The 83,666-nt window shown below is 37.5% G+C and carries 83 protein-coding genes and 1 tRNA gene (1 of these 84 only partly in view); 39 read left to right on the top strand and 45 right to left on the bottom strand.

Going from position 1 to position 83,666, the window contains the following annotated elements; genetic code table 11:
- The 5 genes from ACVWYG_RS02020 to ACVWYG_RS02000 form a co-directional block, all read right to left on the bottom strand.
- Nucleotides 1-323 (bottom strand): IS110 family transposase (locus tag ACVWYG_RS02020; protein WP_457268456.1); only part of this gene is annotated, 323 nt, incomplete at its 3' end.
- Between the two features lie 637 nt (nt 324-960).
- On the bottom strand, nt 961-1,977 hold the full coding sequence (locus ACVWYG_RS02015; protein WP_457268455.1) for a YncE family protein: 1,017 nt from the start codon (nt 1,975-1,977) through the stop codon (nt 961-963).
- Between the two features lie 188 nt (nt 1,978-2,165).
- Complete coding sequence (locus ACVWYG_RS02010; RefSeq protein WP_457268454.1) at nt 2,166-2,597, bottom strand: BT0820 family HAD-type phosphatase; 432 nt, start codon at nt 2,595-2,597, stop codon at nt 2,166-2,168.
- A 15-nt stretch (nt 2,598-2,612) separates the two neighbouring features.
- Entirely contained in the window at nt 2,613-2,927 is a 315-nt protein-coding gene (locus tag ACVWYG_RS02005) for a hypothetical protein (RefSeq protein WP_457268453.1), read from the bottom strand.
- Nucleotides 2,924-3,511 (bottom strand): 2,3-bisphosphoglycerate-dependent phosphoglycerate mutase, encoded by a 588-nt coding sequence (locus ACVWYG_RS02000; protein WP_457268452.1) that lies wholly within the window; start codon nt 3,509-3,511, stop codon nt 2,924-2,926. Before ACVWYG_RS02000 ends, ACVWYG_RS02005 begins: the two co-directional genes overlap by 4 nt.
- A gap of 453 nt (nt 3,512-3,964) precedes the next feature.
- On the opposite strand from ACVWYG_RS02000, the gene ACVWYG_RS01995 reads away from it, so the two are divergent.
- A complete protein-coding gene (locus tag ACVWYG_RS01995) occupies nt 3,965-4,627 on the top strand; it encodes a metal-dependent transcriptional regulator (RefSeq protein ID WP_457268451.1) in 663 nt (220 codons plus the stop codon).
- A 280-nt stretch (nt 4,628-4,907) separates the two neighbouring features.
- Here ACVWYG_RS01995 and ACVWYG_RS01990 read toward each other — a convergent pair whose 3' ends face one another.
- The 4 genes from ACVWYG_RS01990 to ACVWYG_RS01975 all read right to left on the bottom strand — a co-directional run bounded on the left by ACVWYG_RS01990 (nt 4,908) and on the right by ACVWYG_RS01975 (nt 11,746).
- Nucleotides 4,908-6,056, bottom strand: coding sequence for an efflux RND transporter periplasmic adaptor subunit (locus ACVWYG_RS01990; RefSeq protein ID WP_457268450.1), 1,149 nt, complete (start codon nt 6,054-6,056; stop codon nt 4,908-4,910).
- Nucleotides 6,053-10,432: a CusA/CzcA family heavy metal efflux RND transporter gene (locus ACVWYG_RS01985; RefSeq protein ID WP_457268449.1), complete on the bottom strand. Its 4,380-nt coding sequence runs from the start codon at nt 10,430-10,432 to the stop codon at nt 6,053-6,055. Before ACVWYG_RS01985 ends, ACVWYG_RS01990 begins: the two co-directional genes overlap by 4 nt.
- Nucleotides 10,433-10,588: 156 nt before the next feature.
- Nucleotides 10,589-10,981, bottom strand: coding sequence for a hypothetical protein (locus ACVWYG_RS01980; RefSeq protein WP_457268448.1), 393 nt, complete (start codon nt 10,979-10,981; stop codon nt 10,589-10,591).
- Between the two features lie 66 nt (nt 10,982-11,047).
- Nucleotides 11,048-11,746 carry a VIT1/CCC1 transporter family protein gene (locus ACVWYG_RS01975; RefSeq protein WP_457268447.1) on the bottom strand — a complete coding sequence of 233 codons (699 nt, stop codon included), beginning with the start codon at nt 11,744-11,746 and terminating at the stop codon, nt 11,048-11,050.
- Nucleotides 11,747-12,161: 415 nt separating this feature from the next.
- On the opposite strand from ACVWYG_RS01975, the gene ACVWYG_RS01970 reads away from it, so the two are divergent.
- The 11 genes from ACVWYG_RS01970 to tsaB all read left to right on the top strand — a co-directional run bounded on the left by ACVWYG_RS01970 (nt 12,162) and on the right by tsaB (nt 23,830).
- A complete protein-coding gene (locus ACVWYG_RS01970) occupies nt 12,162-13,670 on the top strand; it encodes an SDR family oxidoreductase (RefSeq protein ID WP_457268446.1) in 1,509 nt (502 codons plus the stop codon).
- Nucleotides 13,671-13,713: 43 nt separating this feature from the next.
- Entirely contained in the window at nt 13,714-14,532 is an 819-nt protein-coding gene (locus tag ACVWYG_RS01965) for an SDR family oxidoreductase (RefSeq protein ID WP_457268445.1), read from the top strand.
- Between the two features lie 2 nt (nt 14,533-14,534).
- Nucleotides 14,535-17,174, top strand: a complete 2,640-nt coding sequence (locus tag ACVWYG_RS01960) for an MGH1-like glycoside hydrolase domain-containing protein (protein WP_457268444.1) — start codon at nt 14,535-14,537, stop codon at nt 17,172-17,174.
- Nucleotides 17,167-19,107: an amylo-alpha-1,6-glucosidase gene (locus tag ACVWYG_RS01955; RefSeq protein ID WP_457268443.1), complete on the top strand. Its 1,941-nt coding sequence runs from the start codon at nt 17,167-17,169 to the stop codon at nt 19,105-19,107. Before ACVWYG_RS01960 ends, ACVWYG_RS01955 begins: the two co-directional genes overlap by 8 nt.
- A 224-nt stretch (nt 19,108-19,331) precedes the next feature.
- Nucleotides 19,332-20,093: a LiaF transmembrane domain-containing protein gene (locus ACVWYG_RS01950; protein WP_457268442.1), complete on the top strand. Its 762-nt coding sequence runs from the start codon at nt 19,332-19,334 to the stop codon at nt 20,091-20,093.
- A gap of 99 nt (nt 20,094-20,192) precedes the next feature.
- Entirely contained in the window at nt 20,193-21,236 is a 1,044-nt protein-coding gene (locus ACVWYG_RS01945; protein ID WP_457268441.1) for a sensor histidine kinase, read from the top strand.
- Complete coding sequence (locus tag ACVWYG_RS01940; protein ID WP_457268440.1) at nt 21,233-21,967, top strand: LytR/AlgR family response regulator transcription factor; 735 nt, start codon at nt 21,233-21,235, stop codon at nt 21,965-21,967. Before ACVWYG_RS01945 ends, ACVWYG_RS01940 begins: the two co-directional genes overlap by 4 nt.
- 215 nt (nt 21,968-22,182) lie before the next feature.
- Nucleotides 22,183-22,341, top strand: coding sequence for a 50S ribosomal protein L34 (rpmH, locus tag ACVWYG_RS01935; RefSeq protein WP_457268439.1), 159 nt, complete (start codon nt 22,183-22,185; stop codon nt 22,339-22,341).
- 68 nt (nt 22,342-22,409) lie between these two features.
- Nucleotides 22,410-22,799, top strand: coding sequence for a ribonuclease P protein component (gene rnpA, locus ACVWYG_RS01930; protein WP_457268438.1), 390 nt, complete (start codon nt 22,410-22,412; stop codon nt 22,797-22,799).
- A complete protein-coding gene (yidD, locus tag ACVWYG_RS01925; RefSeq protein WP_457268437.1) occupies nt 22,786-23,016 on the top strand; it encodes a membrane protein insertion efficiency factor YidD in 231 nt (76 codons plus the stop codon). Before rnpA ends, yidD begins: the two co-directional genes overlap by 14 nt.
- Nucleotides 23,017-23,140: 124 nt before the next feature.
- Nucleotides 23,141-23,830, top strand: a complete 690-nt coding sequence (gene tsaB / locus ACVWYG_RS01920; protein ID WP_457268436.1) for a tRNA (adenosine(37)-N6)-threonylcarbamoyltransferase complex dimerization subunit type 1 TsaB — start codon at nt 23,141-23,143, stop codon at nt 23,828-23,830.
- A 46-nt stretch (nt 23,831-23,876) separates the two neighbouring features.
- On the opposite strand, the gene ACVWYG_RS01915 is transcribed toward tsaB, so the two are convergent.
- Nucleotides 23,877-25,289 carry a DUF5723 family protein gene (locus ACVWYG_RS01915; protein ID WP_457268435.1) on the bottom strand — a complete coding sequence of 471 codons (1,413 nt, stop codon included), beginning with the start codon at nt 25,287-25,289 and terminating at the stop codon, nt 23,877-23,879.
- 24 nt (nt 25,290-25,313) lie between these two features.
- Entirely contained in the window at nt 25,314-26,879 is a 1,566-nt protein-coding gene (locus ACVWYG_RS01910) for a DUF3352 domain-containing protein (protein ID WP_457268434.1), read from the bottom strand.
- 89 nt (nt 26,880-26,968) lie between these two features.
- On the opposite strand from ACVWYG_RS01910, the gene ACVWYG_RS01905 reads away from it, so the two are divergent.
- The 3 genes from ACVWYG_RS01905 to ACVWYG_RS01895 all read left to right on the top strand — a co-directional run bounded on the left by ACVWYG_RS01905 (nt 26,969) and on the right by ACVWYG_RS01895 (nt 30,703).
- Entirely contained in the window at nt 26,969-27,355 is a 387-nt protein-coding gene (locus ACVWYG_RS01905) for a DUF423 domain-containing protein (protein ID WP_457268433.1), read from the top strand.
- Nucleotides 27,355-29,835, top strand: a complete 2,481-nt coding sequence (priA, locus tag ACVWYG_RS01900; protein ID WP_457268432.1) for a replication restart helicase PriA — start codon at nt 27,355-27,357, stop codon at nt 29,833-29,835. Before ACVWYG_RS01905 ends, priA begins: the two co-directional genes overlap by 1 nt.
- Before the next feature lie 211 nt (nt 29,836-30,046).
- Nucleotides 30,047-30,703: a protein-L-isoaspartate(D-aspartate) O-methyltransferase gene (locus ACVWYG_RS01895; protein WP_457268431.1), complete on the top strand. Its 657-nt coding sequence runs from the start codon at nt 30,047-30,049 to the stop codon at nt 30,701-30,703.
- Between the two features lie 86 nt (nt 30,704-30,789).
- Here the strand turns inward: ACVWYG_RS01895 and smpB are convergent, their stop codons facing one another.
- Nucleotides 30,790-31,242, bottom strand: a complete 453-nt coding sequence (gene smpB, locus ACVWYG_RS01890; protein ID WP_457268430.1) for an SsrA-binding protein SmpB — start codon at nt 31,240-31,242, stop codon at nt 30,790-30,792.
- Between the two features lie 208 nt (nt 31,243-31,450).
- Between smpB and ACVWYG_RS01885 the strand changes: the two genes are divergently transcribed.
- From ACVWYG_RS01885 to ACVWYG_RS01875, 3 genes are all read left to right on the top strand, one after another.
- On the top strand, nt 31,451-31,930 hold the full coding sequence (locus ACVWYG_RS01885) for a TlpA family protein disulfide reductase (RefSeq protein ID WP_457268429.1): 480 nt from the start codon (nt 31,451-31,453) through the stop codon (nt 31,928-31,930).
- A 344-nt stretch (nt 31,931-32,274) separates the two neighbouring features.
- Nucleotides 32,275-32,745 carry an Lrp/AsnC family transcriptional regulator gene (locus ACVWYG_RS01880; RefSeq protein ID WP_457268428.1) on the top strand — a complete coding sequence of 157 codons (471 nt, stop codon included), beginning with the start codon at nt 32,275-32,277 and terminating at the stop codon, nt 32,743-32,745.
- A 153-nt stretch (nt 32,746-32,898) separates the two neighbouring features.
- Nucleotides 32,899-33,240 (top strand): hypothetical protein, encoded by a 342-nt coding sequence (locus ACVWYG_RS01875; RefSeq protein ID WP_457268427.1) that lies wholly within the window; start codon nt 32,899-32,901, stop codon nt 33,238-33,240.
- A gap of 153 nt (nt 33,241-33,393) precedes the next feature.
- Here the strand turns inward: ACVWYG_RS01875 and ung are convergent, their stop codons facing one another.
- Together ung and ACVWYG_RS01865 are read right to left on the bottom strand one after the other, a co-directional pair.
- On the bottom strand, nt 33,394-34,074 hold the full coding sequence (ung, locus tag ACVWYG_RS01870; RefSeq protein WP_457268426.1) for a uracil-DNA glycosylase: 681 nt from the start codon (nt 34,072-34,074) through the stop codon (nt 33,394-33,396).
- Nucleotides 34,075-34,087: 13 nt separating this feature from the next.
- On the bottom strand, nt 34,088-34,606 hold the full coding sequence (locus ACVWYG_RS01865; protein ID WP_457268425.1) for a thioredoxin family protein: 519 nt from the start codon (nt 34,604-34,606) through the stop codon (nt 34,088-34,090).
- A 97-nt stretch (nt 34,607-34,703) separates the two neighbouring features.
- Here ACVWYG_RS01865 and ACVWYG_RS01860 point away from each other — a divergent pair, with 97 nt between their 5' ends.
- Nucleotides 34,704-35,243, top strand: coding sequence for a DUF2892 domain-containing protein (locus tag ACVWYG_RS01860; protein ID WP_457268424.1), 540 nt, complete (start codon nt 34,704-34,706; stop codon nt 35,241-35,243).
- 455 nt (nt 35,244-35,698) lie between these two features.
- Here ACVWYG_RS01860 and ACVWYG_RS01855 read toward each other — a convergent pair whose 3' ends face one another.
- The 5 genes from ACVWYG_RS01855 to ACVWYG_RS01835 form a co-directional block, all read right to left on the bottom strand.
- Nucleotides 35,699-36,250, bottom strand: coding sequence for a C40 family peptidase (locus tag ACVWYG_RS01855; RefSeq protein WP_457268423.1), 552 nt, complete (start codon nt 36,248-36,250; stop codon nt 35,699-35,701).
- A gap of 60 nt (nt 36,251-36,310) precedes the next feature.
- Nucleotides 36,311-36,694: a hypothetical protein gene (locus ACVWYG_RS01850; RefSeq protein ID WP_457268422.1), complete on the bottom strand. Its 384-nt coding sequence runs from the start codon at nt 36,692-36,694 to the stop codon at nt 36,311-36,313.
- 70 nt (nt 36,695-36,764) lie between these two features.
- Nucleotides 36,765-37,466, bottom strand: coding sequence for an SDR family oxidoreductase (locus ACVWYG_RS01845; protein ID WP_457268421.1), 702 nt, complete (start codon nt 37,464-37,466; stop codon nt 36,765-36,767).
- A 28-nt stretch (nt 37,467-37,494) separates the two neighbouring features.
- Entirely contained in the window at nt 37,495-39,360 is a 1,866-nt protein-coding gene (locus ACVWYG_RS01840; protein ID WP_457268420.1) for an aromatic amino acid hydroxylase, read from the bottom strand.
- Between the two features lie 152 nt (nt 39,361-39,512).
- On the bottom strand, nt 39,513-39,992 hold the full coding sequence (locus ACVWYG_RS01835) for a GtrA family protein (protein ID WP_457268419.1): 480 nt from the start codon (nt 39,990-39,992) through the stop codon (nt 39,513-39,515).
- A gap of 266 nt (nt 39,993-40,258) precedes the next feature.
- Here ACVWYG_RS01835 and ACVWYG_RS01830 point away from each other — a divergent pair, with 266 nt between their 5' ends.
- Nucleotides 40,259-40,771, top strand: coding sequence for a glutathione peroxidase (locus ACVWYG_RS01830; protein WP_457268418.1), 513 nt, complete (start codon nt 40,259-40,261; stop codon nt 40,769-40,771).
- Nucleotides 40,772-41,037: 266 nt separating this feature from the next.
- On the opposite strand, the gene ACVWYG_RS01825 is transcribed toward ACVWYG_RS01830, so the two are convergent.
- Nucleotides 41,038-41,868, bottom strand: a complete 831-nt coding sequence (locus ACVWYG_RS01825; protein WP_457268417.1) for an MBL fold metallo-hydrolase — start codon at nt 41,866-41,868, stop codon at nt 41,038-41,040.
- Between the two features lie 221 nt (nt 41,869-42,089).
- Here ACVWYG_RS01825 and ACVWYG_RS01820 point away from each other — a divergent pair, with 221 nt between their 5' ends.
- On the top strand, nt 42,090-42,317 hold the full coding sequence (locus ACVWYG_RS01820) for a hypothetical protein (protein WP_457268416.1): 228 nt from the start codon (nt 42,090-42,092) through the stop codon (nt 42,315-42,317).
- A gap of 68 nt (nt 42,318-42,385) precedes the next feature.
- Nucleotides 42,386-42,459 (top strand) — tRNA-Arg (locus tag ACVWYG_RS01815).
- Nucleotides 42,460-42,589: 130 nt separating this feature from the next.
- Here the strand turns inward: ACVWYG_RS01815 and ACVWYG_RS01810 are convergent.
- Nucleotides 42,590-43,102, bottom strand: coding sequence for an N-acetyltransferase family protein (locus ACVWYG_RS01810; RefSeq protein ID WP_457268415.1), 513 nt, complete (start codon nt 43,100-43,102; stop codon nt 42,590-42,592).
- A 549-nt stretch (nt 43,103-43,651) separates the two neighbouring features.
- Between ACVWYG_RS01810 and ACVWYG_RS01805 the strand changes: the two genes are divergently transcribed.
- Nucleotides 43,652-43,894 carry a hypothetical protein gene (locus ACVWYG_RS01805; protein WP_457268414.1) on the top strand — a complete coding sequence of 81 codons (243 nt, stop codon included), beginning with the start codon at nt 43,652-43,654 and terminating at the stop codon, nt 43,892-43,894.
- A gap of 73 nt (nt 43,895-43,967) precedes the next feature.
- Here ACVWYG_RS01805 and ACVWYG_RS01800 read toward each other — a convergent pair whose 3' ends face one another.
- On the bottom strand, nt 43,968-44,366 hold the full coding sequence (locus ACVWYG_RS01800; protein WP_457268413.1) for an SRPBCC family protein: 399 nt from the start codon (nt 44,364-44,366) through the stop codon (nt 43,968-43,970).
- Nucleotides 44,367-44,405: 39 nt separating this feature from the next.
- Nucleotides 44,406-45,065, bottom strand: coding sequence for an orotate phosphoribosyltransferase (pyrE, locus tag ACVWYG_RS01795; RefSeq protein WP_457268412.1), 660 nt, complete (start codon nt 45,063-45,065; stop codon nt 44,406-44,408).
- Here pyrE and ACVWYG_RS01790 point away from each other — a divergent pair.
- Nucleotides 45,064-45,690, top strand: a complete 627-nt coding sequence (locus ACVWYG_RS01790; RefSeq protein ID WP_457268411.1) for an NUDIX hydrolase — start codon at nt 45,064-45,066, stop codon at nt 45,688-45,690. The two genes, pyrE and ACVWYG_RS01790, sit on opposite strands and share 2 nt — an antisense overlap.
- Here ACVWYG_RS01790 and coaD read toward each other — a convergent pair.
- The 3 genes from coaD to ACVWYG_RS01775 form a co-directional block, all read right to left on the bottom strand.
- Nucleotides 45,680-46,147 carry a pantetheine-phosphate adenylyltransferase gene (gene coaD, locus ACVWYG_RS01785; protein ID WP_457268410.1) on the bottom strand — a complete coding sequence of 156 codons (468 nt, stop codon included), beginning with the start codon at nt 46,145-46,147 and terminating at the stop codon, nt 45,680-45,682. The two genes, ACVWYG_RS01790 and coaD, sit on opposite strands and share 11 nt — an antisense overlap.
- A gap of 95 nt (nt 46,148-46,242) precedes the next feature.
- Nucleotides 46,243-46,776, bottom strand: coding sequence for a 16S rRNA (guanine(966)-N(2))-methyltransferase RsmD (gene rsmD / locus ACVWYG_RS01780; protein WP_457268409.1), 534 nt, complete (start codon nt 46,774-46,776; stop codon nt 46,243-46,245).
- Nucleotides 46,767-47,573, bottom strand: a complete 807-nt coding sequence (locus ACVWYG_RS01775) for a DUF3822 family protein (RefSeq protein WP_457268408.1) — start codon at nt 47,571-47,573, stop codon at nt 46,767-46,769. Before ACVWYG_RS01775 ends, rsmD begins: the two co-directional genes overlap by 10 nt.
- A gap of 139 nt (nt 47,574-47,712) precedes the next feature.
- Between ACVWYG_RS01775 and ACVWYG_RS01770 the strand changes: the two genes are divergently transcribed.
- The 4 genes from ACVWYG_RS01770 to ACVWYG_RS01755 all read left to right on the top strand — a co-directional run bounded on the left by ACVWYG_RS01770 (nt 47,713) and on the right by ACVWYG_RS01755 (nt 52,025).
- The gene (locus ACVWYG_RS01770; RefSeq protein WP_457268407.1) at nt 47,713-48,852 is read left to right on the top strand and encodes a putative sensor domain DACNV-containing protein; all 1,140 of its coding nucleotides are present in this window, start codon (nt 47,713-47,715) and stop codon (nt 48,850-48,852) included.
- Nucleotides 48,853-48,956: 104 nt separating this feature from the next.
- On the top strand, nt 48,957-50,387 hold the full coding sequence (locus ACVWYG_RS01765) for an ATP-dependent DNA helicase (RefSeq protein WP_457268406.1): 1,431 nt from the start codon (nt 48,957-48,959) through the stop codon (nt 50,385-50,387).
- 82 nt (nt 50,388-50,469) lie between these two features.
- The gene (locus ACVWYG_RS01760) at nt 50,470-51,153 is read left to right on the top strand and encodes an MCP four helix bundle domain-containing protein (RefSeq protein WP_457268405.1); all 684 of its coding nucleotides are present in this window, start codon (nt 50,470-50,472) and stop codon (nt 51,151-51,153) included.
- A gap of 89 nt (nt 51,154-51,242) precedes the next feature.
- Complete coding sequence (locus ACVWYG_RS01755; RefSeq protein WP_457268404.1) at nt 51,243-52,025, top strand: acyl-CoA desaturase; 783 nt, start codon at nt 51,243-51,245, stop codon at nt 52,023-52,025.
- 174 nt (nt 52,026-52,199) lie between these two features.
- Here ACVWYG_RS01755 and ACVWYG_RS01750 read toward each other — a convergent pair whose 3' ends face one another.
- The 4 genes from ACVWYG_RS01750 to ACVWYG_RS01735 all read right to left on the bottom strand — a co-directional run bounded on the left by ACVWYG_RS01750 (nt 52,200) and on the right by ACVWYG_RS01735 (nt 58,751).
- Nucleotides 52,200-53,117, bottom strand: a complete 918-nt coding sequence (locus ACVWYG_RS01750) for an SPFH domain-containing protein (protein WP_457268403.1) — start codon at nt 53,115-53,117, stop codon at nt 52,200-52,202.
- Between the two features lie 108 nt (nt 53,118-53,225).
- A complete protein-coding gene (locus tag ACVWYG_RS01745) occupies nt 53,226-53,897 on the bottom strand; it encodes a flavodoxin reductase (RefSeq protein WP_457268402.1) in 672 nt (223 codons plus the stop codon).
- 554 nt (nt 53,898-54,451) lie between these two features.
- Nucleotides 54,452-55,723, bottom strand: a complete 1,272-nt coding sequence (locus ACVWYG_RS01740) for a nucleoside recognition domain-containing protein (protein WP_457268401.1) — start codon at nt 55,721-55,723, stop codon at nt 54,452-54,454.
- A 181-nt stretch (nt 55,724-55,904) separates the two neighbouring features.
- Nucleotides 55,905-58,751 (bottom strand): prolyl oligopeptidase family serine peptidase, encoded by a 2,847-nt coding sequence (locus ACVWYG_RS01735; protein ID WP_457268400.1) that lies wholly within the window; start codon nt 58,749-58,751, stop codon nt 55,905-55,907.
- 347 nt (nt 58,752-59,098) lie between these two features.
- Here ACVWYG_RS01735 and ACVWYG_RS01730 point away from each other — a divergent pair, with 347 nt between their 5' ends.
- Nucleotides 59,099-61,687 (top strand): phosphatidylglycerol lysyltransferase domain-containing protein, encoded by a 2,589-nt coding sequence (locus ACVWYG_RS01730; RefSeq protein ID WP_457268399.1) that lies wholly within the window; start codon nt 59,099-59,101, stop codon nt 61,685-61,687.
- On the opposite strand, the gene ACVWYG_RS01725 is transcribed toward ACVWYG_RS01730, so the two are convergent.
- The 9 genes from ACVWYG_RS01725 to trpS form a co-directional block, all read right to left on the bottom strand.
- Complete coding sequence (locus tag ACVWYG_RS01725) at nt 61,673-62,371, bottom strand: AcvB/VirJ family lysyl-phosphatidylglycerol hydrolase (protein WP_457268398.1); 699 nt, start codon at nt 62,369-62,371, stop codon at nt 61,673-61,675. The genes ACVWYG_RS01730 and ACVWYG_RS01725 overlap by 15 nt on opposite strands.
- Nucleotides 62,372-63,058: an AcvB/VirJ family lysyl-phosphatidylglycerol hydrolase gene (locus ACVWYG_RS01720; RefSeq protein WP_457268397.1), complete on the bottom strand. Its 687-nt coding sequence runs from the start codon at nt 63,056-63,058 to the stop codon at nt 62,372-62,374.
- A gap of 36 nt (nt 63,059-63,094) precedes the next feature.
- The gene (locus ACVWYG_RS01715; protein ID WP_457268396.1) at nt 63,095-63,661 is read right to left on the bottom strand and encodes an outer membrane beta-barrel protein; all 567 of its coding nucleotides are present in this window, start codon (nt 63,659-63,661) and stop codon (nt 63,095-63,097) included.
- Nucleotides 63,662-63,723: 62 nt separating this feature from the next.
- Complete coding sequence (yidC, locus tag ACVWYG_RS01710) at nt 63,724-65,535, bottom strand: membrane protein insertase YidC (RefSeq protein WP_457268395.1); 1,812 nt, start codon at nt 65,533-65,535, stop codon at nt 63,724-63,726.
- Between the two features lie 7 nt (nt 65,536-65,542).
- Nucleotides 65,543-67,171, bottom strand: a complete 1,629-nt coding sequence (locus ACVWYG_RS01705) for a CTP synthase (protein WP_457268394.1) — start codon at nt 67,169-67,171, stop codon at nt 65,543-65,545.
- Between the two features lie 306 nt (nt 67,172-67,477).
- Entirely contained in the window at nt 67,478-68,032 is a 555-nt protein-coding gene (locus ACVWYG_RS01700; protein ID WP_457268393.1) for a hypothetical protein, read from the bottom strand.
- Nucleotides 68,033-68,042: 10 nt separating this feature from the next.
- On the bottom strand, nt 68,043-68,822 hold the full coding sequence (gene kdsB / locus ACVWYG_RS01695; protein WP_457268392.1) for a 3-deoxy-manno-octulosonate cytidylyltransferase: 780 nt from the start codon (nt 68,820-68,822) through the stop codon (nt 68,043-68,045).
- A 111-nt stretch (nt 68,823-68,933) separates the two neighbouring features.
- Nucleotides 68,934-69,560: a deoxynucleoside kinase gene (locus tag ACVWYG_RS01690; protein ID WP_457268391.1), complete on the bottom strand. Its 627-nt coding sequence runs from the start codon at nt 69,558-69,560 to the stop codon at nt 68,934-68,936.
- 159 nt (nt 69,561-69,719) lie between these two features.
- Nucleotides 69,720-70,721, bottom strand: a complete 1,002-nt coding sequence (gene trpS, locus ACVWYG_RS01685; protein ID WP_457268390.1) for a tryptophan--tRNA ligase — start codon at nt 70,719-70,721, stop codon at nt 69,720-69,722.
- A gap of 256 nt (nt 70,722-70,977) precedes the next feature.
- On the opposite strand from trpS, the gene ACVWYG_RS01680 reads away from it, so the two are divergent.
- From ACVWYG_RS01680 to ACVWYG_RS01655, 6 genes are all read left to right on the top strand, one after another.
- Nucleotides 70,978-71,718, top strand: coding sequence for a lysophospholipid acyltransferase family protein (locus tag ACVWYG_RS01680; protein ID WP_457268389.1), 741 nt, complete (start codon nt 70,978-70,980; stop codon nt 71,716-71,718).
- Entirely contained in the window at nt 71,705-71,995 is a 291-nt protein-coding gene (gatC, locus tag ACVWYG_RS01675) for an Asp-tRNA(Asn)/Glu-tRNA(Gln) amidotransferase subunit GatC (protein WP_457268388.1), read from the top strand. The genes ACVWYG_RS01680 and gatC overlap by 14 nt, the downstream gene beginning before the upstream one ends.
- A 79-nt stretch (nt 71,996-72,074) precedes the next feature.
- The gene (locus tag ACVWYG_RS01670) at nt 72,075-72,833 is read left to right on the top strand and encodes an ABC transporter ATP-binding protein (protein ID WP_457268387.1); all 759 of its coding nucleotides are present in this window, start codon (nt 72,075-72,077) and stop codon (nt 72,831-72,833) included.
- Nucleotides 72,834-72,890: 57 nt separating this feature from the next.
- A complete protein-coding gene (locus ACVWYG_RS01665) occupies nt 72,891-73,439 on the top strand; it encodes a cob(I)yrinic acid a,c-diamide adenosyltransferase (RefSeq protein ID WP_457268386.1) in 549 nt (182 codons plus the stop codon).
- 81 nt (nt 73,440-73,520) lie between these two features.
- Complete coding sequence (locus ACVWYG_RS01660) at nt 73,521-73,742, top strand: DUF2795 domain-containing protein (RefSeq protein ID WP_010603503.1); 222 nt, start codon at nt 73,521-73,523, stop codon at nt 73,740-73,742.
- A 142-nt stretch (nt 73,743-73,884) separates the two neighbouring features.
- Entirely contained in the window at nt 73,885-74,037 is a 153-nt protein-coding gene (locus tag ACVWYG_RS01655) for a lmo0937 family membrane protein (protein WP_457268385.1), read from the top strand.
- A 49-nt stretch (nt 74,038-74,086) separates the two neighbouring features.
- Here ACVWYG_RS01655 and ACVWYG_RS01650 read toward each other — a convergent pair whose 3' ends face one another.
- Nucleotides 74,087-74,758 (bottom strand): 2-C-methyl-D-erythritol 4-phosphate cytidylyltransferase, encoded by a 672-nt coding sequence (locus ACVWYG_RS01650; RefSeq protein ID WP_457268384.1) that lies wholly within the window; start codon nt 74,756-74,758, stop codon nt 74,087-74,089.
- Between the two features lie 43 nt (nt 74,759-74,801).
- Nucleotides 74,802-75,851, bottom strand: a complete 1,050-nt coding sequence (gene queA, locus ACVWYG_RS01645) for a tRNA preQ1(34) S-adenosylmethionine ribosyltransferase-isomerase QueA (protein ID WP_457268383.1) — start codon at nt 75,849-75,851, stop codon at nt 74,802-74,804.
- Between the two features lie 210 nt (nt 75,852-76,061).
- Between queA and ACVWYG_RS01640 the strand changes: the two genes are divergently transcribed.
- On the top strand, nt 76,062-77,306 hold the full coding sequence (locus ACVWYG_RS01640; protein WP_457268382.1) for an ABC transporter permease: 1,245 nt from the start codon (nt 76,062-76,064) through the stop codon (nt 77,304-77,306).
- 136 nt (nt 77,307-77,442) lie between these two features.
- Here the strand turns inward: ACVWYG_RS01640 and ACVWYG_RS01635 are convergent, their stop codons facing one another.
- Nucleotides 77,443-78,639, bottom strand: a complete 1,197-nt coding sequence (locus ACVWYG_RS01635; protein WP_457268381.1) for a pyridoxal phosphate-dependent aminotransferase — start codon at nt 78,637-78,639, stop codon at nt 77,443-77,445.
- Nucleotides 78,640-78,775: 136 nt separating this feature from the next.
- Between ACVWYG_RS01635 and ACVWYG_RS01630 the strand changes: the two genes are divergently transcribed.
- Genes ACVWYG_RS01630 through bioA form a run of 3 tightly spaced genes read left to right on the top strand, consistent with a single transcriptional unit; the run spans nt 78,776 to nt 81,490 of the window.
- Nucleotides 78,776-79,738, top strand: a complete 963-nt coding sequence (locus ACVWYG_RS01630) for a cation diffusion facilitator family transporter (protein ID WP_457268460.1) — start codon at nt 78,776-78,778, stop codon at nt 79,736-79,738.
- Nucleotides 79,725-80,171 carry an NUDIX domain-containing protein gene (locus ACVWYG_RS01625; protein ID WP_457268380.1) on the top strand — a complete coding sequence of 149 codons (447 nt, stop codon included), beginning with the start codon at nt 79,725-79,727 and terminating at the stop codon, nt 80,169-80,171. The genes ACVWYG_RS01630 and ACVWYG_RS01625 overlap by 14 nt, the downstream gene beginning before the upstream one ends.
- Before the next feature lie 20 nt (nt 80,172-80,191).
- Nucleotides 80,192-81,490 (top strand): adenosylmethionine--8-amino-7-oxononanoate transaminase, encoded by a 1,299-nt coding sequence (gene bioA / locus ACVWYG_RS01620; protein WP_457268379.1) that lies wholly within the window; start codon nt 80,192-80,194, stop codon nt 81,488-81,490.
- 239 nt (nt 81,491-81,729) lie between these two features.
- On the opposite strand, the gene ACVWYG_RS01615 is transcribed toward bioA, so the two are convergent.
- The 3 genes from ACVWYG_RS01615 to ACVWYG_RS01605 form a co-directional block, all read right to left on the bottom strand.
- Complete coding sequence (locus ACVWYG_RS01615) at nt 81,730-82,146, bottom strand: VOC family protein (RefSeq protein WP_457268378.1); 417 nt, start codon at nt 82,144-82,146, stop codon at nt 81,730-81,732.
- A 69-nt stretch (nt 82,147-82,215) separates the two neighbouring features.
- Nucleotides 82,216-82,557 carry an MmcQ/YjbR family DNA-binding protein gene (locus ACVWYG_RS01610; protein WP_457268377.1) on the bottom strand — a complete coding sequence of 114 codons (342 nt, stop codon included), beginning with the start codon at nt 82,555-82,557 and terminating at the stop codon, nt 82,216-82,218.
- Between the two features lie 2 nt (nt 82,558-82,559).
- A protein-coding gene (locus ACVWYG_RS01605; RefSeq protein WP_457268376.1) for an exonuclease domain-containing protein crosses the window boundary here: on the bottom strand, nt 82,560-83,666 show its 3' portion. The gene runs 267 nt beyond the window's last position; only the last 1,107 of its 1,374 coding nucleotides appear in the window; the start codon falls outside the window, past its right edge; its stop codon occupies nt 82,560-82,562.

Genomic DNA, 83,666 nt, shown 5'->3' with positions numbered 1-83,666 from the left:
ATTGTGTTGATGTCCAGCGTCCTGAAGAAATTGCTGATCTTGTTTGGGAGTACAATGCTTACATCTCGTTGATCATCTGCCAGCCAATAAGCCAGCGACTCGTGGTACACTCCCGTAGCTTCCATCACATACAGCGTTGTCGTCTGCGGAGGAAGTAACTTTTCGGCCCATTTCCTGAGCATCGAAAACCCCGAGATCTTGTTCTTAAAGGTCTTGTAGGCAAAAATCTCCACACTGAGGCTCTCATCAATGCGACCCAGCGAAACAACGAGCTCTTCCTTTGCTACGTCGATACCTACCACCTGTTTTAAAAATGTTCTCATACATTTAGCTATTAAGAGTTTAGGTTAAAATAAGTGATAAGTCTTCTCCGTTTTTTCTCCTGTTGGATATCCTGAATATATGGCTCTGCCATATTTCTTACATTCTGTTCAAACTCTAAAGAACAAAGAGACGGGAGGTTATATCTTTTACGCAGCATAGTTCTAGACTTGCTTAGGATGCCAACTCACTCTCTCGCCTCTTCACTTATTTCTATAAATTTGATGATAAATTATTATTATTCAAACATAGGAGGATGCCATTCCCATCGTTAGCGCACCGCTCATTTCTGCTATTTAGCGATTGTAGATTAAATCCTTTTTGTGAGGAACGAGCCAAAAGATTGCAACGTAAAGCGCGACCCTCTTCAGGGTAACGCCCAAATTATATAAAAGCCCAGAGAAATTCTGGATTAATATGCAGCCAATTATTTCGCAGTTTGATTCTACAACTACGGGCCTTGCCATTATTTTTTATAGAAAAAGCGCAAAATAAATGCTATTTGACAGTACAGTCTGGGCATAGCATACTGTATTGGTGTACGAGCGGAATCCATTTTGCGAAGAAAATAGACTATTGTCACTAAAATTACAACGCCTCAACTGCGTAACGAGCTGTTCTGTAGGTATTTATGAATTTTTATTCTCCTATTTCTAAAACGTGGAAAGTACCATCGACAGGTTTTGGCCACGGATGAGCATTTTGTGGGGTGGGAGCAACTGCGGCAGTTTGAGCTGTAGGAGTAAAGAGCCGATGTGTTTGTAAATCTATGGCAATCGTTCTCGCACCTTTTTCTGTTGGGATATTTTTTACAAACTCGAAATTATTGGCGTCTTTTTCCTTAACGACAGAAATAAATCCTTCATTGTTAGATGCGTATGCCAATTTGTAAACTGGATCAAACACTACGCCATCGCAACCACCGATGGTAAAACTAGTTATGTTTTTTCCATTTGTAGCATCCATAATAACCATTTTTTTATTGCCGCCGCAGCCAATGAACAAGCGATTGTTAACGATATCTATGGCCAAACCAGACGGTTCATCACCATGCGCTATCTTGTATCTATGTTTAATTTCGAATGTGTTTGCATCGAAAACAACTACTTCATTTTTATCTTCTATGTTTACATAAATTTGCCCTTTACCGTCAGAAACACCTGCTTCTGGCTTTCCACCTAATGAAATTGTAGCAATTAGCCGATCTGTTTTCGCATCAATAACACTTGCATCGCTACTTCGACCATTAAAAGTAAATATTTTTTCAGATGAAGGATCGTATAAAATATAGTCAGGATTTGTTCCCACAGCTATTGTTTTAATCGTTTTATTGTCGGTCAGGTCGAAGACAGTAACTTGGTTAGCCCTTCCATCGCTAATGTATCCTTTGTTAAGATTATTTGCCAGAGCAATGCCGTGAACGCCGCTTGTATTTGAAATTACGCCAATTGAATCTCCACTTCCTTCGCTGATGATATTCACTTGGTTTCCATGAGAAACATAAATCTGTTTCTTACTTGAATTAACAGTAAGGTAGTCCCAACCCCCCTCTCCTGAAATGGCATGGCTCTTTAAAATACGGAAATGTTGGGCTTTTTGGGCGAACACAGATAAGCAACACGAAAGAATGCAGATTGACAAGGTAATTTTCTTCACGGGATTTTTTTTTCAAGTTAAACACTAATTCTGTAGAGATTTAGTAGCTAGGCAATCTTCGCAAGAAAAAACTGACCGCTATTGAGTTTGGTTTTGGACGTCAGCCTCACCGGCTTAAACAGAGGCGCTGAACGCATGTATGATGATACATGTAAAATTTTAAGCGCGTAAGAGATAAAACAATCGGCTCAAAACCACCATTTTTTCTTTGGCTCCTTATAGTTATTGTGTGCCAATTGATTTTTTAATATTCCCGCATATTCTTCCCCATCCGGGTGAAGTAATTGCCAAATGGTATCCCAACCCAAAAAGCCACCAATATTTCTATCGTCGATAAAGATATCAGCTAAGAGTTTTCGACTGTAATTTCCTTCTTTAGTTTCACCCGGATAATTTTCATTTACGGCATAAAATATCATCCCATTTTCCGCGCAATAGTCAACTGCTTTTTGTAAATATTCGCCATCCCGATAGGTCCAAAGAATCAATTTGTGCCCTTTCTTCTGAAGTTCTTTTAGCGTAGAAAATGCGAAAAGCATCTCTTGTCCAATTTCCGGATAAGTGTGCTCTACAATTGTACCGTCGAAATCTACTGCTATTAGTTTACAATCATTCTTCATACCTCTTAACTCACTTTATTTACTATATAATTTTCTATAATACAATTTCTCTTTTTGCCTATTCACAATCAATTTAGCCATTATCTCTCCCGGGGTATTAGTGTTTATTCCCTCGGCTAAAGCTGCAACTGCCTTTTCTTGAGAAATATCAATTCTATATAACACACCAATTAGCTTATTAAAATCGGTTATAATTAAGTGGTCTAGATGGTCTGAAAGTACCTGTTCAAAAGCCTGCTCATTTTCGTTATCTTGATCTTCAGTTAAACCAAATAACCGATAAGACCAGCCCACGGCTTCCTTATGTTCCTCTGTTTTTGTTTGCATCATTTTTTTTTCAATGGCCACTCATAGATAATCGGCACGCCGGTAGCCACTTCTCTTGCTAATATTTCGTCGGTAGATAAATTTTCTAAGAACAAGATTAGCGCTCTCAGACTGTTTCCATGCGCTACAATCAAAACGTTTAACCCTTTGTCTAATTCCGGTCTAATGTGAGATTTAAAATACGGGATAACGCGGTCATAAGTGTTTTTTAAACTTTCACCGCCAGGTGGCGGAACATCAAATGATCGTCTCCAGATGTGTACTTGTTCTGCGCCATATTTTAACGCAATATCACTTTTATTTAAACCCTCCAATTTGCCGTATCCACGTTCGTTCAGTGCGTTATTTTCAAATACAGGAATATTTTCCAGGCCAGCAATTTGTTGGATAATTTTTAATGTATGCTGTGCACGAATGAGTTTTGAAGTAAATGCAACATCGATTTTTTCTAACTTAAGCTGTTCACCTGCCGCTTCAGCTTCCTTAATTCCGGTAGCGGTAATGTCCACATCTTGCCATCCAGTAAATTTATTTTCTAAATTATACTGCGACTGTCCATGGCGTACAAGTATTAATTTGTTGCTCATTGTTTTGTCTTACGTCCTAACACAGGCTACCGTTTTTCTTTATCATTAATCGTTCCACTATCTTAAACCTAACCGTCAAATGAACAAAAAGGATTAAGAACAGCCGCTGTATCATTAAGGTCGAAGCAGAAATAACATCAAACTTTATCAAAATTGTAGCTGTAGAGGAAATCGATACTTTTTAGCGAATGGTTTTTATTAAAATTAAAAAAGCAACCATCGTTACGTTGTTTTTAGGATTGAGTCGGTTCGCTAATCATTGCCTTGTTAGTGGTTTTGGTTAATGCCGCAATTTTGAATTTCTATTGAAAAAATAGATCGAGTAGTGTTGTCCGGAAATAAGCATTTAAACATTCAGCATTAACCCTCACAAGTTAGATTAGGCGAACAATTTTTTTAAATACTTTTATTTTGATAAATTCGGTGCTTTTTAAGAAGCTACAACCATACGATATGAATTCCTTAACGGTAGAGAATTATTTGAAGGCCCTTTTTAATTTGTCTAATGACAAAGGTGAGGTAAATGTGAACGAACTCTCTAAGCATCTAAATATAAAAATGCCAACTGTTAACAGCATGATGAAAAAGCTTTTTGAGCAAGATTTTGTGCACTATGAAAGCTATAAACCGGTAAGGCTTACTGAAATGGGAAAGAAGGAAGCAGCTTTGGTTATTAGAAAGCATAGATTAACGGAGATATTTTTAGTTGAGAAGATGGGGTTTGGCTGGGAAGAAGTCCATGATATTGCAGAGCAGGTTGAGCACGTACGCTCCGTTGCCTTTTTTGATAAGATGGATCAGTTACTTGGCCATCCAAAATTTGATCCACATGGCGCCCCGATTCCTGATAAAGAAGGGAAAGTGGTGCAGCGTACTTATAAAAGCCTGAGCGACTGTAAAGTAGGTGAAAAGGTTATATTTAAGTCGGTTACAGATTCTTCAAAAGATTTTTTAAAATTTTTGAATAAAAAAGATTTATCCTTGGGTACAGAGATTACAGTTACTGCAATAGAGGCGTTTGACCAATCCACCACGATTGATTACGGCAACCACGTTGCCGAAATATTGAGCAAAGTGGCCTGTCAAAATATGCGCATAGATAGAATTATGAAATAGGCTTTTTTTAAGGCGGTTTGATTTTCAGCTGCCAACTGAGCATCAAAGATTGTTGTACTAATAATAGTGCCTCAAAAATTGCCAATAACCGTACTTGTCAGCTAAAGATTTTTATATTTATTATCCAAGAGTTAAACGGTCAACACATAACTGTTTCGATAAGAAATAAAAGCTGTTAAAATCTTTTTGTAACCATGGAATTTTTGTTTCAATTATAGTTTCAAAATAAACGAAGGAGAACTCCTCTCGGAAGTATCCTTCGTTTTATGAAATACTAAACCTATTCCCCTGAATTCTTCATCGCTGATAAAATCGAGAAAGCACCATTTGTTACAAAATTCGAATTTTTTAGTTCAGGATTACTTAGCTCCACCTCGTTCCATCCATTTTCTTGAATGCCAACCTTTACAGGTAACAAACTAAACTTCATCCTATTTTTTTCTGCATTTGCTAAAAAAACGTACCGTTTGCCACCAAACCTTACCAACGCACCATCTGGTAAAGCGGAAGTATTTTGAGGTTTTGTTTCAATTTCGGCCTGTAGAAACATGTTTGGCAACAAATCTGAATCAGTTCTTAAAAAATGACAATGAACCATGACGCTGCGAGTAGAATCTAACATTTTTCCAATTAATATTACTTTGCCCGGAAAGGTTTTTCCAGGTAAACTAGGGAGCGAGATAGTGACGAGATTACCGATCTGGATTTTGGAGATGTCTTTCTCAAAAACAATAAGTGCTGCATGAATGTCGCTGGTATTAACCAGTTCCATTAAAATATCTGTTGGATTTACATACGTACCAGTGCTGACATTTACTCTAGAGACAAACCCATCAATTGGTGATTTTATAGTTGCCAAAGCAGTAATGTTTTTTGTGGTAATATTATTCGGATTAAAGCCAAGCATTTTTAATTTTTGAGCTGTACCCGCAGCTTTCGCCAACTCCGTATTATAGTCTGCCAAAGATTGCTGATATAGCTTTAGTGGGCTTGCTTGTTGATCACTTAATGTTTTTTGCCGCTCTAATTCTTGCTTTAGAAAGATTATTCGGCTACTAGCTGTAAGGTAATCTTGCTGTAGCGTAACATACTCAGCATTTTCTATGAGGGCAACTACCTCACCTTTTTTAACCACCATACCCGGTAACATTCTAGTCTGTTTTAAAAAACCTCCCATAGGTACGTTAACGGCGATTAGATTTTCTGGGGGCACATCCACTTGTCCATTTGCGTGAATGCTTGAATTAAGTAAATGTGTAGGCAATTTACCAGTTTCTATGCTGCCGTTCGTTATTTGTTCTGCATTAAAAGTGATGGTATTTTCCATCGTCTTTGAGCTGTCTTGTGCAGCATTAGCTTCCTTCTTATCTTCTTTACTTGCACAAGAAGAGAGCAGAAAAGCAGCGCAAATGATTAAATAAATTTTCATGGTTTTTCTATTTTTGCCTGGTAGTACCAAAGCAGGTTAATTGTTTGATCAATTTGGAGTAAAGCGGTTAGCCGATCGGTTCTTAGCTGTATGGACTGGTTATACAGATTTGCCCACTCTAGGTAACTAATGTCGCCATTCTTGAAAGACAGTGAGGCCGTTCTTAATAGTTCATCGGCTTGATTTTGAGCTGCAATTTCATAGTACAGCAACGATTGTTTTTGGCGATTGTAACGCCTAAATGTCTGTTGCCATTGTGAAGAAAGCTGCGTTTCTTTTTCTGATAAAGAAAACTGAGCAGATTTTTTTTGCAATTCAGCGCTACGAACAGCGGCCTTATATCCTTTAAAAAATATCGGGACATTTAGCCCGACCATCACCGAAGAATATCTATTGCTTTTATTAAGCGTTGTAAATCCGTTCCCGATGGTTGTCCCACTAAAGCTTTGGTTACTATAGGCCAAACTCAAATCAGGTAGGGCTTTAGACTTATTTACTTTACGCTTCCAATCGTTTACAACTACTTCTTGGTTTGCCTGTCTAACTTCTGGGTTTTGCATGACCATTGTAGAATCTGGAATAAAATTATTTTGCCAAGCCGGCGGCAACTGATCATTGGGTAAGAAGATTTCATTACTTGCCATTAGCGCCTGAAGCCGACTCTGTTGCACTTCTATTTCAGTTTGTAAATTGTTGAGCTCATTCTTGAGCATAGCGACTTTTACCTCGGCGCTGGTTAAATTTACCCGAGAAACTTCTCCAACATCAAAACGGAGTTTCTCCAATCTCACCACCTGATTAAAAATAGAGTCTTGCTCAGTCAATATTTTTATCTTAGCAACTGATGCCGTCATTTCTACGTACACAGATCTAACTTGGTAGGCAAGCTGATTTTTAACCGCCTCTGCCTGAAAATTAGACTGCGTACTTTGCGCTTTAAGGTATTGCTTTTGTTTGTTGTAGAGTCCGGGCAACGCGAAATTCTGCGAAACCATAAAACGGTTGTCTGTGAGTGGACTATTAATGTTTCCTTGATCAAAAGACAGTGCTGTTTTAGGGATGTCGAAAGCAGTTCCTTCATTTGCCAGAGCTGCCTCGCTCTGAATTTTTGCAGCCAATAAAGCATTGTTTTGTGTAAACGCTTTTGCCAAAGCTTCCTCAATTGTGATGGTTTTAACAATTGCAGTTTGGGAATTTCCAGAAAACCCCAAGAAAAGAAGTAAAATACCAATTAGCACTGCTTTTCCACTGGTTCCACTATCTTTCTTAGCCTTTGAGGCAAATTGTTTGTACAAGGATGGAAGCACCACCAAAGTAAGTAAGGTTGCCGTAATTAGGCCGCCAATTACCACCGTAGCTAACGGCCTTTGAACTTCAGCACCGGCGTGCGTAGAAATGGCCATAGGCACGAATCCTAGAGAGGCGACAGTGGCTGTCATGAGTACTGGCCTTAATCTATTTGCAGTTCCTAGTTTGATACGCTCGTCGATGTCCTCAACTCCTTCTTTTTTTAAGCGGTTGAATTCGCTTATGAGTACAATTCCATTGAGCACCGCAACGCCGAAGAGAGCAATAAATCCAATGCCTGCAGAGATGCTAAAAGCCATGCCCCTAAGCCACAAAGCAAAAACACCTCCCGTTGCCGCCAATGGTATTGCCGAGAATACAATAAGTGCTTCTTTAAATTGATTGAAAGCAAAATAGAGCAAAATGAAGATAAATAATAAAGAGGCGGGAACTGCAACTGAAAGGCGATTTTTTGCAGAATTTAAGTTTTCAAATTGGCCTCCGTATTCCAAATGATAGTCTGCCGGTAACTTTAGTTTTTCCGTTACTATTTTTTGTAAATCCATTACAACGCTTTCAACATCTCTTCCCCTAACATTAAATGCAACGGCAATCCGCCTTTGCCCATTGTCTCGCTGTATCTGGTTTGGCCCATCTTTTATGCCAATTTCCGCCAACTGACTTAATGGTATAAGTTGCCCGTTTTGAGTAGGTATGCTCAAAGATCCAATTTGATCGATGTTTGACCGGGCAGAATCTGCCATGCGCAACATTACGTCAAATTGTTTTTCCTCTTCATAAATGCTTCCTGCTTTCTGTCCAGCGAAAGTTGCATTTATCACGTGGTTAATCTGGCTAATACTCACATTGTATTGTGCTAATGCTGCTCTATTGTAATGAATTACTAACTGTGGCAATCCGATAATTCGTTCTGTATTTATATCGGCGGCCCCATTTACTTTGGCTACCAGAGCGCTGAGCTTCCCCGCGTATTTTGCCAATTGATCTAAATTATCTCCATAAATTTTTACCACCACATCTTGTTTGGCGCCTGATATGAGCTCGTTAAACCGCATCTGTACAGGATATTCGAAGCCAACATTGAGCCCTGGAATTTCTGCCAATACTTTGCCAATTGTGTCTTTCAAGCCTATATAATCTTTAGCGGTTGTCCAAGTAGATTTGTCGTTCAAGGAAATAAATACATCGCATTGTTCTAGAGACATCGGATCGGTAGGTATTTCTGCAGATCCTATGCGGCACGTAACCTGCTGCACTTCAGGAAAACGCTTTAGTTTTTTTGATGCCAATTCCATTCCCTTAATTGTTTGGCTTAGTGAAGTGCCAGGTAAAAATCTTGCATCTAACGCAAAATCTCCCTCTTCTAACTGTGGGATAAATTCTCCTCCAAGAGATCTAAATACTAAAAAAGAGCATCCAAAAAGTATCACCCCAATAAGAATGATTGTCTTCGGATAAGCCATAGATTTTTTTAACAAAGGAGCATATCTTTTTTGGATAGCGCCCATCATCTTATCAGCAAGATTTTTTCCTTTTTTAGGTTTTCTATTCAATGTTAAGGAGGTCATCATTGGTACGTAGGTGAGCGAAAGAATAAAGGCCCCAACCAAGGCAAAAGCGACCGTTTCTGCCATAGGTCTAAACATTTTTCCTTCTATTCCCTGCAAACTTAGGATAGGGAGATAAACCACCAAAATAATGATCTGACCAAAAATAGCAGCATTCATTAGTCTGGAAGCAGACGTTTTCACTTCGCTGTTTACTTCTTCAGTCGTAAAATCGCCTCCTGTATGTTTATCTACTTTATCATGGAAGCGATGCATTACACCCTCTACGATAATCACGGCGCCGTCTACAATGAGGCCAAAATCTAGCGCTCCCAAGCTCATCAAATTTGCAGAAACTCCGGTTGCGTACATGATAATTAAAGCAAAAAGCATCGACAGTGGTATTACTGAAGCAACCACCAGACCAGATCGTAAGTTGCCAAGAAAGAGCACGAGCACCAAAATAACGATCAAAGCACCTTCAATAAGATTTCGTTTAACAGTTGATATAGAATTGTTTACCATTTTACTACGTTCGTAATAAGGTTTTATAGTTACACCTTCAGGCAATGTTTTCTTAATTTCTTCAACACGCTTTTCTACCTGTTTAACCACTGCCATGGCATTTGCACCCTTTAACATTAGGATTACCGCGCCAGAAACTTCTCCATATTTATCATTAACCATGGCGCCAAACCGCAGCGCAGTCCCTTCTTTTACTTCCGCAACATCGCCAACGGTAAGAGGAACGCCTCCAACATTTTTGATAGGCATGCTTCGGATGTCTGCAATGGTAGTTGCCATTCCCTCGGTTCTGATGTAATACGCATTTGGTCCCTTTTCGATGTATGCACCGCCCGTATTTTCGTTGTTATTTTGTACGGCGTTGTAAATTTGGTCTATTGTAACGCGCATACTTTTAATGCTAGCAGCATTGATTACAACCTGATATTGTTTAAGCTTTCCGCCCAGACTGCTTACGTCTGCAACACCAGGCACGCCCAAAAGCTGCCTACGTACAATCCATTCTTGGATGGTTCGCAATTCGGTCAGCGTGTATTTGTTTTCGTATCCCGGTTTGGGCACTACATAATATTGATAAACCTCGCCTAAGCCTGTGCTTATTGGCCCCATATCTGGTTCTCCAATTCCAGGTGGGATTATGGCCTTGAGCTGTCCGAGGCGTTCACTAACCTCTTGACGGGCTTTTGTAACGTCTAAATCGTCGTCAAAAACGAGGGTAACATTAGACAGGCCAAAGCGAGAAATGGAGCGCACTTCCTTTAGTTTTGGTAAAGATGCCATTAGGCGCTCGGTAGGTGCGGTAATTAGTCGTTCTACCTCAGGCGCAGCCAAAGAAGGAGAAACAGTAATTACCATCACCTGATTATTTGTAATGTCGGGAACAGCATCTACAGAAATTTGACTTGCAGAATATATACCTGCTACAGCTATAAGTAGTACCAGTAAGCCCACAATGAGCTTGTTCCTGACCGAAAATTCTATTATACGATCAATCATTTGAAATGGATTTAATAAAAATTAACACGAGGTTAGTTGGAAACACTTTAAATCGTTTTCAACGAAAGCTTAGCCCATAAAAGTGCAGCAATGCTTTTGATTGAACATCGAAATAAGAAAATGCCTTTAAGGCGTTCAAAAACCCAGTAAAAGAGGTTAAGATTTGAAATCCAACTTTGGAGGCCGAAAAATGCTATCGTGATAATATAGGAGATGCTTTATTTTGAAATTTTGGATAGCTTCATCTTTAATCTGTGGGTAAACGGAGGCAACTTTAGTTTCGATTAAAGGGGGTAAAGACAATTGAATGATGTAAGAATGTAGGTCTATTGCTTTGAAGGGGAGCTGCATATCTTGCGCATAATCCTCATCCATCACCGTAGGGTCGATGTAATGCATTTTTAAGAAACCGTAAATCGTTGTGTTGTGGTGTAAAGTGATGTGTTGTTCGTAATGTTGAACAAGCAGCGGCAGTTTCAGCAGCTCACCTGCGACAGTGTTCTGAAGAATAAAAATAAAAAGAAAAAAACGGCTTAAAAATCTTTTCACTTTGTTATTTATTAAAGCTTTTCTAGAAGGTTATAAGAAGATCATTTTATTAATAATGGCTAACAATTATGAAATTAATCTTGCAACTAAAAAAGCTGCTCCAGCGGCCAAAGCGCCAATTAATACAGTTTTAATAGCACCCTGTAAGGGGTTAATTCCTGTGAGTTTTGTCTTTACATAACCAAAGATAAAGAGCGAAATAATGGTAATGACGGCAGAAAAAATCAAACCTTCTGAAGGGCTTTTGGTAAAAAAATAGGCGGAAAGCGGTACAAATCCACCAATAACGTACGAAATGCCAATGTTAAATGCGCTCTGTTTGGCCCTTTTTGGATCAGGTCTTTCCATGCCAAGTTCAAATCTCATCATAAATTCTACCCATTGGTCTTTATCTTTGCTCAACTCATCAGCAATTTCTATCTGTAAATTTCTAGGAAGGCCATAATTCGCAAATACTTCCATCACTTCCTCTTTTTCCTTCTCGGGAACAATCTCCACTTCGCGGTATTCTCTACCTAACTCGGTTTCATAATGTTCAATTTCCGTTTTGGCAGAAAGATATCCACCCAAACCCATCGCAATAGAGCCGGCCACAATTTCTGCAATTCCGGCTGTAATGATTAGCGCATTTGAGTGAACAACTCCACTAAGTCCTGCAGTTAAAGCGAAAGGTACGGTAAGTCCATCGGTCATACCGATGATCACATCACGCACAACCTCAGAGGAAGTGAAGTGTTTTTCGCTGTGATGGTGTTTAGTCTCCAAAATTTATGCCTATAACTATCCCAATTATTTATTGATTGCTACTTCCTGTCAAATCAAAAATAAGTGTTATTAAAACCTAGTTTTGCAGCTACAACCAAAGGCACAATTTATAACATGTTAAACCTTTGATTTGTTCAATTGTTTGGAGTGCAAAATAATAAAATATAACGCAGATTTTCGGTATGAATTAGATATTCGGAATGAGTATGAATAAACGTCAAAACAAAAGCAAATAACCGCCATTTTTGAGTAATGACAGATACTTTCTAAACTTGGAGAGCCGCGGGCGATTAAATGTTTTACGAAATTAACCGATGGCCAACAAACTCATTTTGATCTAAAATTTGTGAATAGAATTGCCGATAATTTTGATCACAACAAAAAAACTCTTTTCAACTATCCTTGTTAAACCTTTATGAAAATTCTTCTTACTGGTGCAAACGGGTATATAGGCGCTCGTCTACTTCCCTTACTGCAAAAGTCTGGTCACGAAATCTACTGTTTGGTTAGAGATAAGCGAAGGGTTAATAAAGAATATTTCGAGCATGAACATACACATATCATCGTGGGTGACTTGCTTAAGGACGAGACCTTGGATGTCATTCCAAAAGACATCGATGCTGCATACTACCTTGTTCATTCGATGGGCACAGCGCACACAGATTTTCGAGCGCTGGAGGCTACTTCCGCAAAAAACTTTGTCGATGCAATAGAAAAAACAAGTTGCAAACAAAATATTTATCTTACAGGAATTGTGAACGACGACGATTTGTCGCAGCATTTGCAGTCGAGATTGGGTGTAGAAAATGTATTGAAAGCTAGTAAAGTGGCACATACATTTTTGAGGGCTGCCATTATCATCGGATCTGGAAGTGCGTCGTTTGAGATTATTAGGGATTTAACAGAAAAGCTTCCGATAATGATTGCGCCAAAATGGTTGCGCACTAAATGCCAGCCCATTGCAATAAGAGATGTGTTGTATTATTTGGAGGGAGTTTTGCTCAACGATAAAGCACTAAACAAGACCTTTGACATTGGGGGTCCGGATATCTTAACTTATAAAGAAATGCTTTTAGGTTATGCGACAGCCAGGAAGTTAAAACGTAAAATTTTTACAGTACCTATATTGTCGCCAAGACTTTCTTCTTTGTGGCTAAACATTGTGACCTCTGTAAATTACAACATTGCCAGCAGTTTGGTTGAAAGCATGCGCAACGAGGTGATTTGTAAAGACGATGAGATTAAAAAAGTTGTGCCAAGGACCTGTTTCGGCTATCAAGAAGCGTTGCAGCTAGCCTTTAAAATGATCGAGCAAAATTCAATTGTTTCGAGTTGGAGCGATGCGTTAAACCGCGGATATTTAGACGGTGCTTTTATGGATCAGGTTAAAGTGCCTCAAAATGGAACGCTTACTTATAAAGTAAAGCATAGGTTTAACATTTCTACAAACATCGTAAAAGATAATGTTTGGTCGATAGGCGGTAATAGGGGATGGTATTATTTAGATTGGCTTTGGAATCTGAGAGGACTAATAGACCAGGTAATTGGGGGAGTGGGTACGAGAAGAGGTAGGAGAAGTAATGTAACACTTTATGCGGGCGATGCACTAGATTTCTGGCGCGTGATTTTGGCTGACAAAAAAAATGGCAGATTGCTACTTTATGCCGAAATGAAACTTCCTGGAGAGGCTTGGTTGGAGTTTAAAGTTGTTGAACGAAGCACTTATAAATACCTCAGCGAAATTGCAACCTTTCGCCCCGTCGGCTTGTGGGGCAGAGTGTATTGGTGGTTGATGTATCCATTCCATATTTTTATTTTTAATGGGATGGCGAGAAATTTGATAAATTATGAAGAAAAGAACAAAATTTTGGTTGCGCCCCAACCAGAATTGCCACGCATATCTCCACCAGGAGATGGGAATTAATAACATTTTAATAGACATATGTTGACATTATAAATAAAAGAATATGCAAAGACCCAATAAAAGATTAGCAGGCCAAACAGCGATTGTAACCGGAGCAAACTCTGGGATAGGTGAGGCGGTTGCCGAAGCTTTAGGCAGAGACGGCGCTAACGTGGTCGTCAATTATGTTTCTCATCCAGAGGCTGCAGAAGAAATTGTGAACAGGATAAATAAAAGTGATATTAGTGGGAGCGCCATCGCTATACAGTGTGATGTGAGCAAAGAGGATCAGGTAATTGCGATGTTTGAGCAAACCATTGATAAATTTGGTACTGTAGATATTTGCGTCCCAAATGCAGGTTTACAAAAAGATAGTGCTTTGCACGAGATGTCATTGGCAGATTGGCAGTTGGTTATTGATGTAAATTTGACCGGTCAATTTTTGTGTGTGCGTGAGGCGATAAAAGAGTTTCTCCGTAGAGGAATGCGCCCAGATGTTTCCAGTTCTCTTGGTAAAATTATCCATATGAGCTCTGTTCACCAAATTATTCCATGGGCTGGCCATGCCAATTATGCAGCTTCTAAAGGTGCCATCCATATGTTGATGGAAAGCATTTGCCAGGGTTATGCCCCACATAAAATTCGATGCAACAGCATTGCACCTGGAGCCATAAAAACGAGTATAAATAAAGATGCGTGGGACACTGAAGCCGCTCTTGAAAAACTAAATAAACTCATTCCATATAAAAGAATTGGCATACCTGAAGACATCGGCAGTGCTGCGGCTTGGCTGGCATCAGATGAGTCTGAATATATTAATGGTACCACAATTTTTGTCGACGGTGGAATGACTTGCTACCCTGGATTTACTGAAAACGGATAGAAATGAAATTGCAGACTGAAGAAGAAAAGAGACTTGCCGACAACTACGCTAAAAAAAAAGATTGGCTAAAATGGGGTCCTTATCTTAGCGAGCGACAGTGGGGAACTGTGCGAGAAGATTATAGCGCAGACGGGAGCGCTTGGAATTATTTGAGCCATGATGATTCCCGTAGTAGAACATACAGATGGGGCGAAGACGGAATAGCGGGCTTATCAGACCATTATTGCAATGTTTGTTTTGCCATTGCACTTTGGAATGGTAAGGATCCAATACTTAAAGAGCGAATGTTTGGTTTATCCGGTCCCGAAGGAAACCATGGAGAAGATGTAAAGGAGCTCTACTATTATTTGGAAAATACGCCTTCGCATTCTTATATGAAGCACCTGTACAAATATCCGCAGGGCGAGTATCCTTATAATGATTTGGTAAATACCAATGCAGCTAGAGGAAAAGATGACCTTGAATATGAACTGCTTGACACAGGAATTTTTAACGAAAATAAGTATTTTGATGTTTTTACAGAATATGCGAAAGCAGATGTAAATGACATTTTAATTAAAATTACCATTTGCAATCGGGCGGAAGAAGATGCTGAAATTTATGTATTGCCAACTTTATGGTGTAGAAATTTCTGGAGTTTTAAAGAGGCAAAGAAGCCGATTATAAAAAAGAACAACGATGGCGATCTAGATTTTGTGACCGTCGGGAATACATATATTGACGACTACAACCTTTATTTCGAAGCTGCGGATAGACTTTTATTTACAGAAAATGAAACCAATGATGAGCGAATATTTAATGTAGCGAACAATCATCCCTTTAAAAAAGACTTGTTTCATAAGGCAGTTATAGACAATGATTTTAGTTCTGCTTGCCACAATGAAAGCGGTACCAAATGCGCTCCCTTATACAGACTTACCATTAAAGGCGGTGAATCTACCACCATTAAACTGCGGCTAACCACCAAACATTTTAAAAAGCCTTTTAATTCGTCATTCGAAACTGTTTTTAATAAGAGAATTGAGGAATGTGATGAGTTTTATAAGCGTTTAAACATTTCTGATAATGAAGAACTAAATAAAATAAAAAGACAGGCTTACGCAGGTATATTGTGGAATAAGCAATATTACAATTATGAGGTAGATACATGGCTAGATGGCGACCCGAAACAGCCAGTACCACCAGAAGAACGCAAAAAGGGAAGAAATAGTGATTGGCGAACGTTAAGAAATCACGATGTGATGTCTATGCCCGATAGTTGGGAGTATCCTTGGTATGCTGCATGGGATTCGGCTTTTCAGTGCACAACTCTAGCTCGTATAGATGTAGAGTTTGCAAAACAACAATTGCTCTTGTTTACCAGAGAATGGTATATGGCGCCTAGCGGGCAAGTGCCTGCTTACGAATGGTCCTTCGGTGACGTAAATCCGCCGGTGCAGGCTTGGGCAGCGCTAGAGATTTACAAAATTGAGAAAAATAGAACGGGTAAAAATGACGTTGATTTTTTAAAGCGGGTTTTTAATAAGCTAACGCTTAACTTTTCTTGGTGGGTAAATAGAGAAGATAGTTCTGGCAACAATGTGTTTGAAGGCGGTTTTTTAGGTCTCGATAACATTGGGCTCTTTGATAGAAGTCATGGTGTGCCGGAGAATGGTTATTTGGAGCAAGTAGATGGCACATCTTGGATGGCATTGTATTGTTTGAATATGCTAGAGATAAGTTTAGAAATCTCCAAAGTAGACAATACCTTCGAAGATATGTCCGTTAAGTTTCTCGGCCACTTCGTTTATATCGCCGAAGCTTTAAATAAGATCAGCGATACAACTGTGGGTGCATGGAATGAAGAAGATGGATTTTTCTATGATAAGTTAACATTGGCTAACGGAGATCAGATTCCTATAAAAGTAAAATCGATTTCGGGCATGCTGTCGTTGGCAGCAGTGTTATTTATCGACAAGGAAACCTTAAATCAGTTGCCAAAATTTAAACGGAGTGTGCAATGGTTTAAAGATTATAAAAGCCAAACATTGAATTACCTTGTAGTAAATGATTACAGAGATACGGATGAACTTTTATTTGCCCTTGTCCCTAGAAATAGGCGTGAAATTCTGATTGATACATTACTAAACGAAGACCAATTTTTAAGCGCTTTCGGCATCAGATCGCTTTCTAAAGAATACATTCAGCCTTATTGTTTGGAGATAGATAAACAGGAATATCAAATAAATTATGAGCCAGCAGAATCTTCTACAACACTTTTTGGAGGGAATTCTAACTGGAGAGGACCGATTTGGTTTCCGCTCTGCTATTTATTTGTACAAGCCTTAAGAAAATTTTCCAATTATAAGGTTGAGGGAAAAAAAGAGTTTCATTTTCCCGCCGGATCGGATAAAGTGTTAGGCTTGAGAGATATTAGTGAAGCGCTAAGTAAACGTCTTATAAATATTTTTGTTGCGGACGAGCATGGAGATAGACCTGTAAATGCACTTCATAAAATGCAATATAGAGATGTGCATTTTAAGGACTATGTATTGTTTTATGAGTATTTCGACGGAGATACTGGCAGGGGAGTTGGTGCTTCTCACCAGCTCGGTTGGACAGCATTAGTCGCAAATTTAATTGAGGAATATTTAAATGAATGAGGATAATAATAGAGAGTGGTTAATAACAAATGGGTTAGGTGGCTATGCCTCTGGCGCTATTAATGGAATTAATACGCGAAGCTACCACGGACTACTTATCGCTTCTTTTAAGCCACCTACAGATCGATATGTGTTAGTGGCTGATATCGAAGAGCGAATTTCTATCAAAGGTCGGGATCTATTTTTACAGGGAAATAGATATTTAGGGCAAAAATTACCCGAAAATCGTCCATTTTTTAAGCACTTTTCGGCTGACGATCTTCCTACATGGAACTATGGAGAACAAGAGGTATGGAATTTGGAAAAGACGGTTTATATGCCGCAAAAATCCAACACCGTTTTTGTCAGGTATAAAAATAATGGTGAGTCTATATTTACCCTAACGTTGCATCCGCTTTATGCTTACAGCAACTTCATGGCCACATTTAAAGAAAACGGAAAAACTGATTTCTATTCAGAATTTAAACTAAATACGATAAAAACGTTTGCACAATACGGCGCAACACCGCTTTTTACTTCTTGGGATAGCGGGTCATTTACACCGGAAAAAACGTGGTATAAAAATATATTTTTAGCAGAAGAGCGAGATAGAGGCTACGGATCTGTCTGCGATTATTATCAATTGGGAGTTTTGGCACAAGCGCTTTCTCCAGGAGCCGAAATGACGTTATGCTTTTCCTTAGATGAGAAATTTTCCGATCTAAATTTTGATAAGGGAATTGAGCAACTTGTTAAAAAGAAAACTAAAGTCGAGAAATCGGTAAGTAGTAGATTTTTGAAAGACTTATTGCATTCCGGCGATCAATTTTTAGTGGATCGGGTTTCTACTAAAAGTAAATCTATCATCGCCGGTTATCATTGGTTTGCAGATTGGGGACGAGATACGATGATCGCCATGCGCGGATTGACCATTGCAACCGGGAAAAAAGAGATCTCTAAATCTATTCTTCGAACATTTCTTGGTAGTTTAAGCCAAGGCATGTTGCCAAATCGTTTTCCGGATTATGAGGGTGATGAGGTTGAGTACAATACCATAGACGCAACGCTGTGGCTTTTTATAAGCTTTTACGAATATCATCAAAAATTTAAAGACGACGCTTTTGCCGAGAAACACCTAAGTAAATTGAAAAATGTGCTAGATCATCATTTGGCAGGCACTAGATATAACATTCACATCACCGATGAGGGTTTTTTGTATGGTGGACAAGATGGCTTTCAGCTAACCTGGATGGATGCAAAAGTAAATGGAAAAGTCATTACCCCTCGAATTGGCTGCCCAGTAGAGATTAATGCCCTGTGGTATAATGCCTTAAAAATTTATCAATATTTTTCCTACTATTTTCATCAAGAATTTGAACAGAAGTATGTAAAAGTGTTGACTGCTTTTGAAGGTAACTTTACAAAGATGTTTACTAACGAAGCGGGCACTTTGTATGATGTCATTGTTCCGGGAAAGTCATGCGACAATAGTCTGCGGCCAAATCAATTGTTTGCCATTAGCCTTCCGTTTAAGCTTTTGGACAAAAAGCAGCAACAGAAAATATTCGAAACGATTAAAGAAAAATTATATACACCCTACGGTATTAGGACCTTGGCCACAGATGATCCGAGTTTTAAAGGAGTCTATTTCGGGGATCAGCAACACCGAGATGATGCCTATCATCAAGGTACGGTTTGGCCTTTTCTATTGCATGAATTTTTTAGCGCTGAGTTGCAAATTTATGGTGCTTCGCTGACGAGGAGAAAAAAGGTCTTTGTCGCCTTAAAAAAGATTAGAAATCATTTTTACAATGATGCGGGAATCCACTGTATTTCAGAAATTTTTGATGGCTTAAATCCTGAAAAAGGGAAAGGTTGTATACAGCAGGCATGGTCTGTTGGCGCAATTTTAAAATTATACGAAGATTTTCAATTATCGGAATTTGAGAGGTAATGCAATAATAGCGGCTTCTTAGTAGTTTTTACAATTCAGGGTTTTTGACAAACAGTAAATCTTAGATTCTCGAATGGCTTGAATTTATCTTGACTAAAGTGCGGCACAGTTTAAGCTTTTTTACCGACTGTTTTCCTCCATTTACCGAGCATTTGCTGCCGTAGGACTAATTGTTGTTTTTTTATTTCTTTGACGTGCTACTTTTACATCATAAAAAAAACATCATGGTAGATTTACAAAACAACAACATCAATAATAAACCTTCGTCATTTAGATATATCGGTGGCTTACTTGTTATATTGGTTGGAATAGCCTTCCTACTTAACAACCTTAATTTAGGTTTGCCAGATTGGCTCTTCGATTGGCCAATTTTCTTAGTAGCGCTAGGAATTTTTGTAGGCGCTAAGAAAAATTTTAGGGGAATTGGTTGGTTAGTTTTGATTCTTATTGGAGGTTATAACCTTTTAGGGCAAGTAGTAGATTTAGATGTGTCGAAATATGCGCTTGGCGTAGGTTTGGTTATTTTAGGAGCATTTTTAATTCTTAGGCCGAAGTCGTCTTACGGAAATTTTGGCAGACGCAGATTTAAAAATAGGTTTGATGAAATGTCGGGCACTTCTGTACTGAATGCAGAAGAAGCGAATACCAATGATTACTTTGAAGCCTCAGCGGTTTTTGGCGGCACACATCAAAGTGTCTTTTCAAAAAACTTTAAAGGAGGTAAAATAGCTGCGGTTTTTGGAGGTGCAGACATCAACTTTACACAAGCAGATTTTACAGGTAGCGTTGTGTTAGAAATAAATGCAGCATTTGGCGGTATAAAACTAATTGTACCTCCAAATTGGGCTATAAAAACAAATATATCTCCAATGTTTGGAAATGTTGAAGACAAAAGAATGACTTTGATAGAAACAGGTGAAGAAAAGAAATTACTAATTTTAGATGGTTCGGTTACGTTTGGTGGTGTCGAGATTAGGAGTTTCTAAGAACTGAGGTTAAGTTGAGCATCAGCCTCGTTTTGGTCTCAACATCAATTTTATTCGCAACTGTACTTAACCTAAATTTCGTCCCTAACCTTCACTGTTTTGACAACCAGACCCATTTCAATTCCTAAAATAAAGTATACAGCTTTGGCAGGATTTGCCGTTCTGACCATAAGTTGTGCGCTTGGACTTCACTATTTTCTACATTTTAGTTGGCAACTTTCTGCTGCCGATGCTTTGGTAAACAACTTGCTCTTGGCTTTAGGTTGTTTAGGGCTAAGTAATATGTTGGGATATTATCAGCCCAAAGCACAACTAATTACATACGTAGCTATTATTGCAATAGGTTTAACACTCCTCACAACATTTCTTGCAAGATCTATTCTCCTTTATTTCTTCGGGAATATAGATTTTTATAAAGACTTTTATAGTTTTTCCATCGTTTTTAGAGTGTTGATTGTGTTTATGTGTTTTTTTTGGGTAGCAATTTCGAATGTTTTATGGTATAAGTTAGAAGAACAATCAGAAAGCCAAGCCAGACTCGTCGATGCTCAAAACCTAGCAAATCAAGCAGAATTGAACAAACTTAGACATCAGCTGCAGCCACATTTCTTGTTTAACAGCTTAAATTCTGTTTTTGCATTAACAATGGTTAATCCCAAGGAAGCAGGCACAATGATTACAAAATTAGCGGCCTTTTTGAGGGGAAACTTAAAAAGAGAGGACCAAATTTGGGTAACTGTCGAAGAAGAAATGGAATACATCAGTTTGTATTTAGATATAGAAAAAGTAAGATTTAGCCATCGCTTAGACATTCAAATAGACATTGCCGATGAGAGTTTATCATATCTATTACCTGGTACACTGTTACAACCCATTATAGAAAACGCAATAAAATTTGGCCTTTACAATACCAATAAGGCTGTTGTTGTAAAAGTTAACGTTTTCATACAAGACGGGGTGCTAAAAATAAGAGTGCAAAATCCGTTTGATCCAGAAATGACGGCAGCTAAAGGAACTGGTTTTGGACTAAAGGCAATTAGGCGACGGCTTTATCTGCTGTTTGGCAGCTTAGATTTGCTTCAAACAGCAACCGAACCAAATAATATTTATATTACCACTTTAAAAATACCTCAACTAAAATGATAAGGACAATATTGATTGATGATGAACCTTTAGCTAGAGATATTGTTAAATTTTATTTAGCGGATTACTTTGATGTAGAGATAGTTGCGGAATGTTCTGACGGTTTTGAAGGCGTAAAAGCGATTGGCAAGCACAAACCAGATTTAGTCTTTTTAGACATTCAAATGCCTAAAATTACTGGATTCGAAATGTTAGAATTGATTGATGAAAAACCAAATATAATATTCACAACTGCTTTCGATGAATATGCCATTAAAGCATTCGAGATCAATGCTTTGGATTATTTGTTGAAACCGATAGAACGGAATCGGTTTGATACGGCGATGGAAAAATTGCAAAGCCGCATAAAACAAGTCGACAGTCAATTAACACTCGTAGAACGTATCTCGCTAGATCCTGCGCAGAACAGTAGGGTGGTAGTCAAAAAAGACGGGGTAATTTCTATCATATCCGTGGCAGAAATAAATTATTTAGAAGCTGATGATGATTATGTGACTATAAATGCAGCTGGAGGTACATTTCAAAAAAATAAAACCATGGCCTTTTTTGAGCAAACGCTAAACCCAACACAGTTTATCCGAATACATCGCTCTTACATCATCAACCTTTCACAGGTTACTAAAATCGAACTTAAAGAAAAAGACAGTTATGTGGTGCTTTTGAAAACCAATATTTGGTTACCTATAAGCAAAACAGGTTATGTAAAACTAAAAGGTGCTTTAGGTTTGTAGCTAAAGTGGAAATATAAGGCTAATCCAATACGTTAATAATTTAAAATAATTTTTGTTAAAATTTTGAGACGGCTGTTTAGCCTATAAACGGCATAAAAATAAATTCTAAAACTTGGAAAAATAAAGTCCGTACCACTTGCATTTCTACATAAATCACTCTATATTTGCACCTCTTAATTTTTAAGGCAAACCACACAAGATAACGATATACAGTCATGAAAAGAACATTCCAACCTTCGCAAAGAAAGAGAAGAAATAAGCACGGCTTCCGCGAAAGAATGGCAACAGCTAACGGCAGACGAGTATTAGCTTCACGCAGAGCTAAAGGCAGACACAGATTAACAGTATCTGACGAGCGCAAGCATAAAGCGTAATTTTTTGGTTGCGTTTCTGCTTAAGCAGAAAGAGGCGGCATGAGTTTTGCCACAACAATCAAAAATACATGTACACATTTACGAAAGAAGAACGGTTATGCAGCAAGAAACATTTGGATTCGCTGTTCAAAAACGGTTCTTCTTTTTTATTATATCCCATTAGGATTTCGTATCTTGTTGTAACCGCGACCAATCTTCCGCCGGTTCAAGTAGTTATATCCGTTCCAAAAAAAAGATATAAACGGGCAGTAGATCGAAACCTGATAAAGCGTAGGATTAGAGAAGGATATCGATTAAATAAAACCGAATATCTTTTCCGCAACTTGCCGGCCAGTGGCCAAACATTGCTGCTTTCTATTCAATTTATCGGCAAAGAAATCCCCCAGTTCGCTTATTTGCAAACAAGACTTTTACTCAGCTTTGTTAAATTAAAATCGTTAACAAATGGGGTTCATTAAATCAATTTTCGGTTGGATTTTTCTTGCGTTGATACGGATTTACCAATACGGGATTTCGCCGATGCTTGGTGCAAACTGTAGATTTACACCGTCTTGTTCGGCTTACGGAGTAGAGGCGATAAAAAAATATGGTCCATTTACAGGAGGATGGATGGCTTTGAAACGCATTGGTAGATGCCATCCATGGGGGGAACATGGTCATGATCCCGTTCCTTAAATAGTGTTTTACGCTACTATCCTGTTTTTTTGGAGGCAAAGTGGGGATGGAAGCAATGATTGCATGCAAAGCTAGGCAGTTAATAAATTTATAATTTAAGTCGCTAATAATTTATCTTCGTACAATGGGCACTATATTATTGCTAGAGACTGCTACAAGTGTATGTTCCGCGGCGCTTGCTGTAGATGGAAAGGTAATTTCATTAAAAGAAGAAAGCGGTTTAAACCTTCACGCAAGCAAACTCACATTGTTTGTACAGGAGGTAATGGAAGAGGCAAATTTAGTTTTTGCAGATCTAGATGCTGTTTCAATCAGCAAAGGTCCAGGTTCTTATACAGGCCTACGAATTGGTACTTCTACGGCAAAGGGATTTTGTTTTGCATTAGACATTCCGCTTATTGCGATCGAAACGCTAGTTATGATGGCTAAAGGATTTATAGATAAAAACCCACAATATACAGGTTTGATTTGCCCAATGATCGATGCAAGGCGAATGGAAGTCTATACCTCTATTTTCAGTAAAACTCTCGAAAACTTATTGCCAACGGAAGCAAAAATTATTGATGAGGGAAGTTTTTCAGAATTGTTGCTTACCAATCAGATTACGTTTATTGGCGATGGAGCAAGAAAAAGTAAAGACATAATCAATCATTTAAATGCAATACTTTGCGAAGATAATTTTAACAGTGCGGCAAATATGGCCAGACTTTCTGAAGAATTATTTCTTCAAAAAAATTTTGAAGACGTTGCTTATTTCGAGCCTTTTTACTTAAAAGATTTTGTCGTTACTAAATCTAAAAAAAAAATGATTTAGACTTTGTCGTTCGATACATTTAATCACTCACTTGTATAGTTTTTACTCACCTCTTTTTAAAGCCTGAGAATAAATGTTTAAAGAAGTTATCGCCACCATCATTTATGCCAGGAATAATGTCTGCAAACTGCGGATGATTTACAACGTATCCAAACTTAAATGCCAACCCAAAATAAATAGAAGCACCATTTCCGGTCGTTCCTGCACCGACTTGTGCATTTTGTTCAATTAAACCTTTTGCGGTATATGCGGAGCGCAGAAGATTGTCGCTGCCTAAAAACACTTCGAAGTTTGGAGTTTGATATTTACCTTGTAATCCAAGCATAAAAATATTGGTGAAGTTGTAATCTGGAGTAATGCTTGCAGAAAATTCTTGATAATAAAAAGTGTTTACGAAAGCAGCATCACCGCCTTGATAAAAAAGGTTCTTAGAAACTATAAAGGCTGGTTTATAAAAAGTAAAATTTTTGGATATGTAAAAATCCGCTTTTGCATTGGTGGCTGCCAAGAATTTTTTGTTCTTTCCCGCAAGCAGAAAGACATCCTTTATCTTTTCGTTTGTTCTGTCTTGATTATATTTCAAATTATCAATTGTTGTTGTTTGAAGTAGATCAGCTTGAGTAGTGTTGCTTCGCCACCAAATAAAGCCGAGATCCTTAATATTTCCCATTAAAAACAAACCTTGTTTGGTTGTGTAGTTCGTTCCTAGACTTAGTGAAAATCCGGGGTTTTTAAAGGTGGGGAAAAATGTTTTGGGTTTGATGTCATCTAGATTTTGAAAACTGCTGCGATACTGTCCCGCAAACCCTAAATCCAGCGTATTTGCGGCTTTATTTAAGAATAAACTAGAATTGTTAATGTCTAAACTGTTGTATAAAATACCGCTCAAAATACTTGCTTTAAAGCCAAATGCGAGTCGTTTATCGTAGTTTTCGCGGTAACTAAAGCTAAACTGATGATAGCTCTGCTGATAACCATTCGTATTAAAAATGTCTGTTAACAATTCATTTTTTGGAAACCGGGTATAAGAGTCAAATACAGCCAAACTCTCGTTTGTATATCTCACATCTACATCCGACCTAATCTGCCACGAAAACCCCATTTCTTTTTGATACTTATATGATTTGAAAACACGTAGCGCAGCAACATAAATGTTGCTGTTTTCGAAAAAGTGATTGCGTTGGCCTAGACCTAAAGGCAATTCACGGGTGTCAATTTCTCCGGTTTGGGTCAGTTTTCTAATGATGTTATCTGCAGGGCCTTTGTTCGCTGCATTTGCGCCAAAGTAGGGTAAGAAAAAATTTGTAGAAAACTGCCTAGAACTATTTAAGGTGAAAGATTTCTGGGAAACATTTTCAAATGCGTCAAACATGGTCTCTGTTCCAAATAATCCGTACTGTTGCGCCTGAACATGGCTAAAAGCAAGCACAGCGATAAGGATGAGTAGAAGTCTTTTCATTTAGAAAATTTGTTTACGGTTTTATTAACGAATTTGTAATGAATCTGGTACTGTTGGCTTCTCATATTTGTTTAGCAATAAGTTGGTGAGAAACCGATGTTTATCTGCGCTCATCTGGTAGTAAAAAGTATCAAAGCTTCTTAGTCCGCTGTCGGCACGCAAATGTTTGTAATACGGCAGAAGAATATTATGCCTAAATACGGCTTTAGAATTTTCTGGGTTGATGTAATAACTGATGTTGCAAGTGCTCGTCAACTGGTTTAATGCAGCCAAATATTCGGGAGTTTTGCTTAAAAAGCGATTCTGTTTGTAGCTGTTTAGAAATGATTGCACAGTACTTGCATTGTTGGCAACCACTAAATAATTGTCTATTACAGTAAAATATGGCCTAGAAAAGTTTTCAAATGGAGCACCGAAAAAACCAGTTACAATACCTGGAGTCTTAAAAATACGAATACCTGGACTGTAAGCGCTGCTAGCCTCTAGGAGAAGCTGATCGAATTTATCGCCATTGTGGAGTGAAAAGGCAGCCAGATCCTCTGAAGTTGAGAGTTGAAATGTGACAAATTGGTTTCCGACGAATGTACTAAAAATCTTTGCTAAATCTGTATGATAATCTTGGTTTACAGCAGCAATCATTTTTTCGACTTGCTTTTCCTGATTTGTCTTTTGTTGTAATTTTTTCAGTTTGATTAACCATTTAGCATAATCATCTGTCGCGTAAATCGCATAGTTTGCCGTATTTTCAGGCAGTATGCTGGCTATGGAAATTGTTTGAGGAGTACAGTCAGAAAATAGATTTAGATAATTATCAGCGTCTACAACATCTGTGTTGCCATTAAACAAAATGTATTCTTTGCTGTAATTGTAATTTAAAATGGCGTAGCTGCGCTGCTTATTTAAAACAGATAATGCGCCGTTAACTTTGCCAGCAATAATAACCTTTAGAAGTGACGGGGCATTATTAAAGTTTAAGTATAGTTGTGCCAATACGTTTTTATTCATCGTATTGGCGCTTTTTATATAGTTTGTAAAACCATTTGCCTTACGGTTTTGATTGGCCTGCGCTAAAAGTTGTGCAGAGTTACTCGCAGTAACTACATCGTTTTTAATATTGACAAATACAGAAGCGCTGTCATTTAATTTTAAAACCGCTGACTGGCCTACGCTATTTTTATCTATTTTAATTTTTAAATAATCGGAAAAGGCTTTTAAGTTTTTTTGATCTGTTAACTGTAGCGTGTAAAGAAAATTTATGGTTTTATTGGAATCTGGTAACAAGCTTATGTATACCGTTTGATTTTCCAAAACTTTGTGTAACAATCCATCGCCCCGAACTTTGTTCGCTAGGGCGTTTAAAAGGTTCATTTTCTCCACTCCTAACACTTGCTGGAGCAAAATCTGACCATTCATAATGTCATAAAATGAGTTGTCGTTTTGAAACGCAAAGACCATCGCAGCATCGGTAGACGCAGTTTGCAGCGCAAAATCTTTTGCATTATTTTCTGTATCTAGTCTAGAAAAATAGGTGTACGCTAAATAAAATACCGAGAGTGCTAAGACAATAATTGTAAATCCAATCTTCTTCATCCGTTCGAAACAAATTTAAATTATTACATCCAATTGTGCTAAAATCTTCGCCAATTTATTAATTTAGCAATTGCCAAAGGCAAATATTTATGAACAAACGTATAATTCTAACCGCTTCGTTTTTTGGTGCCGTGGCAGTTTTGCTCGGCGCTTTCGGTGCGCATGCGCTAAAAAATCTTGTTGATGAACACGCCTTAGAAATTTGGCAAAAAGGAGTCGATTATCAATTTTACCATACCTTTGCACTTCTTTATCTCTCTACTTTTGCACGTTATCGAAACAAGCTCATCAACATTGCCTATTTCTGTTTCACCTTCGGGATTATCTTTTTTTCTGGGTCTCTATATCTATTGGCCACAAAATCTATGTTTAACAATGAGTTTGTAAACATTATTGGGCCAATTACGCCTATCGGCGGATTGCTATTTTTTCTAGGCTGGATAATGTTGTTTTTTGCTGCTGTAAAGGATAAATAATGGATTGGCAGCAAAATACTATGTTTACAGAAAGAGAAACTCTTTTTGTAGAGGTTATATTGCCGCTTTCTTTGGCACTAAGATACACCTATAGAGTTCCTGCGAATTTAAACGACCAAGTTGCAATTGGGAAGCGCGTGGTTGTTCAATTCGGAAAAAACAAGATCTATACTGCACTTGTTGCGAAAATAACCAAAGAGGCACCTACCGTTTATGAAGCAAAATATTTAATAGATGTTGTAGACGAAGAGCGAATCGTAACCGACATTCAATTGGTTTTTTGGGATTGGATAAAGGATTATTATATGTGTAATGAAGGCGATGTGATGGCTGCTGCATTGCCCGCAAGCTTAAAATTAGCCAGTGAAACCATCATAATGTTAAAAACAGATGGTAATCAAGAAACTGACTTAAGCGAAAAAGAGGCCTTAGTGATGGAGGCTTTAAAAGTGCAACTAAAGCTAACCATAAGCGAAGTTTCTAAATTACTAGGACAGAAAACTGTTTATCCAATCGTTAATAGCTTGTTGGATAAAGAACTTATATTGGTTGCAGAAGAGGTCGCTCAAAAGTATAAGCCTTTGTTAAAATCTTTTGTTAACCTAAGTAGTTTTTATAGCGAAGAAGAAAACTTAAAGCAGTTGTTTAGCATTTTAGAACGCGCGCCGAATCAATTAGATGCGTTACTTGTATTTTTAAAGTTAAAGAAAATTGGGAATCCCATTACAAAAGAGCAAATTTTAGAGGAGAGCAATTGTGGGAATGCGGCGCTTAAGGCACTTACCGATAAAGAGATTTTTGTCATCTCAAAAAAGCCGGTAAGTAGACTTACCAGTTTTGATGAAGAATTTAGCGTAAATTTTACGTTGACCGAAGATCAAGATCGGGCGTTCAAAGAATTAAAAGCGGCTTTTATCGATAAAGATGTTGCACTTCTTCACGGAGTAACCGCATCGGGGAAGACGCAGATTTACATTAAATTAATAGAGGAAATTATTGAAGCTAATCATAGTCAGGTGCTATTCTTATTGCCCGAAATTGCACTTACTACCCAGATTGTAGAACGTATAAAACTTTATTTTGGCAATCTTATCGGTGTTTACCATTCTAAGTTTAACAATAACGAAAGGGTAGAAATCTGGAATAAAGTTAAAAAAGGAACATTCAAGGTTATATTGGGTGCACGTTCCGCCATCTTTCTTCCTTTTCAAAACTTAAAACTCATTGTGGTCGATGAAGAACATGAGTCTTCTTACAAACAACACGATCCCGCACCAAGATACCAAGCGAGAGACGCTGCGATTTATTTGGCATACTTACACAAAGCAAAAGTGGTTCTAGGCTCTGCAACTCCTTCTTTAGAAAGCTATTACAATGCTTTGCAAGGTAAATATGCGCTGATAGAAGTTTTAAATAGATTTGGTGGAGTTGCTTTGCCCAACCAAAAAGTCGTAAGCATTTCCGAAGAAACTAAAAATAAAACAATGGTTTCTTATTTTTCTAGCGTGTTAATTGAAGCAATTGATTTGGCACTTGAGAAGAAAGAGCAAATTGTATTGTTTCAGAATAGAAGGGGATATGCTACAATTCTAATTTGTGCAACTTGTGGTTACACGCCAAAATGCATTAACTGCGATGTAAGCCTTACTTATCATAAAAGTAGCGGAAAACTGCATTGTCATTATTGTGGATACCATCAAAGCAGTTTAAATATTTGTCCGGCGTGTGGCTCGGTGCACATCATGCAAAAGGGTTTCGGAACCGAACGCATTGAGGAAGAACTAAAATTGCTTTACCCTAAAACGACCATTGCAAGGCTAGACCTAGACAGCACGAGAACGCGGAATGGCTTGCAGAAGATATTGTCAGATTTTCAAGATAAAAAAACAGATATTTTGATTGGTACTCAAATGGTTGCCAAGGGGTTAGATTTTGAGAATTTGAATCTAATTGGCGTCATAAATGCCGATACGTTGCTGGGTTATCCGGATTTTAGGGCCTATGAAAGAAGTTATCAGCTTTTGGCCCAGGTTGCTGGACGGGCCGGTAGAAGAGCAGAACAAGGAACAGTTTGTATCCAAACATATGATGCCGGGCATAGAATTATTAAACAGGTGGTAGAAAACGATTATTTAGGGATGTACGGCGATGAGATTGCCGAGCGCGAAAAATTTGGATATCCTCCGTTCTCTAAAATGATATTTTTATCAGTGAGACATAAAGATCAGAATGTGTTGGAGACTGCAGCCGAGCGATTGGGCAAAACATTGAAAGCTAAATTTGGACAGCGAGTGCTAGGTCCTGAAGTTCCTTTGATAAGCAGGGTCAGAAATCTCTATTTAAAGCAAATTATCATAAAAGCCGACAAACAAACGGCGATAAATAAAGTAAAAATGGCATTGCGAGAAGCTATTTTGCAATTTAACAGTCAACCAGAATTTAAAAGTGTTTACATCTCTATTGATGTAGATCCATATTAATAAGAGAGAAGCTGCGATGGGTTTTCGGATGAAGTGTCAAATACTGAACGCTAAATTCTGTCGGTTAGTTCATACTATCAACTTTGTTTTCTTTTAACATTTTGCAAATAAAACCTACCTAAAAAAAATTCGTCTTTACAATCAAGCAACTAGCTATTTTAAACAGCATTTGTGTTGTTAACAGCCATTAAAAACGTATTTTTGATCAGATATGGCCTACAAGTTTATTGATAATTATCGAGAGCAGGGAGCGAGGAAAAAGCTTGTAACGCTTCTAGAAGGGCGCGGAATTTCGGATAAAGCGGTCTTAAAAGCAATAGGAAAAATCCCTAGACACTTTTTTTTTGATGAGACTTTTTGGAATCAAGCTTACAGAGACATTGCTTTCCCAATTGGGAATGGACAAACCATTTCGCAGCCTTATACAGTGGCGTACCAGAGCGAGTTGTTGCACATTAAAAAAGGCGATAAAGTACTGGAAATTGGTACTGGATCTGGCTATCAAACCTGCGTTTTAATGGAGTTAGGTGCTAAAGTTTTTACAATAGAGCGTCAGCGGAAAATTTACGATAGAACGGTTAAAGTGCTTCCAGGAATGGGATACCCGGCTCATTTTTTCTATGGTGATGGATCAAACGGAATTCCTACTTATGCTCCATATGATAAAATAATTGTAACTGCTGGCGCTCCATTCGTGCCCGAAATGATGCTAAAACAGTTACGCATTGGTGGTATTTTAGTCATCCCGGTTGGCGACGAGCAATCACAGAAAATGATTACCGTTATTCGTGTAAGCGAGCATGATTACGATAGAATTGAATTAGATACGTTTAGATTCGTTCCCTTACTGGGAGATCAAGCATGGTAATAGGCAGTCGGAAACTGGAATTAAACATTAGAAATTACCCATACGTACTGAGCTGCTTTTTTAAAAAAAACAAGAATCAATAGGTACTAACTATCCTTCATCGCTCTATCCATTTCTCTTTTCGAATCACGCTCCTTCATGCTGTCGCGTTTATCAAACTCTTTTTTACCTTGGGCGAGCGCAATTTCTATTTTAGCGAAACCGCGTTCATTCACAAAAATTCGCAGCGGTACAATCGTGTATCCCTTTTCTTCTCCCTTTACTCTTAGTTTTTTTAATTCTTTTTTCTTCAATAGAAGCGCTCGATCTCGTTTGATATCATGATGAAAAAAAGAACTGTGGCTATATTCTGAAATGTGCAGGTTTCGTACAAATAAATCACGACCGATAAACATACAAAACGCATCAGTCATGTTTGCTTTTGCTTCGCGGATAGATTTTATTTCGGTTCCTAACAAGGCTATGCCTGCGATGTATTTATCAATTAAGTTGTAATCGAAATAAGCTCTTTTATTTTTTATGTTGATGTCGTTTTTCAAAATGATGATGCTTTAAGCGTTTAAACGTGTGCTGATGTTGGCCTTCCCTAAACAGGCAGAGGCAAATATCCTAAAATTGGGCGTAATCGACGCAAAAATAACAGTAATTCTTGTAAATAGCCTAAAGGTTCATCTGTTTGTAAAACAAATGATAAACCTCTTTTTTGAGTATATAAATTTTTATGTTTGAATTTATCATTCTGTATCCATGAAATTAAAAATCGCTATTTTATTTGTTGCTTGTTTTTCTTTTAATCAATTGAAGGCACAACAACCTACTTTTTTGCCCCAGTTTAAGTTTTATACATTAGATGGTAAAGTGTTTTCCAACAACAATCTAAGTCAGACAAAGTCGAATTTATTAATGTTATTTGATTGCACTTGCGAGCATTGTCAGCACGAAGCCATGCTAATGACCGCTAATCTTAATAAACTTAACAATGTAAACATCGTAATGGTAACCTTAGATGAGCAGGCAGCTATAAACCAGTTTTTTACGCGTTACGCACCAGGCCTAAATACCAAAAAAAATGTAACAGTTGCACAAGATAAAAACGGAATATTTATTCCTACTTTTTTGCCCAGCATCTATCCTGCTCTATACCTTTACGCTCCTAAAGGCAAATTGATCAGCTATGAGAAAGGCGATGGGGCAGTGAAAAGAATTTTAGCCAAAGTTGGCAAGTGAGGCTGAACTGGCTTGCAGGGATAATACCAATCTAAGTGAGCTGTGAAAAATCAACGTTTCCTTTAAAAAACTACGGTTTAACAAGAGCTACATAGATATTGGTGTTTTAAGCAATGGCAAACGTTCTATCATTTTCTGGCGACCGATGTGGGATTCATCACAAGATTATCTCAATTCTGCTTCATTTTTATTAGTTAAAGAATAGCCTTCAATTAATAAAAATTGTCGCTCATAAAATTGATTTTAAGTGGTTTCACATACTATCAAAAATTAAATATTGATTTCGGCCTGAAAAAAGAATATCATTTGGTTATGTTTGCTTGCTTACATCACTAAAAAATACAATGGCGTTCGAATTAGACAAAACCGATTTTAAGATTTTAAAAATTTTACAGGAGAATGGTAGGATTACTAATCTGTTACTGTCGCAAGAAATTGGATTGTCTCCTGCGCCAACATTGGAGCGCGTGCGCAAATTAGAGCTAGCTGGCTACATTAAAAGTTACCATGCCTTGGTAGATGAGGAGAAACTAGGGCTTGGAATTAAGACTTTTATCCAGATTCAGTTGGATTTCCATAAAAACGATACCATTCAAATCTTTTTAAATGAGGTAAATCAGATTAAAGAGATTACGGAATGCCATCACGTTACCGGTCAAGGTGATTTTATGTTGAAGGTTTATGTAAAAGACATTAAGGCTTACGAACGCCTTATTATGGAAAAAATTAGTAAAATATCTGTTGTGAAGACTTTTCAAACGATGATGATTATGAGTACCACCAAAAAAGAACCGATCGTTCCATTGGAGTATTAGGTGATTTTCTCGATCGTGCTTCCTTTACCTTATTCTATTATTCCATTTTATCCTATTTTTTTCCACCTTTTGATGTTAAAAAGTGACGCGCGTAGACCAAATACTTTTTGCGTTCTAGACTGGTCTCCTTTGCAATATGGATCTATAAAAATTATGGCAATAGTTGTTATTTTAGCGATGTTGGTTTCCTGCAAAAAGACCGGTAAGAAATGCATCCAAGTGAAATATGTAATGAGCTATTGTCTAAAAGCGGGTGCTTCTTTAGTTGCGCTATGTAACCCCAATATTGATGCAACCGTGAATGGCAAACAGGTTTACGAAATGGCTTTACTTAACGTTTCAAAATCTTTTCAAATTAAAGATAAGGTGTTTTATATCAATTATCATTACGATGTTGAAAAAGCAAAATTCGATAATAATATTTGTCCTGCAGTTGTAGGTCCTGCGCCAATTTTTGTTTGCGATTCAGCGAGTGAAACAGATTGTAATGACTAACTTTCTTTCTTACAGACAGCATTTATGTCCATTGTTTTAGGCCGCTTGCTAGCGCTGAGGACAGGAACGGCATCCTTTTTTGGATTCTTTCGCCAAAAAAAATACAGTGGATGGCCTGTTAAAGCGCCCAAATAACATGTGTTATTCCATACGCTAGTCTTCAAAATGCCAGTTTATGGGATCTAGTCCATGCTCGCTTAGCCAAATATTTGTTTTGGAGAAAGGCCTTGTGCCAAAAAAACCATTGTAGGCAGAAAATGGAGAAGGATGAGCCGAAGAGATGATGAGGTGTTTCGTTTCATCGATGAGTGCTGATTTTTGCTTAGCGTAATTGCCCCAAAGCAAGAAAACTAGGTGCTCTTTTTGATTAGACAATTTTTTAATAATGGTGTCTGTAAACGTTTCCCACCCCTGTTTTTGATGTGAACCTGGTTCAGCGGCCCTAACGGTTAGCGTAGCGTTTAGCAGCAATACGCCTTGTTCTGCCCATTTTTGTAAATGACCATGATTTGGAATGACAAAATTGTCTAGATCGCTTTGAAGCTCTTTATAAATATTCTTTAAAGATGGTGGCGTAGCGATCCCTTTTTTTACTGAAAAAGCTAGGCCGTGTGCTTGACCAAGACCGTGATACGGATCTTGTCCTAAAATAACCACTTTGACTTTTTCGAACGAGGTGGAATTTAGAGCGCTAAAAATCTCCGAATTAGTTGGGAATATTTTTTTACCGTCATTTTTCTCTTTGAGCAAAAAAGCTTTCAATTGTAGCATGTAATCCTTCTCGAATTCATTTTGCAAGACAGCGAGCCAACTAGGTTCCAAAGATGTAGCCATAGAGAACTAATTTTTATTTTTTACCTTTTAAAATAGCTAACAAATCGGCTTCGAGCGTATCGTTGGGGTGCTCTATTATTCTGCCAAGCTCTTTGTTTTGGTCATTGTAAATAATAAAAGTAGGCACCTTTTGAATGTCTAGCGAATCAATAAGTCCGTTTTCGGCCTTTTTATTTCCGTCCACAGCAATAAGGTCTACACTTTTTTCACCGTAACCTGCGCCATCTAAAATTTTGAAAAAATGAGGGACATAAACTTTGCTATCGCCACACCATGTGCCAAAAACAATTTTAATGTGCGTTTTTTCTAAGAGTGGCCTAATCTGACTCAACAAAGTGGAATCCGGAAGGTATGAAGCGTATAGAGGATCAAACATTGCTTTAAATTCGGGAAAGCTGTTCATCCCCGTTCTCGTACATGTATTGATCAAAATTTCCTTATTGTGCACTTCGTCGTGTATTTTTTTATTTAACTCTTGTGCGGAAACGGTCATGGTGGTTAAGATTAATGCAATGCAAAAAACGATTTTCATAGTTTTATAATTTTCGGTGAAATTATCGTTTTTAACTGTTATTTCTATTATATAAACACCATATTTGTAAAAAATTACTTTAACAAAATCTACGTTTATGCTAAATATAATACGTTTAATTGCAGGAATTGTGTTATTTGTTGGCGCAATTGCGCTCTTTATTTTTGGATTTTGGCCTTGGGGAATTTTGTCAATAATTTTAAGCTTAATTGTGCTGGCGACGTTTTTCTTTAATGAGAATATGCTATTGGCGCAGTGGTTTTTAAGAAAAGACAATATGCCAAAAGCAGAGCACTTTTTAAAGCGCATAACCAATTATGAAAAGCAACTCATAAAGGTTCAGCATGGTTATTACAACCTCTTAATTGGGCTTATTGAAAGTAGGAGAGCGCCAATGCAGAGCGAAAAATTTTTTAAGAAGGCGCTTATTTTGGGATTGCATATGGATCATAACATTGCGTTGGCTAAGTTGAGTTTAGCGGGCATAGCGATGGCGAAACGTAATAAGCGTGAAGCAACAATGTATATTGCCGAGGCAAAAAAGGCTGACAAAAACAAGCTATTGGCAGACCAGATTAAACAGATGAAAGATCAGCTTGTGCAAATGGATAAGCAGCAACAAGTTAGATATAAGTAAAAGCAAACTCATACATACAAAAGCCAAACTCCGAAAGGTTTTGGCTTTTTTTTTGAAGAATTTACCGTATCAAAATTTGAGTTTAAATGCCTCGAATGAGGTATGTTGTTTGTGGGGCGCTGTTGATTTTAATCGTTGTAATGAATTTTTAGAAGCGGTAACGAAGGTTTTGCTTTGAGAATCAATCCTCTTAAATAAGTAAAAGTTGTGATTTTGGGTATGTAATTAAGTGGGGGTTGTTAAGTGGAGTGTGCGCATCGATCGTTTGCAAATTTAGTTAAGAGTCCAATTGCTAGGACGATGAAGACATCGGCGATTTGCAAACGCATTAAAATGTTAACATTCAGTGAAGCTCATCCTGAGCATTTTTCTTATTAACAGGCTGAATCTTTAGTCGGAAAGTATTAGTCCCAATACCGAACAAGCGCTAAGAATCTTAGATTTTTTTAAAACGATTATAGTATGCGCATTACTTTTAAAAAGCGACTTTTATAATAATCGTTAAGGGCTGTAATGGTAACGCCATGAGCTTTGCCCGATGTGGCATGAATAAAGCTAATCTGATCACCGTCGACCGAATACACAATGCCAACGTGACCAATTTTCCTAACTTTATGGTTACTGCCTGTGAAGACAAGCACATCGCCCACCTTGGCCTCTTTTAGCGAGGTTTCACTGCCCGTATTTCCAAATTCGGTGGAAGACCTCGGCACATTAAAACCAAAATTGCTAAAAACATAATTAACAAATCCGGAACAATCGAAGCCCACATTAGGGTTACTTGTAGCATAACGATAAGGGATTCCAATCAGCTTTTTGGCGAAATCTACCAAGGTACTTGAACTCACTTCTGTTTGGTCTTCCAAAGATTGTCTATTGGGATCCTTTCCGAATTCTGACATTAGCTTTTTAATGACCTGTTGGTATTCAAAAGGCAACTGCATTTGGGCATGCACTACGTTAGCATATAAGAACAATAAAAATAATACAATGAATGACTTCCTCATAAATTGTGAACAAAGGTATCAAAAAAAATTAAATGTCGTAACAGCGCTAGAAAGGGTGCTTCAGATCGTAGAAAAAAGGGTTTGCGCTTTTAATCCGATAAGCGGTATAGGTTTTTGTTCTCCTTGCACTGCCCCTATAAAACCAATAATCCACAAAATCAATAACGCCAATTGCACGACGCGAATTAAAGCTACAGATAGCGTAACAGAAACGGAAAAAAAGAGTAAGCCAAAAAGAATGCCCGCACCCCAAGAAACTACCATACTTACAATGTGGAACAACAACGTTTGGCGCAATTGGTATCTGCCAAGTGGAGTCTCTTTGTCTTTGTGAAGCGCAAAGTAGGCGATGAGCCATCCTACAATTGTAAGATAACTTACTATTCCTGCCATTTTACCATCACCCGCTTCTATTGGTTGTTGAAAAGTGTTTTGGTTTTCCATTTATCTATTTTGTTTATGATGTGCTAAGGTAAAAAATAATGGCATTAATTAAAATATCGTTTAGGATGTTTTAAGGAGTAGTTACAGCTACTGGTAATATTTTTCCATTGAAGAATTTCTGCCCGGTTTTAGCAAAATCAGCTACATATTTACCCATTTCGAAAGCCATTACAGGGCTCTCATATCCCGGAAAAGCAGTTTCTAACATTTCAGTTTGAGCAGAACCTAATGCCAAGCAATTTACTTTTATGCCCTTTGGACCAAGCTCGAATGCCAAACATTCTGTTAGTGTATGCAGTGCAGCTTTGCTTGCTGAATAGGCTGATAACCCGGGAAACTTAACACTTCCTTGGAAACCGCCCATGCTACCGATGTTTACAATGTGGCCACCCTGAATTATAAGTGGTACGACGTGTTGAATCATTCTAAAATGACCAATCAAATTGCTTTGGAGCATTTCGCCCAAATCTTGCTCGGTGGTTTCTAAAAAAGGTTTGTTAATTAATACGCCCGCGTTGTTAACTAAGATATCTATATGGCCAAGTCGCTCTCCTAAAAAGGTAAGAAGGGCTGTGTAGTCATCATTAACGATGTCGAATTCTACAGGCAAAAGCGTACAATCTGGATTTATTTTTTTAGCAATCGTATGCAAGTTTCGCAATTTATCAGCAGATCTAGCAATTGCCACTATTTTATTTTCGTTGTGTAAACTAAACTCCAATGCGGTCTCGAAACCTATTCCGCTGCTTGCACCTGTGATAATAATATTCATTTTTTTAAATGTTTTATTTAAATATCCCTTATTTAAAAGGCACTGTTTCACTTTGATTATTAGATTGCTCCTCTACTGGATGCTTAATTACGTGTAAACCATCTGTTATGAGTTTTCCGAACATTGGGTTTGCTGATGCTTTCAGCTCTAAATAAGCCAACACCTCTTTCTCCAAAGTTTGTTCTGGTTGTTTATCGAAAACCAATTCTAAGATTTCCATCACACAAAGCCAGTCGTTTCTGTAGTCTTTCTTTAATGATTCGAAAATATTTTGCAACTGATGTAAATGTCCAGAATTTTCCCTAATGTCTCTTACCTGTTGATATAGATGGTGCAATTCTGCGGTTTTTTTAGTGTAGGACGGATTTATATAAGTTTCTGAAGCCGTCAATTCATTTTCTTCGAATTTATCCTTATCAGCAGCTCCGTTAAATACAGATACAATTTGGGCTCCAACAGCCATATTATAGATTCCCAAAGCAGGTTCAAATAGCACATTCCCGTTTCCTTCCTTAACTGTACATTCTTCGAAAGTAATTAGAATCAGTTTATTATCTGTTCTTAATAAATTTTTTACAGTGCCCGAAACGGAAATCCCACTTTCAAAATTAAGTTTTGTTTGGTAACCCTGGATGAGCCCAACCGCGGTAAGTTGGTCATCGTTAAAATCTTCCAAGGCTAATGAATGATCCACTAATTTTCCAACCGGAGAAGAAAATCCATTTTTATGATCTTCTTTAGCTTGCGAATTAATTTCCTTATAATCAACGCTTAAAGCTGTCTTTCCAGTGGTTTTTATAAAGGTAATTTCATCTAAAGCATTTAATCCCATGTCGGTAAATATGCCGCTAATTTGTACACCAGAACTATAGACAGCTGTAGCTACATTTTTACAGCTGATTGCTTTTACCATTCCGTCCATTCCGCCACGCCTAAATGCCATGGTGTTTGCAAATTCTTCAAGCACATCGATTAGTTTTTGAAAATTTGGGGTCACAAATAGTTGTGGCTGTTGCTTAGTAATGTCATATTCATAGTTAAGTGTGTCGATGCTATAAGGTAGTTTTTTTACGCCTTGTTGCATGCAAGTGGCGCTTTCTCCGATAGATGAAAGCAAACCGGCGCCATATATTTTTGGATTTTTTAATGTGCCGATGAGGCCATATTCTACCGTCCACCAGTGCAGCCGACTCAATAAGGCCATTTCAGAAGGTTCACCCATATTTTCGCTTATCTTTCGTAGCGAGCGCTCCGCAGTAGCAATTTGGGTTTCTGTCGATTCGATGTCTTCCTTCAAGATAGATAGTTTTCTAATGGCTTGGTAGAGTTCAAAATCTTTTGCAGAAAACATGGCTTTAGCTCCAATAGAACCAAAATAGCTTAAATAGTTGTTATAGCCTTCATCGGCAATAATAGGCGCATGTCCAGCACTTTCGTGAATGATATCTGGGGCAGGCGTGTATTCAATGTGTTCGATTTTTCTAATGTCGGCTGCAATTACCAGCACTTTACAAGCCTGATATTCCATAAATGCTGCCGGGGGAATAAATCCATCCACAGTAACGGCGCCCCATCCAAGTTTGCCCAAATGATCATTCATGGTCTTTAGATCGGGGATGTGTTCAATAGTTAAGCCTGCTTTTTGCAAACCTTTGATATAGGGATAGTAAGCAACGCTCTTTAGATAGCTGTAGTTCTGACGCATTACATAGCGCCAAACAGCCTGATCTACAGGTGTATATTTATCGTAATTTTGTGGTACGATAAATTGCTTTAAGTGTTTCGGTAATTTAGCAACCTGTGCATTGTTAAAATCATTGAAAAGCTCCATAAATGTATAAGTATCTAAATTGACAATAAGCTTAAGTTCGCCCTCGTTCACTAATCCACTCAAGTTAAAACCAACGAACGGGTAAAATAGGTAAATATTTTATGAAGGAATTTTTGCTCCGATAAATCTAATTTGTCCATTCGAATACTACCGTTAAACGACTTTTTTAGATGTAGACGCGCGCTACTCACTCATTGTTTCAAATAAACTATTTTCTATTTAATTTTTTTCACGCTAAAGGTGACATAATGCTGGTATAAATAACTAAATCCCGCAATCAAAATCGTAACGATCACTTTAGAGACTGTAGGATATATGTGAAGTATTTCTATAAAAAACTTGATCAAAACTGTGGTTAACAGAATGTTAATGAAATTTAAATTAAGAAATCGTAGCAATTGGATTCTACCTCTAACTTCACTATGTTTAAATATGACGTATCTATTCAACAGAAAACTATAAGGTATGGCGATGGCAAAATCCACAATCAATGCGGCGGTGTTTCTCTTAATTACCATGCCCATAAAATTCGTATCTGGCGTTAGGAAAACATATTTAAATGCTACGGTATAGGCTAAGATGCCCACAGCAGCTGCACTGCCGCCTGTAATTAGATACCTGAAGTTGTGCTGGGAAATTAATCCCTTAAATGGTGGATAAAAAAAATCTATAAAGGCTAAAATGGCATTTCGCATGTAAAAAACTGGTTCTGATTTGTGAAAAATTTGGGCGCACTGCGTTTAATAGAATGTAAATAATAAGCTCGACAAAGATAAATTTTTAAATGGTAACCGACGCTGTATAATCATTTGGGTACTCTCTAACATCTGGCACTCTCGTGCAGAAAGTGCTTCGCTTAGAATCAAATTAATGATGGTAGAAAATGCTTTCAATTCTTTACTCATGTATTACAATAGAGAAATTGTTAGTTCTTATATTCGTAAATAAAAACCCAAAAACTATGTTAAGTACCATATTATTAGTTCTAAACTTGTTGATTTCACCACCAACTAATGTTTATCAATTTAGCTTTAAAACCATTGATGGAAAAACAGTTAAGCTCTCCCAGTTTAAGGGGAAAAAGATCTTAATTGTAAATACTGCAAGCAAGTGTGGCTTTACTCCACAATACGAAGATTTAGAGAAGCTTCATAAAATGTATGGCGATAAGGTAGTTCTTATCGGGTTTCCTGAAGGAGATTTCGGCGGACAGGAATTTAGCACAAACGCTCAAATTAAAGAATTTTGTGCAGGAACATACAACGTTTCTTTTTTACTTGCGGAAAAAAGCGATGTTATTGGCGATAAAATCAGTCCATTGTTCAAATACTTAACTACTCAAACTGGCGGAGAAGTAACAGGAGACATCAAATGGAATTTCGAGAAATTTTTAATCAATGAAAAAGGAGAGCTGGTACATAGATATCGCTCAGCAGTTAAGCCTCTAGACGAGTCGATCACAAAAAATCTGTAACTTTTTCAAAAAATTATTAAGGGGTTTAACGTGCAGGTATTTCCTGTATATTAAACCCCTTTTATTTGCCGTTAACGTTGGTGATGAGAAATAACAGCTGCTAGTATTGATGATTTCGCGAGAAAAAAATTTTAAAAAAAAAAGAGGTTGCCTTTTTCAAGGCAACCTCCAGAAATAGTCTAATTTAAATCGTCCCAATGATTTAATTCTAACAAGTCAAAGGTAATTAGAAAAAACAAAAACTGCAATAATTTGTCTACTTATTTTTACAAAATATCAAATAATTGTAGTTGTTTAATTTGATTCTGTTCGAAATTTTGCGATTGATTTTTTTTTCCTACGAAATACAACGCAGTTTCTGCAGTTCTCGAAGCCACTTCAACAGTGACTAGATCAGAGATTTTTCTAAAAAGCTCACGAACTAAAGTTGGGTTATTATTTTGATGAGAGAGGTGACATAGCAATATATGGCTCATAAATTCCGGGCGATGCTTACGATAAAGTTCTAACGCTTCATTATTGCTGAGGTGCCCGCTACCGCCCATTATTCGCTGCTTTAGAAAGTAAGGGTAATTGCCGTTCATGAGCATTTCTGTATCATAGTTCGCTTCTAAAAAAACTGCATGACATTCTTTAAAATGCGCAATTAGATTGCTGCAAACCCTACCTAAATCCGTAAATACACCAACTTTAAAGGTTTGATGTTCTACTACAAAACTGTAGGGATCGACAGCATCATGAATTTTAGAAAATGCGGTTATAACTAAATTTCCGATCGTAAACTGACCGTTGTGATCTAAAAAATGAACATCTATATCAACAAGGGCGAGCTTACTATTCTGAAGTGTTTTTTTGCTTATGTAAACGGGTAATTTATATTTTCTTGCAAAAACCTCTAAGCCCTTAATGTGATCTGAATGTTCGTGAGAAATAAATACAGCCCTCACAGAAAATAGGTCTAGTCCCTGTCTAGTCATTCGCTTTTCAATCTCTTTACAGTTCAGGCCAACATCAACCAAAATAGCTTCATTTTGATTGCCCACATAATAACAATTGCCGTTGCTGCCAGAATTTAGGGAGGAGAAATATAATGCCATAAGATATGTACGAAGTTACGGGTTCTGTTTTGGATGATTGCACGCAGTTTAGATTTAATTACTTTGCTTTCGTCACATTTTGCGCTTGGAAACTCACGGTTTTTATAAATGGTTGCGTGGGTTGCTTAGGTTGGTTTGCGAAGTTTTTAGTAAGTTTAAACGATTTATCAGCGTTCTCCCCGATAACCTGTTTATATCTTTAATGAGTAAAAATTCATCCTATGGAAAATCGAAATGATCCAACGAAGAAAATTTTAAAGCCCAGTGTAATTCATGATGAAGTTCCAAAGCCTGCCGAAATCGACCATTTGGCTAAGGAAGAAGATTATCAACGAATTCTGCCTGAAAATCCCGAGAGAAATTATCACCATGGCGTAAATCATATCATCGAAGATCACAGTGATATTACCAGCGCCGACGATGACATTTGGAATGGCGAAGACGCTTAAATAGAATTTACAAATATATTTTCGCTTATTGCTCAGAACTTCTATCTTTGCAACTCGTTAAAAAAAGAGCCTCGGTAGCTCAGCTGGATAGAGCGTCGGTTTTCTAAACCGAGGGTCAGGGGTTCGAGTCCCTTCCGGGGTACAAAAGGTCTTAAGTTTGCAACTTGAGGCCTTTTTTATTCACTACAGATCTTGAAAACCTTCCTTTTAGGCAAATAATTTTTTTAAATCCAATAGAAAAATTTTAGCAAGAAACCCTTTTTGATATTTTTCTACTCGGTGGATCTAGCCAACTGTTTCTGAAAAGCTTTACGAGCGGCGCCATGAGCAAAGATTTCTCCGCAATAGACATAAGCTAACTTATTTAAAATTGATAACATAGGGAAGTTGTCGAAATTTGTGTCTACCCGAATGCTATAGATTTGTTGCGTCACAGCGAAATCCTCAATAATTTTAAAAAGCGTCGTTGCTATCCCTCTACCTTTTGCCGCGTTAGTTAGGGCTACTCGGTGTACCGTTACATAATCTTCATCACTTAACCAATTGCCGCTAATGTCAATGTAATTTGGCTCTATGCCGCCCACAATAGCCGCATAAGCAACGATGGTTTCCTGATCGACTAGGACAAAAGCGGATCCATTTTCAATATCATCAACGATTGTTTGCTCATTTGGATATCCATTTTGCCATTGCGTACTCCCATCGTTTTTACGTTGCTCAATGGCTTGTTGTAAGATTTCCCAAATTTTTGGCTGTTCGGTGGGAGAAGCCTTTCTTAAAATCATTTTATAGAGCTAAATTGTTCTTGAAAGAGAAGAAATTATTGAAAGCATAAGAGCTTCGCAGTTTGTTTAATTTTTTTTCGAAGGTAATAAATTAGGGTTATATTTTATCAGGAGTGTACTCTTAATAGAATTTGGATGATCTTATTTTTAAACCATTCTGATTTCTTTGTAAGTAAATGCAGATTGCGCATCCACCCTTTTTCAGTTTACTGATAGTGCTTAACTGAAACGATATCTTTTTTTAGTTGTCTCGCACACAAGAGATCTAATCAGGCGTTTTGTGAAGACGCTTTATATGATTAATGAAAACGTAGAATGGGTAACCGCTATTGAATTTATGTAACTAATTTGGCTTCTAAATTTACTAAATCGACAATAGTCTGTAGAATTATTGTTAATAATATGCTGGTCGCTCAACAAGATAATGAAGCTTACTTATTTATTTCTGCGTCTGAGATTTTAGGTTGTTTCTTCATAGAGTTATATATTTCTAAACATTTCAAACATTTACTACTGCAAGATGTTTAATCTCGACCAATACCTCGAGCCATGACATCAGATTATGCCACTTTACAATTTAGTCTCAAAGGAAAGAATTTTAAAGGTTTTTGCATGAAAATTAATGATGATTTTCACGAAACCTATGCGGTGGTATTAGACGGTTACCATTCATTCTGCGTTTGGATAGACGATAAAGGCACCAAATGGTCCGCTTCAAAAAATGCGATGATAGATTCTGATGCCCTAGAGGAAATCATTTTCAGAATTTCGGGCGCTAGATCCACACAATAACTGATTTTTTGTCAATCTCTTAATTTTTTAGAGAAGTTGTTATAAATCTTCTAAAAATATTCTGGATGGGCAATTACGCCATAATTTGTGCCAATTTTTCAGTTTGATGGTTTGCAAGCTTCTGAAGTGGCGTGGAGGCCAACATTTTCATCATCGGATTTAAATCTGCCGAGATTGTAAGTCTAGCTTGGGTTGTATGCGAATCGTTCGAAGAAACACTCCATTTTAATTCAATTTCAAAAGGGGCTTTCTCAGAAGGAACGGCTATAATCTGTTTGTTTTGTACTTTGCTACTGATTTTTAAAGCAAGTTTAGCCATATTTTGAATGGTGAAACTCGCTTCGTTTTCTGTTGATTCCCAGTTGTAAATATTGGACGGCATAAGCTGTTGATGATTGTTCATGTTTTCCAACAGCGCATATACTTCATCAACAGGTCTGCCAACGGTCACTTCACTTTCTATATTAATCATACCTCGCTAAGCTTTGTTTAGATGTTTTGATGGTGTGCTCTAACTGCCTACAATTTCTTCTCTAGCCCACTCAGATGGGTTTACTCGCCACTTGTTTAGCATCTCGACATCGTTTGGAGCGATAATACTGTGTTCTGACGCGTAGCTTATGAGGGCGTTAAAGTTAGATAAGGTTTTAAACCGACACTTTGCTTCTGCGAAATTTTGCGCGGCCTCTTCAAAACCATAACTAAAAATTGCTGCCAGGCCTATAACAGACAAACCAACTTCCCGTAATGCCGCAACTGCCTGAAGACTGCTTTTTCCGGTAGAGATAAGATCCTCAATCACTACCACGCGTTGTCCGTCGATATATTCTCCTTCAATTAGGCTGCCGGTTCCATGGTCTTTTGCTTTTGAACGAACGTAAATAAAAGGCAAGCCGAGTTCTTGCGCAACCAGTACACCCTGTGGGATGCCTGCAGTGGCTACGCCCGCAATTACATCTACCGACCCAAATTCTTCTTGGATAATTTGAACTAATTTCTGTCGGATAAAAGTTCTAACCTGCGGATGCGAAAGCGAAATGCGGTTATCGCAATAAATTGGCGACTTCCAACCCGACGCCCATGTAAAAGGATTAGCAGGTTGCAATTTTATTGCTTTTATTTGTAATAAAAATTCTGCTACCTTTAATTCGATTTCACTTTTATTGTCCATGGCTCAAAATTACAGAATATATATCAGCGATAATACCCTATTGATAGCTGAATGTTTACCCCAGCAAGTAGAAAAAATACAACAACTTGAAATACAGGATTTTGATTTACAAACTTTTTGTAAAAAATTGGCAAAAAATAGTAAAAAGACGTATATTTTCCTTACTAAAAACCCGAAACAAACCTTCAAAAAGCTCAAAAAAGACAGTACATTAATTAAGGCCGCGGGGGGATTGGTAGAGAGTTCCGAAAAAAATTATCTGTTTATTTATAGGAATAAACGATGGGATTTGCCAAAAGGAAAGTTAGAAAAGGGTGAAAAGATGAGCGAAACTGCCGTTAGGGAAGTGGAAGAGGAGTGTGGTGTTAAAGTTGCCAAACTCGGAGAAAAGATTTGCAAAACCTATCATATCTATCCACTTGGCACCAAGATGATCATAAAAAAAACAAATTGGTATAAAATGACAGTGAAAGGCGAGCCTAAGTTAATTCCACAAAAAGAGGAAGGAATAGAAAAGGCAGTTTGGCTTAATGGTTATGAAATTGCTTCAGTGCTTCAGAATACATTTCCATCTATTATCGAGGTGCTAAAAGCTGGTGAATTGATAAAGAAACTTACTGTTTAAGCAATTTTAATGCTTTTTCTGGTACAAATGGACTAACATTCCCATTATTCCTCAAAATGTCTCTAACAATAGTGGAGCTGATGGCAGAATACTCAGGTTTGCTTAACAAAAGAACGGTTTCCACATCCGGCATCATGGTTTGATTTATCTGTGCAATGGCCCTTTCATATTCAAAATCTGACGCTGACCTAATGCCTCGCAACATGTAACTGGCATTAATTTTTCTGCAGAAATCTACGGTTAAACCTTCATAGGTCTGGATTTCTACATTTTTAAATCCCTCAAAAACAATATTTAAGATTTGTTCTCTTTGTTGTGCAGTTAAAAAATTTTGTTTCGAACTATTTAATCCAATACCGACTACTATTTTATCGAACAGAGGCATTCCTCTGCGAAGAATATCAACGTGAGCTATGGTGATTGGATCAAAAGAGCCAGGAAATAGAGCTATTTTCATCTTCCAAAGATAGATTTTTTTAAATCAGAAGACAATGTGTATAGATTGCGAAACTTGTATAGCCGTCGACATTTGTACCGAAGAAGTTCAAAAAATTAATTTTGAAAAAGACTGAAGGATGAATTCCCATATTTTCTTGTTTCCAAATATCCTTCAGCCGCATTCATTTTCATATTGCTTTGGTGTTCAACCACCAATAGACCATCAGGCGCCAGCAATCCATTATCTCGAACTATAATAGGAATTTGTGGTATGGTGGCCAATTGATAAGGCGGATCGGCGAAAATAATATTATAGACCTCTGTAAGTTGTGGCAAAAGGTTAAAAACATCTGCTTTGCGAACCTCTACATTCGTAAAATGATTTTTTTCTGCCATTTCCTTAATCCATTTGACGCAACCAAAATGTTGGTCTACTGCAAGAATTAATTCGCAGCCGCGAGAAGCAAATTCTAAAGTTAGGTTGCCTGTACCTGCAAACAAATCTAATACCTTGCAGGATTCAAAATCGAAACGATTCTGCAAAATATTAAATAACGCTTCTTTTGCCATATCGGTAGTTGGCCGAACAGGTAAGTTGTTTGGTGGTTGTAAACGTATTCCCTTTAATTTCCCCCCAATTATTCGCATAAATGGATGGCAAGTAATGTATTAAAATAATGCGTAGGCATTTGGTCGGTTAACTGGTTGTAAGCTAAATTGTTTGGAATATTTAGTCGAACCTCTAAAAAATATTTTTTTAGGCAATTAGTGTAATCGTCATGTTCATCTGCCAAACCCTGGATTAGTACTGGGATTGTTTCTACTAAGTTTAGCTCTTGCATTAAAAGCAGTAAGAAATAATTAAATTCCTCAATGTTGCTCACCGCAAAACTATTCTGGAACAGAAGGGTTCCGCTCTTCTGATACAGAAAGCTGACACTTCTTGCCCCGAAATCTACCAAAAAACAAGGGTCTAGACTTGCATTTAGACAAATCCATAACGGCGATAAAATAGGAAAAAAAACAGTTTTTTCAGGCAACAGGCTTTTTAATTCAGGCTGTAGCCCCAGAAGCGTTACCAAGCTCAAATTTTTATGATGGCATTTTTTAATTTCATCAGGGTAATTTAAGAAGTGTTTATAATTGTCTATGTATTTTTCCTCATACAAATCCTCCGGTATAAAAAGAAAATTTGAAGTTTGTACAGCGGCTTTTACGCTTGCAAAATTGAGGGATAAAAAACGATCGGAATTAAATATTTTTGAAATTTTACTGAGGAGCAAATCGGATTGCTCGATGGAAAAAAGCACTTTCGGAACGTTTTGTTCCTGATCCAGAATTGCATAAGAAAAACCGTCTTCAGAAATCTTCAACAACAAATGGCATCCATTTGATGGTTGGGATGCAAAATCGGTATCGGCCAACAAAAGAGAATTTTTTTCCATTAAGGGCAAAAATAGCTATTTTATGTAAGTTAGCCTAATCTGAGCAGGAGTGGAAGCACGATTAAATAAGCGATTAATTTTTACGAAAATTTAACTTTTTTAGGGGATTTAAATAGAAAATTCGACTTAATTTCGACATATGAGCTACACGCCCACTTATAAAGCTGCAAACACTGCTGCCCACTTAATTGCGAAACATTTTGATGAACTGCATCATACCGCGTTGGCCATGGGCGAAATGGAGCTTGCAGCAAGACCAAACCAAAAGGAAGTAGAATATTTGGTAGACGTAGCGTTCTGGACAAGCTTACGCCGAGAGGAAGGTTTTTTGCCGAAAATTTCGATCGCCTTTTTATCGCCAGAGCAAACCAACAAACCGCTAGTTTTTGAGAAATCAATAAATTTTAATGCGGATACAGTTTCTAAAATAGCACCTGGATTAGAACGTGCAGGCATTCATTTAGGAGTCTGGCAGAAGGATGGAGAATTGTACATTTGGGGAAGCACCGTGAATATACCCAATTTTTGTTTTGTGGTGGACGTTTCTGAGCCAGGAGTGGTGGTGGTTAAACACCGCCGGATTTATGGCATTGGTAAATATACCAATGTAGCTGTATTAAAGGGCGAGCAGATTAGAATTATCGATAAAAATAGTTGTTCGAATAGAGATTGTCCACCGGTGTTAAAGGCGCTTTTGGATTTAACAGTAAATTCAACTTGGAATGATCCCGTAAATATTTTAATCCAGTTTGCTGCCTCGATGCGCGCACATAAAAGGGGTGGCGCTTTGCTTATTGTGCCAACGGCCGACGAGGAATGGCAGCATTCTATCATTCATCCGATAAAGTACATGGCAAATCCATCTTATAAAGGCTTAGCCGGCTTAGCTTCTCGTGGTGGCAGTCATTCAGAGATATTTTCGCAGAGTGCGCTTAGGCGAGAAGTAGACTATGTTGCTGGTTTAACGGCTGTTGACGGTGCCACCATTATTACCGAAGAGTTCGAATTAATTGCATTTGGTACAAAGATAGGAAGGGCGAAATATAAACCAACAGTTGCACGGATTTTGTTCTCTGAACCTATTTTAGGGAATGAAGAACGGATTCTGCTTCCGGGGGAGTTAGGAGGTACAAGGCATTTCTCCGTTGCTCAGTTTGTAAACGATCAACCTCAGACCATCGGCTTGGTCGCTTCGCAAGACGGTCATTTTACCATTTTTAGTTGGAGCAAAACGCAGGAACTTGTCATGGCTCACCGCATAGAAACTTTATTGATGTAAGAATTTTATGGCTACTATATATCGACAGAAAGTTTGAAATAGGGGATAATCGATCATAATACCAGGCAGAAGCTTTGGTTTCTTACAACCTGAAAAAAAACTGAATGAAAATTTCCTCAGAAACCATTGCTAGGCAATATGAATATCAACCAACCGTAGAGCAATTGCTGTTTTGTGACCGAATGACTGATTTTTTGCAAGCAGATTGTCCAGATAGGTGCTTTGTGTTAAAAGGGTATGCCGGTACGGGTAAAACGACTTCTGTTGCCGCTTTGGTTAAATCATTGCGAGATTTTAATTTTCGGTCCGAACTCTTAGCACCAACGGGTAGAGCTGCGAAAGTTATGGCCCAATATGCAGGTGTAAAAGCGCTGACTATTCATAAACGAATTTATAGAAAAAAAGAAGCTGCCTCGCCAGATATGGTTTTTCAACTTGCACCAAACCTGTCGAAGAACACCCTTTTTATTGTAGATGAAGCATCTATGATCGCAGATGAATACAATCAGACAGGAAGCTCTATCTTACAAGATTTATTGGAGTTTGTGTATAACGGCCACAACTGTTTGTTGCTTTTTGTAGGAGACAGTGCGCAGCTTCCTCCGGTTGGTAGCCTGGAGAGTCCGGCGTTAAATCCACAATACCTTAAAGACAAGTTTAACTTAACCCTAAGTGGTGTCGAACTTACGGAGGTTGTTAGACAGGAAAAGGAATCTGGTATTTTGGCGAATGCAACCATGCTCAGGGCTCAAATTGTCAACCATCCAGAAGATCCATTCCCCAAATTTGTAACTGCAGGCTTTAAAGACATCTTTAACATGACTGGTACCCGTTTGGTTGAAGGTTTAGAATACGCCTATGGGAAATTTGGTATGGAAAATACCCTTGTCGTTTGTCGCTCTAATAAATCTGCAAACATTTATAATCAACAAATCCGGACTCGCCTGTTATATCGTGAAGAAGAAATTACCGGTGGGGATCAAATAATGGTGGTTAAGAACAATTATTTCTGGTTGCCAGAAAATGAAGAAACTGCTTTTATAGCCAATGGCGACATGGCAAAAGTAATACGCGTTAGGGGAGAAGAAGAGCGATATGGGTTTAGGTTTGCAGACGCCACTTTAGAGTTTGTCGATTTTCCAGATGCTGGACAGGTGAGTTGCAAAGTGCTTTTAGATACCTTAACCATCGAAAGCGCAAATTTGCCGTATGAAAAAACTAAGCAGATTTTTGAAGGATTAAATGAGGAATACAGCCACATTGCCAACAAGCGCGCGCGAATGATTGCCATCAAAGCAGATCCATTTTATAATGCGTTGCAAATAAAATTTGCGTATGCAGTAACCTGCCACAAGGCTCAAGGTGGGCAGTGGGATGCAATTTTTGCTGATCAAGGATTTTTAACAGAGGATATGATCGATTTAGATTTTTTGCGCTGGCTTTATACCGCCGTTACCAGAGCAAAGCGAGAATTGTATCTAGTAAATTTTGCTTCAGCATTGTTTGGAAAAAACAGCGTTACAGATGAATATTAATTTTAACAGGTCTTAAAAAATCTTTATATTATACGTCTGTTCAACGTTGAAAAATTAATTTTTTACCTATATCCATAACGCTATGAAGATTGCCTTTAGCCTCAAAAACAAATTGAAAATGGCATGTTTGCTTTTTTGTATAGCAAGCTGCAGTTTGCTTATTAATTTTTTAGGAGATAGAAATATTTCAGAAATAAATAAGGCGTTTGTGTCAATGCACCAAGACAGACTGGTGCCAGCCACAGATCTTTTTTTTATTGCGGAGCTCTTACGTCAGAAAAGCGATTTATGGCAAGATATATTTAGTTTGGAGGAGACAGTCGCCTCCACAGCAAACCTCTTACGTGCTATAAATGCACAAAACGTAAAGATAGATTCCGTTATCAAAAAATATGAAGCAACAAAATTAGCCAAAGAAGAAAATGTTTACTTAAAGGATTTTAAAGCGTTTTTGGCAGCGCAGAAGAAACAAGAAGCGACTTTGTTAGCGCTTTTTAAAAATAATGCATCAGATGCCCTGAAGGTTTATCAGTCTAAAAGTAGAATACTAGCTGCTGATACTTTTTCATCGTTGGCTAATTTAATAAAAATCCAATCAACCATAGGTGATGAGCTTATGATTGAATCACAGTCTTGGATGTCTGGTGCAAAAATTTATTCTAGCATTCAGGTTTTGCTCGCCATTGCCATAGGTATATTCGTTGTCGGAATAATTGCTGAAGCGAAAGTGGTAAATATTCAAAACGATAATTTTAACCTCAATTAATTGCTACCTTGCGGCACTTAATTTTAGCCAAAATCAAAAGGAGACCATCCATTTTGCTTAATATTTCGTAGATAAATTAAACAAAGCTTATGGCGATTCTTATTTTCTTGCTGATACATTGGTACGCATCTCTTTTCTTTCAATCGTTTTTTCATCATCGGTATGCGGCCCACAATCATTTTAGCATGACCAAGGGTTGGGAAAAATTTTTCTTTTTGTGTTGTTTTTTCACTCAAGGATCCTCATACATCAGTGCAAGTGCCTATGGCATGATGCACCGTTTGCACCATGCGCATACTGATACAGAAGAAGATCCGCATTCTCCGGCTTACAGCGATAATATTTTCATGCTATTATGGAAAACAAGGACAAATTATAACCGCATATTTCTTGGAAAATTAGCAGTACACGAGAAGTATAAAAAAGATTTGCCTGTTTGGGAAGCTTTTGATAAAATAGCTCATAATTGGATAACAAGAGTGTTATGGGGCGCATTTTATGTTGGTTTCTATGCAGTTTTTGCAACGGCATGGTGGCAATGGTTATTTTTGCCAATCACTTTTGCAATGGGGGCGCTTCAGGGAATTGCAGTTAACTGGTGGGCGCATAAATTCGGTTACAGAAACTACAAAGTGAACAATACTTCACGAAATATTTTGCCGGTCGATTTGATTTTTTGGGGGGAGGCTTACCACAATAATCACCATAAGTTTCCAGGGAGGAGTAATAACGCCATAAAGTGGTTCGAGTTCGATCCTGCTTATTTGGTGATGAGCGGAATGCATAAACTTGGTATTATAAGACTAAAGACTGTGGAACTTCAACAAAAGGCGAGCGTCATACCTCCAAAGATTTCGATAATTAATCCATAAATTTTTTTTATAGTTATTAGAAAACCCCGTATTGATAGCCAATACGGGGTTTCTTTTTTTTAAGTTGGAGAGCTTTTTCTAAAGCTTTGAAACAGTTTAATGGTAACACAATTTTTTATATTCAGCAATTTTTATGTTGGCCGATCTTAATATTTAATGTAAACCGAATTTGCTTTAATTGCTAGTATCATATTGATTATCTGAGGCAGGATTTTTTCGCTTATTTTTCTGCTTTCCATTTAGCGGTAATACACCAGCCATTTCTCCAATTACATTTACCAACTCAGCGCCGGCCGGGATAACGATTTTAGCATTATTTTTTAACGAAGCTTCTACCGTTTCTAATTTCTTTAAAAGCTGAGCATTTCCCGTAAAATATTTGTCGGCAGCTCCATTAACCAACATAATTGCTTCAGCATCTCCTTCAGCGAGGAGGACTTTTGCACGTTTAAAACCTTCTGCTTCCTTTATTTTAGATCTTTTTACTCCGTCTGCAACTGTTTCTGCTGCTGTGGCATAATCAATGGCAGCTATTTTTTCATTTTCTGCCTTTACCACTTTATTCATGGTTTCTTGCACGTCTCGAGGCGGATCAATTTCCTTTAGTTCTGTTCTGATTATGACAATTCCCCAGCTAGCCGTCTCTTGCTTTAAAGTGTTATGAAGCTCTGCGTTTATTTTCCCACGCTCGCTATTCGCCGACCTTAATGTAAGTGTGCCGATGATATTTCTCAAAGTTGTACGCGCTAGGTTAACAATTTGCAAATTATAATTGTTCACATTATATAAGGAACTTTTTACATTCTCTTCAGTTTCTAATACTCTAAAATAAACCTGTGCATCTACACTTGCGTTCAAATTGTCGTTTGTAATGATTTCTTGGGGCTGCGCATCTACCATTTGTTCCGTTATGTTGACGATGTAAATTTTATCAATAAACGGAATAATCCAGTGAAAACCTGGATTTGCGAAACCGGCATATCGGCCCAGTCGTTCAATCAATCCCCTGTGAGTCGGCCGGACTATTTTTACGCCAAGAAAAAATAAAACTATAGCCAACCCAATAACAATCCATAAAATCTCCATGTTCATAATTACCTCCGTTTAATTTATAAAACACACACTGTATCTGGCAATGCATGTAACCCTTATATAATTTATTTAATCTCTTAACTTCTTCTTTTGGCAATAAATCCGATATCAATAGGCTTCTTTAATTATTAAGCTACCCTCAATGTTTAAACCATCTAAAATTTTCTCAACTGCGTCAATCATTGGTGGCGGCCCGCATAAGTAATGGTATTTTACACTTCCATCGATGTGTTTTTTTAGAAGGTTTGCGGTAATGTATCCATGTTCGTATCCGTCTTCATGGTCGGTTGACAACACATTAATAAAATTTGTCCCAAGCATTTTTCTAAATAGATCCTCGTAAATAACATCAGCCTTTGTTCTATTTGCGAAAATAAGTTTGTTGTTGCCGATTAAATTATTCGCACTCAACGCTTTAAAAATTGCCACAAATGGTGTAATTCCTGCGCCTCCAGCAATAAAAATACCTTCCTCTTTATAAGCTATATCTCCAAATACATCGTTTACAAATAGATGCTCTCTGGTTTTTAATTTGAGTAATTCATTCGTTACTCCTTTGTGTTTAGGATAGGTTTTGATGGTGAATTCTAAATAGTCGTCAGTCGGTAAACTGGTAAAGGTAAATGGCCGACCTTCGTCTTCCCAACCTAATTTATCTAAAAAAATTTCTGTCGCTTGTCCAGGAATAAATTTAAATTCTGATGGTTTATCCGTCTTAATCTGCAACACATCGTGAGTTACCTTTACGATCGAGAGTACACTTACTTTATATTTTGCCATTTCATTAAATATTAAGAACCATTCTTCTCGTGGTTTTAGTATTTCAATTGACGGACGGAGAAAGACTAGATTTCTATTGATAAACTTGAGCTTAGTAACCTATCAAGGTTGCTATAATTACTAAAATAGTTAAAATAGTTGAGGTAATTTTTGGATTGAGCATTTCTTTTAATTAAATGTTAAAATTTACAAAGAAGGCTTTTTGTTAGACTTTTAATATACGACGGTTATGGACGCTTGCCGTTTGGTAAGTGTGGGGAAAATTAGTTAGATCAATTCATGATGTTTTTAGAGAACTCTCACAAAAATCCTTGTGTTGCGGCGGCGTATCGAGTTAAGTGAAAACCAACACTGCACTGGCTTAACTATCAGTGGCGAAGATTTCTCGAGGACCTTTCATTTAAAAACCCTAATAGAATGATGTCCTGAAGCTAAAGACCTTTCTATAAATTTGCTAGAGTGCATCATGCCTGAAAAAACCTAAGTTTCTTTCGATGGTGGTTTTTTGATCAGGTTAAAACGAACCAAAAGTCAACGAAGTAAACGGCAAAATCCTATCCAAAAAATAAATAAGCTACACCAATGGCTGTAAGTACACACACTAAGTCCGCCAGAAGCATAGCACCGATGGCATATCGAGTATTTTTTACGCTTATTGAACCAAAATAAACTGCAATAACATAAAAGGTGGTATCGGAAGCACCCTGGAAAACGCCGCTCAGTTTGCTAGCAAAAGAATCGGGACCATAAGTTTGCATCGTACTTACCATCATTCCGCGCGCGGCACCACCACTCAGCGGACGAATCAGTGCAGTAGGTAAGCCTTCTACAAAACGGGTATCTGTTCCGAGTACTGCAAAAAAATGTTTAATTCCTCCTATGACCACATCAAAAGTGCCGCTTGTTCTTAGTAAGCTTATGGCGACTAACATACCCACCAAATAAGGAACAATACGTACGGCGGTATCAAAACCGCCCTTGGCGCCCTCTATAAATGCATCGAAAATATCTATTTGTTTATAAAGCCCGCCAAGAATAACTGCAAGGAATACAAATAAAATTAAGCCATTGCTTAACACTCCAGAAAAGCTCGCGATTCCACTTGCACTTAACGAAGTGACGTATAACACGAGGGCAGCAATAACAACCGATAGAGACAATACCCAGCCAATAACTACAGGTTGTATCAGGTTTATTTTTTGTTTGATGGACACAATTATCATAGCGGCCATTGTGCCTGTAAAAGTTACAATAAGGCAAGGAATAAATACATCAGTTGGGTTAGTGGCATTCTGCGAGGCACGGATGGCAATAACGCTTACCGGAATAAGATTTAATCCAGCGGCATGTAGACATAAAAACATAATCTGCGAGTTAGAAGCTACATCTTTATTTGGGTTTAGTTCTTGCAAACTTTCCATTGCTTTTAATCCGAAGGGTGTGGCTGCATTGTCTAAACCAAGCAAATTTGCAGAAAAATTCATGATCATGTGTCCCATAGACGGATGACCTTTTGGGATGTCTGGAAATAACTTAGAAAAAAAAGGTGCCACAATTCTAGACAATAGACGGATGCCTCCAGCTTTTTCTGCGATTGACATTAAGCCCATAAAAAGGGCCAAAATACCGACTAGTTTTAAGCAGATGTCCACCGCAACCCAGCAGGTTTCTATCAATCCATCTAATTTTAATGGGTTTTCTGGGTCGCTGGCTTTGCCAATTACCATCCAGTTAAAAATATCAGTTTGACCAAAAAAGAAACATTTTATGGTTGCAACTACTATGGCAACGATAAAAAAAGCTGCCCAAATTCTGCTTAATGCCATGTGAGGTCTGAGGTATGAGGTGTGTGATCGTTTCGGCGTTTAAATATTAAGCGTTTTTAGTCTAATTGATTGGGGTTTTAAGGTAAATAGCCTTTAACTAACTAGGCGATTAAATGTGTAACGATAACCTACTGCCTAATCCCGTATAGTTGAAACCTATAACTTTTCAATTCCCAATTCATTACGGTTTCCCATCAGTCAATTCAAAACCCCATGTTTTTCCTTTTTCTGTTGCAGGGATTCCGTCTACCATCCACACAGGCGCTTTATCTCCTTTAAGATAGTAATCGAAAAACTGTTTTTCTCTAATCTGTATGTCTTTTCTGTTTTGGCGTAACATTAGGTTGTGCTCGTCGCCATTGTAGTTTAACAACCAAGCTTTTTTACCCAAACGTTTCAATCCGGTAAACATCTCAATTCCTTGGTACCAAGGCACCGATCCGTCTCCATCGTTAGACATAATTGCCACCGGAGTAGTTACTTTTGGCAACATAAACAACGGCGAGTTTTCTATATACAATTCTGGTTTCTCCCAAAGTGTAGCTCCAATTCTACTTTGTGTTTTCTCGTATTGAAACTGTCTGTTCATTCCACTAGCCCAACGAATGCCTCCATAAGCCGAGGTCATGTTTACTACAGGAGCGCCAGCCCACGCTGCTGCGTACCGATTAGTTTGCGTAATAAGGTATGCAACTTGATAGCCCCCCCAACTTTGCCCTTGTAGGCCAATTTTGGAGCCATCTACCCAACTATTTTTCTTCAACATTTCTACTCCAGAATCTATATAATCTGTCGCAGAATTGCCGGGATGCCCTGTTTCATAACTAATGTCTGGTGCAAAAACAAGGTAACCGTTACTCACAAAAAATGATATGTTTAGCCTGGAGGGCGTTGGTGCTGGCGCTTGATAGGCATATAGACCATCTGACAGTTTTTCATAGAAATAAACAATCATTGGGTATTTCTTACTTGCATCAAAATTCTCTGGCTTGTATAAAATGCCCTGGGAGGAATGTCCTTTTGGAGTTGTCCATTTTACAAGTGCTGTCGTGCCCCAGTTATAATTTTGCTGCTTGGGATTGGTTTCACTAAGTTTTTGAATTGTTTTAAAATCCGAAGTGGCGTACACATTTGGTGATTCTATATAGCTTTCTCTATCGAACAGATATTCATCAGCATCTTTAGCTTTTAAAAGGTTTGTAAATTTTGCTTTAGCCATAATTACCAATTCGGGGTTTTTTGTGGAGTTTACCTTTATAGTATAAAAACCATCTTCTTTGGTCGAATTGTTAAATGCATTTAGCCATATGGTTTCATTGTTTTTAATAAAATTATCTTTTTTACGTTCAGATCGAGATGTTGTTTTTTCGTACCGAAAGGTAATGCTACTATTTCGACCTAAACCGTTACTGATGTTTTTTGGTTTTTCTTTTCCATCTGGATCAAATGACCAAATGTCATATTTGTCGTAAATTAGAACGGCTTTATCGTCTTCTGTCCAAGTTGCAAAACCATAACTATTTGCATAATTGGGAACATCATTTTCTTCGTCAGCAAATTTTACATTCATACCTCCGGTTAGATTAATTTTTTTCCCGTTTTCGATATTGTACGTAAACCAATTGCTTGTAACTTCATCGAAATAAAGTACATATTTGCCTGCTGGAGACGCAGAAGCATTCCCGCTCAGGGTATCGATAATTTTCTTCTTCCGTCCATCCGAGGTATTTACCAAATAGTAATCGGTCAGTGTGTTTCCTTTCCACTGAGATTCGATTCTTCTGCCATAGTCTGTAGACGCCAGCACATAAGGTGAATCTCCCTCATTTATAAGTGTAGCTTCCGGAAGCTTTAGATCAGTTAATGGCATTACTTTTGGATCTGCGCTATACACTTCTACTGCAGAGAGATAGCTTCTTTTGCGCTCTTTTTCTGCATTTTTTAGCTGCATGGGTTGAAGATAATCATCTTTATAAGTCCAGATATCTACTTTTGCATGTTCGAAATCTACGAGAGTAGTGTCCTTCATCTGTTTAATTGGCGCAATCCCGAAAAACAGTTTTTTACCATCTTCGCTAAAAGTGATCTTTCCATCTCCGCTTACAGACCATTTTTGGGGCAATCCGGGCATGTCGTAATCAACCATAATCTGTGCAGTATCAATCGTGAGCGAATTAAAGTAGATATTGTAATCTTTAATTTCTTGCTTTTCGGGACTTTGTTCACCAACAAAGGCTAAGTGTTCCCCGTCATCGTCGAAGACAAAATTCTTAAAAGTTCCTTTTCCATTTACTAGGGTTTTAACGGTATTTTTCTCCGTATTTAGCATAAATACACCTGGCTGTACAGCTTTATCTTTTTTATTTCCTTTGCGTACAAAAACCAACTGCTTGCCATTTTTGCTAAATTCATAATCTGTTATAAACTTATACGTATTTTGAGTTTGGGTTATTAGATTTTTTACTATCAGATCACTTCCCTCGTCTTTTTTCTTGCTGTCAGAAGTTTCATCAGCAATAATGGTGGCATCTTTACCTTCGCTTTTCTGTTCCGTTTTAACCTTTGCGGTGTCGGGTTTCTCCATCAAATAGGCAATTATTCCACTGCCTTCTTCGGGCATTTTAAAGGATTTTACGGCTGCAATCTTCATGATAACCCCATTTTGTAAATTTAAAATAGCTAAGGAATCTTTTGGCATTGATTCTGGTTTTTTCTTTTTGATTTTTGCTTCGCGCAGGTCGCTAAAAAAAGGCCGAACTAGAAATGCAGCAAATTTAGAGTCATAGCTAAATTGCACATTCACGCCTCTTTGATAGTTTAGTTTTTTGTTTTCTTTTATGTTAGAAAAATAAAGGACTGCGTTGCCTTCTTGTGGCGTAACGGTGTAGCTTGCCCAAATACCGTTATTAGAAATTCCCTTTGACCCTATACTTTCCCATGCGTCATATACAGAGTGATCCAACGGTTTTTTTTGCGCATATGTAAATGTAGCGACAAAAAGAAATAAGATGGTGAGTCTTTTATTCATGTTTAGAAGTTTGGTGTTAGTTCTTTTGATGGCCTTAAAAGTATCATTTTTTAAACAGAAAAGCAGTTGTTCTGAATCAAAGTTTTTAAATTTCCGCTAAAAATTTTAAGGAAACGGTTATACTGCGGGTTGGTTAATCAAAGAACTTTGCTCAAAGATTGGATTTTCAAACTGAACAATATGCCTCCAGGTTAAGCGCTCATTATTGAAAAAGTAGAAATTTCTCAATCTCTAAGATAATTGTTGGTAATTTAGCCCAATAAATCTCTTCTAATAGCGGCGGAAAATTTCAGCGACATCTAAAGAGATCACATGAAAACTAAAAAGTCGATTTTTCGATTTGTACTATGATTAGCGCTAAAAACTTCTTATCCACATTATTCTACAGAAAATTTTTTTGGCAGGCTTTGCTTGCCCTTTTCATGCTCGGCATGGCTCTTTTTTTTATAAAGGAACAGCATATTGAGGTGTTTCAGATTAAAGAACAATTGGCAAATGCCGATTTGAAATATGTATTCTTGGGATTGACCATTACCATCGTTTACATTTTGGCGCAAGGGCAAATGTATGTTCATAGTTTTAAAGCATTAAGAGTAAAGGTTACACTATGGCAGGCAGTTTTACTTTTTTTGAAACGTAATTTAATAAGCGTTTTTCTGCCGGCAGGCGGATTTTCGTCTCTTGTTTTCCTCACCAAAGGGATTGAAGGCGAGGGAGTTTCGAAGTCAAAAATCCATCTATCATCAACGATTTTCGCTTTCTGCGGAATCTTATCTGTAGTGCTCGTGGCAATTCCCGTACTTGGTATCGCATTGCTCACAACCAAGCTAGGAAAACTGGAGTTGATAAGTTTTGGATTTTTGCTACTGCTAACTGCTGGCGTTATTGTTTTAGTTTATTCAATCTCAAAAAGGGGGTGGGCTTATCAACAACTGTCAAAATTGCGGCCATCCCTTGCTGTAATCTTAGATGATATGGTCGACGAGAAAGTTGATAGAAAACAGTTTTGGCTAACATTGCTTGTCTCCATTTTCATAGAGTTTATTGGCATCGCTCACCTTTATATTTGTATGTTGGCCTTGGGCCTTCAGGCTAGCATTGCAGCTTCTGTTCTAGGCTATATTGTAATGGTTATTTTGCTTATTGCCTCTCCATTTTTAAGGGGTTTAGGAACAATAGAAGTTTCTTTGACCTTTATTCTTGCCCAATTTGGTTTTCCTATTGTTGCTGCTGCAACTATTACTTTGCTTTTTAGATTTTTTGAGTTTTGGATTCCCTTATGCGGCGGACTTATCAGTTTTATTGCGAAAAAAGATGGTATCATTTTACGCATACTCCCTGCAGTTGTCATCTTGGTACTCGGCGTAGTAAATATCGTTTCGGCAGTTAGTCCGGCAATACCCGCTCGACTTCGTTTAGTGAGAGATATTTTACCAGAAAATATAATTATCACTAGTAACGCACTTGTAATGGTTACTGGTTTGATTTTTATACTCATTAGTATTTTCTTGCTAATGGGTAGTAAACGAGCCTGGTACGTGGCTTTTTCGCTAACCATTCTATCAATTATTGGCCACTTATTAAAAGCAGCAGACTATGAGGAGGCTTTGCTGGCGGCGGTGGCTGGTGTGTCCTTGCTCTACACAAAAACTAACTATAAACTTAAACCAAACCCGAAATTTGTTACCATTAGCTATTTTATATTTATTTATGCCATTGGAGCTGTTTTTTTATACGGCGTTTTAGGGTTTTACTTTATTAACGACAGACATTTTGGAGTAGATTTCACTTTTGTTCAGTCTTTAAAAGCAGTTTTGAAAGTTATTTTTTTTATAGATGACAAAGCACTTGTTCCACTTACACCATTTGGACATAGGTTTGAGGAATCTATCTATTTGGCTAGCGGTTCGGTAATTTTGTTTATTGTATTTAGTGTTTTTAAACCCTATTTTACGAAACCCTATAACACCGAAAGAGAGTTTGAGGAAGCAGAGGCACTGGTCAAACAAAACGGATGTTCTGCTTTAGATTATTTTAAAACCTACCCCGATAAATTTATCCATTTTAACGGCGATAAATCTGCTTTTATAAGTTTTAAAGTTACCAGACATTTTGCTATCGTGTTGGAGGATCCTGTAGCAGCAAATGTTGAGGATAAGTTATTAATGATCAACCAGTTTGAAGCATGGTGTAAAGAAACGGGATTTATTGCTGCTTATTATCGTGTTCCTGAAGAATCGCTCTGTTTTTACACTTCGATAAAGAAAAAATTTATCCCAATAGGGGAGGAGGCTGTTTTAAACTTGCGCAGCTTTACCTTAGATGGTGGAAAAATGAAAACGACGAGAAGTGCAATAAACAGATTAACGGGCGATGGATATGTCTTCAAGGCATACAGCGGACCGCAGAAAGAGGGTTTGTTGCAAAAGCTACAAACCGTGTCTGAACAGTGGCTCAAAGACTTAGGCCAAGAAGAGGTTGCTTTTACTCAAGGTGTTTTTGATAGCTCAATTTTGAAACATCAAACGATTTTAACCATTGAAGATGCAGAAAAAAAGGTATACGCCTTTTTAAACCTGATACCCGATTATGCACCAAATGAAGCAACCTACGATTTGATTCGAAAAGCCACTGATGCACCAAACGGAGTGCTCGATATGTTGCTTGGCAAAACATTTTTATATTTAAAAGAGCAAGGTTTTGATGCCGTTAACATGGGTCTTGCTCCACTTTCTGGCATAGATGGCGTAGACCTTACCCAGAAAACCATAAAGTATGCTTATGAGCACTTAAGAGTCTTTGCCCAATTTAAAGGTTTAAGGAAATATAAGGAGAAGTTTTATCCAACTTGGAATAAAAAGTACCTCGTCTATAGTCACCAATATCATCTCTTACAAGTTCCGAATGCTCTAAAAAGGGTTTCAGAAGGCAGTTAGTGCCGCAATAATCGTTTTAGCTACCAGCAGATCGTCGTCGTTGTATTTATGGGATCCTGGTAAAAGTTTTTTATCAACCCGTTTTGTTCTTACAAGATTGTTGTAGAAAATATTATTCTCGTCTGCACCGGCTATGCAAAAAATAGGAGTTACCAATTTAGATGCTGTTGCTAAAGTTTTATATTTACCAGTGACGTTTCCTCCGAATCCAAAGAGATCTGATACTTTTATTTCAAGATCTGTAGCCATAGAGGGCGATAAAAGTATAATTCCTTTCAGCTTTTCAACTAGGGAATTAGGTAGCTTTGACCCTAAGAAAATTCCGGCATCTGCGCCAAAAGAGTAACCCAATATTACAAATTGCATTGCTTTGGTTTGCTTTAAGTAATAGTCGATTGCAGCAGGAAGTTCTTCACTCATTTTCTCAGGCGTCTTTCCCTTCCAAAAATATTTCTTACTGTCTAGTGAGATGATTTTGAAGTTATGAGCAGCCAAATCTGATATAAGGTTACTGGAAAAACTATTCATTCCACCATCGCCAGTCAAATAAAATATAAGCGTTGTATTTGTGCCTCTGGTATTTTCGCTTATGGGTAATCGAGCTATTTTCTGGGCGACAGTTTGGGCGAAAGTTTTAGAAACACTCATCCCTAATAATGCGAAAATTAAAATTTTATAGGTCATTTATTGATCGCTTTTAGTTAGAATGGCCTGTATAATTTTTTGACTTTCTTGTGTTTGATAGTGATGGTTTCCTTTTAAAATTTGAAGCTTAAAATTTTTCTGACTCAACGTTTCCAGTGCTTTGTTTTCACCCTCGCCGTAGAAACAATAAATAGGAATTTTAATACGAGCAATTTCGTCTTTGACACTGTATTTGTAAGCATCAAAATCTTTACCAACAAGATCAGAAAAATGTACCTCGAAGTCTGTGGTTGCAAATGGCGACAAAAGAATCAATTTTTTAACCTGCATCTTAGTAAAAAAATGTAGACGCGTATATAAAAAAGGGGTTATGTCCGCTCCAAATGAGTAGCCAATGAGGTAAATCTTATTAAGATCTATCTGTCTGGAATAGCTTCTAAGCAAATCCCTAAAATCTCTGGTTGTAGATTTTGGGTTTTTCTCTTTCCAGAAATAGCTTCTTGAGTTAATCCCGAGCGTCTCTAAGCCATTGTCTGATAACTCTTTGGACAGATTTGCATCAAAATCTAACCAACCGCCATCGCCAGAAAAAAACACAACCAAGGCTTTACCATTTTGTGTGGCAGAAGGGTAAAAAAAGGTATCGAATCCAAACTCTTTCTTTTCTAACTCTTTATTAATAAGGACTCTATTTCTTTTAAAAATGGCACAACTGCTAAATATCATTGTTGCGATAAGAAAACAGAGGCAATGTTTCATATACTAAAATAAGCTAAATCCCAGACTAAAAGAAATGCCATGTGGGTTAATGTCTAAGTTGTTTCTGCTAAATTTGTAACCTTTAAATCCGATAGCAAAAAATAATTCTGTGCTCTTGTTAATTGCATATTTTGTGCCAACGCCGCTGTAAAAGTATACACCTCCTTCATGAATTTTTCTTTGTTTATTTGGCTCTTTATCTGTGGCACGATGATATTGATTAAAACTATGCCCAACTGACGTTTCTACGTATAAATTTAGTCTTTTATTTCTGTTAAAATTATATTTTAAGTTGGCGTAAATAGGTAGAAAATGTACCTTTCTTAAAATATATCCGTTGTCGTGATGAATTCTAGATGTACTGTATTCTATACCAACCCCAGGTTCTAGGCCATTTTCGAAAAGATAGTTTGCTTTTAGAGACGGCGCATAAAATAAGTTACTATGCGTGCTTCTCAAAATTTCTATGGCTGGATATAGTTTGTATCCACGGGTTGCCAAACTATCGGTTTGTGCATTTGCGATACATGGAAAGCAAATAAAGAGTAGAAAAAACGTATAATATTTCATTTTTTGCGTAAGGATGAAGTTTAGTTGATAATCAAAAAAGCACCAAATTTGGTGCTTTTAAATTATTTTTTTCCTGCCGGCAATTGTTTTTGCTGCTGTCTCATATAGTCATCTAAACGTTGCTGAAATTTAGATTTTTTCTTTTTTCCGTCAGTCGGGCGCGCTTTGTTCTGTTGGATCAATGCATGAATTTTATCGTCATCAACCATTTTTCTAATTAAAAACTGCTGACCAAAGGTCATCAAGTTGGCTAAGAAATAATAGTAGTTCAATCCTGCGGGATAACTGTTCAGTACACCTAAAAATATAACTGGCATTACGTATCCGATGTATTTCATTTGTCCGGTTGCGCCACTTACTTGATTGTTAAAATAAGTCATAATAAGTGTAGAAATTGTCATTAATACACACATCAGGCTTAAGTGATCGCCAATAAACGGAATTTTTACTCCAAAACGAATGAATTCATCATAAGTGGATAAATCTTTCATCCAAAGAAAACTCTCACCCCTTAATTCAAAAAGGTTCGGGAAGAAAAAGAAAAATGCCATAACCAACGGAAGCTGTAGCACCATCGGCAAACATCCCCCGAGCGGGTTGACCCCGGCCTTTTTATAGAGCTTTAAATATTCTTGTTGTACCTGTGTAGCATTGTCGTCGCCAACTTTTGCCTTAATTTCATCCATTTCTGGTTTTAAGACACGCATTTTTGCCATTGATAGGTATGACTTATAGGTTAATGGAGAAAGTGCGAGTTTTAACAAAATGGTTAACACCAAAATGATTAAGCCGTATCCCCAACCAAAACTCTCCAGCAAATTAAATACTGGCAATACTACAAATCTATTGATGTATTTGAGCGGCCAGTATCCCATGTCTACTTGTTTTTCTAACTCGTAGCCCTGTTTTTTTAATTCGGAAAACTTATTGGTGCCGAAATAAAAACTCATATCATAACTTTGCGAAGCGAGTTGTTTATATGGCAATTGCATATTTGCGATGTACGTTTTTATTACACCGGGTGTAGTTGGAATGGTGACGGCTAATTCGCCCTTGTCAAAACCGGCTTTGTTTATTAACGCAGCAGAAAAGAAGTGCTGTTTAAACGAAATCCATTGTATTTTACCTTTGGTAAGGTCTTCTTTATCATCTTTACCAACGCTCAAATGATCCACATCGCCGTCCACGTATTTGTAGTATGGGGCGGAATAACGGTGTTCACTCTCCACAGATTTTTCTTGTTGCAATAAAGTTTCTTGCCAATTAAGACTCACATTGTTTCCAACGATGAGTTGCTGTAATCCAACCAAATTTATTTTAAAGGCAACCTGCGGACTAAGCGGTTTAATGGTGTATAAATATTCTACATAAGCATCTGCAGCATAATTTGCCTTCATACTTACGGTGTTGCCAGTTTTGGTGGCGGTAAAATACAGGTTGTCCGTATTGATAACTTTTCCCTTAATGTTTAAATTAAGCCCAAATTTATTGGCCTCTCCACTAAATAAAATTAAAGGTTTGCCATCATAGGTTTTTTGGTCTTTAACTTGTACAGAAGCTATCTTTCCTCCTTTATTTGATAAGGTAAGCAACAGTTGTTCGTTTTCTAGGGTAGTTGTAGTTTCAGTGCCTTTGGTAGCAGTCCCAAACGGCCCTGTAAACGCAGTAGAATCTGCCACTTGTTTAGCGGCTAATACTGTTGCCAAAGTATCTTTTTCTTTAACTGCAGGTGTTACACCTGCTTTAGTTAAAGAATCGGCTTTTTCAGTTTCTTGTGCTTTCTTTATTTCTGCGGTGCTTGGCTTTAAAAGGTAAAATGATCCTGCTAAAATGATCATAATAAGGAAAAGTCCCGTGAATGTGTTTTTATCCATTTGATGTTTATATACTGCTATTAATTTTTAATTTTTTTGTGTAATCCATTGCAGCGGCCACAAATTTAACAAAAAGTGGATGAGGATTAGCAACTGTCGATTTTAATTCTGGGTGAAATTGTCCACCAATAAAAAAGGGATGGTTCTTTAATTCAATTATTTCTACCAGATTTGTTTGAGGGTTTATGCCAGACGCAATCATCCCGGCATCTTCAAACTGTTTTAAGTACGCATTATTAAATTCGTATCTATGGCGATGACGTTCGTTAATGTGTGGTTTGCCATAGGCGGCGAAGGCCTTGGTTCCTTTTTTAAGGTCACAAGGGTAGGAGCCCAACCGCATTGTCCCTCCTTTGTTGGTAACGTTTTTTTGCTCTTCCATTATGCTAATAACAGGATCTTTTGTGCCTTCTTCTATCTCAGTAGTATGTGCGTCTTTTAAACCAATTACGTTTCTTGCAAATTCAATAACCGCACATTGCATTCCCAAACAAATCCCAAAAAACGGAATTTGAGCTTCTCTTGCAAACTTAATAGTGTCTATTTTTCCGTCAATGCCTCTGCTCCCAAATCCCGGTGCAACCAATATTCCATGTAAATGACCTAGTTTTTCTTTCACATTATCTTCTAAAATTCCTTCAGAATGTATGTATTCCACATTAACCTTACATTCGTTTTTCGCACCTGCATGAATAAAAGACTCTATGATAGATTTGTAAGCATCTGGTAATTCTACATATTTGCCTACCAAACCAATTTTTACTTCTGACGTAGGATTCTTGAGCCTGCCAAGAAAATATTTCCAGCTCTCTAAATCAGGTTCAGTCTTGGTTGGTAGCTTTAATTTGGCAAGTACCGTTTTATCAAGTTGTTCTTTGAGCATAAGCAGTGGGACATCATAAATGGTAGATGCGTCCATCGATTCTACAACAGCATTAAGGTTTACGTTACAGAAAAGTGCGATTTTTTTTCTGAGTTCTTGATTGAGGTGATGTTCGGTTCTACAAACCAAAATATCTGGCTGGATGCCATACTCTAACAAGGTTTTTACAGAGTGCTGAGTCGGTTTGGTTTTCAACTCACCCGCTGCAGCCAGATAGGGAACCAAAGTTAAATGAATTACAATAGCATTAGAACTTCCTTGCTCCCATTTAAATTGCCTAACAGCCTCTACAAAAGGTAAAGATTCTATATCACCCACAGTTCCTCCAAGCTCAGTGATAATGATGTCAAAGTCACCACTCTCGCCTAAAATACTCATGTTCCGCTTTATCTCGTCGGTAATGTGGGGCACAACTTGAACCGTTTTACCCAAATAATCTCCTCTGCGCTCACGATCGATCACGTTCTGGTAAATTCTACCGGTAGTAATGTTGTTTGCCTGTGAAGTTGGTGCATTTAAAAAGCGCTCGTAATGCCCTAAATCTAAGTCGGTTTCGGCACCATCTTCAGTTACAAAACACTCGCCGTGCTCATAGGGATTTAGGGTTCCAGGATCTATATTAATGTAGGGATCAAATTTTTGAATGGTTACTCGATATCCCCTAGCTTGTAAAAGTTTTGCAAGCGAGGCAGAAATAATCCCCTTACCTAAAGAGGAAGTAACACCCCCCGTAACAAAAATATACTTCGTCATTTGTTGTGGTTTTTTTAACTGCAATACACTAGAATTGCGGCTTTTTGTACGGGGTACAAAGGTATGAAAATTACTCACTTCTACGCTTTTAAAATAAGATAGTTTTGTATCATGACAAAACTATTCTTTCCAATTTAATAAATGAAGATTTTGAGCTGATTCTTAAAAAGAATATAATGTTACCCAAGTTTTGTTTCTAAGAATCTCCGAAAATGGGATTCTTAAAAAAAATAAACCTTACAAAGAATTGGTTACAGTATAATGGAGAGTTTAGAAATTTAATCCTTAAAAAAGCAAATTTCTATTCTAACAACAATTGTAATAAATCTTTACTTTCTGCTCTTTTTCGCTCCAAGCGATATAGATGTTGTTTTCTTTACCCAAACGATATTTAAATCCACTAAGCTTCGTTGCTTTAAGCTCATCATAAAAGGCTTTGTCGGGTGCATAACGATCGGGCTTGTCGATTGGCATTACCGCAGGATCTAAAAAATTATCCTCGCTAAAAAATTGAGAGGCAATAGTCGTTAAAAATATAATTTGATCTTTTTCTTTTCGTAAATCTACATTCGGATCTGTACTGCCTAAAAGTTCTTCACCTTGTAAAACCTTATTGTAAATTTCTTGACCCTTATAATTTGTTATGCTGAGAGTGAGTGTCATTTCTTTAGGCTTTGTGCCACTGAGGTCCAATCTAAATGTATCTAACTTATTGAGGTCGGAGAAAGACTTTGTAACCATAGAACTTGCATTCCTAATTAGCTTGTTTTCTTGTGCCTTTTCTTTATTTTGGTTACTTATACAAGCCGTAAATAACATGGTGCAGCATGTGATGATGATTAGAAAGTTGCATTTTTTCATGGTGGGACAATTAAATTAAATCTTTACTAATTTTTAGCAAGTCTTCTGGCGTGTCTATGGCTTGCGTTTCTAAATAAGTTATTTTGGTTTTAATTTTATAGCCATTTTCTAACCACCGCAGTTGTTCCAATTGTTCAGCGCTCTCTAAAGGTGATATTGCCAAATTGGTAATTTCTTTTAATACATGCATTCTATAGCCATAGATGCCAATGTGTTTAAAAAAAGTGTGTTTTTCAAGCCACTCATTTTGTGCCGCATTGCGGACAAATGGAATGGTTTGCCGACTAAAATAGATGGCTTCACCATTTTTGTTTAGAATAACTTTTGGCGAATTGAGGTTTAATAACTCTTCATTGGTTGTAATTGGTTTCACTAGTGTCGCCAGTTCTGTTTTTGGATCTTCAAAACAACTTGCCACCAAAGTTATTTGCGCAGGATCTATGAAAGGCTCATCGCCCTGAATGTTTATCACTACTTGATAATCTGGAAAATAATTCGCTACCTCTGCACATCGATCAGTGCCACTTTGATGGCTTTCTGATGTGAGAACAAACTCGCCGCCAAAGCTGGTAACCGCATCTGCAATTCGCTCATCATCTGTTGCCACGATTACTTTATTTAGCGCAGGGGATTTTGAAGCTTGCTCGTAAACCCTTTGGATCATACTTTTGCCACCGATTTCTGCAAGCGGTTTACCCGGAAAACGGGTTGAAGCGTAACGGGCGGGAATAATTCCAATAATTTGTAAATCTAACTTTTTTAGAATTGAAGTTTCCTGTCCTGAGTGCATGTAGCGTGTCTTTAGAATTTAGGAGGATAAAAAAGTGCTCTAAACCGTTTTTTTTATTCAAAGATTTAGACCTTAAACCCAATCCATTTATTAACTTTTCTGTTTTTTAATTTAAATAGTAGGAGGAAACAAACCATGAATTTCCGCCTCTATAGACTGCAAGATAATTCCTAAATCTTCAGGATTGTTTGTAAAATCTAATTTGTCTTTATCCAAAATCAATAATTTTCCTAAACTGTAGTTTTTTATCCAGTTTTCGTACTTCTCATTCAATTTACTCAAATAGTCAAGTCTAATGCCGGCTTCATATTCTCTGCCCCTGCGTTGAATGTTGTTCACAAGTGTCGGTACCGAAGCACGCAGATAAACCAACAAATCGGGTGGTTTAATAAAAGAAGTTATGTTGTCGAAAATTGCTTTATAATTTTCGTAATCGCGCGTAGTCATCAGCGCCATTTCGTGTAAATTTTCTGCAAAAATATAGGCGTCCTCGTAAATTGTGCGGTCTTGAATTACATGTCGGTTATTTTTGCTAATGTCTGTAAGCTGTTGAAAGCGACTGTTTAGAAAATAGATCTGCAAGTTAAAACTCCAGCGCTTCATGTCGTTATAAAAGTCTTCCATGTACGGGTTGTTATCTATTGCTTCATACAAGGCTTCCCAGCCATAATTTTTAGCCAATAAACCGGTAAGCGTGGTTTTGCCTGCGCCAATATTTCCAACAATTGCTATGTGCATCTATTTTAAATGTTAGTAGTTAGTAATTAAATATGATGTTTGAGGGACGTTAAATTATTTAGAATCAGATCATGCATTTATATATTTAAATAAAACGCATCCAATAATTTTTGAACTTAAAAACATTTCATCGTTATTCTTTGCACTTCAATATCGGGCTTAAAAGCTCTTAAAACCAATTAAGCTCCTTATTTCTCTAATGGTATTCTGTGCGCTTTCTCTCGCTTTTAATGCGCCGTGTCTTGCTACTTGTTTAAGATAAGCATCGTCTTGTGCAATGTTTGTAATGCGTTCTCGCATAGGTGTGGTTGCTACAACCATATCTTCTGCCAATTGCTTCTTGAAATCTCCATACCGAATATCCATTTTATCATACAAGTCAGAAAAATGTTTGTGCGTATCTTCAGAAGAAACCACTTTCATCAGGTCGAATAAGTTTTGAATCGCTTCTGGCTTTACTTGAAATTCTTCGGTTGGCCCGCCATCGCTAACTGCCCTCATTACCTTTTTACGGATTACCTCGGGACTATCAGACAGATATACGGCATTCCCTTCTCCCTCAGATTTACCCATTTTGCCTTTTCCATCAAGGCCAGGTACTTTTACCAGGTTTTTAGCATAGTTAAATGCATATGGTTCTGGAAAATATGCTTCGTTATAGAGGCGATTAAAGCGATTTCCAAACGTACGAGCCATTTCTAAATGCTGCTCCTGATCTTTTCCAACAGGCACTTTTGTAGCTTTATGAATTAAAATATCCGCAGCCATTAACACTGGATAGGTTAGCAGGCCAGCGTTTACATTATCCGGATTGGCGCGGACCTTATCTTTAAAAGAAGTACTCCGTTCCAACTCACCCATATAAGCGTTCATGTTCAAATAGAGGTATAATTCTGCTACCTCAGGCACATCGCTTTGTATGTAAATGGTGCTGTTTTCGGGGTCAATTCCGCTTGCCAGATACTCTACCAATACATGCTTTACGTGTCCATGCAAATCTGCAGGTGTAGGATGTGTGGTAAGCGAATGTAAATCGGCAATAAAAAAAAAACAATTAAAATCGTTTTGCATTTCTACAAAATTCTTTATCGCTCCGTAATAATTGCCCAAATGCAACCTCCCTGTAGAGCGTATGCCGCTTACAACCGTTTCTTTCACCATGCCACGAAATTAAAAATAAAATATGAGCAAAGGTAGCAAAATGGAAACTTTAGCAAATGTTGTTAATTCTGATCTTCAGCCTAGATAATTTTTGCATTTTTGCATCTATTTAATGGAAGGTGTTATTTCTGTAAACTTCAGTTGAAAGAGGTCTGGTTTTTTAAATCAATCAGATTTTGGCTGTCGCCAAAAAGCAGATAATCACATTTATATTTTGAATATGAAACACAGTTTAAGAATTAATAATAATTAGAGAATGATTGTATTATTAAGAAAATTACATCAGTTTTGGTTTTTATTTTGCCTCATTTTCTTTTTCGTTATCCTGTATCCATTTTATTATCTAAGCTCACTAAATAGTAGATACTATCCGGTCCTAAATTTGCTTAGAACAATTAATTGCATTTGCAGCTGTGCGTTATCGGGTATTTTCTTTTCGATAAAGTTCGAAATCCCTTTAAATAAAGATAAAACCTACATTTATTGTGCAAACCACAGTTCTAATCTAGACATTATGGTTCTTTGCATTATCGCCAAGGGTAATTTTCATTTTATGGGTAAAGAAGAGCTACTTAAAAGTCCTGTATTAGGTATATTCTTCAGAACGATCGACATTGCAGTAAATCGCGATAGCAAAATTTCTGCATTTCGTGCATTTAAAAGAGCATCAGAAAATCTCGAAAAAGGCATGAGTCTTATTATTTTTCCCGAAGGTGGAATCGCAGATCGATATCCGCCTCAATTGACTGCTTTTAAGAACGGCCCATTTCGTTTGGCTATTGATAAAAGTATACCTTTAGTGCCTGTTAGCCTCGTCAATTTATGGCAAGTGATGTGGGATGATGGTAAAAAGCGAGGGAGTAGGCCAGGAATTTGCGATATTTACATGCACAGTCCGATTTACACGGACGAGATGAAAGTTGAAGAAGCAGATTATTTAAAAGACAAAGTTTTTGAACTCATACAAAGCAAGCTGAAGTACAATGATACTAGATGAAAATACCATTTATAAAATAGCAGAATTGGCTAGAATAGAAATCGCTGATGACAAAGTGGAGAAGCTCATTCCGGAAATGAACAAAATCCTCTCATTCATGGAAAAGTTAAACGAATTGGATACAAAGGGTGTACTACCGCTTGTTTATATGACGGACGCTGAAAATGTTTGGAGAGAAGACGTGGTTAAACAAGAAATTACGACGGCAGAAGGATTAAAGAATGCGGCGAAGCAGAATGGGACTTATTTCATGGTTCCAAAAGTCATCGAGAGGTAGAGATTAAATAAAATGGGCGTTAAATAAGTTATGCCATGTAACAAGTGCATCTATTCAGAAGTCTTAAAAATAAAACGGAATGCAAAATCCACTTATAAAAATACAAGAAATTGGCCGTAAATATGTAATAGGAGCAGAAGTGATTCACGCACTGAAATCTGTTAGTTTAGAAATAAACAAGGGCGAATTTGTGGCTTTGATGGGGCCGTCTGGTTCAGGTAAGTCTACATTAATGAACATCCTTGGTTGTTTAGATACGCCTACCTCTGGCACCTATATCTTAAATGATATTAATGTAAGCCACATGACAGATGATGCGTTGGCAGAAGTTAGAAATCAAGAGATAGGATTTGTTTTTCAAACCTTTAACCTGCTTCCTCGCTCTACTTCGCTAGACAATGTAGCGCTTCCTCTGATTTATGCCGGTGCTAGCAAGAAAGATCGAGATGCAAGGGCAAAGCAAGCGCTTGAAAATGTGGGTCTTGGAAATCGAATGGAACATAAGCCAAACGAACTTTCAGGAGGGCAGCGGCAGCGCGTTGCGGTGGCTCGGGCGCTGATAAATAATCCTTCTATTATACTTGCAGATGAGCCTACCGGAAATTTAGATACGAAGACATCGGTTGAGATTATGAGCTTGTTGGAAGAAATCCACGACAAAGGCAATACCATCATTTTGGTCACGCATGAGGAGGACATTGCACAACATGCACATCGAATAGTGCGTATGCGCGATGGATTGATAGAAAGCGATGATCCTAATTTGGACATTAAATCCGTTTCACCAAGGCTTGATGCGTTAAAAGCAAGCGGTAGCGATTGGGAAAATATTAAATAGTAAGCTTATCGTTTGCTTCCTAATTAATGTCTTTTATATGATCTTGGCCTTATAGTTATGAAAATTTATACAAAAACCGGAGATGCCGGCACTACCGGTTTGATTGGCGGAACGAGAGTGGCAAAGTCCCACCTTCGCATTGAAGCTTATGGGACGGTAGACGAGCTTAACTCTTATGTTGGTCTGATTGGTGCCCAAGAAATCGACATTCATTATAAAAGTCTTTTAAAAGAGATTCAAGATCGACTTTTTACCATTGGCGCTTCTTTAGCAGCCGATCCAGAAAAAAGTAAGATGAAAATTCCTGATCTTTTAGATAAAGATATAATTTTGTTAGAAACCGCTATTGACGAGATGACTGGCGAGCTTCCAGAATTAAAACATTTTGTTTTACCCGGAGGAAATAATATTGTATCATTTTGCCACATTGCACGCTGTGTTTGCAGGCGCACAGAACGATTAAGTGTTCAATTGGCCGAAACGAGTTTTGTAGATGAAAAAGTGCTCATTTATTTAAATAGACTAAGTGATTTTCTTTTTGTGCTTTCCAGAAAATTAACTCAAGATTTTAATCTTGAGGAGAACATTTGGATACCTAGAAAATAAAATCGAAATAAGTTTGCTTTGCTCGTTTATTTTGATATTATTTGCGAATTATTTGAAAAGCGCATTAAATTGATTTAAGATATGTATTGGACACTAGAATTGGCATCGCATTTAGAAGACGCTCCATGGCCGGCGACTAAAGATGAATTAATAGATTATGGAATCCGCTCTGGAGCGCCTGTGGAAGTTATAGAAAATCTTCAAGCCTTGGAGGATGATGGTGAACCTTATGAAACCATTGAAGAGATTTGGCCGGACTATCCTACAAAAGAGGATTTTTTCTTTAATGAAGACGAGTATTAAAAAGGTACTTTAAAGTTTTTTTTAAGCCTCTATCTGCCGATAGAGGCTTTTTTTTACCCCAATATTACATTTTCAAAACAATAAATGTTGGTGGGTGTTAAGTGCTTATAAAAATTACTTTTAAACTTTAAAACTAAAAATTATGGGAAATTTATTGTATTTGGTCGCGGTAGTGTTGGTAATCATCTGGGCCATTAGCTTTTTGGGTGGCTTCTATACAGGCGGCATAATCCACATCTTATTGGTATTAGCCGTTATTGCAATACTGCTTAAAATAATCGGAAGAGCAGCCTAATATAGGAATTAACAAACTGGTTAGTGAAGGTTAAAACTTCATTAACCAGTTAATTTATTTCGTTTATAAAAAAATCGGCGAGGTATACGTCTACAGGATATGTGATTTTAATGTTGCGTATCTCACCTTCCAACAAAAAAATTTCCACTCCATCTTTTTCTACTACACTTGCATCGTCAGTAAAGGTTTCGCTAAATTCTTGGCAATAAGCGTGTTTTAATATTGTCGAACTGAAGACTTGCGGCGTTTGAACCATAAATATTTCGCTCCTATTTAAGCAAATAGAGTTGATACCTATTTTTTTTCGCACACTTTCATTGGCCATTACGGCCGGAACGGCATTTCCAAATTTTTTGGCAGCCGTAAAGCAAGCATCTATTAGGGCTGTAGAAACCAAGGGTCTTACCCCATCATGTACCGCAATAAATCCTTCCTCAGTAATTTTATCGATCGCATTTTTGACAGAATGAAAACGCTCATTTCCACCCACAACTACGCTATGAGGCGTGTCGAAATGATAAGTTAGGCAAAGTTCAGCCCAATAATGGTGTAAATCGCTATTAAGGACTAATAAGATTATTGGCTTTGACTTACTTCTCGCAAACGAATTTATAGTGTGCATTAAAACTGGCAGCCCTTTCAAAAGTAGAAACTGTTTTGGAACCTCAGTATTCATTCTTTTGCCCGAGCCGCCGGCAACTATAATTGCGTAGTTTTTCATGTGAAGTAGTTAGATAATTGATCTAAATACCAGCTGACAATGATTAAATAATTAGCATTGCATCGCCATAGCTGTAAAATTTGTATTTTTCTTTTACAGCTACTTCGTAAGCATTCATTATATTTTCATAACCACCAAATGCACTCACCATCATTAATAAGGTAGATTCGGGTGTATGGAAATTGGTAATCATCGAATTTGCGATGTTAAACTCATAAGGGGGGAATATAAACTTGCTCGTCCAATCATTTGCCGGTTTCAACCTCCTGTTCGCAGACACTGCAGATTCGATGGAACGCATAGAAGTGGTCCCTACCGCACAAACTCTACGTTTCTCCTCGATAGCTTTATTAACCATGTCTGCATCTTTCTGCTCGATGATGAACTGCTCAGAATCCATTTTATGCTTGGTAAGATCTTCTACTTCTACAGTTCTGAATGTTCCTAACCCAACGTGTAAAGTTACTTCTGCAAAATTTATTCCTTTCAGTTCAAGTCTTTTCATCAACTCTCTGCTAAAGTGTAAACCTGCTGTTGGCGCGGCTACCGCACCTTCGTGCTTGGCGAAAATGGTTTGATAACGGTCTTTATCTTCAGCAGTTGCCTTCCGTTTTATGTATTTTGGTAAAGGAGTTTCTCCTAAAATTTCAACATTTTTTCTAAATTCCTCATTTGTACCATCAAATAGAAAACGAATGGTACGTCCGCGGGATGTAGTATTGTCAACTACTTCTGCAACCAATAAATCGTCTTCACCAAAATAAAGCTTGTTACCAACCCTAATTTTTCGTGCCGGATCTACTAAAACATCCCATAAACGCAATTCTTTATTTAATTCACGCAACAAGAAAACCTCAATAGTAGCCCCAGTTTTTTCCTTATTACCGTATAAACGCGCAGGAAACACTTTTGTATTGTTTAAAATCAAAACGTCTTGATCATCAAAGTAACCTAAAACGTCTTTAAAAATTTTATGTTCAATCTTGCCGCTGTCTTTATGTAAAACCATTAATCGGGCTTCATCCCGATGTTCTGAAGGTTTTTCTGCGATTAAAGACTCCGGTAAGTTAAATTTGAATTGTGATAATTTCATGCTCGATGCAAATTTTTTGAGGTGCAAAAATACAAATTTAAATCTGTATTGTCAGTTATGTAAGTGTAATTTGGTCTTTTAGTTCATACTTAGGGGTGGTTGAGTTAAATATTTTTACGTTTTCTTTAAAACTGAGCAAATAACCTTTGTTGCCTTTAGAAATCGCTTGTGGTGTAACTTTTTAGTAATTTTGTAATCTAATGTTTAACTATGATAATTTTTAGGTTAATCGGCGAAAGTATTCGCTTTGCTTTTGATGCTTTAAGGCAAAACAAAATGCGCACCATTTTATCCCTATTGGCCATAACAATAGGTATTTTTACCATTATTGCGGTGTTTTCAGCTGTGGATAGTTTCAGGGCAAAATTACAAGCTAGTGTAGATAAATTGGGTTCAAATACATTGTACATCCAAAAATGGCCTTGGGCTTTTGGAGGGAATTACCCTTGGTGGAAATATGTAAATCGCCCACAACCCTCTGAACGCGACTTTACCGCTTTAAAGGAGCGATTAGAGAACGCAGATGGCATTACATACCAGATGTCTACAGGTAATCGCATTATAAAATATCGCAGTAACTCTGTGGAGGGCGCAAACGTGGATGCGGTTTCTCAAGATTTTGATAAAACTTGGAATTTCGAGCTAGAAGACGGTAGATATTTTACCCAAATGGAAAGTGATAATGGCTCACCGGTCTGTTTGTTAGGTGCCGAAATTGCACGTGGTCTTTTTAGCGGAGATGATCCAATAGGCAAACAAGTTAACGTGTTAGGCAGGCGATTAAGCGTAATAGGTGTTTTTAAGAAGGAAGGCGAGGACATGCTCGGCACTTCATTGGATAATAACGTAACAATTCCTATAAATTTCGCAAAGGGCATTTTAGATGTGCAAAGCGATAATTACGATCCACAAATAACGGTTCGTGGCAGTGATAAAGTTTCTCTGGAGGAAGTAGAGAGTGAGTTACACGGATTAATGAGGTCTATTAGGCGCATTAAACCTGGCCAAGAGGACGACTTTGCGCTGAACAAAACAACAATTATCTCAAATCAGCTGAACAGCTTGTTCGATATGGTTAATATTGCGGGATGGGTAATCGGCGGATTTTCTATCTTGGTAGGGGGATTTAGCATCGCCAATATAATGTTTGTATCGGTTAAAGAGCGAACAAATATCATTGGCATTCAAAAATCTCTCGGCGCAAAGCGATACTTCATTTTGCTCCAGTTTATTTTCGAATCCATCTCGCTTTGCATTTTAGGTGGTTTGTTAGGCTTATTGCTTGTCTTTATATTAACAAAAATTATTAGTGCTACTGCCGATTTCGATATTGTTTTAGGCTATAAGAACATTGCTTTAGGAATAGGTATTTCCGTTATTATTGGAACCATTTCCGGATTTTGGCCGGCTTACTCTGCTTCGAGATTAGATCCTGTTGAAGCGATTAGAAGTTAGCGGGTCAAGGAACTTAACACTTCTTACTTCCATTACCCTTCAATTCGAAAAGGACCTCTAATGACGAATTATACGGAAATAAAAAATCCCTTTTCAATTGGTTGAAAAGGGATTTTTCGATTTTTGAGTTAGCCCATTAGCTCAGTTTGGCCAAAGCGTCCTTTATTCTTTTCAACGCTTCGATCAATTTGTCGTCTGCTGCCGCATAAGATAAACGGATGTAGTTGTTGTTTCCGAAAGAATCTCCCCCAACAGTTGCCACATGGCCAACGTTTAATAAATAAAGCGCTAAGTCTGAAGAATCCTTGATCATATTTCCATTAGCATCTTGTTTGCCGAAAAAAGAACTAATTTCTGGGAAAAAATAAAATGCGCCATCCGGTAAATTTGTTTTTACGCCAGGTATCTCATTTAAAAGCTTAAAGACCAATTCTCTGCGACGCAAAAAAGCTTCTTTCATTTTGTCTACCGTTTCCAGACCTTGTTCGTAAGCTACAATTCCTGCACGCTGTGCAATAGAACAGGTACCAGAGGTGGTTTGTCCTTGGAGTTTGTCGTTTGCTGCGGCAATTTCTTTGTTCGCAGCCAAATAACCCAGTCTCCAACCTGTCATGGCAAAAGCCTTTGAAAAGCCGTTTATAATAATTACGCGGTCTTTAATGTTTTCGAATTGTGCAATAGATTCATGTTTGTCTACAAAGTTTATGTGCTCATAAATCTCATCTGATAAAATGAAAATATTTGGATGTTTTTCAAATACCTCGGCTAAAGCCGCAAGTTCGCCTTTAGAGTAAACCGTTCCTGTAGGGTTACATGGCGATGAAAACATAAATAACTTGGTCTTTGGCGTAATCGCAGCCTCTAACTGAGCAGGGGTAATTTTAAAATTGCTCTCGATATCTGTATCAATAAAAACAGATTTCCCTTCTGCTAGCACAACCATTTCAGAGTAAGAAACCCAGTATGGTGTAGGAATAATTACTTCATCACCCGGATTAATAAGTGTTAAAATAACGTTAGAAAGCGACTGTTTTGCGCCTGTAGAAACTACAATCTGGGAGATGTCGTAATCTAAATTATTTTCTTTTTTTAATTTGTTTACAATTGCTTGGCGTAAATCCGGATAGCCTGGAACAGGAGAGTAACGCGTGTAATTTTCATCTAAAGCGATTTTTGCAGCATTTTTAACATGCTCGGGCGTGTTAAAATCGGGTTCGCCAACGCTTAGGCTAATGATATTAATTCCTTTTGCGCTTAAATCTCTGCCTAGTTTTGTCATTTTTAGAGTGGCAGATTCTGATAAATTGTTTATTCTTTGTGATAAAATGCTCATGTTTAAATACTTTGACCACAAATATATAAACCAAATGTTTTATACGCCAAAAAAGGCTGGTTTTTTGTAAATTAATTTAGCTGATAACTGTACTTTTGAAAAAAAAGATGTTTTGGACGTAAAAAAGAAAGCAATTGTGATTTCGTTAGCTTTGAGTATTGTGCTCATGCTAGCAAAATTTGCCGCATACTTTATTACAGATAGTAATGCCATTTTTAGTGATGCGGCAGAAAGTGTGGTAAATATAGTTGCATCCGGCTTTGCATTTTATAGTATTTACCTAACCAGTCGCCCCAAAGATGAAAATCATCCTTACGGGCATGGCAAAGTGGAATTTTTTTCTTCTTTTTTGGAGGGTATTCTCGTACTCATTGCAGGCCTGGTTATTATCGTTAAGGCAGGTTATAATTTCATTTATCCGCAAACGATATCGCAACTTTATCTCGGTACATTGGTTATCGGAATAACTGGTTTGGCAAACTTACTGATGGGATTATACCTTATAAAGGTAGGAACCGTAGAAAGATCTATCACTCTTAAATCCGACGGAAAACATTTACTTACAGATACTTACACAAGTGTGGCTGTTGTAATTGGCTTGCTGCTCGTCCAGTTTACAGGTTTAATTTGGTTAGATAGTTTGTGTGCAGGCTTAGTGGCGTTTTACATCGTTTATGTAGGATACAAGTTAATTAGAAGCTCAGTTGCGGGTTTAATGGACGAAAGTGACGGTTTGTTGGTTTCTCAATTGGCCAACACGCTTCAAGAAAATAGGCAGAACGCTTGGATAGATGTTCACAACCTCCGCACACAGAGATACGGACCAGATTTACACATTGATTGTCATGTAACTTTACCTTATTATTTCGAATTAACACAAGTGCATCAACAAATTTCTGACTTTGATGAGCTGATAAATAAGAGCAAAATTGGGAGGGCAGAATTATTTATTCATGCAGATCCTTGTTTGCCACAGTGTTGCCATTATTGTCATTTAGAAAACTGCCCGGTTCGATCAGAAAGGTTTAAAGAGGAGATTGTATGGACGCCGGAGCTTATTGTAAAAAATTATAAACACTTCACAAATGAGCTACTTTAATGTTCGAGTGTATGGTCTGTTGATCAATCAAAAAAATGAAGTTCTTGTAAGCGATGAAGAAGAATACGGCTTCAAGTTTAGCAAGTTTCCAGGCGGCGGTTTGGAGTTTGGCGAAGGGTTAATAGATGGCTTAAAACGAGAGTTTTTAGAAGAGTGTTTTATAGAAATTGAAGTTTTAAGCCATTTTTACACAACAGATTTCTTCGAGAAATCATACTTTAACGACAGTCAGTTGATTAGTATTTACTATTTAGTTAAGGAAATTACGCCTCTAAAACTTACATTTAAAACAAAAATATTTGATTTTGATGGAAATGAAGACATTAAACAAGCTTTTAGATGGGAGAATGTTGCGATGTTGAATATAGATGCATTAACCTTTAAAACAGACAGGACTGTAGGCAACATGTTGAAATCAGTTTCAAAAGTCTAAATCTAAAAAAAGTAAATATCATGAATACCGATTTACCGTCGATTGACGAAAAGAAAAATTTAGTAGAAAGAGATAAGAAGGTTATTTGGCATCCATATACGCAAATGAAGAATGCGCTACCACATATTCCCATAGTTAGGGGAGTTGGATCCTACCTTTTTGATGAAGACGGAAAGCGTTATATAGATGCAGTTTCTAGTTGGTGGGTAACAATACATGGACACGCACACCCACATATTGCACAAAAAGTTTCTGAGCAGTTGTCTGTGCTAGAGCAGGTTATTTTTGCGGGCTTTACGCATGAACCGGCGGTTAAACTAGCAGAACGACTACTTCCACTATTGCCTGGCGAACAAGAAAAGGTGTTTTATACAGATAATGGTTCAACAGCGGTAGAGGTTGCTTTAAAGATGAGTCTGCAATATTTCAATAACATCGGGAAGCCAAAAACTAAGATCCTGGCCTTTAAAAATGCTTACCATGGCGATACTTTCGGTGCAATGAGCGTGAGCGGAAGAAGTATTTTTACCGATGCTTTTAACGGGTTGTTGTTCGATGTTGTTTTTATAGATTTGCCAAATGAAAATAATGTCGAAAATCTAAAAACTCAGATTTTAGCGTTAAAATCCGAACTTGCCTGTTTTATTTTTGAACCACTTATTTTAGGTTCTGGTGGGATGTTGATGTATGAAGCAGCGCATCTCGATCAGCTTATTGAATGTTGCCAAATCAATGAGGTCTTGACTATTGCTGATGAAGTGATGACGGGATTCGGCCGTACGGGAACTTTTTTTGCCTGCGAAAGATTGAATCATAAACCAGATATTTTTTGCTTGAGCAAAGGATTGACCGGTGGGACAATGCCTCTTGGCATTACCACATGTAGCAACAAGATTTTCGATGCATTTTTGAGTGAAGATAAGGTGAAAACGCTTTACCACGGGCATTCTTTTACAGCAAATCCTTTATCTTGTGTGGCCTCTCTGGCGAGTTTAGATATCCTATTAGATCCTAGTACTCTTCAGAACATTAAAAGAATAGAAGCTAGCCACGCTAGTTTTGCAGATGAAATCCGAGGGCATAATAAACTCAAAGAGATTAGGCAAACAGGGACGATCATAGCCTTCGAATGGCAAACCGAAGCAGGAACATCCTACCTCAGCGAATTAAGGGATAAATTATATAACTTCTTTTTAAACAAAGGTATTTTACTTCGACCACTCGGGAATATCATCTATATTTTGCCCCCATACGTAATAAGTGATAGCGATTTGCGAGAAGTATACGACGCGATAAAAATGGCCTTAGAGGAAGTATGAGGCAATAGTTTTATTTCTAAAAAAAATTGAATAATTATTATTCATTAGAGGAAGTAAGAAAACGATTTTGGATACCGCTGCTACCCGTTTCTACTACATATTTCAACAAAGAGAAAATTTAGTCGGCTTTAATACATTCGCTACTTTGGAAGACTGTAAAGATTTTGTAGTCCTAGAAGTATCTAATTGGTAAATATTTATAAAAGTTTAAAATCTTAAAACTATTTTTAAAATATCGACTAGCCTAAGCTCATTCGGCTAGCGTCCATATAAATTGCATTCCAACGGTGTCCATCTAAATCTAGAAAGCCAAATCCATAAATAAAACCTCCATCATCATTTGGATGAGCGTAAATTGTCCCTCCGGCGTTTTCCACTTTTTTTAGCAGCTCGTCAACCGCCTCTTTACTTTCCGCATCGATGGAAAGGAGCATTTCGCTGCCTTGTTCTGGATTGGAAATAGTAGTCGCTACAAATCCTTCGAATATTGGCTTTTCAAAAAGCATCATCACGAAATTAATTTCTCCAATCAAAAAAGAAGCTGAATCAGGTCGACTGCCATACTCTAAATTAAGTCGGAAACCGATTGATGTAAAAAAAGCTTTCGATTTTTCTGCACTTTTTACCGGAAGATTGAGCCAGATGGATTTTGTCATATTAGGGAATTCAAGGTTTAACTGATTGGTGCTTCTGCAATGCTAAAGACCCAATCAGTGGAAAATAACTTATTTTTGAGCGTATTTTTCTGCAAGTTGTTTTGGAGCGACCTCACAATAAGACAATTTTACCGCTTGGTCTATTAGGCCTTCTTCAACAAACTTTAGTTCAAAAATAGTCCAACCTTGTTTGCCCCAACCCGCCGGTGCGGGATATATGGCAGAAGGATCTAAATCGCTAAATTTAACCTGGTTTATTGTCGATAACCTAAGTATCGCCTTAAGGTTCTGTGTGTTTAGTGTGGCAAAAATCTTATCTTCCACCTTAAACGATGTTTTCTCTGCTTGTGTCTCTTCAATTACATCCTCAAAAGAGATTGCAATGTTTTTAAAGTGTTCTACTTGTGGCATGTTTATAATTTGAGCAGCTTTTGAGGGTGTTTTGCTGCATGATTTAAAATAAGATTTACAATATAATCATTGCTGTTGTATAACGAAAGTTTTTCTCTAAAATTTGATAGTCCTGCATCTACTTCAGTTTTATCAGATAAATAACCCATGCCAAAAAATTTGCCATGTTCTACTACAAGGCAACTGCATTCTTCTGCATTTCTACCTTCATCTAACAATGCAAAGTTAGGTTGATTTTTTTTAATTTCCTCAAGTGCATTTTGCACCCTTCTATTATATACGGAAACAGTTTCGATTTCACTGCAAACTCCAAAGCATTGCCCTGCCAAATGTGTGCTACAAGATTTTGCCGTTTTCTGTAAGTGACAAAGTTTACCACAAAGCTGATAATTATCTATTAGAAAAGTGACAAAATTAAATCCTTCCAACAAATTATTAAACGAATGTATTGCCTTATAATTTGTTTTATGGGTATCTATAGCCAAACGTAAATAGCCTTTTTGATCTTCGAAAACACATAGGTCATATTTGGGTTCATATCTCTTCATCGCCCTATTATTGGTTGGCCAAAGACGCTTAATTTCATTCGCTTCTAGAATTAAAGCCATTAGTTCAGTTCCACAAACAGTGTGGTCGATGTAAAAAATTTCTCTTAAAAAATCTTGTCTTTGCTTGTTTGGCTTATTGCCCGTAAAATGGCTGGCTACTCGTTTTTTTAAACTTTTTGCCTTACCAACGTAAATTATTTTCCCCTTTTTATCTTTAAAGTAATATACTCCCGGACTATCTGGGAGGTTTAAAATAATCTTCTTGTCCAAATTCGGTGGAAGCACTTGTTCTTTCGATGTTTTTTTAAGCATTTCTGCGATAATTCCCTCTTTATCACATTGCAATAAAGAATTAAATAAAATACTTGTGGCGTCAGCATCACCCGCAGCTCTATGTCTATTGCTCAACGGAATATTAAGCGAACTACAAAGTTTACCCAAACTGTAAGAAAGTTTCCCAGGAAAAACTTTTCTACTGAGACGTACAGTACAAAGCTTTTTGCACTGCAAATCATAACCAGTTGAAGCCAACTGATATTTTAAAAAAGAATAGTCGAAATT

The sequence above is a fragment of the Pedobacter sp. UYEF25 genome (genome assembly GCF_054061655.1).
This window is presented reverse-complemented; position numbering and strand designations above follow the sequence as displayed.

Excerpts from the sequence above, each read along its gene's own strand:
- ACVWYG_RS01725 (WP_457268398.1), bottom strand. The coding sequence starts at position 62,371 with ATGACCTATAAAATTTTAATTTTCGCATTATTAGGGATGAGTGTTTCT.
- ACVWYG_RS01820 (WP_457268416.1), top strand. The coding sequence starts at position 42,090 with ATGGAAAATCGAAATGATCCAACGAAGAAAATTTTAAAGCCCAGTGTA.
- ACVWYG_RS01715 (WP_457268396.1), bottom strand. The coding sequence starts at position 63,661 with ATGAAATATTATACGTTTTTTCTACTCTTTATTTGCTTTCCATGTATC.
- ACVWYG_RS01775 (WP_457268408.1), bottom strand. The coding sequence starts at position 47,573 with ATGGAAAAAAATTCTCTTTTGTTGGCCGATACCGATTTTGCATCCCAA.
- ACVWYG_RS01665 (WP_457268386.1), top strand. The coding sequence starts at position 72,891 with ATGAAAATTTATACAAAAACCGGAGATGCCGGCACTACCGGTTTGATT.
- ACVWYG_RS02010 (WP_457268454.1), bottom strand. The coding sequence starts at position 2,597 with ATGAAGAATGATTGTAAACTAATAGCAGTAGATTTCGACGGTACAATT.
- ACVWYG_RS01750 (WP_457268403.1), bottom strand. The coding sequence starts at position 53,117 with ATGAACATGGAGATTTTATGGATTGTTATTGGGTTGGCTATAGTTTTA.
- ACVWYG_RS02005 (WP_457268453.1), bottom strand. The coding sequence starts at position 2,927 with ATGATGCAAACAAAAACAGAGGAACATAAGGAAGCCGTGGGCTGGTCT.
- ACVWYG_RS01735 (WP_457268400.1), bottom strand. The coding sequence starts at position 58,751 with ATGAATAAAAGACTCACCATCTTATTTCTTTTTGTCGCTACATTTACA.
- ACVWYG_RS01905 (WP_457268433.1), top strand. The coding sequence starts at position 26,969 with ATGAACAAACGTATAATTCTAACCGCTTCGTTTTTTGGTGCCGTGGCA.
- ACVWYG_RS01690 (WP_457268391.1), bottom strand. The coding sequence starts at position 69,560 with ATGCACATAGCAATTGTTGGAAATATTGGCGCAGGCAAAACCACGCTT.
- ACVWYG_RS01965 (WP_457268445.1), top strand. The coding sequence starts at position 13,714 with ATGCAAAGACCCAATAAAAGATTAGCAGGCCAAACAGCGATTGTAACC.
- kdsB (WP_457268392.1), bottom strand. The coding sequence starts at position 68,822 with ATGCACTCAGGACAGGAAACTTCAATTCTAAAAAAGTTAGATTTACAA.
- priA (WP_457268432.1), top strand. The coding sequence starts at position 27,355 with ATGGATTGGCAGCAAAATACTATGTTTACAGAAAGAGAAACTCTTTTT.
- ACVWYG_RS01615 (WP_457268378.1), bottom strand. The coding sequence starts at position 82,146 with ATGACAAAATCCATCTGGCTCAATCTTCCGGTAAAAAGTGCAGAAAAA.
- ACVWYG_RS01860 (WP_457268424.1), top strand. The coding sequence starts at position 34,704 with ATGCTAAATATAATACGTTTAATTGCAGGAATTGTGTTATTTGTTGGC.
- ACVWYG_RS01650 (WP_457268384.1), bottom strand. The coding sequence starts at position 74,758 with ATGAAAAACTACGCAATTATAGTTGCCGGCGGCTCGGGCAAAAGAATG.
- ACVWYG_RS01720 (WP_457268397.1), bottom strand. The coding sequence starts at position 63,058 with ATGATATTTAGCAGTTGTGCCATTTTTAAAAGAAATAGAGTCCTTATT.
- ACVWYG_RS01940 (WP_457268440.1), top strand. The coding sequence starts at position 21,233 with ATGATAAGGACAATATTGATTGATGATGAACCTTTAGCTAGAGATATT.
- trpS (WP_457268390.1), bottom strand. The coding sequence starts at position 70,721 with ATGGTGAAAGAAACGGTTGTAAGCGGCATACGCTCTACAGGGAGGTTG.
- ACVWYG_RS01770 (WP_457268407.1), top strand. The coding sequence starts at position 47,713 with ATGAGCTACACGCCCACTTATAAAGCTGCAAACACTGCTGCCCACTTA.
- rpmH (WP_457268439.1), top strand. The coding sequence starts at position 22,183 with ATGAAAAGAACATTCCAACCTTCGCAAAGAAAGAGAAGAAATAAGCAC.
- pyrE (WP_457268412.1), bottom strand. The coding sequence starts at position 45,065 with ATGGACAATAAAAGTGAAATCGAATTAAAGGTAGCAGAATTTTTATTA.
- ACVWYG_RS01955 (WP_457268443.1), top strand. The coding sequence starts at position 17,167 with ATGAATGAGGATAATAATAGAGAGTGGTTAATAACAAATGGGTTAGGT.
- ACVWYG_RS01760 (WP_457268405.1), top strand. The coding sequence starts at position 50,470 with ATGAAGATTGCCTTTAGCCTCAAAAACAAATTGAAAATGGCATGTTTG.
- tsaB (WP_457268436.1), top strand. The coding sequence starts at position 23,141 with ATGGGCACTATATTATTGCTAGAGACTGCTACAAGTGTATGTTCCGCG.
- ACVWYG_RS01910 (WP_457268434.1), bottom strand. The coding sequence starts at position 26,879 with ATGAAGAAGATTGGATTTACAATTATTGTCTTAGCACTCTCGGTATTT.
- ACVWYG_RS01810 (WP_457268415.1), bottom strand. The coding sequence starts at position 43,102 with ATGATTTTAAGAAAGGCTTCTCCCACCGAACAGCCAAAAATTTGGGAA.
- ACVWYG_RS01950 (WP_457268442.1), top strand. The coding sequence starts at position 19,332 with ATGGTAGATTTACAAAACAACAACATCAATAATAAACCTTCGTCATTT.
- ACVWYG_RS01680 (WP_457268389.1), top strand. The coding sequence starts at position 70,978 with ATGATTGTATTATTAAGAAAATTACATCAGTTTTGGTTTTTATTTTGC.
- rnpA (WP_457268438.1), top strand. The coding sequence starts at position 22,410 with ATGTACACATTTACGAAAGAAGAACGGTTATGCAGCAAGAAACATTTG.
- ACVWYG_RS01960 (WP_457268444.1), top strand. The coding sequence starts at position 14,535 with ATGAAATTGCAGACTGAAGAAGAAAAGAGACTTGCCGACAACTACGCT.
- ACVWYG_RS01705 (WP_457268394.1), bottom strand. The coding sequence starts at position 67,171 with ATGACGAAGTATATTTTTGTTACGGGGGGTGTTACTTCCTCTTTAGGT.
- ACVWYG_RS01660 (WP_010603503.1), top strand. The coding sequence starts at position 73,521 with ATGTATTGGACACTAGAATTGGCATCGCATTTAGAAGACGCTCCATGG.
- ACVWYG_RS01740 (WP_457268401.1), bottom strand. The coding sequence starts at position 55,723 with ATGGCATTAAGCAGAATTTGGGCAGCTTTTTTTATCGTTGCCATAGTA.
- ACVWYG_RS01670 (WP_457268387.1), top strand. The coding sequence starts at position 72,075 with ATGCAAAATCCACTTATAAAAATACAAGAAATTGGCCGTAAATATGTA.
- ACVWYG_RS01880 (WP_457268428.1), top strand. The coding sequence starts at position 32,275 with ATGGCGTTCGAATTAGACAAAACCGATTTTAAGATTTTAAAAATTTTA.
- ACVWYG_RS01800 (WP_457268413.1), bottom strand. The coding sequence starts at position 44,366 with ATGATTAATATAGAAAGTGAAGTGACCGTTGGCAGACCTGTTGATGAA.
- ACVWYG_RS01755 (WP_457268404.1), top strand. The coding sequence starts at position 51,243 with ATGGCGATTCTTATTTTCTTGCTGATACATTGGTACGCATCTCTTTTC.
- ACVWYG_RS01970 (WP_457268446.1), top strand. The coding sequence starts at position 12,162 with ATGAAAATTCTTCTTACTGGTGCAAACGGGTATATAGGCGCTCGTCTA.
- coaD (WP_457268410.1), bottom strand. The coding sequence starts at position 46,147 with ATGAAAATAGCTCTATTTCCTGGCTCTTTTGATCCAATCACCATAGCT.
- ACVWYG_RS01895 (WP_457268431.1), top strand. The coding sequence starts at position 30,047 with ATGGCCTACAAGTTTATTGATAATTATCGAGAGCAGGGAGCGAGGAAA.
- ACVWYG_RS02000 (WP_457268452.1), bottom strand. The coding sequence starts at position 3,511 with ATGAGCAACAAATTAATACTTGTACGCCATGGACAGTCGCAGTATAAT.
- ACVWYG_RS01885 (WP_457268429.1), top strand. The coding sequence starts at position 31,451 with ATGAAATTAAAAATCGCTATTTTATTTGTTGCTTGTTTTTCTTTTAAT.
- ACVWYG_RS01610 (WP_457268377.1), bottom strand. The coding sequence starts at position 82,557 with ATGCCACAAGTAGAACACTTTAAAAACATTGCAATCTCTTTTGAGGAT.
- ACVWYG_RS01640 (WP_457268382.1), top strand. The coding sequence starts at position 76,062 with ATGATAATTTTTAGGTTAATCGGCGAAAGTATTCGCTTTGCTTTTGAT.
- ACVWYG_RS01825 (WP_457268417.1), bottom strand. The coding sequence starts at position 41,868 with ATGGCATTATATTTCTCCTCCCTAAATTCTGGCAGCAACGGCAATTGT.
- ACVWYG_RS01745 (WP_457268402.1), bottom strand. The coding sequence starts at position 53,897 with ATGGCAAAATATAAAGTAAGTGTACTCTCGATCGTAAAGGTAACTCAC.
- ACVWYG_RS01765 (WP_457268406.1), top strand. The coding sequence starts at position 48,957 with ATGAAAATTTCCTCAGAAACCATTGCTAGGCAATATGAATATCAACCA.
- ACVWYG_RS01875 (WP_457268427.1), top strand. The coding sequence starts at position 32,899 with ATGGCAATAGTTGTTATTTTAGCGATGTTGGTTTCCTGCAAAAAGACC.
- bioA (WP_457268379.1), top strand. The coding sequence starts at position 80,192 with ATGAATACCGATTTACCGTCGATTGACGAAAAGAAAAATTTAGTAGAA.
- ACVWYG_RS01655 (WP_457268385.1), top strand. The coding sequence starts at position 73,885 with ATGGGAAATTTATTGTATTTGGTCGCGGTAGTGTTGGTAATCATCTGG.
- ACVWYG_RS01845 (WP_457268421.1), bottom strand. The coding sequence starts at position 37,466 with ATGAATATTATTATCACAGGTGCAAGCAGCGGAATAGGTTTCGAGACC.
- rsmD (WP_457268409.1), bottom strand. The coding sequence starts at position 46,776 with ATGCGAATAATTGGGGGGAAATTAAAGGGAATACGTTTACAACCACCA.
- ACVWYG_RS01990 (WP_457268450.1), bottom strand. The coding sequence starts at position 6,056 with ATGAAAATTTATTTAATCATTTGCGCTGCTTTTCTGCTCTCTTCTTGT.
- ACVWYG_RS01830 (WP_457268418.1), top strand. The coding sequence starts at position 40,259 with ATGTTAAGTACCATATTATTAGTTCTAAACTTGTTGATTTCACCACCA.
- ACVWYG_RS01985 (WP_457268449.1), bottom strand. The coding sequence starts at position 10,432 with ATGATTGATCGTATAATAGAATTTTCGGTCAGGAACAAGCTCATTGTG.
- yidD (WP_457268437.1), top strand. The coding sequence starts at position 22,786 with ATGGGGTTCATTAAATCAATTTTCGGTTGGATTTTTCTTGCGTTGATA.
- ACVWYG_RS01730 (WP_457268399.1), top strand. The coding sequence starts at position 59,099 with ATGATTAGCGCTAAAAACTTCTTATCCACATTATTCTACAGAAAATTT.
- ACVWYG_RS01915 (WP_457268435.1), bottom strand. The coding sequence starts at position 25,289 with ATGAAAAGACTTCTACTCATCCTTATCGCTGTGCTTGCTTTTAGCCAT.
- ACVWYG_RS01855 (WP_457268423.1), bottom strand. The coding sequence starts at position 36,250 with ATGAGGAAGTCATTCATTGTATTATTTTTATTGTTCTTATATGCTAAC.
- ACVWYG_RS01635 (WP_457268381.1), bottom strand. The coding sequence starts at position 78,639 with ATGAGCATTTTATCACAAAGAATAAACAATTTATCAGAATCTGCCACT.
- ACVWYG_RS01835 (WP_457268419.1), bottom strand. The coding sequence starts at position 39,992 with ATGCGAAATGCCATTTTAGCCTTTATAGATTTTTTTTATCCACCATTT.
- ACVWYG_RS01700 (WP_457268393.1), bottom strand. The coding sequence starts at position 68,032 with ATGAAAAAATGCAACTTTCTAATCATCATCACATGCTGCACCATGTTA.
- ACVWYG_RS01790 (WP_457268411.1), top strand. The coding sequence starts at position 45,064 with ATGGCTCAAAATTACAGAATATATATCAGCGATAATACCCTATTGATA.
- queA (WP_457268383.1), bottom strand. The coding sequence starts at position 75,851 with ATGAAATTATCACAATTCAAATTTAACTTACCGGAGTCTTTAATCGCA.
- gatC (WP_457268388.1), top strand. The coding sequence starts at position 71,705 with ATGATACTAGATGAAAATACCATTTATAAAATAGCAGAATTGGCTAGA.
- yidC (WP_457268395.1), bottom strand. The coding sequence starts at position 65,535 with ATGGATAAAAACACATTCACGGGACTTTTCCTTATTATGATCATTTTA.
- ACVWYG_RS01995 (WP_457268451.1), top strand. The coding sequence starts at position 3,965 with ATGAATTCCTTAACGGTAGAGAATTATTTGAAGGCCCTTTTTAATTTG.
- ACVWYG_RS01805 (WP_457268414.1), top strand. The coding sequence starts at position 43,652 with ATGACATCAGATTATGCCACTTTACAATTTAGTCTCAAAGGAAAGAAT.
- ACVWYG_RS01625 (WP_457268380.1), top strand. The coding sequence starts at position 79,725 with ATGAGCTACTTTAATGTTCGAGTGTATGGTCTGTTGATCAATCAAAAA.
- ACVWYG_RS01850 (WP_457268422.1), bottom strand. The coding sequence starts at position 36,694 with ATGGAAAACCAAAACACTTTTCAACAACCAATAGAAGCGGGTGATGGT.
- ACVWYG_RS01865 (WP_457268425.1), bottom strand. The coding sequence starts at position 34,606 with ATGAAAATCGTTTTTTGCATTGCATTAATCTTAACCACCATGACCGTT.
- ung (WP_457268426.1), bottom strand. The coding sequence starts at position 34,074 with ATGGCTACATCTTTGGAACCTAGTTGGCTCGCTGTCTTGCAAAATGAA.